General features: G+C 63.7%; 112 protein-coding genes and 1 tRNA gene (2 of these 113 only partly in view). 53 read left to right on the top strand and 60 right to left on the bottom strand.

The genetic code is table 11. From position 1 onward, the window contains the following. The 3 genes from ACIPV6_RS06140 to ACIPV6_RS06130 form a co-directional block, all read left to right on the top strand. Positions 1 to 794, top strand: partial view of a TspO/MBR family protein gene (locus ACIPV6_RS06140; protein WP_400270020.1) — the 3' portion only. The gene continues 22 nt to the left of window position 1, outside the view; the window shows 794 of its 816 coding nt (coding positions 23–816); its start codon lies beyond the left edge, outside the window; the stop codon is at positions 792 to 794. Positions 795 to 833: 39 nt separating this feature from the next. Then, positions 834 to 1,574 (top strand): ANTAR domain-containing protein, encoded by a 741-nt coding sequence (locus ACIPV6_RS06135; RefSeq protein WP_400270019.1) that lies wholly within the window; start codon positions 834 to 836, stop codon positions 1,572 to 1,574. Positions 1,575 to 1,766: 192 nt separating this feature from the next. Further along, a complete protein-coding gene (locus ACIPV6_RS06130) occupies positions 1,767 to 1,958 on the top strand; it encodes a YegP family protein (protein WP_400270018.1) in 192 nt (63 codons plus the stop codon). 3 nt (positions 1,959 to 1,961) lie between these two features. On the opposite strand, the gene ACIPV6_RS06125 is transcribed toward ACIPV6_RS06130, so the two are convergent. The 4 genes from ACIPV6_RS06125 to ACIPV6_RS06110 all read right to left on the bottom strand — a co-directional run bounded on the left by ACIPV6_RS06125 (position 1,962) and on the right by ACIPV6_RS06110 (position 6,995). Beyond that, complete coding sequence (locus tag ACIPV6_RS06125) at positions 1,962 to 4,322, bottom strand: glycoside hydrolase family 65 protein (protein ID WP_400270017.1); 2,361 nt, start codon at positions 4,320 to 4,322, stop codon at positions 1,962 to 1,964. 29 nt (positions 4,323 to 4,351) lie between these two features. Continuing rightward, a complete protein-coding gene (locus ACIPV6_RS06120) occupies positions 4,352 to 5,083 on the bottom strand; it encodes an HAD family hydrolase (RefSeq protein ID WP_400270016.1) in 732 nt (243 codons plus the stop codon). 8 nt (positions 5,084 to 5,091) lie between these two features. After that, positions 5,092 to 6,108, bottom strand: a complete 1,017-nt coding sequence (locus tag ACIPV6_RS06115) for a LacI family DNA-binding transcriptional regulator (RefSeq protein WP_400270015.1) — start codon at positions 6,106 to 6,108, stop codon at positions 5,092 to 5,094. A 248-nt stretch (positions 6,109 to 6,356) separates the two neighbouring features. Beyond that, entirely contained in the window at positions 6,357 to 6,995 is a 639-nt protein-coding gene (locus tag ACIPV6_RS06110) for an alpha/beta hydrolase (protein WP_400270014.1), read from the bottom strand. A 26-nt stretch (positions 6,996 to 7,021) separates the two neighbouring features. Here ACIPV6_RS06110 and ACIPV6_RS06105 point away from each other — a divergent pair, with 26 nt between their 5' ends. Next, entirely contained in the window at positions 7,022 to 7,444 is a 423-nt protein-coding gene (locus ACIPV6_RS06105; RefSeq protein WP_400270013.1) for a helix-turn-helix transcriptional regulator, read from the top strand. Between the two features lie 48 nt (positions 7,445 to 7,492). Then, positions 7,493 to 7,894 carry a VOC family protein gene (locus tag ACIPV6_RS06100; RefSeq protein WP_400270012.1) on the top strand — a complete coding sequence of 134 codons (402 nt, stop codon included), beginning with the start codon at positions 7,493 to 7,495 and terminating at the stop codon, positions 7,892 to 7,894. 80 nt (positions 7,895 to 7,974) lie between these two features. Here ACIPV6_RS06100 and ACIPV6_RS06095 read toward each other — a convergent pair whose 3' ends face one another. From ACIPV6_RS06095 to ACIPV6_RS06085, 3 genes are all read right to left on the bottom strand, one after another. After that, positions 7,975 to 9,102 carry a glutamate--cysteine ligase gene (locus ACIPV6_RS06095; RefSeq protein ID WP_400270011.1) on the bottom strand — a complete coding sequence of 376 codons (1,128 nt, stop codon included), beginning with the start codon at positions 9,100 to 9,102 and terminating at the stop codon, positions 7,975 to 7,977. A 40-nt stretch (positions 9,103 to 9,142) separates the two neighbouring features. Further along, positions 9,143 to 9,601 carry a hypothetical protein gene (locus ACIPV6_RS06090; protein ID WP_400270010.1) on the bottom strand — a complete coding sequence of 153 codons (459 nt, stop codon included), beginning with the start codon at positions 9,599 to 9,601 and terminating at the stop codon, positions 9,143 to 9,145. Between the two features lie 243 nt (positions 9,602 to 9,844). Continuing rightward, positions 9,845 to 10,618: a GAF and ANTAR domain-containing protein gene (locus tag ACIPV6_RS06085; RefSeq protein WP_400270009.1), complete on the bottom strand. Its 774-nt coding sequence runs from the start codon at positions 10,616 to 10,618 to the stop codon at positions 9,845 to 9,847. 159 nt (positions 10,619 to 10,777) lie between these two features. Between ACIPV6_RS06085 and ACIPV6_RS06080 the strand changes: the two genes are divergently transcribed. The 6 genes from ACIPV6_RS06080 (at position 10,778) to ACIPV6_RS06055 (ending at position 16,260) form a co-directional block, all read left to right on the top strand. Continuing rightward, complete coding sequence (locus ACIPV6_RS06080; RefSeq protein WP_400270008.1) at positions 10,778 to 11,209, top strand: hypothetical protein; 432 nt, start codon at positions 10,778 to 10,780, stop codon at positions 11,207 to 11,209. Positions 11,210 to 11,263: 54 nt separating this feature from the next. After that, positions 11,264 to 11,473, top strand: coding sequence for a hypothetical protein (locus ACIPV6_RS06075; protein WP_400270007.1), 210 nt, complete (start codon positions 11,264 to 11,266; stop codon positions 11,471 to 11,473). 629 nt (positions 11,474 to 12,102) lie between these two features. Then, on the top strand, positions 12,103 to 12,897 hold the full coding sequence (locus ACIPV6_RS06070) for a DeoR/GlpR family DNA-binding transcription regulator (protein ID WP_400270006.1): 795 nt from the start codon (positions 12,103 to 12,105) through the stop codon (positions 12,895 to 12,897). Next, positions 12,894 to 13,880: a 1-phosphofructokinase family hexose kinase gene (locus ACIPV6_RS06065; RefSeq protein WP_400270005.1), complete on the top strand. Its 987-nt coding sequence runs from the start codon at positions 12,894 to 12,896 to the stop codon at positions 13,878 to 13,880. Before ACIPV6_RS06070 ends, ACIPV6_RS06065 begins: the two co-directional genes overlap by 4 nt. Before the next feature lie 2 nt (positions 13,881 to 13,882). Further along, positions 13,883 to 15,955, top strand: coding sequence for a fructose-specific PTS transporter subunit EIIC (locus tag ACIPV6_RS06060; RefSeq protein WP_400270004.1), 2,073 nt, complete (start codon positions 13,883 to 13,885; stop codon positions 15,953 to 15,955). 29 nt (positions 15,956 to 15,984) lie between these two features. After that, on the top strand, positions 15,985 to 16,260 hold the full coding sequence (locus tag ACIPV6_RS06055) for an HPr family phosphocarrier protein (protein WP_397324854.1): 276 nt from the start codon (positions 15,985 to 15,987) through the stop codon (positions 16,258 to 16,260). 108 nt (positions 16,261 to 16,368) lie between these two features. On the opposite strand, the gene ACIPV6_RS06050 is transcribed toward ACIPV6_RS06055, so the two are convergent. Together ACIPV6_RS06050 and ACIPV6_RS06045 are read right to left on the bottom strand one after the other, a co-directional pair. Beyond that, positions 16,369 to 17,325: a DNA topoisomerase IB gene (locus ACIPV6_RS06050; RefSeq protein WP_400270003.1), complete on the bottom strand. Its 957-nt coding sequence runs from the start codon at positions 17,323 to 17,325 to the stop codon at positions 16,369 to 16,371. A gap of 33 nt (positions 17,326 to 17,358) precedes the next feature. Continuing rightward, entirely contained in the window at positions 17,359 to 17,838 is a 480-nt protein-coding gene (locus ACIPV6_RS06045; protein WP_400270002.1) for a Dps family protein, read from the bottom strand. Between the two features lie 273 nt (positions 17,839 to 18,111). Between ACIPV6_RS06045 and ACIPV6_RS06040 the strand changes: the two genes are divergently transcribed. From ACIPV6_RS06040 to ACIPV6_RS06025, 4 genes are all read left to right on the top strand, one after another. Continuing rightward, positions 18,112 to 18,282, top strand: coding sequence for a hypothetical protein (locus ACIPV6_RS06040; RefSeq protein ID WP_397324848.1), 171 nt, complete (start codon positions 18,112 to 18,114; stop codon positions 18,280 to 18,282). Between the two features lie 139 nt (positions 18,283 to 18,421). Then, a complete protein-coding gene (locus ACIPV6_RS06035; protein ID WP_400270001.1) occupies positions 18,422 to 18,922 on the top strand; it encodes a DUF6328 family protein in 501 nt (166 codons plus the stop codon). 3 nt (positions 18,923 to 18,925) lie between these two features. After that, positions 18,926 to 19,636, top strand: coding sequence for a DUF6766 family protein (locus tag ACIPV6_RS06030; RefSeq protein WP_400270000.1), 711 nt, complete (start codon positions 18,926 to 18,928; stop codon positions 19,634 to 19,636). Between the two features lie 20 nt (positions 19,637 to 19,656). Next, entirely contained in the window at positions 19,657 to 19,923 is a 267-nt protein-coding gene (locus tag ACIPV6_RS06025; RefSeq protein ID WP_400269999.1) for a Rho termination factor N-terminal domain-containing protein, read from the top strand. 117 nt (positions 19,924 to 20,040) lie between these two features. Here ACIPV6_RS06025 and ACIPV6_RS06020 read toward each other — a convergent pair whose 3' ends face one another. Next, positions 20,041 to 20,733 (bottom strand): FadR/GntR family transcriptional regulator, encoded by a 693-nt coding sequence (locus ACIPV6_RS06020; RefSeq protein ID WP_400269998.1) that lies wholly within the window; start codon positions 20,731 to 20,733, stop codon positions 20,041 to 20,043. Between the two features lie 245 nt (positions 20,734 to 20,978). On the opposite strand from ACIPV6_RS06020, the gene ACIPV6_RS06015 reads away from it, so the two are divergent. The 4 genes from ACIPV6_RS06015 to ACIPV6_RS06000 all read left to right on the top strand — a co-directional run bounded on the left by ACIPV6_RS06015 (position 20,979) and on the right by ACIPV6_RS06000 (position 25,358). Continuing rightward, positions 20,979 to 22,196, top strand: a complete 1,218-nt coding sequence (locus tag ACIPV6_RS06015; protein ID WP_400269997.1) for an aminotransferase class V-fold PLP-dependent enzyme — start codon at positions 20,979 to 20,981, stop codon at positions 22,194 to 22,196. Between the two features lie 61 nt (positions 22,197 to 22,257). After that, the gene (locus ACIPV6_RS06010; RefSeq protein ID WP_400269996.1) at positions 22,258 to 23,556 is read left to right on the top strand and encodes an ABC transporter substrate-binding protein; all 1,299 of its coding nucleotides are present in this window, start codon (positions 22,258 to 22,260) and stop codon (positions 23,554 to 23,556) included. A 6-nt stretch (positions 23,557 to 23,562) separates the two neighbouring features. Continuing rightward, complete coding sequence (locus ACIPV6_RS06005) at positions 23,563 to 24,525, top strand: carbohydrate ABC transporter permease (protein WP_400269995.1); 963 nt, start codon at positions 23,563 to 23,565, stop codon at positions 24,523 to 24,525. Continuing rightward, positions 24,522 to 25,358, top strand: a complete 837-nt coding sequence (locus tag ACIPV6_RS06000; protein WP_400269994.1) for a carbohydrate ABC transporter permease — start codon at positions 24,522 to 24,524, stop codon at positions 25,356 to 25,358. Before ACIPV6_RS06005 ends, ACIPV6_RS06000 begins: the two co-directional genes overlap by 4 nt. A 92-nt stretch (positions 25,359 to 25,450) precedes the next feature. Here the strand turns inward: ACIPV6_RS06000 and ACIPV6_RS05995 are convergent, their stop codons facing one another. Further along, positions 25,451 to 26,317, bottom strand: coding sequence for a Ku protein (locus ACIPV6_RS05995; RefSeq protein ID WP_400269993.1), 867 nt, complete (start codon positions 26,315 to 26,317; stop codon positions 25,451 to 25,453). 38 nt (positions 26,318 to 26,355) lie between these two features. Here ACIPV6_RS05995 and ACIPV6_RS05990 point away from each other — a divergent pair, with 38 nt between their 5' ends. Then, positions 26,356 to 28,917 (top strand): ATP-dependent DNA ligase, encoded by a 2,562-nt coding sequence (locus ACIPV6_RS05990; protein WP_400269992.1) that lies wholly within the window; start codon positions 26,356 to 26,358, stop codon positions 28,915 to 28,917. Between the two features lie 72 nt (positions 28,918 to 28,989). Here the strand turns inward: ACIPV6_RS05990 and ACIPV6_RS05985 are convergent, their stop codons facing one another. Both ACIPV6_RS05985 and ACIPV6_RS05980 read right to left on the bottom strand, forming a co-directional pair. Beyond that, positions 28,990 to 29,250 carry a hypothetical protein gene (locus ACIPV6_RS05985; protein WP_400269991.1) on the bottom strand — a complete coding sequence of 87 codons (261 nt, stop codon included), beginning with the start codon at positions 29,248 to 29,250 and terminating at the stop codon, positions 28,990 to 28,992. A gap of 45 nt (positions 29,251 to 29,295) precedes the next feature. Next, the gene (locus ACIPV6_RS05980) at positions 29,296 to 29,493 is read right to left on the bottom strand and encodes a hypothetical protein (RefSeq protein ID WP_397324826.1); all 198 of its coding nucleotides are present in this window, start codon (positions 29,491 to 29,493) and stop codon (positions 29,296 to 29,298) included. Between the two features lie 268 nt (positions 29,494 to 29,761). Between ACIPV6_RS05980 and ACIPV6_RS05975 the strand changes: the two genes are divergently transcribed. Both ACIPV6_RS05975 and ACIPV6_RS05970 read left to right on the top strand, forming a co-directional pair. Further along, positions 29,762 to 30,550 (top strand): putative protein N(5)-glutamine methyltransferase, encoded by a 789-nt coding sequence (locus ACIPV6_RS05975; protein ID WP_400269990.1) that lies wholly within the window; start codon positions 29,762 to 29,764, stop codon positions 30,548 to 30,550. A gap of 261 nt (positions 30,551 to 30,811) precedes the next feature. Further along, positions 30,812 to 32,431 (top strand): MFS transporter, encoded by a 1,620-nt coding sequence (locus ACIPV6_RS05970; RefSeq protein WP_400269989.1) that lies wholly within the window; start codon positions 30,812 to 30,814, stop codon positions 32,429 to 32,431. A 112-nt stretch (positions 32,432 to 32,543) separates the two neighbouring features. On the opposite strand, the gene ACIPV6_RS05965 is transcribed toward ACIPV6_RS05970, so the two are convergent. After that, positions 32,544 to 33,953: a PLP-dependent aminotransferase family protein gene (locus ACIPV6_RS05965; protein WP_400269988.1), complete on the bottom strand. Its 1,410-nt coding sequence runs from the start codon at positions 33,951 to 33,953 to the stop codon at positions 32,544 to 32,546. On the opposite strand from ACIPV6_RS05965, the gene ACIPV6_RS05960 reads away from it, so the two are divergent. Together ACIPV6_RS05960 and ACIPV6_RS05955 are read left to right on the top strand one after the other, a co-directional pair. After that, positions 33,952 to 34,884, top strand: coding sequence for a DMT family transporter (locus ACIPV6_RS05960; RefSeq protein ID WP_400269987.1), 933 nt, complete (start codon positions 33,952 to 33,954; stop codon positions 34,882 to 34,884). The two genes, ACIPV6_RS05965 and ACIPV6_RS05960, sit on opposite strands and share 2 nt — an antisense overlap. Positions 34,885 to 34,912: 28 nt before the next feature. After that, the gene (locus tag ACIPV6_RS05955; RefSeq protein ID WP_400269986.1) at positions 34,913 to 35,533 is read left to right on the top strand and encodes an FMN-binding negative transcriptional regulator; all 621 of its coding nucleotides are present in this window, start codon (positions 34,913 to 34,915) and stop codon (positions 35,531 to 35,533) included. Positions 35,534 to 35,593: 60 nt separating this feature from the next. On the opposite strand, the gene ACIPV6_RS05950 is transcribed toward ACIPV6_RS05955, so the two are convergent. Both ACIPV6_RS05950 and ACIPV6_RS05945 read right to left on the bottom strand, forming a co-directional pair. Beyond that, complete coding sequence (locus ACIPV6_RS05950; RefSeq protein WP_400269985.1) at positions 35,594 to 36,109, bottom strand: GNAT family N-acetyltransferase; 516 nt, start codon at positions 36,107 to 36,109, stop codon at positions 35,594 to 35,596. Further along, positions 36,106 to 36,576, bottom strand: a complete 471-nt coding sequence (locus tag ACIPV6_RS05945; RefSeq protein ID WP_400269984.1) for an SRPBCC family protein — start codon at positions 36,574 to 36,576, stop codon at positions 36,106 to 36,108. The genes ACIPV6_RS05950 and ACIPV6_RS05945 overlap by 4 nt, the downstream gene beginning before the upstream one ends. 121 nt (positions 36,577 to 36,697) lie before the next feature. On the opposite strand from ACIPV6_RS05945, the gene ACIPV6_RS05940 reads away from it, so the two are divergent. After that, entirely contained in the window at positions 36,698 to 37,759 is a 1,062-nt protein-coding gene (locus tag ACIPV6_RS05940) for an FUSC family protein (protein WP_400269983.1), read from the top strand. A 46-nt stretch (positions 37,760 to 37,805) separates the two neighbouring features. Here ACIPV6_RS05940 and ACIPV6_RS05935 read toward each other — a convergent pair whose 3' ends face one another. From ACIPV6_RS05935 to ACIPV6_RS05905, 7 genes are all read right to left on the bottom strand, one after another. Further along, positions 37,806 to 38,486: a ScbR family autoregulator-binding transcription factor gene (locus ACIPV6_RS05935; protein ID WP_400269982.1), complete on the bottom strand. Its 681-nt coding sequence runs from the start codon at positions 38,484 to 38,486 to the stop codon at positions 37,806 to 37,808. A 425-nt stretch (positions 38,487 to 38,911) separates the two neighbouring features. Continuing rightward, positions 38,912 to 39,691 carry an SDR family NAD(P)-dependent oxidoreductase gene (locus ACIPV6_RS05930; protein ID WP_400269981.1) on the bottom strand — a complete coding sequence of 260 codons (780 nt, stop codon included), beginning with the start codon at positions 39,689 to 39,691 and terminating at the stop codon, positions 38,912 to 38,914. Positions 39,692 to 39,787: 96 nt separating this feature from the next. Next, a complete protein-coding gene (locus tag ACIPV6_RS05925; protein ID WP_400269980.1) occupies positions 39,788 to 41,629 on the bottom strand; it encodes an IucA/IucC family protein in 1,842 nt (613 codons plus the stop codon). Continuing rightward, positions 41,626 to 42,216 carry a GNAT family N-acetyltransferase gene (locus ACIPV6_RS05920; RefSeq protein ID WP_400269979.1) on the bottom strand — a complete coding sequence of 197 codons (591 nt, stop codon included), beginning with the start codon at positions 42,214 to 42,216 and terminating at the stop codon, positions 41,626 to 41,628. The genes ACIPV6_RS05925 and ACIPV6_RS05920 overlap by 4 nt, the downstream gene beginning before the upstream one ends. Next, on the bottom strand, positions 42,213 to 43,565 hold the full coding sequence (locus tag ACIPV6_RS05915; protein ID WP_400269978.1) for a lysine N(6)-hydroxylase/L-ornithine N(5)-oxygenase family protein: 1,353 nt from the start codon (positions 43,563 to 43,565) through the stop codon (positions 42,213 to 42,215). Before ACIPV6_RS05915 ends, ACIPV6_RS05920 begins: the two co-directional genes overlap by 4 nt. Next, positions 43,562 to 45,124: a pyridoxal phosphate-dependent decarboxylase family protein gene (locus ACIPV6_RS05910; protein ID WP_400269977.1), complete on the bottom strand. Its 1,563-nt coding sequence runs from the start codon at positions 45,122 to 45,124 to the stop codon at positions 43,562 to 43,564. Before ACIPV6_RS05910 ends, ACIPV6_RS05915 begins: the two co-directional genes overlap by 4 nt. Positions 45,125 to 45,326: 202 nt before the next feature. Continuing rightward, entirely contained in the window at positions 45,327 to 45,968 is a 642-nt protein-coding gene (locus ACIPV6_RS05905) for a sulfurtransferase (protein ID WP_400269976.1), read from the bottom strand. A 126-nt stretch (positions 45,969 to 46,094) separates the two neighbouring features. Between ACIPV6_RS05905 and ACIPV6_RS05900 the strand changes: the two genes are divergently transcribed. Continuing rightward, positions 46,095 to 46,502, top strand: a complete 408-nt coding sequence (locus ACIPV6_RS05900) for a hypothetical protein (RefSeq protein WP_400269975.1) — start codon at positions 46,095 to 46,097, stop codon at positions 46,500 to 46,502. A 13-nt stretch (positions 46,503 to 46,515) separates the two neighbouring features. On the opposite strand, the gene ACIPV6_RS05895 is transcribed toward ACIPV6_RS05900, so the two are convergent. The 3 genes from ACIPV6_RS05895 to ACIPV6_RS05885 form a co-directional block, all read right to left on the bottom strand. Next, positions 46,516 to 46,941 (bottom strand): hypothetical protein, encoded by a 426-nt coding sequence (locus tag ACIPV6_RS05895; protein ID WP_400269974.1) that lies wholly within the window; start codon positions 46,939 to 46,941, stop codon positions 46,516 to 46,518. Positions 46,942 to 47,032: 91 nt separating this feature from the next. Beyond that, on the bottom strand, positions 47,033 to 53,833 hold the full coding sequence (locus tag ACIPV6_RS05890) for a hypothetical protein (RefSeq protein ID WP_400269973.1): 6,801 nt from the start codon (positions 53,831 to 53,833) through the stop codon (positions 47,033 to 47,035). A 227-nt stretch (positions 53,834 to 54,060) separates the two neighbouring features. Continuing rightward, on the bottom strand, positions 54,061 to 55,665 hold the full coding sequence (locus ACIPV6_RS05885; RefSeq protein ID WP_400269972.1) for a sigma-70 family RNA polymerase sigma factor: 1,605 nt from the start codon (positions 55,663 to 55,665) through the stop codon (positions 54,061 to 54,063). A 431-nt stretch (positions 55,666 to 56,096) separates the two neighbouring features. Between ACIPV6_RS05885 and ACIPV6_RS05880 the strand changes: the two genes are divergently transcribed. Next, positions 56,097 to 56,441: a hypothetical protein gene (locus ACIPV6_RS05880; protein ID WP_400269971.1), complete on the top strand. Its 345-nt coding sequence runs from the start codon at positions 56,097 to 56,099 to the stop codon at positions 56,439 to 56,441. Here ACIPV6_RS05880 and ACIPV6_RS05875 read toward each other — a convergent pair. Genes ACIPV6_RS05875 through ACIPV6_RS05860 form a run of 4 tightly spaced genes read right to left on the bottom strand, consistent with a single transcriptional unit; the run spans position 56,438 to position 60,811 of the window. Further along, a complete protein-coding gene (locus tag ACIPV6_RS05875; protein ID WP_400269970.1) occupies positions 56,438 to 56,791 on the bottom strand; it encodes a GNAT family N-acetyltransferase in 354 nt (117 codons plus the stop codon). The two genes, ACIPV6_RS05880 and ACIPV6_RS05875, sit on opposite strands and share 4 nt — an antisense overlap. Continuing rightward, complete coding sequence (locus ACIPV6_RS05870) at positions 56,788 to 58,128, bottom strand: acyltransferase (RefSeq protein WP_400269969.1); 1,341 nt, start codon at positions 58,126 to 58,128, stop codon at positions 56,788 to 56,790. Before ACIPV6_RS05870 ends, ACIPV6_RS05875 begins: the two co-directional genes overlap by 4 nt. Before the next feature lie 59 nt (positions 58,129 to 58,187). Next, positions 58,188 to 59,396 (bottom strand): M20 family metallopeptidase, encoded by a 1,209-nt coding sequence (locus tag ACIPV6_RS05865; protein WP_400269968.1) that lies wholly within the window; start codon positions 59,394 to 59,396, stop codon positions 58,188 to 58,190. Continuing rightward, entirely contained in the window at positions 59,393 to 60,811 is a 1,419-nt protein-coding gene (locus tag ACIPV6_RS05860; RefSeq protein ID WP_400269967.1) for an MFS transporter, read from the bottom strand. Before ACIPV6_RS05860 ends, ACIPV6_RS05865 begins: the two co-directional genes overlap by 4 nt. A gap of 102 nt (positions 60,812 to 60,913) precedes the next feature. On the opposite strand from ACIPV6_RS05860, the gene ACIPV6_RS05855 reads away from it, so the two are divergent. Beyond that, entirely contained in the window at positions 60,914 to 61,930 is a 1,017-nt protein-coding gene (locus tag ACIPV6_RS05855) for an Lrp/AsnC family transcriptional regulator (RefSeq protein WP_400269966.1), read from the top strand. Between the two features lie 475 nt (positions 61,931 to 62,405). Then, positions 62,406 to 62,825 carry a VOC family protein gene (locus tag ACIPV6_RS05850; RefSeq protein ID WP_400269965.1) on the top strand — a complete coding sequence of 140 codons (420 nt, stop codon included), beginning with the start codon at positions 62,406 to 62,408 and terminating at the stop codon, positions 62,823 to 62,825. Positions 62,826 to 62,858: 33 nt separating this feature from the next. Here ACIPV6_RS05850 and ACIPV6_RS05845 read toward each other — a convergent pair whose 3' ends face one another. From ACIPV6_RS05845 to ACIPV6_RS05825, 5 genes are all read right to left on the bottom strand, one after another. Beyond that, positions 62,859 to 63,251 (bottom strand): DUF1304 domain-containing protein, encoded by a 393-nt coding sequence (locus ACIPV6_RS05845; protein WP_400269964.1) that lies wholly within the window; start codon positions 63,249 to 63,251, stop codon positions 62,859 to 62,861. Positions 63,252 to 63,290: 39 nt separating this feature from the next. After that, a complete protein-coding gene (locus ACIPV6_RS05840) occupies positions 63,291 to 64,166 on the bottom strand; it encodes a class II fructose-bisphosphate aldolase (protein WP_400269963.1) in 876 nt (291 codons plus the stop codon). Continuing rightward, positions 64,166 to 65,632, bottom strand: a complete 1,467-nt coding sequence (locus tag ACIPV6_RS05835; protein ID WP_400269962.1) for a GntP family transporter — start codon at positions 65,630 to 65,632, stop codon at positions 64,166 to 64,168. Before ACIPV6_RS05835 ends, ACIPV6_RS05840 begins: the two co-directional genes overlap by 1 nt. A 102-nt stretch (positions 65,633 to 65,734) precedes the next feature. Then, positions 65,735 to 66,637, bottom strand: a complete 903-nt coding sequence (locus ACIPV6_RS05830; RefSeq protein ID WP_400269961.1) for an NAD(P)-dependent oxidoreductase — start codon at positions 66,635 to 66,637, stop codon at positions 65,735 to 65,737. Positions 66,638 to 66,713: 76 nt separating this feature from the next. Continuing rightward, a complete protein-coding gene (locus ACIPV6_RS05825; protein ID WP_400269960.1) occupies positions 66,714 to 68,201 on the bottom strand; it encodes a four-carbon acid sugar kinase family protein in 1,488 nt (495 codons plus the stop codon). Positions 68,202 to 68,332: 131 nt separating this feature from the next. Between ACIPV6_RS05825 and ACIPV6_RS05820 the strand changes: the two genes are divergently transcribed. Together ACIPV6_RS05820 and ACIPV6_RS05815 are read left to right on the top strand one after the other, a co-directional pair. After that, positions 68,333 to 69,124, top strand: coding sequence for an alpha/beta fold hydrolase (locus tag ACIPV6_RS05820; protein WP_400269959.1), 792 nt, complete (start codon positions 68,333 to 68,335; stop codon positions 69,122 to 69,124). 74 nt (positions 69,125 to 69,198) lie between these two features. Further along, the gene (locus ACIPV6_RS05815) at positions 69,199 to 69,900 is read left to right on the top strand and encodes a FadR/GntR family transcriptional regulator (RefSeq protein WP_400269958.1); all 702 of its coding nucleotides are present in this window, start codon (positions 69,199 to 69,201) and stop codon (positions 69,898 to 69,900) included. Positions 69,901 to 70,121: 221 nt separating this feature from the next. On the opposite strand, the gene ACIPV6_RS05810 is transcribed toward ACIPV6_RS05815, so the two are convergent. Beyond that, positions 70,122 to 71,096: an AraC family transcriptional regulator gene (locus tag ACIPV6_RS05810; protein ID WP_400269957.1), complete on the bottom strand. Its 975-nt coding sequence runs from the start codon at positions 71,094 to 71,096 to the stop codon at positions 70,122 to 70,124. 159 nt (positions 71,097 to 71,255) lie between these two features. On the opposite strand from ACIPV6_RS05810, the gene ACIPV6_RS05805 reads away from it, so the two are divergent. From ACIPV6_RS05805 to ACIPV6_RS05775, 7 genes are all read left to right on the top strand, one after another. Beyond that, positions 71,256 to 71,411, top strand: a complete 156-nt coding sequence (locus ACIPV6_RS05805; RefSeq protein ID WP_400269956.1) for a hypothetical protein — start codon at positions 71,256 to 71,258, stop codon at positions 71,409 to 71,411. A 145-nt stretch (positions 71,412 to 71,556) separates the two neighbouring features. Then, positions 71,557 to 72,345 carry an SDR family oxidoreductase gene (locus ACIPV6_RS05800; RefSeq protein WP_400269955.1) on the top strand — a complete coding sequence of 263 codons (789 nt, stop codon included), beginning with the start codon at positions 71,557 to 71,559 and terminating at the stop codon, positions 72,343 to 72,345. Between the two features lie 58 nt (positions 72,346 to 72,403). Next, entirely contained in the window at positions 72,404 to 73,639 is a 1,236-nt protein-coding gene (locus ACIPV6_RS05795) for a styrene monooxygenase/indole monooxygenase family protein (protein ID WP_400269954.1), read from the top strand. A 29-nt stretch (positions 73,640 to 73,668) separates the two neighbouring features. Then, entirely contained in the window at positions 73,669 to 75,384 is a 1,716-nt protein-coding gene (locus ACIPV6_RS05790; RefSeq protein ID WP_400269953.1) for a flavin reductase, read from the top strand. Between the two features lie 13 nt (positions 75,385 to 75,397). Then, positions 75,398 to 76,993, top strand: a complete 1,596-nt coding sequence (locus ACIPV6_RS05785) for a phytoene desaturase family protein (RefSeq protein WP_400269952.1) — start codon at positions 75,398 to 75,400, stop codon at positions 76,991 to 76,993. A gap of 9 nt (positions 76,994 to 77,002) precedes the next feature. After that, positions 77,003 to 77,809: a cyclase family protein gene (locus ACIPV6_RS05780; protein ID WP_400269951.1), complete on the top strand. Its 807-nt coding sequence runs from the start codon at positions 77,003 to 77,005 to the stop codon at positions 77,807 to 77,809. Beyond that, on the top strand, positions 77,806 to 79,500 hold the full coding sequence (locus ACIPV6_RS05775; RefSeq protein ID WP_400269950.1) for a thiamine pyrophosphate-binding protein: 1,695 nt from the start codon (positions 77,806 to 77,808) through the stop codon (positions 79,498 to 79,500). Before ACIPV6_RS05780 ends, ACIPV6_RS05775 begins: the two co-directional genes overlap by 4 nt. Before the next feature lie 80 nt (positions 79,501 to 79,580). Here the strand turns inward: ACIPV6_RS05775 and ACIPV6_RS05770 are convergent, their stop codons facing one another. Beyond that, a complete protein-coding gene (locus ACIPV6_RS05770) occupies positions 79,581 to 80,012 on the bottom strand; it encodes a universal stress protein (RefSeq protein WP_397325084.1) in 432 nt (143 codons plus the stop codon). 162 nt (positions 80,013 to 80,174) lie between these two features. Here ACIPV6_RS05770 and ACIPV6_RS05765 point away from each other — a divergent pair, with 162 nt between their 5' ends. Together ACIPV6_RS05765 and ACIPV6_RS05760 are read left to right on the top strand one after the other, a co-directional pair. Then, the gene (locus tag ACIPV6_RS05765) at positions 80,175 to 80,981 is read left to right on the top strand and encodes an SDR family oxidoreductase (RefSeq protein ID WP_400269949.1); all 807 of its coding nucleotides are present in this window, start codon (positions 80,175 to 80,177) and stop codon (positions 80,979 to 80,981) included. A gap of 108 nt (positions 80,982 to 81,089) precedes the next feature. Continuing rightward, positions 81,090 to 81,299, top strand: coding sequence for a dodecin (locus tag ACIPV6_RS05760; protein WP_011773002.1), 210 nt, complete (start codon positions 81,090 to 81,092; stop codon positions 81,297 to 81,299). A gap of 53 nt (positions 81,300 to 81,352) precedes the next feature. Here ACIPV6_RS05760 and ACIPV6_RS05755 read toward each other — a convergent pair whose 3' ends face one another. Continuing rightward, positions 81,353 to 82,237 carry a helix-turn-helix transcriptional regulator gene (locus tag ACIPV6_RS05755; protein ID WP_400269948.1) on the bottom strand — a complete coding sequence of 295 codons (885 nt, stop codon included), beginning with the start codon at positions 82,235 to 82,237 and terminating at the stop codon, positions 81,353 to 81,355. Between the two features lie 185 nt (positions 82,238 to 82,422). Between ACIPV6_RS05755 and ACIPV6_RS05750 the strand changes: the two genes are divergently transcribed. Genes ACIPV6_RS05750 through ACIPV6_RS05730 form a run of 5 tightly spaced genes read left to right on the top strand, consistent with a single transcriptional unit; the run spans position 82,423 to position 87,201 of the window. Further along, complete coding sequence (locus ACIPV6_RS05750) at positions 82,423 to 83,244, top strand: aldo/keto reductase (protein WP_400269947.1); 822 nt, start codon at positions 82,423 to 82,425, stop codon at positions 83,242 to 83,244. Between the two features lie 19 nt (positions 83,245 to 83,263). Beyond that, positions 83,264 to 84,235 carry an aldo/keto reductase gene (locus ACIPV6_RS05745; RefSeq protein ID WP_400269946.1) on the top strand — a complete coding sequence of 324 codons (972 nt, stop codon included), beginning with the start codon at positions 83,264 to 83,266 and terminating at the stop codon, positions 84,233 to 84,235. Beyond that, entirely contained in the window at positions 84,232 to 85,284 is a 1,053-nt protein-coding gene (locus ACIPV6_RS05740; RefSeq protein WP_400269945.1) for an NAD-dependent epimerase/dehydratase family protein, read from the top strand. The genes ACIPV6_RS05745 and ACIPV6_RS05740 overlap by 4 nt, the downstream gene beginning before the upstream one ends. A gap of 46 nt (positions 85,285 to 85,330) precedes the next feature. Further along, a complete protein-coding gene (locus tag ACIPV6_RS05735) occupies positions 85,331 to 86,161 on the top strand; it encodes an aldo/keto reductase (protein ID WP_400269944.1) in 831 nt (276 codons plus the stop codon). Positions 86,162 to 86,169: 8 nt separating this feature from the next. Beyond that, positions 86,170 to 87,201: a lactonase family protein gene (locus ACIPV6_RS05730; RefSeq protein ID WP_400269943.1), complete on the top strand. Its 1,032-nt coding sequence runs from the start codon at positions 86,170 to 86,172 to the stop codon at positions 87,199 to 87,201. Positions 87,202 to 87,268: 67 nt separating this feature from the next. Here ACIPV6_RS05730 and ACIPV6_RS05725 read toward each other — a convergent pair whose 3' ends face one another. From ACIPV6_RS05725 to ACIPV6_RS05660, 14 genes are all read right to left on the bottom strand, one after another. Beyond that, positions 87,269 to 87,499, bottom strand: a complete 231-nt coding sequence (locus ACIPV6_RS05725; RefSeq protein WP_400269942.1) for a hypothetical protein — start codon at positions 87,497 to 87,499, stop codon at positions 87,269 to 87,271. Then, positions 87,496 to 87,693 (bottom strand): hypothetical protein, encoded by a 198-nt coding sequence (locus ACIPV6_RS05720; protein ID WP_397325095.1) that lies wholly within the window; start codon positions 87,691 to 87,693, stop codon positions 87,496 to 87,498. The genes ACIPV6_RS05725 and ACIPV6_RS05720 overlap by 4 nt, the downstream gene beginning before the upstream one ends. Before the next feature lie 207 nt (positions 87,694 to 87,900). Next, positions 87,901 to 88,902 carry a hypothetical protein gene (locus ACIPV6_RS05715; RefSeq protein WP_400269941.1) on the bottom strand — a complete coding sequence of 334 codons (1,002 nt, stop codon included), beginning with the start codon at positions 88,900 to 88,902 and terminating at the stop codon, positions 87,901 to 87,903. 2 nt (positions 88,903 to 88,904) lie between these two features. Further along, positions 88,905 to 89,414, bottom strand: coding sequence for an RNA polymerase sigma factor (locus ACIPV6_RS05710; RefSeq protein ID WP_400269940.1), 510 nt, complete (start codon positions 89,412 to 89,414; stop codon positions 88,905 to 88,907). A 180-nt stretch (positions 89,415 to 89,594) separates the two neighbouring features. Then, positions 89,595 to 90,638: a HoxN/HupN/NixA family nickel/cobalt transporter gene (locus ACIPV6_RS05705; RefSeq protein WP_400269939.1), complete on the bottom strand. Its 1,044-nt coding sequence runs from the start codon at positions 90,636 to 90,638 to the stop codon at positions 89,595 to 89,597. Then, complete coding sequence (locus ACIPV6_RS05700; protein ID WP_400270155.1) at positions 90,638 to 91,468, bottom strand: urease accessory protein UreD; 831 nt, start codon at positions 91,466 to 91,468, stop codon at positions 90,638 to 90,640. Before ACIPV6_RS05700 ends, ACIPV6_RS05705 begins: the two co-directional genes overlap by 1 nt. A 110-nt stretch (positions 91,469 to 91,578) precedes the next feature. After that, positions 91,579 to 92,196 carry an urease accessory protein UreG gene (ureG, locus tag ACIPV6_RS05695; protein WP_400269938.1) on the bottom strand — a complete coding sequence of 206 codons (618 nt, stop codon included), beginning with the start codon at positions 92,194 to 92,196 and terminating at the stop codon, positions 91,579 to 91,581. A 13-nt stretch (positions 92,197 to 92,209) separates the two neighbouring features. Next, positions 92,210 to 92,890 carry an urease accessory protein UreF gene (locus tag ACIPV6_RS05690; protein WP_400269937.1) on the bottom strand — a complete coding sequence of 227 codons (681 nt, stop codon included), beginning with the start codon at positions 92,888 to 92,890 and terminating at the stop codon, positions 92,210 to 92,212. Further along, positions 92,871 to 93,347, bottom strand: a complete 477-nt coding sequence (gene ureE, locus ACIPV6_RS05685; RefSeq protein WP_400269936.1) for an urease accessory protein UreE — start codon at positions 93,345 to 93,347, stop codon at positions 92,871 to 92,873. Before ureE ends, ACIPV6_RS05690 begins: the two co-directional genes overlap by 20 nt. Positions 93,348 to 93,354: 7 nt before the next feature. After that, positions 93,355 to 95,100: an urease subunit alpha gene (gene ureC / locus ACIPV6_RS05680; protein WP_400269935.1), complete on the bottom strand. Its 1,746-nt coding sequence runs from the start codon at positions 95,098 to 95,100 to the stop codon at positions 93,355 to 93,357. Then, a complete protein-coding gene (locus ACIPV6_RS05675) occupies positions 95,097 to 95,450 on the bottom strand; it encodes an urease subunit beta (RefSeq protein WP_397325108.1) in 354 nt (117 codons plus the stop codon). Before ACIPV6_RS05675 ends, ureC begins: the two co-directional genes overlap by 4 nt. A gap of 8 nt (positions 95,451 to 95,458) precedes the next feature. Beyond that, positions 95,459 to 95,761: an urease subunit gamma gene (locus ACIPV6_RS05670; RefSeq protein ID WP_400269934.1), complete on the bottom strand. Its 303-nt coding sequence runs from the start codon at positions 95,759 to 95,761 to the stop codon at positions 95,459 to 95,461. Between the two features lie 179 nt (positions 95,762 to 95,940). Beyond that, positions 95,941 to 96,066, bottom strand: coding sequence for a hypothetical protein (locus tag ACIPV6_RS05665; protein WP_400269933.1), 126 nt, complete (start codon positions 96,064 to 96,066; stop codon positions 95,941 to 95,943). A gap of 51 nt (positions 96,067 to 96,117) precedes the next feature. Further along, positions 96,118 to 96,321: a hypothetical protein gene (locus ACIPV6_RS05660; RefSeq protein WP_400269932.1), complete on the bottom strand. Its 204-nt coding sequence runs from the start codon at positions 96,319 to 96,321 to the stop codon at positions 96,118 to 96,120. A 154-nt stretch (positions 96,322 to 96,475) separates the two neighbouring features. Here ACIPV6_RS05660 and ACIPV6_RS05655 point away from each other — a divergent pair, with 154 nt between their 5' ends. The 3 genes from ACIPV6_RS05655 to ACIPV6_RS05645 all read left to right on the top strand — a co-directional run bounded on the left by ACIPV6_RS05655 (position 96,476) and on the right by ACIPV6_RS05645 (position 99,621). After that, positions 96,476 to 97,675, top strand: a complete 1,200-nt coding sequence (locus ACIPV6_RS05655; RefSeq protein ID WP_400269931.1) for a pyridoxal phosphate-dependent aminotransferase — start codon at positions 96,476 to 96,478, stop codon at positions 97,673 to 97,675. Beyond that, positions 97,672 to 98,631 (top strand): 2-hydroxyacid dehydrogenase, encoded by a 960-nt coding sequence (locus tag ACIPV6_RS05650; RefSeq protein WP_400269930.1) that lies wholly within the window; start codon positions 97,672 to 97,674, stop codon positions 98,629 to 98,631. Before ACIPV6_RS05655 ends, ACIPV6_RS05650 begins: the two co-directional genes overlap by 4 nt. Before the next feature lie 135 nt (positions 98,632 to 98,766). After that, positions 98,767 to 99,621: a hypothetical protein gene (locus ACIPV6_RS05645; protein WP_397325114.1), complete on the top strand. Its 855-nt coding sequence runs from the start codon at positions 98,767 to 98,769 to the stop codon at positions 99,619 to 99,621. A gap of 225 nt (positions 99,622 to 99,846) precedes the next feature. On the opposite strand, the gene ACIPV6_RS05640 is transcribed toward ACIPV6_RS05645, so the two are convergent. Together ACIPV6_RS05640 and ACIPV6_RS05635 are read right to left on the bottom strand one after the other, a co-directional pair. Then, positions 99,847 to 100,950, bottom strand: a complete 1,104-nt coding sequence (locus ACIPV6_RS05640) for a D-TA family PLP-dependent enzyme (RefSeq protein WP_400269929.1) — start codon at positions 100,948 to 100,950, stop codon at positions 99,847 to 99,849. Between the two features lie 16 nt (positions 100,951 to 100,966). Then, the gene (locus ACIPV6_RS05635) at positions 100,967 to 101,965 is read right to left on the bottom strand and encodes a LacI family DNA-binding transcriptional regulator (protein ID WP_400269928.1); all 999 of its coding nucleotides are present in this window, start codon (positions 101,963 to 101,965) and stop codon (positions 100,967 to 100,969) included. Between the two features lie 155 nt (positions 101,966 to 102,120). Between ACIPV6_RS05635 and ACIPV6_RS05630 the strand changes: the two genes are divergently transcribed. Then, complete coding sequence (locus tag ACIPV6_RS05630; RefSeq protein WP_400269927.1) at positions 102,121 to 102,408, top strand: hypothetical protein; 288 nt, start codon at positions 102,121 to 102,123, stop codon at positions 102,406 to 102,408. A 94-nt stretch (positions 102,409 to 102,502) separates the two neighbouring features. After that, complete coding sequence (locus tag ACIPV6_RS05625; protein WP_400269926.1) at positions 102,503 to 102,874, top strand: hypothetical protein; 372 nt, start codon at positions 102,503 to 102,505, stop codon at positions 102,872 to 102,874. A 7-nt stretch (positions 102,875 to 102,881) separates the two neighbouring features. Here the strand turns inward: ACIPV6_RS05625 and ACIPV6_RS05620 are convergent, their stop codons facing one another. Both ACIPV6_RS05620 and ACIPV6_RS05615 read right to left on the bottom strand, forming a co-directional pair. Then, positions 102,882 to 104,405, bottom strand: a complete 1,524-nt coding sequence (locus ACIPV6_RS05620) for an alpha-N-arabinofuranosidase (RefSeq protein WP_400269925.1) — start codon at positions 104,403 to 104,405, stop codon at positions 102,882 to 102,884. 155 nt (positions 104,406 to 104,560) lie between these two features. Further along, a tRNA-Lys gene (locus tag ACIPV6_RS05615) sits at positions 104,561 to 104,633 on the bottom strand. A 357-nt stretch (positions 104,634 to 104,990) separates the two neighbouring features. Between ACIPV6_RS05615 and ACIPV6_RS05610 the strand changes: the two genes are divergently transcribed. Beyond that, positions 104,991 to 105,650 (top strand): hypothetical protein, encoded by a 660-nt coding sequence (locus ACIPV6_RS05610; protein WP_400269924.1) that lies wholly within the window; start codon positions 104,991 to 104,993, stop codon positions 105,648 to 105,650. A gap of 189 nt (positions 105,651 to 105,839) precedes the next feature. Here the strand turns inward: ACIPV6_RS05610 and ACIPV6_RS05605 are convergent, their stop codons facing one another. Next, positions 105,840 to 106,556 carry a hypothetical protein gene (locus ACIPV6_RS05605; RefSeq protein ID WP_400269923.1) on the bottom strand — a complete coding sequence of 239 codons (717 nt, stop codon included), beginning with the start codon at positions 106,554 to 106,556 and terminating at the stop codon, positions 105,840 to 105,842. A gap of 209 nt (positions 106,557 to 106,765) precedes the next feature. Here ACIPV6_RS05605 and ACIPV6_RS05600 point away from each other — a divergent pair, with 209 nt between their 5' ends. Then, on the top strand, positions 106,766 to 107,383 hold the full coding sequence (locus ACIPV6_RS05600; protein ID WP_400269922.1) for a DUF47 domain-containing protein: 618 nt from the start codon (positions 106,766 to 106,768) through the stop codon (positions 107,381 to 107,383). A 1-nt stretch (position 107,384) separates the two neighbouring features. Next, a complete protein-coding gene (locus ACIPV6_RS05595) occupies positions 107,385 to 108,401 on the top strand; it encodes an anion permease (protein WP_400269921.1) in 1,017 nt (338 codons plus the stop codon). A gap of 104 nt (positions 108,402 to 108,505) precedes the next feature. On the opposite strand, the gene pstB is transcribed toward ACIPV6_RS05595, so the two are convergent. The 3 genes from pstB to pstC form a co-directional block, all read right to left on the bottom strand. Further along, positions 108,506 to 109,285: a phosphate ABC transporter ATP-binding protein PstB gene (pstB, locus tag ACIPV6_RS05590; protein WP_400269920.1), complete on the bottom strand. Its 780-nt coding sequence runs from the start codon at positions 109,283 to 109,285 to the stop codon at positions 108,506 to 108,508. 67 nt (positions 109,286 to 109,352) lie between these two features. Then, positions 109,353 to 110,456, bottom strand: coding sequence for a phosphate ABC transporter permease PstA (gene pstA, locus ACIPV6_RS05585; protein ID WP_400269919.1), 1,104 nt, complete (start codon positions 110,454 to 110,456; stop codon positions 109,353 to 109,355). Next, on the bottom strand, positions 110,457 to 110,633 hold the end of the coding sequence (pstC, locus tag ACIPV6_RS05580) for a phosphate ABC transporter permease subunit PstC (protein ID WP_400269918.1). Its footprint extends 756 nt past the window's final position; only the last 177 of its 933 coding nucleotides appear in the window; its start codon lies off the right edge, out of view; it ends in the stop codon at positions 110,457 to 110,459. It lies immediately after the preceding gene.

Raw genomic sequence — 110,633 nt, 5'->3', positions numbered from 1 at the left:
TTGTACGCCAAATTTTGGTGACCGTGAGCCTGGTGGTCTGCATTGTCGGCTCCATGATCGGGGTAGGCGTGTTCGGCGGCACGCCAATTGCACAGGCTGCGGGTGGAGCGCTCAGCGCGGACTCCACCCTCCTTGCCCCGGCAACGCCGGCGTTCTCCATTTGGTCGGTGGTGTACACGGGACTGGTGGCCTTCACGGTGTGGCAATGGCTGCCATCGCAGCGAAGCAACCCCCGGCAGCGCGCCCTCGGCTGGGTGGTGGCAGGGTCCATGCTCCTGAACGCGGCGTGGATCCTGTCGGTGCAGGCGGGCTGGCTCCCGGTGAGCGTCTTTGTCATCGTTGCCCTGCTCGCGGTGCTGGTAACAGCCTTCCTCCGCTACAGCCGCACCCGGGCCTCGTCTTGGGTGGAGGCCGTGGTGGTGGATGGCATGCTGGGCCTCTACCTCGGATGGACCAGCGTGGCCGTATGCGCCAACATTGCCGCGGCGTTGAAGGCAGCAGGTTTCTCAGGGTTCGGACTGCGCCCGGATGTGTGGTCCGTAGCGGTCCTGGCGGTAGTCGCCGTCGTCGGTATCGCCCTTGCAATCAAGGGCCATGGCCGCCTTGCGCTGGCAGCCGCCATCGCTTGGGGGCTTGCGTGGATCACGGTGGGCCGGAGTGCCGACGCACCCCAGTCCACGCCCACAGCCATCGCCGCGGCCGTGGCGGCGGTTGCGGTATTGGGAGCCGCGGTGATCGTCAGGACGCGCACGACGGCGGCGCCGGTGCGGGTGCGCGGTGGGCGCAACGGATAGCGCTTGTAGGCAGTGGAACATCGCTCTAGATTTGAAGCCATGACTGCTGAAGATAAGGCCGAGGACTTCGAACAGTTGGTGGACCTTATCGCCGGCACCGAAGACATCAAGGAGTTCCTGGGCGGGCTCACTGGCTTCTCCGCCGACATGATGAGCCAGGCCACCGGTGTGCACATCGAGTGCGCAGTGACGTTGCGGCGCCGGAAACGCACGGCAACCATCGGCGGGAGCAGTGAGCGGGCCGTCGTCCTGGACCGGATCGAACAAAGCCTTGGAGAGGGCCCTTGCGTTGACGCCCTGGACAGTGGCGTCCCCAAGGTCCTGGAGGACGCCGCGACTGATCCGCGCTGGCCGGACTATTCGGAGGCTTTGCTGGCCGCGGGCATCAGCAGTGCACTGGGCGTGCCCATGGACCTGGGCGACGAATCGGCGGCCGTCCTGAACTTCTTCGCCGCCGAGCCCGGGCTGTTCACCAAGAAGACCGTGGATGATGCTGTCCGGTTTGTTGCGATGTCCAGCAAGGCACTGCGGCTGGCAGTACGGATCGCGGCTGCTGACCAGCGGGGCGATGACCTCAAGGCCGCCATGGAAAGCCGGACCGTGATCGACCTCGCGTGCGGCATGATCATGGCGCAAAACCGGTGCTCGCACGACGAAGCCTTCGACATCCTCCGCCGGGCGTCCAGCGACCGGAACCGCAAGCTGCGGGATATTGCCCAGGAGATAGTGGACCGGATGGCCGGGCAGCCGCAGACGGCACCGGCACATTTCGAGGACTGACCAGCGAGATTGATCAGCAAGCTGCGTAGTCTAGACTCGCTTGAGGAATTCGGCACGTAATGATTGACATGACATAACTCACATTCTGTAAGCTGCTTTTACAGTCACGCAGCCGGCTTCCTTCGCTCTACTTCGGGGAGGTCCGCATGGGCCCCAATCCACACGCTTGGGCCAAACAGAAAGTGCATCGTCATGGCCGGGCACTTTGAACTCATCGATGCCGCCGGCGGCGATTGCCGTGTACGGCTGGTGGACGCCGACGGCACCGAGCTGGCGCTGTCCATGTGCTTCCAGGACAAGGAAACTGCCGCGAAAGGCATCTACTCCCTGCGTGAAATCGCAGCAAGCGGCCTGGTCGAGGACCACACAGCCAGCGCCAGCTAGCGGTTAAGCGCCTACGATCGGGAGTCCCGCCGTCGGGAACGAACTCGGGAAGACCGACGTCGGAGGCACCGGTACCGCCTCAAGCGGCACCGTTACCGTGCCCAGACCGACCGTGACGCCGTGGTCCCGGACCTGCACGCGGAGCGGCTCACTACTGTGGCCGGCCGCTTCCACCAGGCCAAGCGCCATGGATCCCTGGGAGAGCTCCACGGACAGCAACCGCCCCTGGACCTTCAGCCGGAACGCCAGGTCTTCCCATTCGGAAGGCAGCCGCGGATCGAAGCGCAGCACGTCTCCTTGGTCCCGCATGCCCGCGAAGCCGCACACCAGGGAACTCCAGATCCCGCCGGTGGAGGCGATGTGGACGCCGTCGATCGTGTTGCCGTGCGAGTTGTCCAGGTCGATGAACAAGGCCTCCGTAAAGTGCTTCAGCGCGAGTTCGCCGTAGCCGATCTCGGCCGCCATGATGCCCTGCACGCAGGCGGACAGGGTTGAGTCGCCGGTGGTGATGGGATCGTAGAAGTCGAAGGCGCGCTGCTTCTCTTCCGCGGAGAAATCCTGCCATTGGAGGAACATCGCCAGCACGGTATCGGCCTGCTTGAGGACCTGGTGCCGGTAGATCACCAGCGGGTGGAAGTTCAGCAGCAACGGGTACTTGGACTGGGGAGTGTTCCAGTCCCACGGCTCCAGGGTCATGAAGTCGTTGTCCTGGCTGAAGACCTCAAGGTGGGGATCGTAGGGCAGGGACATGCGTTCGGCCGCCTGCCGCCAGACCATGCGCTCGGTATCGGCGATGCCTTCGTTCTCCAGTGCCGCCGCGGCCCGCAGGTTAAAGCGCGCCATGACGTTGGTGTACAGGTTGTCGTTGACCACGGCCGTGTACTCATCCGGGCCCGTGACGCCGTGGATGTGGAACATGCCGTCCTTGCCAAAGAAGCCCAGGGAGGCCCACATCCGCGCGGTCTCGATCAGCAGGTCCGCGCCCACCTCGGATTCGAATCCCGCATCGGCGCTGGCCCAACGGTACCGGGTGGCTGCGAAGGCGATGGCTGCGGCGATGTGGAACTGCGCGGTTCCGGCAGCGTAGTAGGCACTGGCTTCGAGCCCGTTGATGGTCCGCCACGGGAACAGGGCACCGTCCACGCTCAGTTCCTTGGCCCGCACGCGGGCGTCCGGCAGCATGGCGTGGCGGGATTCCAGGACCTTCCTTGCACCGTCCGGGTTGGTGTACGTCAGGTACGGCAGGAGGTAGACCTCCTGGTCCCAGAAGTAGTGGCCCTCGTAGCCGGAGCCGCTGACGCCCTTGGCCGGAATACCCGCAACACCGGCCCGGGCGGTCGCCTGTGCCAACTGGAACATGGCCCAGCGAACCGCTTGCTGCAGCTCCGGCTGCCCGCCGATCGAAACGTCTGCCGTGGTCCAGTACGTGTTGTAGTGGGCAAGGCTCTGGGCCAGGATCTCGTTGAACGGAACCAGGTTGGCTTCGGCTTCGGCAACCAGGATCTCGCCGCGGTCCTCGGCGTCGCCCGCCGATCCGGCCACCACGTAGCTGACTGCCTTTTCCAGGCGGAAGGGCTCGCCGGCGTTGATGGCCAGGACGTAGCGGACGGACGATTCGTCTTCGGCCACGGCAGTCTCGAACGGCTGCCCCTCGTACGAAATCCAGTGGTCCACGGCCACGGCCACGCGCTGGCGCGATTCCGAAGTCTCCCAGGCCAGGCGGAGCGAACCATCGGCGCCCTGCAAGTGCAACGGCAGGAGCACCCGTCCGGCGTGGCGGCCTGAACGCCGGGGATCGTGGACCGAGTGGTCCTCCACAGGCTGGTCCTGGCGGTTGACGACGGCGGAGCTGATGTCCGCCGACACGTCACGGTCCGCGCTCACGGACAGTTCCAGGCCAAGGCAGCCGCGGGAATCGAAGCCCACTGCGCGGCGCTCCACCGTGGTGACCGTGGCCCCGGAGCGGCACGCCCACGTGGTGGTTTCCTCGTAGACGCCGGTGGCAAAGTCGATGCTCCGGTGGTAGTCCAGCACCGTCGATTCGGAAAGGCTCAGGGCCTCGCCGTCAATGGAGACAGAGAAGTTGTTGGCGTCCGGGACATACACGATCCGCTGGCCGGTACGGGCGAATCCGTAGGCATTTTCGGCGTGCTTGATGTCCCAGATCTCATGGAAACCGTTAATGAAGGTGCCCGGGAGTTCGCCGTCTCCGCGGGTGGAGTGCGCGCCGCGGATGCCAAGGTGGCCGTTGCCCAGTGCGAAGAGGGTTTCCAGGGTTCCCTCGTCACCGGGGACGTGGATGTTTTCCACAAGTTTCCAAGGCTCGCAGGGGAAGCGCAGCCGGTCAGAGCTGATGAGTGCCATGGGCTGATGAAGTCCTTTGAAAAGTCGGGTCAGAGAAGGTCGTTGAGGTCTTCGACCACCAGCGTCGCGCCGGCGTCGAGAAGGGTTTGGCGGCCGGCGCCGCGGTCCACGCCGATCACGGCCTGGAAGTTTCCCGCGCTTCCGGCCTGGACACCGGACACGGCGTCCTCAACCACAATGCATTCCTCCGTGGGGACGCCCAGCAGCGAGGCCGCGTAGGTAAACGTCGCGGGGTCCGGCTTTCCGGGGAGCCCGACGGCGGCAGCCACCTGCCCGTCCACCACCACCTCGAAGTGGTGGTCCAATCCGGCGGCCTTCAGGACCGCGGGAGCGTTGCGGGACGAGGAAACAACGGCAACGTGGAGTCCTTGCTCCAAGGCCTTGTTGATGAACTTCACCGAGCCCGGATACGGTTCCACGCCGCGCGTGTCCACGATCTCGTTGAAGATGGCGTTTTTCCGGTTCCCCAGGCCCTGCACGGTCTCGTTGGTGGGGGCATCGTCCGTCGGCCCCTCGGGCAGGGTGATGCCGCGGGAGGCCAGGAAGTCCCGCACGCCATCGAAGCGCGGCTTGCCATCGATGTGGTCGAAGTAGTCGCTCTCCTGGTAGCCCTCGGGGTGGTTTTGTTCCGCGAGGTAGCCGTCGAACAGTTCCTGCCACGCTTGCTCGTGCACCACGGCAGTAGGCGTCAGCACGCCGTCGAGGTCGAAAAGGAGCGCAGAGGCGCCCGTCCAGGCAGTACGAAGGTCAGTCATGTGCATTGTTCCGTTCAGCGCTTGTGACGCGTGGTCTTGCGTTCGATGAGCTTGGTATCGAGCAGGTGGTTGGAGGGTGGGCTGGGGGTTTCGGTATTCACGAGTCGTTCGCAGAGCAGGTTCGCCGCGAAGGCACCCTGGTCCGCTACGGGCTGGGCCACGGTACTCAAACCAAGGAACCAGCTCATGGGATGGTCATCGATGCCGATCACGGACATGTTCTTTGGCGCCGACAGGCCGTGTTCGCGCAACGCCATGAGCGCACCGAACGCCGCCTCGTCACAATGGGCGAATACCGCAGTAGGCTTCCCACCCCGGGCCATGAGTTCGGTCATCGCCCGGCGGCCGTCGTCGATGCTGGGCTCGCAGCCCACCACCTGGTCCGGGTGGACGGTGAGGTGGTGTTCATCAAGTGCACGGCTGAAACCTTGGAAGCGGGGAATGTCCTTCACAACGGGTTCATTGCCCGCAAGGACAGCCAAGTCCCAATGCCCCAACTCCAGCAGGTGGGAGGTAGCCCGCCACGCCGCATGTTCGTCATCGATACCAACATTGTCCCACGGAACATTGAGCATGCTCACGCTGGCCACTGCCAAACCGGAAGCGTCCAAGTCTTCCACTTCGCCGGGTTCCAGGTCAACATTGAGCAGCAGCAGCCCATCCACCCTCTGGGCCAATTGCTCCAGGCTGCCGAAGACCTGCTGCTTCACGCTTTTCTTGTTGCGCAGGCTGATGAGCACGGTGTCATAGCCGCTGTCGCCGAACACCTCTTCGGCCGCTTCCACGGCTTGGGCGAAGAACCAGGTGGTGGCGGTCGGGGCGATGATCGCCACCGAGCCGGTGCGGCCGCCGGCCAGGCGTGATGCCGCTGCCGAGGCCTTGTAGCCCAGTTTGCTGGCAGCCTCGGATACTTGCCGCTGGGCCTTTTCTGAAACGTTGGGGAGGTTCCGGAGTGCCCTGGAGACGGTGCAAATGGACAATCCGGAGAGGAGGGCAACGTCCTGGATCGTCGCCCGGCGCGTCCTAACCATGCAACACGGCCTCAACCCTTTCCATGCTCGAGTTCACCCTATGGTGGCGGCGTTTGGGGAGCGCCGCAGCCAAAAGTGTAAGCGCTTACAATTTTGTCATTCAACAGACTGGGGCTGGATCCGGAAATGTGACGTGGCCCTCACCGCCGGTGTTGCGTTGGGGTGCCCGCATGCCGTCTAATCCCCACCCTCACCCAACTGGGGACAGATAACGCTCCATTGAAGCCTCAGTAGGACAAGTACTGCCCCTAGTTGGGCTGGGTTGACGCGGGGCCGAGGACGTAGAAACGGAGGAAGGCACTCACGTCCACCAGCTCCGGCGGCTCGATCCTGTGCCCCATCCCGGGGTAGGTCCGGGCCGTGAGGGCAGTATTTGCGTTGAGCCACTCCTTGGTGTGGGCGATGGCGTCCTCGTTGATCACCGGATCGGCCTTATCCCTGCCCCAGAAAAACGGTGGCGGAGTGTCAAAGGACTCGGACAAGGCCAGGAGGTCGTTATCCAGGACAAACCCGGAGAGACCCACGGTTGCCGCGAACTGCTCCGGTTTGAGGCGCAGGAGCGTGCTGGCCATGGCCATGCCCTGGGAATAGCCCAGGAGGCTCACGCTGCTGTGGTTCTGCCGCACCGAAGCGATCCATTCGAAGACCTTGTTGGTGGAAGCGATCACGTCGGAAAAATCATTGGTCAGGAAGTAGTCCAGCAGGAACCAGCCAAAGTGGTCGCCGATCACCTTCGGCCCGCGCAGGGCCACGCACGTGAACTCCTGTGGCAAGTGCGGAAACAGCGAAACCATGCGTTCCTCGCTGGTCCCATAACCGTGCAGCATCACCAACAAAGGAGTGCCCGCGCGCTCACTTTCGGGCTTCGACCAAACCACTGAATCCATGAGCCTGAGCCTAGTAGACTTGCCGCATGACACCGCAGGAACTGGCCAATCTGGCCCATCTGCGGCGCGCACGCGACTTCATCGACCGGGAGTACGCGCGCCCGCTGGATGTGCCCACCATGGCAGCCGGGGCCCTTATGTCCCCCGCCCATTTTTCCCGCCAGTTCAAGGCCGCCTACGGCGAATCACCCTACAACTACCTCATGACCCGCAGGATCGAACGGGCCATGGCCTTGCTCCGGGCCGGCACCAGTGTCACCGATGCCTGCATGGAAGTCGGATGTACCTCACTGGGTTCCTTCAGCTCACGGTTCACGGAGATCGTTGGCATCACGCCCAGCGAGTACCGCACGCGGGAACACGAGGCAGTAAAAGCCATGCCCAACTGCATCGCCAAGCAGCACACCCGCCCCGAACGACGCAAAGCCACCACGGCCCCCACAAGCTGAGCAGGATCGAAGAAGCGCCGGTTCCACGGCTGCAATAGCGTGTGGGTCATGAACATCTCACTCAAATACGCACATGTCACTGTCAACGATGTTGATGAGTCGCTCCCCTTCTACCGGGACGCACTTGGCTTGGAGGTCCGGAACGACGTCGGCTCGGATGGCCAGCGCTGGGTCACCCTCGGCAGCGGTGCCCAGCCGGACCTCGAGTTGGTGCTCTCCCCGCCGCACGCCGGCCGCTCCCAGGCCGATGGCGATGCGATCCAGGAGCTCCTCACCAAGGGCGTCATGCCCATGCTCGTCTTCAGCACGGACGACCTGGACGGCACGTTCGAGAAGCTCCGCGCATCAGGCGCCGAGGTCCTCCAGGAACCGATCGACCAGCCGTGGGGCCCGCGCGACTGCGCTTTCCGCGACCCCTCCGGCAACATGATCCGCATCAACCAGGGCTGACGCCCCCGCATGAAGTACGACGACGGTTGGCTGGCTTGGGTTGCCAAGGCCGGCCAACCGTCGTCGTACTTCCAAGGCGCTTACCGGAGCATGAGGCCGGCGTCGGTCCGTTCCCCGTCCTGGTGCGTCGAGGCGATGGCGGCGGAGACCACATCCGCCAGCCGCAAGCGGCGGCTGTAGGCGTGGCGCTGGAGTCGTTCACCCGTGCCGCGCCGGAGAATCGCCGCCACGCCCGCCCGGGCCACTGCGAGGTCTCCCATCTCCGCGAGCGCAGGGCGCACGTGGCGCAGCAGCGCGCCCACGGCATCCGCAGCCGGGCAGGGGCCCAGCTGATCCGGGTGGATCAGCTGCTCGTTGACGCCGTAGCGGCTGGCACGCCAGTTGGACATGCGCAGCACGCTGGTCAAAACGTCCGACGGCGGCGCGCCCTCCCGCCATTGCCTCGCCGAGGTCTCCACCAAGGCCCGCGCGACGACCGCGATGGTCAGGGCGTCCTCGGCGTAGAGGCAGACGTCGGCGATGCGCAGTTCCACTGTTGGCTGGCCGCGGGAAAGGCGCGCGTCGAAGTAGATCATGCCTTCATCAAGGGGGACCCTGGTGCCGAGGAGGTCTGTGAGCACCGCCCGGTATCCGGCTTCGGAACCGAACACGTCCATGGGCCCGGCGGTGGGCCAGCGGTTCCAGATCTGGGTGCGGTAGCTGGCGAAGCCCGTGTCCGTGCCCATCCAATAGGGCGAATTTGCGCTCAAAGCCAGCAACACCGGAAGCCAGTGGCGCATGCGGTCCAGGATTGCCACACCTTCCTCCGGCGACCCGATGGAGACATGGACGTGGAAGCCGCACGTGAGCTGTTCCCGGGCAATCAGGCCGAACTCATGGCCCATGGTGGCGTAGCGCTGGTTGCCCAGGGTTGGCGTCGCATGGAACACCGGCGGTGTTGCCAGTGCGGCCACCCTCGCGCCCAACGTCCGGGCGGCCTTGTCCGCGAGTGCCCTTCCCAGCTGGATTTCCTGCCGCAACTCAAGAGCGGTGGTGCAGGGGCGGGAGTTCACCTCCACCTGCTCCTGCTTGAACTCGGACTTCAGTGAAGGCCCGTCCCCTTCGCCCTGCTGCGGGGCAAGATCCAGGATGCCGGCAGCCAGTGGCAGCGGCATCCCATCGATCGGATCGGCAATGAGCAGCTCTTCCTCTACGCCGAACGTTCGCATAGCCACCCCTCCCCACGGGTCATTTTTTCAGAGACGCCCGTCATCCCACGTGGCGCGGAACCTCCATTTGGAAGCCGCACCGGCAGTGCAGCACCTGTGTTTGCAGATACACCTCCAGAAGGCTGGGACTGTCCGGATGGTCGGTGGTCCGGGGTGCTTCGATGAACCGTTCGGTGGGGCGGCCCAGGGTCATGGGCTCGCCGCAATGGGTGCAGCTGAACCACAGGCCAGCCGCGGACGTAGAGAGGAATTCCGTCTGGATCTCCGGGACCAGTTCGGCCAACGGGACGGCATGGGCGTAGAAGGTATCGCATTCACTGCAGGTGTAGCTGACTTCGACAATCTCTGACTGGTTCGGCGTGGCCTCAACCACTGTTTCAACAAAAATGTACGAATCGGTATCGCACACTGTGCACCAGGGGCGCGAGCCGGTGTCTTCAGTGGCGGGAGTTGCCCCAGGCAAACGTTTCGGGGCAGGAATCGGGGAACCAAGCGTCATTGCCATTCTCCTTTTATTGCAAGCACCACCATGACGGTGGTTTCCGACAACTGTCCCTTGCGGGACACACTGAACAGCGGCCGGGAGAAGCGGTTGCTCCTATGGGAAACCTGCACGGCGGGAGATGGCTGGTCAGCCTTGCTCCGTACGGTGAGGATCCAGGGGCTAGCGGCTTAACCCACTAATGAATTTAGTTCAACAGTGCCGCGCGTCACAAGGGACAGTTGATTTAACAGCTTGTGGCTAGGGTTCAAAATGCATCACTGCAGCGGTGCCGGCGACGGCCTTGATCATGGCTTCGGCCACATCGCGCAGCTTCTGGTTCCGGCCGTTGGAAGCCTTCTTGAGGATCCCGAAAGCCTCCGCCTGGCTGCAACGGTTCTGGCCCATGATGATCCCGCACGCGAGGTCGATCGCCGTGCGCGAGGCCATGGCGTCGCGCAGATCGTCCGCATGCTGCTGCTTGGTACCGATCCGCACGGCCAAGCGCAGCGACCGCTCTGCCTGGCTTGCGTACAGCTCGCAATTGCGGATGGTGGCCTGATCGAAAATATGGGCCTGCGGGGCAAAGAAGTTGAGTGCGGCGGTGGCTCCTTCGTCCAGTTCCAGGGGCACGCACAGCACGGACAAATGCCCGCGATCGGCGATCACGCTGCAATAGTCGGGCCACCTCTCCTCGGTGGCGGTATCCTCCACCAGCACCGTGGTGTGGGTGCGCATGGCTTCCAGGCAGGGACCATCGCCGAACGTCCGCTGGACCTCGTCAATCAACCGCGCCTCATGGCTGTTGCCTGCTACGGTCAAGGCCTTGCGACGGCGGCTCAAGGTGATGCCGCAGAGCACGCTCAACCCAACGGTGGCGGACACCGAATCTGCAGAGAACACGGCGAGTTCGCCAAGGAATCCGCCCACATCCTCACTGTCGATCACCAGGTCCTGGAGCTGCTCGGCCACGGGAACGCCCTCGGTAGCGGGCGCCTCCACGGGCATGGCCGTGTCCGGATGAATTGGGTCCATGCCCCTATTATCTACACCTCTTCCACCACGAGCGGATCCCCAAAATTCCTTGCATCCGAGGTGCACCTATGTGCACAATCTAGCTACGGTCCACGTCGACGGATCCCGCTTCACAGCTCATGCAGACGGGCGCCCCAGATTCACACAGAGGTGAATGCCATGCCGGCCCAGCCTGCTTCGAGGGTTCCCGACGAAGCACACCAACCACCCGACGAGCCGCTCTGGTGTCCGCGCTGCAACACTGACCAGCATCTGTTGGTGGATTCCATCCAGTCGCATTATCCGCCTGCGCCCAACAGGGTGGACGTCAGCTATCAGTGCGTGGAGTGCAGATACACCTACGAGCAACTCGCCAGCGTGCAGCGGGTGGCCGCCATCCTGAACCGGCCAAGCGGCTCCCAGGGCGTCCTCCAATTCGGCGGCCAGTACCTGCATTGCGGCAACCCCATGAAAACGCGCAGCTGCGAGCTTCGCCGCATCCAGGCACCCCTGGCGCTCAGGCCCGGGGCACCGTTGAGGCTCTACGAGGTCTACATCAACACCCGCGTCCTCGGATGCACGTGCGGCTTCCGGATGGAGATTCCGGACTGACCCGCACCATTTCGGTTCAATCCGGCCTGGTCCGGACATAAAGGAAGAGAACGCATGCACGCAGAGAAGCGCAGGAAAGAGTCACTGGCCACCAATGCGGGGCCCCAGGCCGGGCGCAAGCACAAGCTTCCCGATCCCCCGGACCCGGACAACCTCCCCATCGACTACCTGGGCTCCGGCTGGGATTCCAGCAAGTATCCCTCCTCCACGCCGCGCACCCTGCGCCCCCAGCAGCGGAGCCACGGACGGAGCGGGAAGTCGTGACAGACCCAACCTCCGCTTGGGCTCCCGGACCGGAAGCCAAGTCCGGGCCAGCGGGCCAGTCCAGCCCGACGGACCAGTCCAGCCCGGCTGACCGAACGGATCCGCCGCGCGCACCTGCGCCCACGCCGGAGCCGGTGCCGTTACCGGAGCCGGGGCCACCGCCGGTTCCCGAGCCCACTCCCGAGCGGGAACCCGCACCGGGAACCACCCCGCCGGACGGACCCACACCGCGCGAACCATAGGTTTGCGCACCCCCGGACCAGCGCCGCATCGACGGCAGGTCCCCTAAGACCGGATCCTGGCAAATCCCCCAGTCGGGATCCGAACGAGGGCATGACGCACTACAGGGAGTGCGTCATGCCCTCTGCCATGCCAAGGCAAGGGTCACAACCCCGCCGCTACTGCCCAGGGGTCACATACCGCTGTTACAGCCCCGGGCTTCGGCCCCTTCCCGAATTACGGACCCGTTTCACCACCCTCACCAGCCAATCTGCGTTTATGTTGTTTTCTATTGACTTACCAACACAAACACAGATAGAGTCAAGCAATTCCACATTACGTGTGACAGCAGTCACCGTGAGTGGAAGGCAATGAAGACAACGACTCACGCATGACGCAACGGAGGGTAAGTGTTCGCTGAAGAGCGCCAGCAGTTGATCTCCGCACTCGTCACAGAGCGCGGACGTGTCAGTGTCACGGAGCTGGCAGACCGATTCAGCATCACCACCGAAACCATCCGCCGGGACCTCGCAGCGCTCGAAGTTTCCGGCAACCTGCGCCGCGTCCACGGCGGCGCGGTTCCCTCGGACCGGCTCAGCACCCGCGAAGAAAGCATCCTGGAGCGCGCCATTCAGCGCCAGGCAGAGAAACTCCGCATCGCCGCCGCCGCCCTCGCCATGATTCCCGAGCCCACCACCGGCAGCGTCCTGCTCGATGCCGGCTCCACCACCGAAACCCTCGCGGATCTACTGGCCCAGCGCTCGCCTGCATCCAACGGGTCAACAGACGAGCTCGTGGTGATCACCCACGCCATTCCCATAGCCGGCAAGCTGTCCGCCACTCCCGGCGTCGCCCTCCAGATCCTTGGTGGCCGCGTCCGCGGACTCACGCAGGCGGCAGTGGGACAGTCCACCGTGGACGCCGCCGTCAAGCTCCGTCCGGACATCGCGTTCGTCGGGGCCAATGGCATCCACGCCACCTTCGGGCTCAGCACCCCCGATCCCGAGGAAGCCGCGGTCAAGGCCGCGTTCGTCAAGTCGGCCCGCCGCGTGGTGGCCCTGGCCGATTCCTCCAAACTGGACGCCGAGACCCTGGTCCAGTTCGCCACTCTGAAGGATGTGGATACTTTGATCACAGACAGGGAGCCCTCCGCGGAACTCGCGGCAGCCCTGGCCGATGCCGGCGTAGACGTGGTGGTCGCATGATCGTCACGCTGACCGCCAACCCCAGCCTTGACCGCACGGTGGAGCTGCCCGGACCGCTGGCCCGCGGCGAAGTGCAGCGTGCAACCCACGTCCACCAGGAATCCGGCGGCAAGGGCGTCAACGTTTCCCGGGCACTAGTGGCCTCCGGCCTCGAAACGATCGCCGTCCTCCCGGGCGCCGAATCGGACCCGGTCCTTGCAGGACTGCGCGACGGCGGTGTGCCGTTTGCGGCGCTGCCGATCGGCCAGGCGCTGCGCAGCAACGTGACGCTCACCGAACCGGATGGCGTCACCACCAAGATCAATGAACCCGGCCCGGAGTTGAGCGCCGAACAGCAAGAGGCCCTGATCGGGCTTCTGCTGGAGCGCTCCCGTGGCGCCAGCTGGGTAGTCCTTGCCGGCTCCCTCCCACCAGGGGTTCCCGCCGACTTCTACGCCATCATCGCCCGTCGGCTCCGCTCCCGCTCCGATGGGCTCGCCGCTCCGGAGATCGCCATCGACTCCTCCGGCGCTCCGCTCGCGGCGGCCCTGGAAGGTGACCCCGCCGGAAAGCCGGACCTCCTGAAACCCAACGCCGAGGAGCTTGCAGAGCTCGCCGCCGCAGCCGGTTTCACCCAAGTCTCCACCGCTGAGGAACTGGAAGCAGACCCGGCCAAAGCCGCGCAAGCTGCTGCCGCCGTCGTCGAAAGCGGTGTGGGTGCTGTTCTCGCAACACTCGGATCCAAGGGCGCAGTCCTGGTGACGGCAGACGGAGCGTGGCTTGCCACGCATCCGCCGATCCAAGCCGTCAGCACTGTCGGTGCCGGTGATTCGTCCTTGGCCGGCTACCTGCTGGCTGCAAGCAAAGGTGGTTCCGCCCCGGACTGCCTCCGTCAAGCCGTGGCCCATGGCGCCGCTGCTGCATCGCTGCCGGGCTCCACTGTCCCGGCAGTCCACCAGACAACCCCAGACGCCGTAACCATCACGGCCCTCCAGAAGGACTAACAGTGACCCAGCTGATCACACCCCAATTGGTCACCCTCGACCAGAACCTGGGCGATGCCCCCGCCGACGTCATCCGTGTCCTGGCCGGCAAAGTAGCCGACGCTGGCCGTGCTTCCGAGGTTGAAGGGCTCTTCACGGACGCCTTCGCCCGCGAGCAGAAGACTGCTACCGGCGTCCCCGGCGGCATTGCCATCCCGCACTGCCGTTCGGCCGCCGTCACGGAACCCGCGCTGGCCATGGCCCGGCTGTCCCACAAAGTGGACTTCGGCGCCAAGGACGGGCCCGCGGACCTCATTTTCTTCATCGCAGCCCCGGACGGAGCCGACCAGGAGCACCTGAAGCTCCTCTCCAAGCTTGCCCGCTCGCTCATCAAGAAGGACTTCACGGCGGCCCTCCGTGCGGCTTCGTCGGAGCAGGAGATCGTTGAGCTGGTGGACGGCGCGCTGGCGGACAAGCCCGCAGCGCACGCCGCGGAACCTGCTGCTGCAGCCGCACCGGCCGCTTCTGCAGCCTCCACTCCGGCCGCACCGGCAGCAAGCCCGACGCCGGCAGCGGCACCCAAGCGCCTCGTGGCCGTTACGGCCTGCCCCACCGGCATTGCGCACACGTACATGGCAGCGGACTCGCTGGTTGCCGCTGCTGCTGAGCTGGGGGTGGACCTGCAGGTTGAGACGCAGGGTTCCTCGGGCGCCAAGCCGCTGGACCCGGCTGTGATCGCTGCGGCAGATGCGGTGATTTTCGCCGTCGACGTCGACGTTCGCGGCAAGGAGCGCTTCGCCGGCAAGCCGGTCATCAATGCTCCGGTCAAGCGCGGCATCGACGAGCCCGCCAAGATGGTCCAGGAAGCACTCGCTGCCGCCGACGATCCCCACGCACACCGTGTGGCCCACTTCGGCGCGGAGGAGCAGGCTGAGCGTGAAGCCGAGGAGAAGAGCGAGCACATCGGCCAGAAGCTGAAGCGCGCCCTCCTCACGGGCGTGTCATACATGATTCCGTTCGTTGCCGGTGGCGGCCTGCTGATTGCGCTGGGCTTCCTCATGGGCGGCTACCTGATCACGGGCTTCGCGGACAAGATCGTGGTTGAGAACAGCATCTTCAACCTGCCCACCGAGTTCCCGGACAACGCCTGGGGTCCCCTGGGCGCCTATCTTGGCGCGGTCCTGTTCAAGATCGGCGCCCTGTCCCTGGGCTTCCTGGTTCCGGCTCTGGCTGGTTACATCGCCTACGCCATAGCCGACCGGCCGGGCATCGCCCCGGGCTTCGTGGCCGGTGCTGTCTCCGGGTTCATGGGCGCAGGCTTCCTGGGCGGCATCGTCGGTGGTCTCCTGGCCGGCTACATCGCCTACCAGTTGGGCAAGCTCAACGTGGCCCGCTGGCTCCGCGGCCTGATGCCGGTGGTGATCATTCCGCTGCTGGCCTCCCTCGTGGCCTCGGGACTGATGTTCCTGATCCTCGGTGCCCCGATCGTCGCCCTGACCAACGCCCTCAACACCGGCCTGTCCAGCCTCACCGGTGCAGGTGCCATCATCCTCGGCATCATCCTTGGGCTCATGATGTGCTTCGACCTGGGTGGTCCGGTCAACAAGGTTGCCTACTCCTTCGCAGTCGCCGGCCTCGGTACCGCCTCCATTACCAACCAGGCACCGTGGCAGATCATGGCCGCCGTCATGGCCGCAGGCATGGTTCCGCCGCTGGCCATGGCCCTGGCAACCGTACTGGACAAGAAGCTGTTCTCCCTCGCTGAGCGCGAGAACGGCAAGGCTGCCTGGCTTCTGGGCGCATCCTTCATCTCCGAAGGTGCCATCCCGTTCGCCGCTGCCGATCCGCTCCGCGTCATCCCCGCCAGCATGGTGGGCGGCGCAGTGACCGGTGCGCTCTCCATGGCCTTCGCAGTCACGTCCAAGGCACCGCACGGTGGCCTGTTCGTCTTCTTCGCAATCGACAACTTCCTGTTGTTCTTCCTGTCGATCGCTGTTGGCGTGGTCATCACGGCACTCCTGGTCATCGCCCTCAAGCGCTGGGCCGTCCGCAAGCCGGAGGCCGTTGAATCCGAACCCGTACCCGCAACCGTCTAGACTCTCCACAACCCCACAAAGGAGCATCAATGCCTGAACGTACAGCCACCATCGCCAGCCGTGTCGGCCTCCACGCCCGTCCGGCAGCCATCTTCGCCGAAGCCGCAGGGGACCTGGACCTTGAGGTCACCATCGCCCGCGAAGGCGAACCGGCCGACGACGCCATGGACGCCGCCAGCATCCTGTCCCTCATGAGCCTCGGCGCTTCACACGGAGACGTCGTGGTGCTGCGGGCCGAGGGCGAAGGTGCGGACGCCGCCCTGGAGAGCCTCGTGAAGATCCTCGAAACGGACCACGACGCCTGATCGTTCCTGACCGACTGCACTGAAAGAGCCTGGTGACACCTTTATGGGGGTGTCACCAGGCTCTTTCTATGTCTGTTTGCTTGCCCCGCCACTTGGACTGCCCGCAGCTCAGCCCTGCTTCCCGATCAGGAATTCGGCAATCGAGGGCTCCGTGGGCTTGACCTTCTCAAGTTCCCCATCGAGGTAGGCCTCCACGATCCGCGGGTCCACGTAGGACGTGCGGGCTACGGCAGGAGTGTTGCCCAGCATCTCCGCCGCTTCCTTCATGGCTTTCACCAAGGCTTGGGGACGGGTCATGGTCCCGTCATTCTTCAGGAGGCACAGGGCTGCCGCTGCAGTGCCCTTCCAGGTTCGGAAATCCTTGGAAGTGTACGCTTCCCCGGCGATGCTTCGGAGGTACTCGTTGACCATGTGCCCATCCAAGGGGACCCAGCCGCCGTCGTCCTTGTACGAAAGCAGCCGTTCCTTGCCGGGCCTGCGCGCCAAAGGTTCCAGAAACGCCGCCAGGACGGGGTCATTGATGGACGTATCCCACCACTGCCCGCTCTTGCCGGGAAATTTCAGGGCTACGGCGTCGTCTTTGATGCGTGCGTGCCTGCACCTGAGGGTGGTCAACCCATATGAACCGTTCTGGCGCATGTAGCTCTCGGAGCCGACCCGCAACGCACCGAGGTCCATGAGACGGACGGCTGCCGCAAGGGTCTGCTGCTTCTGCGAGGAAGCGTCCTTGAGGTCCATAGTGACGGCCCGGCGGATCGACGGAAAAGCACTGCCGAGCTCCGCTGCGCGTTGGAACTTCTCAGTGTCTTTACGTTCACGCCAGCGCGGGTGGTACATGTACTGGCTTCGACCGGCCGCATCAACACCGGTGGCCTGGATGTGGGCATTCTCGTATGGACTGATCCACACATCGGTCCACGCAGGCGGGATCGCCAGCGCTTTGATGCGCTGGCGATCCTCTGCGTTCAGCAGTGTCCCGTCGGGGTGCCGGTAGCTGAAGCCCTTGCCCGAGCGGCGCCGGACGATGCCGGGCTTGGACAGGTCGCTTCGCCGTAGCCTGGCCATTCCGGCCGCCCTGCCGTCGTTTTCCCTGGCCGGTTATGCTTCGTCGGGATCGGTCACGGCCGTACCGGAACCCATGGTCTCCGCGTTGATCATCCACGCCAGCTGCTCAAGGCGGGCGATGAACTCATGCAGGAGGTCCGCCGTCGTCGGATCTTCCTCATCAACCTCATCGTGGACATCCCGCATGGTCTGGACGGCGCGTTCCACGCGGTCCGTCACCAGCTTGACGGCGTTCTTGGTATTCACCAGTCCGCCGGGGAACTCTTCAAGTCGGGTGCCCTTGGCAATCGTGCTGCTGCGGCCGTCCGGAAGGGCGTGGAGGGCACGCATGCGTTCGGCGGCGTCGTCGGCGAACTGCCGTGTTGCAATGACCAGTTCGTCCAATTGGAGATGCAGGTCCCTGAAGTTCTGACCCACAATGTTCCAGTGGGCCTGCTTGCCTTGGAGCTGAAGCTCGATCAGGTCGGTCAGGACGATCTGAAGATTGTCTGCGAGCTGCTGTGACGCTTTCATAATTTCCTCTCGTGGACGTTGCCTGGACGTTCACCCAATCTATGTGGCTGCATCAACAACTCTTTCATAAGGTTGCTTAGTAGTACAATGAGGAGTGTCGCTGTTCACAACTGGCGAACCCGACAACTTCGGAGGCCAGTTAAGTGGCCCGCGGCATAGGCACCTTGGAACTGTTTCCAGGTACCGGCATAACTCAATTGAAGTAAACGGAATGCATGTCAGGAATCCGTCGACATAACGGCCGGATTCCTCCCAGAAAGGAATGTGCTGACCATGAACACGCTTCTGATCATTGCTGGTGTAGTGGCGATTGTCCTTCTTCTTGTGGGCGGCTTCTCGTCGGCCCTCAACTGGCTTCTGTGGGTGGGCGTCGTCCTCCTGGTAGTCGCAGCCATCGGCTGGCTTCTCAGCTTCATGTCAGGTCGCCGCGGCCATACGGTATAGAGCCCGCAGCGCGACAGCAGCCGGGCCATGAGGCCGGCACACCCTAACCATCAAGAAGGCCGTGAGGGCTGTCCCCGCAGCGATGCTGCAGCTTGGGGGCAGTCCTCCGGTGCACTACAGCCACTTGGAGGTGCCTGAAATGGCGGACACAGAGCCGGTGGCACGGACCGGCCGCAACGAATCCACCGAAGAGAAGATGGACCGCAACTGGCTTGAGCTGATCCAGGAACTGCGCGTCCTGCAAACCGGCGTCCAGATCCTGGGTGGGTTTCTGCTGACCCTGCCCTTCCAATCGAGGTTCTCCATCCTGGACGATTGGCAGACCGGCCTGTACCTCTTCAATGTCCTGGTCGCCTCTCTGACCACCATCCTGATCGTCCTGCCCGTCAGCGTCCATCGCCGCCTGTTTCGCCGCGGACTCAAGGGCACGCTGGTTTCAACCGCGGACAACATCACCAAGCTCGCCGTAGCCGGCGTGGCCATCCTGATCGTTGGTTCAGCCGCGCTCGTCTTCGATGTCACGCTTGGCCGAACCGCCGGGTTGGTCACAGGGGCTTCGATAGTTGTGGTGGTGCTTGTCTTTGTTGTCGGATTGCCTTTCTGGCTGAACCACAGGGCCCTCCAGAACAGGAAGGACTGACCCATGGCGGGAGCAACCAAAAACCAGGCCGCGCCACCAAGCACAAGCGGCACCGGTCGATGGTTCAAGGAGCACGGACTGTTGCTCGCGAATGCCGGACTGTTTGTGGCCTTCCTGTGCGGCATGATCATCTCCGGCGCCGCCACTTACAGCGAAGATCAACAAACCCACGGCGGCCAGGCCGTAGGAATCCCGGAGTACCTGGCAACAGGAAACTTCGTGGAAGCCGTCTTCGAGAACTGGGAATCCGAGTTTCTGCAGATGGCCATGTACGTGGTCCTGACCATTTTCCTGTTCCAGAAGGGGTCATCTGAATCCAAGCCCATCGGCAAGCCCGCACCACAGGATGAGGATCCACGCGAGGCCGGGCTTTCCGCTAAGACACCCTGGCCCGTGCGGCGAGGAGGTTGGGTTCTGAAAGTCTATGAACATTCGCTCTCGGGACTGCTGGGCATCCTTTTCCTCGCCTCCTTCGCCATGCACGCCATCGGAGGAACGTCCGCCTACAACGAGGAGCAACTCAGCCACGGCCTCCCCCAGGTCACAACGTGGGAGTACCTTGGCTCAAGCCAATTCTGGTTCGAGTCATTCCAAAACTGGCAAAGTGAATTCCTCGCCGTGGCAGTACTGGTAGGCGCCTCCGTTTACTTGCGGCAACGCGGATCTCCTGAGTCCAAACCCGTAGCCGAGCCACACTATGAAACCGGCACCTAAGCAAAGAAAGGATCTCCACCATGCCCGGGAAAAAGAATCCCAGCCTCAAGGACCCCGAACTTTACGAGGAACTCCGCGATGACGGAGCGTCCAAGGAGAAAGCCGCCCGGATATCGAATGCCGCTGCCAAACAGGGCCGCGACAAAGTGGGACACAAGGGCGGAAAGTCCGGCGACTACGACGATTGGACGGTGGACAAACTCAAGTCCCGCGCAAAAGAACTCGGGCTGAAAGGATACTCGGACAAGAAAAAGTCCGAACTCATTTCAATGTTGAGGAACCACTGATGCACCCAACCGGGTCGCAGCAGATGCCGTTTTGGACGCTCAAAACGGCATCTGCTGCTACTTGGTTGGGTGACGACGGCGGTTGGTGACGATTGCGGGGCCGGTCGCCGTCCCGGGTCATTCCGTGAGGCGCGGAACAGGCCGTAGCCGCTTGAGCCAGGCTTCGGTCTGGGCAATGTGCGCTCCCATGGCGACGGCGGCCAAAGTGGGGTTCTTTTGCGCAATGGCTTCCAGGATCGCAGCGTGGCCGGCTGTGCTGCCTTCGCGCACAACGGTGCCTTCATCGCCGTCGAAAATGTGGAAGTGGCCACCGCGCGAGCGGAACAGGCGCACCAGGCCAGCCAGGGTGGCATTGCCGCTTGCGTGGCAGATTTCCTCATGGAACCGCGAGTCCAGTTCAGAGTACTCAGAGGGGTCAGCGGTGGTTTCCATGGCCGCCACCAGGTCCGTCAGCGAGGCCAGGGCGGCAGGAGTCGCGTTGGCCGCAGCTGCGGACGCCGCGTGCGACTCCATCAATCGCCGGATTTCGAACAGCTCAAGCAAGCCATCCAGCGGAAGCAGGTCAACCAGCAGCGCGAAGTTCTGAAGGATTACCGTGGGTTCCAAGGACGATATGTACGTCCCTGAACCGTGCCTGGACTCCATGATCCCCAGCGCGGACATGGCACGGACAGCCTCCCTTAAGGAACTCCGTGAGACTCCCAGTTGTGCGCACAACTCCGCTTCCGGGGGACACTTCTGTCCGGGTGCCAGTTCGCCTGATGCGATCTTGTTGCGCAGGCCTTGCATGGCCGTCTCAACTGCACCCATTTACCCGCCTCCTCCAGACTTGGTACACGCTACAGCACTCCGGCCCCGGTATTCCGTTTGGAAAAGTGATCAGACTTCATGAGGAGAGACATCGTATCTCCTGGTCCAAATAGCCTGTAGAACAGGTCTAATTGGTACTTATGATCCAAAGTCATCTTATGACTTTGGAGAGAAGTCTGTTGTCTCGGGCATACATGTGAGGTAACTTACAGGCAGTTCCTGACTCACCGACCTGGAAGGCCCTTGTGCATCTGGCCAGCAATCTGACGGCTCCGCGTCCCCTGACAACCCCTGAAGGCGCTCCTTCCCGCTCCGACTGGACCCTGACAGCTTCCAAAGTCCACCTGAACCACGGCTCCTACGGTTCGGTCCCCCGAGCGGCACAGGAATTCCAGCTGGAACTTAGGGCCCGCATGGACGCAAACCCGTGCACCTGGTTCATGGGCCAGTACCAGGCCGTGACCGCAGCCCGGGCGGATGTGGCTTCCTTCCTGGAGGTCGACGCCGGGGACACGGCACTCGTGCTGAATGCGAGCGCCGGAGTGACCGCCGTCTATAACTCGCTGGACTTCGGTCGCGGCGCGGAGATCGTCATGACGAACCACGCGTACGGAGCCGTCCTTCAAGGCGCCCACCGCGTGGCACGGAAGTGCGGCGGCAGCGTCCGCATTGCCGAGATCCCCTTGGATGCCTGCGCGGAGACCGCAACGGCCTTGGTGATGGCGGAAGTCGGAGACAAGACGGCGTTGATCGTGCTGGACCAGATCACCTCGGCAACGGCCCGGGCGTTTCCGGTAACGGCCATTGCGGAGGCTGCAAAGGCCGTCGGGGTGCCCTTGCTCGTGGACGGTGCGCACGCACCGGGCGTGCTGGCGGCTCCCGTTCCCGAATTCGACGGATACTGGGTTGGCAACCTCCACAAATTCGCGTGCGCACCCAGGGGCACAGCTGCGCTCGTCGCTCGTGGAGATCGCGCCGAATGCCTGACGCCACTCATCGATTCATGGGGTTTCCCCTACAGCTTCCCGGAAAGCTTCGACCACGTGGGGACCCAGGATGTCACGTCCTGGATGGCCGCAGGCACCGCGTTCACCACCATCGAAGAACGTTACGGCTGGCCGACGTTCCGCAGCTATGCCACGGCCCTGTGTGATTACGGCGCAGCGATCATCGGCTCTGCCTTTGCTGACCTCACTGGAGAGAACCACGCAGTAGGTGTCGGCATGCCCGTAGGCCCCCTGCGGTTGCTGCGCCTGCCGCAAGGCCTGGCCACCACGCATGAGGATTCGCACAGCGTCCGGGCGTTCATTTCAGACCAGCTGGACATCGAAACAGCGGTGACCACTTTCAACGGCGAAGGCTTCCTGCGACTCTCCGCCCACCTCTACAACTCGCCGCAGGACTACGAAATCTTCGCTGAACGCGCGGTGCCGGAACTCGTGCGGCTCGCCAAATCCCTCTAAACATCACTGTCCGCGCCCACGCAAGGCGCACTCCACCTTAACCAAACAACGGAGGACCCACGTGAAATCCAGAATCATGGCATCCGCCGCAGCAGGCCTGGCGGCAGTTCTGGCCTTGGCAGGCTGTGGCGGTGGCGGACAGAGCGCCGCCGATGGCAAGGTCACCCTGAAGATGGTGGAAAGCCTCACCAACCCCACCCGGACAGAGACTTTGAAGAAACTCCTTGCCGGATTCGAGCAGGCAAACCCCAACATCAAGGTCGATCTCATCTCGCCGCCTACCGACCAGGCTGACCAGAAGATCCAACAGATGCTTCAGTCCGGCAAAGGCGTGGACGTGGTGGAGGCACGCGACATCACCGTGGGTTCCTTCGGTGCCAACAACTGGCTCTATGACATGACCAAGGACCTGGATGGCTGGGATGGCTGGAACAACCTGACCGAAAACGCTGTCACCTATTCCAAGCAGAACGGCAAGACCTACTACATCCCCTACGGCTTCTACGGGCTCTCCCTCTTCTACCGATCGGACCTGGTCAAGGACGCCGGGTTCGACGGTCCTCCCAGCAGCTGGTCCGAGATGGCAAAGCAGGCCGAAGCCCTGAACAAGCCGTCAGAGAACAAGTTCGGCTATGCGTTCCGCGGTGGCACCAACGCCAATTCCAATGCGGTGGCCATTATCGAGGCCTACGTTGCTGACGAGATCGACCGTGGCAACGCCTTCAAGCTGACCAGCGGCAAGACCATCTTCTCCTCCCCCAAGGCACAGGAAGCCATGGACCTCTACATCGACCTCTTCAAGAAGGGATCCCCGCCGTCTTCCGTGGCGTGGGGTTACCCGGAGATGGTCCAGGGCTTCAGCAACGGTTCCACAGCGTTCCTGCTCCAGGACCCTGAGGTCATCGCGACTGTCAAGGAGTCTCAGGCCATCAAGCAGGACCAGTGGAATGTTGCGCCCTTGCTGGTGGGACCGGGCGGTAAGGCAATCCAGCCAGTCGCTTCGGCCGGCTGGGGTATTGCACAGTCCTCCAACGCCAAGCCGGAAGCAGTGAAGCTCATCAAGTACCTGGCACAGGGCGACGCGGCCACCACGTTCAGCAAGGACAACAGCCTTGTTCCTACCCTGAAGTCCGCCGCGCAGGACACCTTTTACAGCACCGGCCCCTGGGCTGCCTACGTGAAGATGACGGAGAACCCCGGCACCTACGTTTCGGCCATCCAGCCCCGGAGCGTGCCTTGGTGGACCGAGTGGATCAAGAAGTCCGACGGCGAACTCCAGCGGGTGCTCACAGGGCAGATGAGCACCTCCGAGCTGCTGGCCAGTTGGGACACGTTCTGGACAGAAAAGATGAAGGGCTAGAGGCCCATGAGCCTCGACCTCAAGCGTTCCACCTCGCCGCCTTCGGGACGCGAGGGCCTGCGAAGGGAACCGGCAAGCAGGAAAAGGCAGTTCAGTGGCAGGACAGCGCTGACCTTGCTGGCCTTCCTGGCCCCGGCTGCGGTGTTCGTGGGGATCTTCACGTACTACCCCATGATCGCGGGCAGCCAGATGGCCTTCCGGAACTGGAACCTGAATGACCTTTCAGATACGTCGTGGATTGGCCTCGGTAATTTCCAGAGCCTCTTCGACGCACCGGAGTTCGGGACGATCGTCCGCAACACCGTGGTCTGGGTGGTCGGCTCCCTGGTCCCGCAGGTAGTCATCGGTTTCGCGGTGGCACTGTTCCTGAAACGCCGGTTCAGGATGCGTGGAGCGTACCAGGCCATGATCTTCTTCCCCTGGGCCGTGTCCGGCTTCCTCATCGGCATGCTGTTCCGTTGGATGTTCAACGCCGAGTTCGGCGTTGTCAACGACCTCCTGATGAAGTCCGGCCTGATCAGCTCACCCATTCCTTGGCTGTCCGATCCGGGCTTCGCCATGACCGCGATCATCATCGCCAACATTTGGTACGGCGTGACGTTCTTCGCCATCATGATCCTCGCTGCCCTGCAGTCAGTGTCGGACGAAATGTATGAGGCCGCCGCGTTGGATGGCGCCGGCAAGATACGGACGTTCTTCAGCATCACGCTGCCCAGCATTTCCACGACGCTGGCGTTGACCATCCTGCTGCGGGTGATTTGGATCTTCAACTTCCCGGACATCATCTTCGCTATGACCGGCGGCGGACCGGCAGACCAGACCCACATCATCACCACCTACATGATCAAAATTACGCAGGAAGGCGACTACGGCAAGGCGTCCGCGCTGGGCTTGATCGTCATGGTCACGCTCATGCTGTTTGCAGCCTTCTACCTCATGGCTGTGCGCTTTCGAAAGGGAGCCCAATGATCAACAGTCCAACGCTCGTAGGCCGGGTCTCAAAGTTTCTCTTTCTGGGCCTATGCCTGATTGTCACGGTGTTCCCGCTGTACTGGATCGTGGTGACGTCCCTCAAGGAGCCGGGGGCCATTTACTCCCTTCCGCTGGACTATTGGCCCAAGCAATTGTCCTTCGACAATTACGTCGGGCTGTTCACGAAGTCCGACTTTGGCCAGTACATGCTCAACAGCCTGGTGGTGGCATTGGTGGCAGCCTCCGTTGCCACGCTCATTTCCTTGCTCTCCGCCTACGTCCTGGCGCGGTTCCAATTCTCCGGACGCGGGGCCGTATTGGGCGCCTTCCTCATCACGCAAATGATCCCCGGGTTTATTGCCTTGGGTCCGCTCTACCTGATGATGACCGACTTCGGGCTGGTGGATTCCAAAACCGGGTTGATCCTGATCTACATCGCCATTTGCATTCCGTTCTGCACCATCATGCTTCGGGGCTTCTTCGAAAACGTCCCTGATGCCTTGGAGGAAGCTGCCATGATTGATGGCTGTTCCCGGATGAGCGCACTCTTCAGGGTCATCGTCCCCGTGATGCTGCCCGGCATTGCTGCGAGTTTCGTTTTCAATTTCGTCAACTGCTGGAACGAACTGTTCTTGTCGGTAACCCTGATGAACAGCGACAGCAACAAGACCATCCCGACGGCGTTGGCCGGCTTTATCTCCAGCTTCAACATTGATTGGGGTTCCATGTCCGCTGCCGCGGTTCTCACGGTGGTCCCCACGCTGGTGATCTTCGCCTTCGCCAGCAAGTTCATCGTCCAGGGCCTGACGGCCGGCTCCGTCAAAGGCTGAGGCGAACAGCCCATCTAAGTCGCAGTTAAGCGCGTTTTGGCGGCTCTAAACGCGCTTAACTGCGACTCAGTTGGGTAAAAAACGACGGCGGGTCAAGCCTTTTTCTTGGCCCGCGCCTTCGGCCTGCTGGCCGTCTTGGTGGCGGCAGCGTCGTCGTCGTCCGCTTTTTCCTTGCCGCGCTTCTTGTCCAGGCTCCGCTTGAGCGCTTCCATGAGGTCGATGACGTCGCCGCCCTCGCCTTCGCCTTCCACTACGCCGAATGTTGCCTCGGTGTCCAGGGCCTCGCCCTTCTCCAGCTTGGCCTCGATCAACGTCTTCAACTGCACCTGGTAGTCGTCGGTGTATTCGTCCGGATCGAAGTCGTGGGCCATGGACTCCACCAGGGCGGAGGACATTTCGAGTTCCTTGTCCGAAATTTTGATGTCCGTTTCCAGGGACGGGAATTTGGCCTCGCGCACTTCGTCGCCCCACAAAAGGGCCTGGAGAAGCAGGACGTCGCCGCGCACACGCAAGGCGCCCAAACGGGTCTTTTGCCGCAGGGCGTACTGGACTATGGCGATCCGGTCTGTATCCTCCAGCGTTTGCCGGAGCAGCATGTATGCCTTGGGCGATTTGGAGTCCGGCTCCAGGAAATAGCTGCGCTCGTACATGATGGGGTCCAGCTGCTCGGCCGGAATGAATTCCACTACTTCGATTTCGCGGCTGTTCTCTTCAGGCAGCGATTTCAATTCGGCGGAAGTGAGGACGACAGTTCGGCCTTCTTCTTCGTAAGCCTTGTCAATATCCTCGTACGCCACCACTTCGCCGCAAATTTCGCATTTCCGCTGGTAACGGATGCGTCCGCCGTCTTTATTGTGGACTTGGTGGAGTCCAATGTCGTGGTCCTCTGTGGCGCTGTAGAGCTTAACTGGTACGTTGACCAGACCGAACGCGATAGATCCCTTCCATATGGCCCTCATGCACCCAGTCAACAGCACAAGCCAGCAGAGGAGAAGAGGTGGCAGGCAAGCAGAAGGAACGTGTCACCGTTGAGGGCCACGAACTGACCCTCACCAACCTTGGCAAAATCATCTACCCGGAGACCGGCACCACCAAGGCCGAAGTGCTGGCCTACTACGCCGCGGTTGCCCCGTTCCTCATTCCCGCGGCGGCCAACCGGCCCGTGACACGCAAGCGCTGGGTGAACGGCGTGGGCACGGCCGCAAACCCCGGGGAAGTGTTTTTCCAGAAGAACCTCGAAAGCTCCGTTCCCCGATGGATCCCGCGTGCCACCATCCATCACTCCGACCACACCAATGTCTACCCCATGGTCAACAACCTGGCCACGCTCACGTGGATGGCGCAGATTGCCTCGTTGGAAATCCACGTTCCGCAGTGGCAAGTGGATCCGTCCGGGGCTCCCCTGCGGCCGGACCGCTTTGTCCTGGACCTGGATCCCGGTCCCGGCGCGGGTTTGCCGGAGTGCGTTGAGGTGGCCAAGCTGGCCCGCTCCATTTTGCAGGACATGGGCATGGAGCCGGTACCGGTCACGAGCGGAAGCAAGGGCATCCACCTTTACACCGGGCTGGAAGGGACGCTGAAGTCCGAGCAGGTTTCGGCATTCGCCCACGAGCTCGCCCGTGCCCTTGAGGCTGACCATCCAAAGCTGGTGGTCAGCGACATGAAGAAGTCGCTGCGGAGCGGCAAGGTGTTGGTGGACTGGAGCCAGAACAGCGGCAACAAAACCACCATTGTTCCCTACTCCCTGCGCGGCAAGCCCCACCCCACCGTCGCCGCGCCCCGGACCTGGGATGAACTGGACGACCCGGAGCTCGGCCATCTTGAGTTCACGGAGGTGATGGACCGGGTCAGTACGGGCGAGGACTACTTCGCGTCAATTTCCGCCCGGCACCTGCCGCCGCACAGCGAGGATGACGACGGCACTCCCGCTGAGGGTGCCGGGTCGCCAGAGAAGGGCGACCGGGAAAAGGTCACTGTGGAGGGACGCCTGGCCAAGTATGTAGGAATGCGTGATCCGGGCAAGACTCCGGAACCGTTCCCGGCGTCGTCCGTGTCTTCGAGCGGGACGGCCACCGCCTCGTCCGATCAACCGCGGCCCGGCGACCCCGCGCCGCCCGGCGGCATCTTCGTCATCCAGGAGCACCACGCCCGCCGCTACCACCTCGATTTCCGGCTGGAGCACGACGGCGTCCTGGTCTCCTGGGCGCTTCCCCGTGGGGTCCCGGAGACGCCGGACCGCAACAACCTGGCGGTCCACACCGAGGACCACCCCATGGATTACGCCAACTTCGCGGGAGTGATCCCCAAAGGCGAGTACGGCGGCGGAACGGTGACCATCTGGGATCGCGGTGAATTCACGTGCGAGAAGTGGCGCGACGGCAAGGAAGTCATCGCCACGCTCACGGGTGAACCGGGCGGCGGCCTGGGCGGAACCAAGCGCTTCGCTTTGATCAACACGGGCGATCGCTGGCTCATCCACCTCATGAAGGAGCAGCCGGGAGGCCGAAAGCCGGTCCCGGCGGCGCCCAGGACGCCGACGGCCCCGACCAAGGCGGGTTCCACGCCCAAGGCACCTGCCGCCGTCGCGCCTGAACCAATGCCGGACTACGCGCCGATGCTGGCCTCGGTGGGAACCACCGGGGAACTCAGCGGCGGTGACTGGCTCTACGAACTCAAGTGGGACGGGATCCGCGCAATCATCACGGGGACGGAGGGCCGGATCCGCCTCATGAGCCGCAACGGCAACGACCTCACGGCAGCCTATCCGGAGCTCACGGACCGCAATTGCTGGCCCGAAGGCGATTTCGTGGCCGACGGGGAAATCGTCGCCTTCGGCAAGGGCGGCAAACCCGATTTCGGCCGGCTGCAGCAACGGATGAACCTGGTGAAATCGGCGGACATCGAGCGGGCCCGGACGTCGGTTCCGGTTCAGCTGATGCTCTTCGACCTCTTGTACGACGCCGGCGCGGACCTCAGCAGGCTGCCGTTCCGCGAGCGGCGGGAACATTTGTCCTCGTTCGCGGACAGGCTCAGCGATGGCTGTCCCCTGCGGATCTCGGAGGTCCTGGACCACGACGTGGACGACCTCCTGGCGGTAGCCGCCGAACTTGGTCTGGAAGGCGTCATGGCGAAGAAGGCGGACAGCCGCTACACCGTGGGGAGGCGAAGCCGCTCGTGGATCAAGCTGAAGCTGGAGCAGAGCCAGGAAGTGGTGATCGGCGGCTGGCGCCCCGGTGCCGGCGCAAGGAGCGGGACGTTCGGCTCGCTGCTCCTGGGAATTCCCGACGGCGGCAAGCTGCGGTACGTGGGCCGGGTGGGGTCCGGGTTCTCCGACTGGCAACTCAAGGACATCCTGGGGAAGCTCCAGCCCCGCGCCACGAAGGAATCGCCCTTCCTGGACATTCCGCGCGAAGACGCCGCCGGGGCGACCTGGGTAGAGCCGGACCTCGTGGCAGAAGTGACCTTCGGGGAATGGACGGGTCCCGGGCGGCTGCGGCATCCCGTATGGAAAGGGTGGCGCCCGGACAAGTCGCCTTCCGATGTGGGCCTGCCCAACTAGGGGACAGCTAACGTTCCATTGAGCGCTCAGCGGAACGTGTGCTGTCCCCTAGTTGGGCAGGCGGGGGTTGGATCAGGAGGAGTGGGGCATCTGGGGCCGGCTGGTCCGGTGGACCGCCGTGACCGCTGCGCCCTGGCCTGCGCGGCCGTGGGACTGATCGTGGTCCTTGGGGTGCCGCCGTTTGCCGTTACCATCCGGCCATTGATTGCCCTGCTCGGTGCCGAGAGTAACCGCTATGGCAGCCGGCTCAGGCATCGGAGCCATGTCCATGGACTCCACCAAGTGGCTGGCAACCTCGGGATTGATCCCTCCGGAATCGTGGTTCGCAGTCATGGTTCTTCCTTTCCTCAGTGAAACGAAGGGATTTCAATTTTAGGCCTACCAGCGGACCTTTTTCATGGTCTTTGCCTGCTTCCCGCTGGCGTGCGTTGGCTTGTGGCCCTTGCCCGTGCTTTGCCAACCACCCGGGGCTCCTCCCCCGGACTTGCTGTCAAGCATGGCCCGCTGGGCGTCGGTAAGTTTGGACTTGATTCCGCCTTGGGCGGCTTGGTTGTTATCTGGCGTGTTGGCAGTCATAAGTGGACTCCTCAAAGGTGGTGAAGTCCTGGAGAGGCGCGGGAACCACGGCGTCACGGTGTGGTCATGAAGCAAAGAAGGCGACAACGGGAACGGCATGGAGGCAGGGCCTCAACAGGCGTGGATTCTTGTCAGGTGAAACTCGGCTGCGCATCATGTGGCGCAGGCGGTTTACTCAAAAATCAATGTTCCCATGCGTCACACCTTAGCCAAGATGGGCCGCGTTTGGGAACCCCGGGCGGCGGAACCCCTTGCTAGCATAGGCGCAATGTCTCCTGGGTCCCCGATCGTCGACGCACTCCGGGCTGCCGGCTGCGTCTTCGCAGAGGACGAGGCAGCACTGCTCCTGGCGGCTGCCCGGGACCCCGAACACCTGCAGCACCTGGTTGGGCAGCGCATCGCGGGTATGCCGTTGGAACACATCCTGGGGTGGGTGGATTTTTGTGGCACCCGCATGCTTGTGGAGCCTGGCGTTTTCGTGCCACGGCGGCGCACGGAGTTCCTGGTGCGGCAGGCGGCGTCGCTGGGGAAGCCAGGCGCCGTCGTCGTCGATCTTTGCTGTGGTTCCGGTGCGATCGGTGCCGCCGTCCACGACGCCCTGGGAACCAGCCAGCTGTATGCGGCCGATATTGATCCTGTCGCTGTGGCGTGTGCGCGCCGCAACATCGAGCCGCGGGGCGGGCGCGTCTACCAGGGCGACCTCTTCGCCCCGCTCCCCCGCCACCTGATGGCCCGCGTTGACATCCTGCTGGTGAATGCTCCTTATGTGCCCACTGACTCGATCCGCATGATGCCGCCGGAGGCGCGCCTTCACGAGCCACTGACAGCGCTCGACGGCGGCACTGACGGTTTGGCGGTCCAACGCCGGGTTGTGGACGGTGCGGTTGAGTGGCTGGCGCCGGGTGGGCTGGTGCTGATTGAGTCGTCTGCGGAGCGAGCCCCGGAAACAGCGCTGCTGATGTCCGGCGCAGGGCTCTGGGCCCGCATTGCCTCGGATGCCGGGGTGGACGCCACTCTGGTGCTGGGTCGCGGGCCGGAGACTGTCCCACATCCGTAAGCTTTCCCGCTGGAATCGGCCCCGTTGCGTGGGTTGAGCTAAACAATTTGGTAACAGTGCTCCCGCGGTGGCCAAAAACCGCGTGATTGCAGGGCAAGAACGGGCAAAAACAAGTAAGGAATCTGGGCAATTTTGACCCAGATATGGCCAATAAATCGGATCTCAACTCGGGTTTCGGGGCAAAAACGCGTAAAATTGAAACCCTGCCCAGAGCGGGGCAGCAGAAGTCGCAAGCAAATGACCTCCCTAGGAGAAGCCCAAATGCCCATAGACCCAAGCAAGATCGTCTCTCCGGACGGCGCAAGGAACGCCACCGGAAACCCGGCATCAGCCACCACCCCGGCTGCCGCCGATACTGCTAAGAACCCAAAGAAAATGAAGCTCCGCACCAAGCGCCGGTTGAAGGAATCCGACGTGAACGTGGTGGACCAGCCCATGCTCAAGAAAGCACTCGGCGGAACCATCGTGGGCAACACCATGGAATGGTACGACGTGGGCGTGTTCGGCTACCTCATCACCACCATGGGACCTGTCTTCCTCCCGGAAGCCGACAAGTCGGTCCAGACACTCTTCCTGCTCGGCACCTTCGCCGCAACCTTCATCGCGCGCCCCCTCGGCGGCGTGGTCTTCGGTTGGCTCGGCGACAAGGTGGGCCGCCAGAAGGTGCTCGCAGCAACACTGATGCTCATGGCGGCAAGTACCTTCGCCGTCGGACTCCTGCCCGGCTACGCGCAGATCGGCATCTGGGCCGCCGCGCTGCTGGTCATCCTGAAGCTCGTCCAGGGCTTCTCCACCGGTGGCGAGTACGCCGGTGCCACAACCTTCGTCAGCGAATACGCACCGGACAAGCGCCGCGGCTTCTTCGCCAGCTTCCTCGACATGGGCAGCTACATCGGCTTCGCGCTCGGCGCGGCCCTGGTTTCCGTCCTCCAGCTCGCGCTGGGACAGGCAGCCATGGAGGAATGGGGCTGGAGGCTTCCGTTCCTGATCGCAGGTCCGCTCGGCCTGATCGCCGTGTACTTCCGTAGCAAGATCGAGGAATCGCCGCAGTTCCAGGCCACCTTGGACGCCCAGGAGGCCATCGCAAAGGACGCCGCCTCCAAGGATGCCGACGTCGCCAAGGGCCCGGTTGGCATCATCAAGGCCTACTGGCGCCAGATCGTGCTGGCCATGATCCTTGCGGCCGCAGCCAACACCGTTGGTTACGCACTGACCTCCTACATGCCCACGTACCTCACGGACTCCAAGGGTTACGACCCCGTCCACGGCACCTTGCTGACCATTCCGGTCCTGGTGGTCATGGCCATCTGCATTCCGCTGACCGGCAAGCTGTCCGACCGCATCGGCCGCCGTCCAGTGCTGTGGATCGGTGCAGGCAGCACCGTGCTGTTCGCCATCCCGGCCTTCATGCTCATCGGTATTGGTGAAGTGTGGTCCACCCTGGCCGGCCTGGCACTGGTTGCCTTCCCCGTGACCTTCTACGTTGCCAACCTGGCTTCAGCACTTCCGGCACTGTTCCCCACCTCCAGCCGGTACGGCGGAATGGGTATCGCCTACAACTTCTCCGTGGCGATCTTCGGTGGAACCACGCCGTTCATCGTGCAGGGCCTCATCGAGGGAACGGGCAACGACATGATGCCTGCCTACTACCTCATGGCCACGTCCATTATTGGCGCCATTGCCATCTTCTTCCTTCGCGAATCGGCACAGCGCCCGCTTCCGGGCTCCATGCCCAGCGTGGACACTCCGGCCGAAGCCCGCGAGCTCGTTGAAACGCAGGACACCAACCCGCTGATCAACCTGGACGAGATGCCGTTCGACGGCCAGCCCGTCAGCGATGTCGCCTTCGGCAACGACAAGAAGGATCTCGCCGGAGTCTAGGAACCGCTTGCCTGCAACTTCTGCGCAGCGCTACTGATAGTCCGCGGCCCTCGGCCGCCCACCGTAGCCACCAACCACAAGGCGCTCTCCTTGGGGTTGGTGGCTACGGGCGTTAAGCCTGCTTCTCCAACAACGCCCCGATGATCCTCACACCTTCCGGAAACGCGCCCGGGTTAGGCCCGGCATAGTTGAGCCGCATGTACGGTCCCTCCGGTTCGGCCGGGAACCACTCCGCGCCCGCGGCGATCAGCACGCCGGCCGCCTCGCAATCGCGGGTGAGGCGGTCGACATCGGTCCCGTCCGGCAACCTCAGCCACAGGTTCAAGCCGCCCTTGGGAAGGTGGGTGAGGTGTGCTTGGGGCACGTGTTCCCGAAGACTGGTGACCAGGAGGTCGCGGCGGGACTGCAGCTGCGAGCTGACCCCGCGAAGGTGCGTCTGCCACCCCGGCTGCGTGACGACGTCGAGCGCCGCCGACTGCAGCAGCCCGCTGACATACATGGACTCCGCAGCCTGGGCGGTGAGGATCCGCTCACGGGCGGGTCCGCGGGCAATGACCGCCGCCACGCGGATGGACGGGGAGACGCTCTTGGTCAGGGACCTGATGTAGAGCACGTGCCCGGAATCGTCCTTCGCGGCGACCGGGATGGATTCCGCGGCAATGCCAAAGTCGTGCGCCCAGTCGTCCTCCACAAGGAAGGCGCCGTGGGCCTTCACCACGTCAAGGACTTCCTCACCGCGCTGCACGGACCACTGCGCGCCGGTGGGATTGGCAAAATTAGGTTGCGCGTAGAACATCCGCGCACCCGTTTCCTCGAACGCGCGGGCAAGTTGCTCGGGATCCGGACCTTCCGGGCCGCTGGGTACCGGGACAACCCGGACACCCGCCTGCGACGCGGCCAGCAGGGCACCCCAATAGCTGGGCGACTCCACCAGCAGCGGCTGGCCATGCCCCACCAGACCGCGGAAGATCGAGCTGAGTCCGCTCTGGCTCCCGGGAAGAACGACGACGTCGCTGGGCTGCGGCGGCGTGACGCCAACCGGCGTTGAGGTGCTGAGCTCCCGGGCGAACCACGACTGCAGTTCCGGCAGTCCAGCCACCGGGGGCCTGGACAAGGACGCCTCCGCCCGTGCAGCACGCGTCAAGGCTGCGCGAACCAGCCTTTCGGGCAGCAGTTCGCGCGCCGGGTACCCCGAATGGAAGGCGATCACGTCATTGGAGGCGCTGCGCATGGCCGCCGTGTTGGTGAGGCGGGGTGCTTGGAGCGCACCCAGCGCGGCTGTCTGCCACGCATAGTCGGCCGGCCTCGCCGTGCGGAAGGCCCGCACGAAGGTTCCCACCCCCGGGCGGCTCTCGATCAGGCCTTGGGAGGTAAGGGTGCGAAGGGCCTTCTGGACTGTCACCGGGCTGGCCTGGTAATCAGCCACAAGCTTTCTGGTGGACGGCAGCTTGGATCCCGGGGCAGCGCTGGAAATCCATTCCTTCAGTCGCAGAACAATCCGGGAACTGCTATCGTTATTCATGAGTCAACATAGTAGCGCTACTCTTGTTTCATCACCAGTGGTATCCACACGGACTACCGTCGGCATCTGGTGGGGCCTCCTGGGCGTGTTCGCCTTCTCCTTCACCGTGCCGTTGACGCGCGTAGCTGTAGAAGGCCTGTCACCCTTGTTCATCGGGGCGGGCCGGGCCGTTGTCGCGGCCATCCTTGCCGCGGCTGCGTTGGCGTTGACACGACAAAGGTTTCCGCAGGGCATCCAGTGGTTCCGCTTGGCCGTTGTTGCCGGCGGAATCGTGGCAGGATTCCCGCTGCTGACCACTTTCGCGCTCACAAGCACCTCGGCCAGCCACGGAGCCGTGGTTATCGCGCTACTCCCCGCGGCCACGGCAACAGTAGCGGTGCTCCGTGGACGGGAACGTCCCCGCCCCTTGTTCTGGGTGCTCACGGTTGTGGGGGTGGTGGCCGCGCTGCTGTTCGCCCTGGTGCAATCGGGCGGTTTCGGCTCCCTGCACTGGGCCGACCTGCTGCTCCTCGGGGCAGTGGTTGCTGCCGCGATCGGATATGCCGAAGGCGGGCTCCTGGCGCGCGAACTTGGTTCGTGGCAGACCATCTCTTGGGCACTCGTGGTGGCCTCGCCCGTGATGATCGTCCTGACTGTGGCTTCCTTGGGCTCCGGATTCCCCGCCGCGTCCCCGGCAAGCTGGGCATCCTTCGCCTACCTGGGCGTAGTGAGCATGTTCCTCGGGTTCTTTGCGTGGTACCGCGGCTTGGCCATCGGCCCCATGGCACAGGTCAGCCAGATCCAACTGGTCCAGCCCGTCATGACCATCGCCTGGGCGGCACTGTTCCTCGGCGAGTCCCTGACCCTGACCACGGTTATTGGCGGACTCTTGGTGATCCTCTGCGCAGGTGCCGCTGTCCGCGTCAGGCTCGCACCGCCGTCGGGCTCTTAGCCGTCCCTCCCAGCGAAAGGAAGATTCCATGTACACCCCCGCGCACTTTGCCGCTTCGCCCGATGCGATCACCGCCCTCCTGCAAAACTCCGGCGCAGCAAATTTGGTGACCATGACTCCGGACGGCTTGCTCGCCACGTTCCTGCCGTTTGTCCACGACCCATCCGTGGGCGGGCACGGTGCTCTGCAATCCCATATGGCACGAAACAACACCCAGTGGTCATCCCCCGTGAGTGGGGAAGCGTTGATGATCGTCCAGGGTTCCGACGCCTATATCTCGCCGTCCTGGTACGCCTCGAAAGCGGAACACGGCCGGGTGGTGCCCACGTGGAACTACTCCACGGCCCACGTCTACGGCGAGCTGGTGATCCACGACGACCCCACGTGGTTGGCCAGGCACGTCCGGCGACTCTCCGATCAGCACGAGGCCTCGATGCCGCAACCATGGACCGTCGATGAAGCCCCGGAGCGGTTCATCGACGGGCAGCTGAGGGCGATTGTGGGCATGGAACTGGTCATTACCCGGGTGGAGGCCAAGACGAAACTGAGCCAGAACCGGTCGTCTGCCGATGTGGATGGCGTGATTGCTGGACTTCGGGCGGCAGGCGACCCGGCGAGCGCGGCGGACGTGGAGCGCGCCCGGGCCTGAACCCAACTCACTGGCAGTAGTGGTTGTTCTCGGCCCCTTCGAAACAACATCAACTGCCAGTTACCTGGGCGGGACCACCGGGCGCCACATGGCCACACGCGGCCAGCGGGTCAGGCCCAACTCCGCTTCGTGCTCCATGAGGCGGGTGAGCTCGGGACCCCAACTGCCGGCGTCGAGCAGTTCGAAACCGAGGCGACGGTAGTACGGCGCGTTCCACGGCACGTCGCGGAACGTACTGAGGGTCTGCCGCTGCATGCCGTGCCCGCGTGCCCAGATCCGGGCGGCGTGCAGGAGTTCCCGGCCAAGGCCCTGGTGGGCATGGTCGGGGTGGACGCTGACCTGCTCCACGTGGGCGTTGCCATCCACCACGTCCACCAGGATGTACGCGACGGGAAAGTCGAGCCCGTCCACGTACACCCATGCGCGTCCGCCGGTGACATAGCGCTGCAAGACCTCCATGGGGAAGGCCTCGTCATCGGCGATTTGGTCCATGCCCAGGGACCGGAAGGCTTGCCCGGCCGCCGTTTCAATGTCCTGGAGTTGCCCCAGATCGTCAGAGTGCGCCAGCCGGATCATCTGTTCGGATCCGGAACGGGAGGGGCCTGGGCGACCAGGAATTCGTTGCGCTTTTCGATCAGGTTCTGCATGTAGCGGGCAAGGACCAACTTCTCCACCAAGCGGCCCAGCGCCCCGAAGGGTGCGGCGAACTCCACCGTGTCCACCATGAGCGTGCCGGTGCCGTCGGGGCGGAACTGATGGGTGTGGCGGAGGTACTTGAACGGGCCGCTTACCTGCTCGTCAGTGAACGACGCCGGGGCCTCCATGTGCACGATTCGGCTGGTCATGCGGAACCTGACTCCCAAATGCCACGCCTGCCACGTGACGGACTGGCCCTGGGCAATGAGCCCCGTGGTGGTGCCAGCGATCGCCTTTTCGCGGCTCTTGGTCATGGATCCGACGTGGGCGTCAATGTTCCTGGACAAGTCGAAAAGCTCCTGCGGAGGCATGGCGGAGCGGGTTCGGCTCACAAAGGCTACGGGCATATCTCGATCTTTCCAGACTCCAAACGATGCGTTGCTTTAACGGCGTGTGACCGGGCTTATGGCGGACCATAAAGCGATCCTGATAATTTTCGAACCTGAGACTTTCGCCCACAAGCCCTGAATGATTGGTGGTGTTCCCGTGCCCACGTTCATGACGCACGCACGCGAACTTCACAGGCTGGGCCCGGCCAACAACGATCGTTTGTCCGCCGTCCGCGTGGCCCTCAGCGTCGCCGCCCCGGCCCTGGTGTTGATCCTCGTGGGGCGTCCGGACCTCATGTTGTACGCGGTGTTCGGCGCCCTGACCGGCATGTATGGCCGCAACGAAACCCACCAGCTCCGCCTGAAACACCAAGCCCAGGCCGCGGTGATCCTGGTGGGCGGGCTGACCATCGGCGTCTTTCTGTCCGTGAACCACACGCACTCCTGGTGGCTGGTGTTGGTGGCAACGTTGTTCGCGGGTGCGGGTTCGCTGTACGCGGATTCATCGCGGCTGAGGCCAATCGGACCCTTCTTCGGAATCCTGGCGTTGGGCGCCTGCGCTTCGGTGCCCACCAGTGTTCCGTTCACGACGGCGGTACTCATCGGCGCTGGCTCCGCCGCCTTCTCCATTGTGGTTGGCTTTGCCGGCTGGTTGCGTCACAGGACCTGGGAACGCGGTGCCGTCCGCGATGTTCCACTGTTCCGGGGTTCCTTGGTTCAGTCCGCGTTCGTCCACGCCACGCGGTATGTCTTGGCCGTGGCCGGCGCCGGCACGATCGGCGTGCTGAGCGGCAGTGGACACCCACACTGGGCCATGGCCGCCGCCGCAGTTCCCCTCGCAGGTGCGGACCTCCCCAGCCGCGTCCACCGGGGCATCCACCGCATCGTGGGGACGTTTCTGGGTTTGGGCGTCGTGGCAGTCGTGCTTTTCCCCAGCCCGCTGTCCCCGCTGCAGTATTTCCCCGACCATACAGCCGTGGTCCTCGCCGTCGTTGTGGTGCTGTGCCAGTTCCCAACGGAGCTGTTCATGGCCAGGCATTACGGGTGGGCCATGGTGTTCTTCACCCCTGTTGTCCTGCTGATCGCACAGTTGGCGGCGCCCATGGATCCAGGCGTGCTGGTGCTGGAACGCGCAGTGGAGACGTTCGTGGGGGCTGTTGTGGGGATTGCCGTGGCTGTGGTGGTGCAGCGCCGGGCGTAGCTTGGCGTCCCGCAGGCCGGATCGTGTCCGAGCCGGGGGCAGGGGGTCAGGCAGATTGTCCCAGGGGACGCCCGGCGCTGTCGCCCGTCGTGGACTCAAGCGGCACCAGGGCACTGAGCTCTGCCGGGTTCAGCCCGGAGCTCTCATCGATGATTCCCGGCAACAGGATCTCCCACATCTGCTGTATGCGGAGCATGACGTCTTCGCGCCCAGCGAGGACGTTGGAGACCATCTGGACCCCGGTGAAGGATGCCACGATGTAGCGGGAAAAATCCGCAGGATCCACCGATGCCCGGATGCGCCCCTGCCGGATTCCGTTCGCGGTGAGGTGGCTCATGGTTTCGAGCCAGTCCTGGTATGGCTTGCGGACTTCCTGCCCGAATGCCGAAGCCTCAAGGGTCAACCGTATGCCTGCCCGGACAATGTGGTCGGTGACCAGCAGGTTCCCGAAGGCTCCGCAGAGGCGGATGATCGTTTCCAAGGCCGGTTTGTCCTCGCCGAGAATTCGTCCGCCGGCCGCCATGGCAATCGCATGCTGCGCTTCCAGGACTGCCCCGGCCAGCTCGTCCTTGGATTTGAAGTGGAAGTACAAGGCACCCTTCGTCACCTGCGCGGCCTCAGCCACCTGTGCGATGGTTGCGGAGCCAAACCCACGCTCCTCAAAAACGAGTGCAGCCCCGGCAACGATCGCCTCCCGCGTCGCCTTGGCTCGGTCTTGAACGACCAACGGTGGAACCTCGACTCTCGGAAATGGTGTGGTGCAACAGCTCCGAAGAAACGGGCCCACTGAGGATCTTACGTGGCCGGTCGGGGCTCCCCCCAATGCGATTCCCACCGGTAGCTCTTCTCCCGTGGGAGCAATCGATGCCCCGACCGGCACACCCTAAAACAAACCATGCATCCGGTTTTAAGACAAGACCGGTGTCCCGTGGAAATCCCGCCGAATGGAAGGTCAACGCCAAGGGCGAAACCTACGGCGTTGATATTCCAGGCAAGGGCGCCCCACGTTGATCGCGGTGATCGCAGCCGCAGGCCTGATCGCGTCAACGAGGCATCGACATCTTCTTGACATTGCATGTGAGCTGAAGCCCCCATGTTGGAGTCGCCTGTTGCGCAAAGCGAACCACGTTGATCATTTGGAAACGGCAGGCACTAAGGCTTGAGCGGCCTCCGCGGCGGGCCGGACGTGAGCTTCACGGGAAGGATCCGGGCGAAGAAACTGACCACTTTGTAGCGGCGGGTGGGGATGGAGATGGCTTTGCCTTGCGCATTGTCCTCCAGCCCCTCCCGCACCACGCGTTCGGCGGTGAGCCACAGGAATCGTGGAGCGACGGACTTGTCCATGCCCATGCGCTCGTGGAACTCGGTGTGCGTAAACCCAGGGCAAACCGCCGTCACCTGGACACCCGACTTCGCGTAGGCAAGGTTTGCCCAGCGACTGAACGTGACCTGCCAGGCCTTCGCGGCGGAGTAGGTGCCGCGGTTGGCGAACGCCGCCACGCTGGCCACATTGATGATCCGGCCACTCCCCCGCACCAGCATCACCTCCAAGGCAGCATGGCACAGTTCCATCGGAGTCTGGACGTGGAGATGGAGGTGCCGCCTCTCTTCTTCCACCTCGTTGTCCTCGAAGGACTTCAACAGGCCGATGCCCGCGTTGTTGACCAGCACATCCACCGGTCTGGTAGCGTCCCGGAGCCGGTCCGCCACAGCAGAAACCCCGACGGCGGTAGTCAGGTCCGCGGCGAGCGTCTCCGCCGAGATACTGAAGTCGCGTTCGAGTTCCTCGGCTTTGGCTTTCAGCCGCTCTTCATCGCGGGCCACCAGGACCAGGTGATGCCCCGCCTCGGCGAGTTGGCGCGCGAACTCCGCGCCGAGCCCGGCCGTAGCTCCGGTGACGAGGGCGGTACGTTCATTGGCTCGAGTCGTCATGCGCCCAGACTAGCCCCTGCGCTTCGCGCCGGGATGGCATGTGATGGCAATGTCTGCGACCACGATTGTCAGCACATGCCATCCCGGCGGGGTTTGTCAGGCGAACTTCGCCAGGGGGTTGGTCAATCGTCCGGCCATCTGGAGTCCGCCCGAGGGATCGGAGATGTCCAGCATTTGCTGGTTGTTCCGAAGCTGCAGCCGGTTGAGGCAGGACAATTCGAAGTCCGGGGTAAAGAGGTCGTGCATCGCGAACTGGTCCGCAAGCTCCGGGTGGCGCTCCTGGTATTCGCGGAGCACAGAGGCCGCGGTTCCCCAGAACTCGTCTTCGCGCAGGGTCCCGTCTTCCACGAGGATCGCGCCGAGGAAGCGGAAGATGCAATCGAAGACATCGGTGAAGATCGCCAGGACCATCTCTTCGGCGGGAATCTCGGCCTTGATGCGGGAAACCTCTTCGGGGAGTTCCAGCCGGTCACCCATCACGACGATTTCCTCGGCGAGGTCCTTCATGATGGCCCGCACCGGCACGCCGTCTTCCAGGATCAGGATGACGTTCTCGCCGTGCGGCATGAAAGCGAGCTCGTACTCGTAAAGACAGTGGACCAGCGGCACGAGGTAGGCCTCGAAGTAGCGGCGCAGCCACTCGGTGGGAGCCAGTCCGGACCGGGCAATGAGGGAAGAGACCATGGAAACACCGGACGAATCCACGTGCAGCAAGGAAGCCATGGTGGCCAGTTGCTGGCCTTCCTTGAGCAACGGCAGCGGACTTTCCCTCCACAGGGCAGAAAGCATCTTGCGGTAGGGCGACCCCTTGGCCGAAGCCGCCTCGTAGTAGTGGTTGTGGTACCCGATGGCGGCAGATTCCTTGATCATGGCCAGGCCCCGGCTCTGGAGCTCCTGGTCATTCGAGATCAAGTCCTGCAGCCAGTCGTTGATGGCCGGTGTTGCCTTCATGTACTGCGGCGAGAGTCCGCGCATGAAACCCATGTTCAGCACGGACATGGCCGTCTTGACGTACGCCTTCTCCGGTGAAGTGGTGTTGAAGAACGTGCGGATGGACTGCTGGGCCTGGTAGTCGTCCTCCCCGGAGCCGAGGTGAACAATATGGCGCTGGGCGATTTCTGCCGCGAACGTCACGGTGAGCTTGTTGTCCCACTGCCACGGGTGGACCGGCATGAGGAGGTAGTCTTCGGGATCGAGTCCGGATGCGGACAACTCCGTGTTGAACCAGGCGAGGGTTGCCGGCCCAAGTTCCGCTTCGAAGTGCGTCCGGTAGTCGAGGCCGGCGCTGGAGGTGAACACTGCTTTGCTGCGGTGCACGGCGATCCACTGCAGCCGCACCACGGCACCGGTTTCCGGAGCGAAGGCGTGGTAGTCGGAAATACCGAAGCCAAGGCGGCCGTTGTTGGCCACGAAGCACGGGTGCCCCTCGGTCATGCTGTGCTCGATCGCCTGGAAGTCGGCAGCCACGTCAAACCCACCGGTGACACCCGTGGCCAGCTCGGCGGAGCCGAACGGCTTGCCCTGCTTGTAGGCGTGGCTGGCCAGGGTGCTGCTGATTTCTTCCAGGTAGACAGGGAGCATTTCCATCTTGATGCCCAGCGCTTCATGGAACTCGGCGATGAAGTCCAGGGCATCCAGCGGCAGCTCCTCGCCGTCGCGGAAGCGGGCAATGGATTCCGGGCGGACCGCCCAATGCTCCAGCTCCAGAACGGTTGCGCGGAAGCGGTACTCAACCGTGTCGTCGTCGCTCGTCACGCGGTACAGGCCAACGCCTGCGCCTTCGTCACGGATCAGGTCCGGAACCAGGATCCGTTCGTGCGAGAACTCCGCGATGGCCTTCCGGACCAGGTGCCGGTTGGCAACGGCCCAGCTCTCCGGGTTGAGGTGGGAAACGGGTGCGGCCGACTGCGCGATGCCGGCTTCGACAGTGCTGGTCACTGGTCTTCTCCTCTGGTCGCCGCGGCAGGCGCGGCCAGAATCGGGGTCAAGGTTGCAAGGAAGTCTTCACGCGTGCAAAAACTCAGAAGGCCCTGCTTGTGGTCTTCGGAAGGGTCTACGGCGGGAAGGGTCACCACGCCGTGCGGGCGGAAGCCCACCTTTTCGTTGAGCGCATGGATCTTGTGGTTTCGCGCGTCAGGTTCGACGACGACCCGCTGGGTTTCGGCGTCCTCGAACAGTTCCCGCATCACGGCCTGCATGACGGCGGTGGTAAAGCCCGGCTGGGGGTCGCCACTGGGCGGAGAGACCAGCAAGTGCATCCCGATGTCGCCCGGCTGGACGTCATACACGTCCGCCAGCGGGGACGATTCCGGACGGTACCGTTCCATCAGGAAGGCGGGAACGCCGTCGTCGAGCCCCAGGAAGGCCTGGTGGTGACCCGTGGCGGCGATCTTCGAGTACTCCTCCACAACGTCCTGTTCGGCGCACCCAACCATGCCCCAGAACCGGGCGTATTCCTGGCTCACCCAGCTGTGGAGGACAGGTGCGTCGGCCACGGGATCCACTGGGCGGAACGTGAAGCTCACAGGGCCGCTCCTACGGTCTCGGGTGCTGCCGCGGACCCGGAGGGAACCACTGCCGGCGCGCCGAACTGCTGGAACGCGATGCTGCGCTCGATCGGGTAGACCTCGCGGCCCGTGATTTCGCGCAGGATGCACGAGTTGCGGTAAGCGGCCATGCCAAGGTCCGGGGTGACGAAGCCATGGGTGTGCAGCTCAGCGTTCTGAACGAAGATCTCGCCGGGTTCGACGCCGGTACCGTAGTTGCGCTCGACATCGAACCGGCCCTTCGCGTCGCGACGGATGCGGTCCTTGATACCGGCCAGGAACGCGGGTTCCTTGTACGAGTAGCCGGTGGCGAGCACCACTGCCTCGGATTCGAGGGTGTAGTCGCAGCCGTGTTCTTCATGGCGCAATTGCAGGGTGTGGGTTCCGGCAGCACTGTCCCACTCGGCGGCCGTCAGGGAGGAGTGGGTGTGCAGCTGGGTGTCCACGATTCCGGAGAGGCTCTTGGTGTAGAGGAGATCGTAGATGTCGTCGATCAGGTCCGAGTTGATGCCCTTGTACAGGTTCTTCTGGTTCTTGATCAGGTTGTCCCGCTGGTCCGAAGGCAGCGAGTGGAAGTAATCAACGTACTCCGGCGAGGTCATCTCGAGCGTGAGCTTGGTGTATTCCAGCGGGAAGAAGCGGCCGGAACGGGTCACCCAGTTGAGCTGGTAGCCATGGACATCGATCTCCTGGAGGAGCTCGTAGTACAGCTCTGCGGCGCTCTGCCCGCTGCCCACGATGGTGATGCTGCGCTTGGACTGCAGCTCACTCTTCCTCGACAGGTACTCGGCGTTGTGGAGGACCAGTCCCCCGCCATCCACTATCCCTGCACAAGACACGGGAATGTAGGGCGAGGTTCCCGTACCCAGGACCAAGCGACGTGCGCGAAGCACCTCAGCGCCGTCCGGGCCCTGCACCGAAAGGCGGTACACGCCGCCGTCGTAGGTTACATCCAGCACATCCGTGCTAAAACGGACCGAATCCAACTGCCCGGCCACCCACTGGCAGTACTGGTTGTACTCGGCACGCAAGGGGTAGAAGTTCTCGCGGATGTAGAAGCGGTACAAGCGTCCCGTCTGCTTCAGGAAGTTCAGGAACGAGTACGGCGACGTCGGGTCTGCCAGCGTCACGAGGTCGGCCATGAACGGAACCTGCAGGTGGGCCGGCTCCAACATCATGCCGGGGTGCCAATCGAAGGATTCGCGGCGCTCCAGGAACACGCAGTCCAGGTTCTCCACCGGCTGGCTCAGTGCCGCAAGGCCAAGGTTGAAGGGGCCGACGCCGATTCCCGCGACGTCGTAGATCTTGTTGTTGTCCGGGGTGCTCACGCAGCGGCCTCCGTGGTGTTGGCGAGCAGGTTGGCACCTGTGCGGCGGATAAGTTCGATGATTTCCTGAATGTCCCTCAGGGAGGCCTCGGCGTTGAGGAGGGTGAATTTGAGGTAGTGGCGTCCGGCCACCTTGGTCCCGGCCACGACGGCCTCGCCGGATGCGAAGATCGCAGCACGAATGGCGGGGTTGAGGGCGTCAGCGGCGTCCTCGTCGAGCTTTTCGCCGTCGATGAGGGGCCGGTAACGGAACACGAGCGTGCTCAGTTGCGGGGCTGCGGCGAGTTCGAACTCCGCGTCATCGGCAAGCAACGCCCCCACGCGGCCCGTCAGATCGATTGCTTCGTCGAAGAGCGCGCCAATCGCATCGGCACCCATGATGCGCAGGGTCAGCCACAGCTTCAAGGCATCGAAGCGGCGGGTGGTCTGGATGCTCTTGTCCACCTGGTTGGGGATCTCGGCCTTCGCGGCGCTTTCCGGGTTCAGGTAGTCGGCGTAGTAGGTCACGTGGCCCATCATGGAACCGTTCCGCACCAGGACGGCGCTGGAGCTGACCGGCTGGAAGAAGGTCTTGTGGAAGTCCACGGTGACGGAATCGGCCAGGTGGATGCCGTTGAGCAGGTGGCGGTAGCGGCCAGAGACGATCAGCCCTCCCCCATAGGCAGCATCCACGTGGAGCCACGAATCGTAGGCGCGCACCAGGGCCGCGAGTTCGGAGAGGGGGTCGACCGAACCGAAGTCGGTGGTCCCGGCGGTGGCCACAACCGCCATGGGCACCAGTCCGGCGTCGTGCGCTTCCGCCAAAGCCGCCGCGAGGGCGGTGGGGTTCATGCGGTGGTCCTCGGCAGTGGGAACCGCGATGACGGCGTCGAAGCCGAGGCCCAGCATGGAGGCCGACTTCTGGATGCTGAAGTGGCTGTCCACGGAGGTGAAGATCCGGAGGCGGTCCAGCAGGTGCGGCAGGCGGGCTTCCGGAGCGTCCGCACGCAGCTTGGCGACGGCGTGGTTACGGGCGATCAGCAGAGCCTGGAAGTTGGACTGGCTGCCTCCGGAGGTGAAGACGCCGTCGGCTTCTGCGGTGAAGCCGATGCGCTCAGCCGTCCAGTCGATGAGGCGGCGTTCGATCATGGTGGCCCCGGCGCTCTGGTCCCAGGTATCCATGGAGGAGTTCACGGCGGACAACACGGCTTCGCCCACCAGCGCCGGGATGACCACCGGGCAGTTCAAGTGTGCGGCGTAGCGTGCGTCGTGGAAGTAGATGGCGTCCTTGAGGTAGAGCTCTTCCAGCTCTTCCAAGGCGGCGGCGGTGTCTGGGAGGGGGCGTTCGAGGTCGACGGCACCAACTTTGGCCTTCAGTTCAGCATGCGCGACGCCGGTGAACGGCTGGGCGGTGCGCTGCACTTTGGTGGAGACGGCATTAACTCCCTGAAGGACCTGCGCCACGTAGCTGGGCGAATTTCGTGCGTTGAACAGCTGGTTGGTGGCAGCAAGTGCCAGCTCCACTTTGGAGCCAAAATCCTGCTCCTGAGCTATCTGCTCTTCGACACTGGGTGACGTCACGACAGCTTCCTTCCGTTGCGTTGGGATCGCTAGTTAGCAAAGGCAAGCCTTACTTAGGTTCGCCTTTGCGTCAAACTTTTGTGACCTAATTCGCTCGGAAGGCGGTTTCTCAGTGATCTACCGCGCGGTAGTGCGTCATTGACTTTTCCTGAGGGGGTTTTGGGTGCAAAATGTCATTCCTTTCGGCCAATAAATAGCTTGTTCAGGCCACGTTTCCCGCTGGGCCGAGTTCGACAGGCAGGCCTGGGGACCGACTGTACTGGGACCACCCGCCCACGAACAGGCGCCCCTCCCCCAGTCCCAAGTGCTCCAGCGTGAGGAGGTTGTGGCACGCCGTCACTCCGGAGCCGCAATAGCTGATGAACCGATCGGCGCGGCTGATTCCCGCCGCGCGGACGTTGTAGCGCAGTTCGTCGTCCGCCAACAACCTTCCGGTGGAGTCAAGGTTCTCCCGGCAAGGAAGGTTCATGGCCCCTGGGATATGTCCGGGGCGGGGATCTACCGGGTCCTGCAGCCCCTCGAATCGATCACGGTTCCGGGCATCAGCCACCGTAGCGTCGCCACGGAGCACGCCCTCGAGGCCGGCCAGACGCTCCGTCGGCCACGGGCGGACGCGAAACTCCGCAACCTCCCTGACTACCGGCGCCGACTCCAGCGGGCCGCCATAGGAGGCCATCCCGCCGTCGAGAATTGCTGCCTGGCGACCGGTAGCCCGAAGCATCCAGGCGTGGCGCCCGGAGGTGCCATCGAGATACCAGCGGGTATCAGCAAATACCAGGTTTGGCTGATGATCCCCGCACCATTCAAGAGTGACAAAGGGAGGGATCAACGAGGCGTTTGTCATGCAGTGAGCGTAGCGAATCGTCTCACATTAAGAGATGACTATCTCGCAGTATGAGATGTTCAAGCTTCCCGATGTCCGGCTGCGGCGGTAAGGTCGGAGTCACTGGCTATGACGGATGGGGGACCCATGACGGACGATGTCCACGAGCGGATCGGCTTCCGCGAAATCGATCAAGAGGGCAATGCTGTCCGGGCCGTGAGTCCACACGTCCTTGAGCCTGCCGACTCTTCGCGCCACCGACTCACACTGAATCCGTTCATCCTGGCGCTGTGGATTCTCGACGCGGGACTGGCAGGCTTCTGCTTTTGGATTTTCAGCGAGTCGATCCGCCCCACCCAAGCCATCAATTCCGGACAGGGCATGCCCGTGAGCTTCCTGATGTTTTCCACGTTCCCCTTCGCGGCGCTTACCTTCCTCCTGCTCACCGTTGGCTTGCTCTTCTGGCACGCCGCCCAATGGCAAAAGAAGCGGTCGACCGGTCTTGGTGGACCTGATCGACCGCTTCAGTTAGTGCGCCGCGACCCTGCTGCTTGAGTCGGACTGTGGGCTAAAGGACAGCCGCCCCCAGGACGCACTTGACCTCGGTTCCCTTTTGGGGGACCTCGGCGTTGATGGCCCATTCAAGGGCTTTGCCCGCCTGGGCGTCCTTGAAGGACTGCTCGCCCCGGGCAAGCACCGACGACGACTTCGGATCCACCCAGCTCACTGAGATCTTCACGGTTCCCTTGGTGCCCTCGGGTGGAGTCACGGTGCCCTTGGCCGTTACCTTGCCGGCGGCTGTATCGCAGGAGGCCATCTTGGTGGCCTCAATAATGCCGGTGCCGGGGTTCGCCGGTTTGGCCTCGCCGGTGGTGGGTGCCTGGGTAGTAGTGGACGACGGCGGTTGGCCCGGTTGGTTGCTGGGCGAGGAACAACCAGCAAGCGCGGCTGCTGAGACCAGCACGCCCACCATGCACACGACTGACTTCTTCATGGAGTAACTACCTGATTCTCTGCTGATTCGTGGAAGTTGTGGAAATGCGCGGCAACCGAAATGGGGAGACCGGTTGCCGCGCACTCCTTACCTATGCCTCGGAACGCTTACGGCGTCCAACGAGGAACAGGAACAGTCCCGCACCAACCACCAGGATGCTGATAGGCAACACGGTGAGAACAACACCCGTGTAGGCCAACGAATCCCCTGGCTGGGCCGGAACAACCGGCGGGAAAGTCACAACAGCACTTGCAGGTGGCGTGGTGACTTGCGGTCCCGTCGGAGGCAGGCCGGTGGCGGTCGCATTGTTGACGACCTTCCCGGCATTGATGTCGGCCTGGGTTACCGCGTACGTTGCCGTCGCAGTCACTGTTTGGCCCGGCTGCAACTCACCGGGAACACCCGGCCAGTTGTAGCGCAGTGCGGACAACCCGGGCAGGGCGTCCTGGATTGTCACATCCGTCAACGTGACGTTGCCCGTGTTCTTCGCCGTGAAGTTGTAGGTGATGATGTCACCCACCTTCGCGGTGTCCCCTACCGCGGAAGCATCCGCGGTCTTGGAGAACTCCAGGGCCGCATCAGGCGACAACGGGGTGTCCGTACCGGTCGGAGGCGGGGTAACCGCCGGGCCAGTGGGAGGAGTACCCGTGGTGGTCGCCAGGTTGGCGACGTGACCGGCGTCGATATCGGCCTGGGTGACGTGGTACGCCGCCTGGGCCGTGACCGTCTGACCCGGGAGCAACTCACCCGGGGTGGCGGGCCAGATGTAGCTCAGAGCCGACAGACCTGCCATCGGGTCATCGATGGACACGTTGGTCAGCTTGACGTTGCCGGTGTTCTTGGCTGTGAACTGGTAGACGATCTCATCGCCGACCTGTGAAGGTCCACCCTTTGCCGAGACCAGCGCCTGCTTGCTGAACTCCATCGCCGGTGCCGGGACCAACGGGGTGTCCGTACCGGACGGAGGCGGGGTAACCGCCGGGCCCGTGGGAGGAGTACCCGTGGTTGTGGCGACGTTGGCCACGTGACCTGCATCGATATCCGCCTGCGTGATCGCGTACGTTGCGGTAGCGGTCACGGTCTCGCCCGGCTGCAGTTCACCCGGAGTTCCGGGCCAGCTGTAGGCGAGTGCCGAGAGGCCTGCCATCGGATCGTTGATCGATACCTTCATCAGCTTCACGTTCCCGGTGTTCTTGGCCGTGAAGGTGTAGGTGATCTGGTCACCGACCTTCGACGGGCCTTGGACAGCGGAGGCGTCAGCGGACTTGGTCAGCTCCATCGCAGGTGCCGGGATCAACGGAGTGTCCGTCGTTGCCGGAGGCGGCGTCAGGGCAGTGCCCGTCGGCGGAGTGCCGGTGGCGGTTGCCACGTTGGCCACGTGACCGGCGTCGATATCCGCCTGGGTGATCGCGTACGTCGCCGTAGCAGTCACTGTCTGTCCGGCCAGCAACTCACCGGGGGTACCCGGCCAGTTGTAGCTCAGCGCGGAAAGACCGGCCAGGGGATCGTTGATGGCAACATTCTTCAACGTCACGTTTCCGGTGTTCTCTGCCGTGAACGTGTAGCTGATGACATCGCCGATCTTCGCCGGGTTGTGGACTGCCGTTGCGTCAGCCGACTTGGTGAACTCCAGCCCCGGAGCCGGGACCAACGGTGTGTCCGTGGTTCCGGGAGGAGGCGTAACCGGCGTTCCGGTCGGCGGAACGCCCGTGGTGGTGGCACTGTTGGCGACGTGACCGGCGTCGATATCTGTCTGGGTGATCGCGTACGTTGCCGTCGCTGTTACCGTCTGGCCGGGCAGCAACTCACCGGGGGTACCCGGCCACTTGTAGGCCAGCGCCGACAAGCCAGCCAGCGGATCGTTGATCACAACACCCGTCAGCTTCACGTTGCCACTGTTCTTCGCCGTGAATGTGTAGGTGATCTGGTCACCCACAACTGCAGGGCTTTGAACCGCGGACGCATCAGCGGACTTGGTGAACTGCATCGCCGGAGACGGGGTCAGCGGGGTGTCCGTCATACCCGGCGGCGGAGTTACGGCAGGCCCTGAGGGCGGATTACCCGTAGAGGTCGCCTCGTTCACCACATGACCCGCATCGATGTCAGCTTGGGTGATGGCGTACGTTGCGGTGGCGGTCACTGTTTCGCCAGGGAGCAGCTCGCCGGCAGAGCCAGGCCAGTTGTATGTCAGGGCAGACAAGCCGGCCAGCGGATCGTTGACGGTCACACCTGTCAGCTTCACGTTGCCGGTGTTCTTGGCCGTGAAGGTGTAGGTGATCAGGTCGCCAACAACGGCGGGGTCCTTAATCGCGGAAACGTCAGCGGACTTGGTGAACTCCATGGCCGGAGCCGGGGTCAACGGGGTATCCGTGGTTCCCGGAGGAGGAGTGATCGCGGGACCACTTGGCGGGTTGCCGGTGGTCGTGGCGCTGTTGGCGACATGCCCTGCGTCGATATCCGCCTGGGTGATCGCGTACGTTGCCGTCGCGGTAACCGTCTGGCCGGGCAGGAGGATGCCCTGAACGCCGGGCCACGAGTAGACCAGCGGAGACAGGCCCGCCAACGGATCGTTGATGACCACGTCCGTGAGGGTGACATTGCCCGTGTTCTTCGCCGTGAACGCGTAGTTGATGCGATCGCCTACAACGCTCGGGGTCTGGACGCCGGACGAGTCAGCCGTCTTGGTGAACTCCATTGCGGCGCCGGGTGTCAACGGGGTATCCGTGGTTCCCGGAGGAGGAGTGACCGCGGGACCAGTTGGCGGGTTGCCGGTGGTCGTGGCGCTGTTGGCGACATGCCCTGCGTCGATATCCGCCTGGGTGATGGAATACGTTGCCGTCGCGGTCACCGTCTGGCCTGGCTCCAACTCACCTGCGGTGCCCGGCCAGCTGTAGCTGAGGGCGGACAGTCCAGCCAGCGGGTCATCGATGACAACGCCCGTGAGCTTCACGTTTCCGGTGTTCTTCGCCTCGAACGTGTAGGTGATCTTGTCACCAACCCTCGACGGGTTCTGAACAGCCGATGCGTCTGCGGACTTCGTGAAGTCCATGGCAGGGCCAGGAGCCAACGGCGTATCCGTACCGGCCGGAGGAGGAGTGACCGCGGGACCAGTTGGCGGGTTGCCGGTGGTGGTCGCTGAGTTCACTACATGCCCTGCATCGATGTCGGCCTGTGTGATCGCGTACGTTGCCGTCGCGGTCACGGACTGGCCCGGGAGCAACTCGCCAGCAGCACCGGGCCAGTTGTAACTCAGTGCAGACAAGCCAGCCAGGGGATCGTTGATAGTGACCCCCGTGAGCTTCACGTTGCCGGTGTTCTTCGCCTCGAACGAGTAGGTGATCAGGTCGCCCACAACACTCGGGTTCTGGATGGCCGATGCGTCAGCAGACTTGGTGAACTGCATGGCCGGAGCCGGGGTCAGCGGGGTATCCGTTCCTGACCGCGGCGGGGACACCGCGGGGCCGGTGGGCGGAGTACCTGTGCTGGTCGCCCAGTTCACAACATGGCCGGCATCGATGTCAGCCTGCGTGATCGCGTAGCTTGCCTTCGCAGTCACGGACTGGCCAGGCTGCAACTCACCGGGAGTGCCCGGCCAAGTGTAGGCCAGCGGAGACAAGCCAGCCAGCGGATCGTCGATCACCACGCCACTCAGTTTCACGTTGCCCGTGTTCTTCGCCTCGAACGAGTACGTGATGACATCCCCAACCTGGGACGGGTTCTGGACAGCCGAAGCATCTGCCGTCTTGGTCAAGGTCATGTCCGGACCAGGAGTCAATGGAGTGTCCGTGCTTGCCGGGGGCGGGGTTACCGCGGGGCCGGTGGGCGGATTGCCGGTGCTGGTTGCCGTGTTCGCTACGTGGCCGGCATCGATATCGGCCTGCGTGATGCCGTACGTAGCCGTAGCTGTTACGGACTGACCCGGCAGCAACTCGCCCGGAGTTCCAGGCCAGGTGTAAACGAGTGCGGACAAGCCTGCCAGCGGGTCGTTGATGGTGACGCCCGTGAGCTTCACGTTGCCGGTGTTCTTGGCGGTGAAGGTGTAAGTGACCTGGTCACCCACGGCAGCCGGGCTCTGGATCGCTGCGGAATCAGCGGACTTCGCGAGCTCCATTGCAGGAGCCGGAGTCAGCGGAGTGTCCGTGCCGGCGGGCGGAGGAGTAACGGACGGACCGTTGGGCGGAGTACCTGTGGTGGTCGCGCTGTTGACCACATGACCGGCATCGATGTCCGCCTGGGTGACGGCGTACGTTGCCGTGGCGGTCACGGACTGACCCGGTTGCAGGGTTCCTGCGGCTCCGGGCCACGTGTAGCTGAGTGCGGAAAGGCCAGGCAGCGGGTCATTGATCACAACACCCGTCAGTGCAACATTCCCCGTGTTCTTCGCCTCGAACGTGTACGTGATGATGTCACCAACGCGCGAAGGCTTCTGTACAGCGGAAGCGTCCGCCGACTTGGTCAGTGTCATGTTCGCCGAAGGAGTGACCGGCGTGTCTGTTCCGGCCGGAGGCGGAGTGACGGCAGGACCAGTGGGCGGGTTGCCCGTGGTGGTCGCCGAGTTCACAACATGGCCGGCGTCGATATCAGCCTGGGTGATTGCATACGTTGCCGTCGCAGTCACTGACTGGCCGGGCAGCAGCTCACCGGCAGTGCCAGGCCAGCTGTACGTCAACGCAGACAAGCCAGCCAAGGGATCGTTGATCACAACGCCCGTCAGCTTCACGTTGCCGGTGTTCTTGGCCTCGAACGTGTAGGCAATCACGTCCCCAACCTTGGACGGGTTCTGGATCGCCGAAGAGTCAGCCGACTTTGTCAGGCTCATCTCCGGTCCCGGGGTCAGCGGAGTATCAGTGGTTCCGGGCGGAGGAGTGACAGGAGGACCGGTGGGAGGATTACCCGATGTGGTGGCTGAGTTGGCCACATGTCCCGCGTCGATGTCCGCCTGGGTGACAGCATATGTTGCCATTGCGGTTACGGTTTCACCCGGAAGCAGAGTGCCCGGGGTTCCCGGCCACGTGTAGGTGAGGTTGGACAGGCCAGCCAGGGGATCATTGATGACAACGCCGGTCAAGTCCGTGTTTCCGGTGTTCTTCGCCGTGAACGTGTAGGTGATCACGTCACCGACCCGTGAAGGTGACTGAACTGCCGAAGCGTCAGCGGACTTGGTGAACTCCATCTTCGGAGCAGGCTGTGCGGTATTGGTCAACACGCAATTGATGTCTGCGCCCTCCACCGGCGTCAACGCCAGGGAGCCGGAGAAGGCAGCACCAGTCGGCAGCCCTTGCTGGAGGCCATTTGCGTCGGTGCAGGTGATGGCTTGGGCGTAGCCAGCCAGATTGGAACCAGACTCAGTGAGGTAGTAGGTGATCCCGGGAGTAGCAGTGTACTTGCCAGTGGTGCCGGTGCCGGAGGTAACCGTCGAGCCAGCACCCGCCGTGGTGGAGTTGGCCGTATTGTTGACCACTGCACCGGTTGCCGAACCCGAACGGATCTCCATGGTGAACTGGTCGGAGTCAGTCAGGCGGGGAGCATCCAGAGCCTTGTTCAGCGTGATGCGCGGAGCCCTGACCACCAACGTGGCGTCGGCCGGCGGGTTCAGGTTGGTCTGGATGTTGGCAGCACCGTTGACGTAAGTGCCCTCGGTGTCCGAGGTGACGTCCACGGTGATGGTGCACGATTCCTGCCCGGAGGCAAGGTCGCCGCCGGTAACGGAGACAGCACCGCTGCCGGCCGTCGCCGTGGTGGCCAGCGGAGCTCCGGCGGACTGAACACACGTGCCGCCAATGTTGGGGGCTCCGGCAACAACCAGTCCGGCCGGAAGAGTGTCCGTGATGGACCAGTCGTCCTTGGCGTTGAGCTCACTGGTGTTGGTCACGGTCAACGTCAGGGTGGACGTTCCACCGGTACTGATCAGGGACGGGGAAAAGGACTTGTCCAGTTGCGGAGTAACGTCAACCAGGCGCACGTTGTCGAAGGCACCATCGTTGCCATTGGTGGCCCCGTTGTTGTTCCACATTTCCAGGCCCATGGATGAACCCGTGGCCTGGAAAGCTTGGTTGGTGGTCATCGAGTTGATGTTGACCGTTTTGGTGACTGTACCGAAAACGCCGCCAATGTCACTCGTGACTTGTTGCTTGTATGCCTGCACGTTCGGATCCGATGAGGTCTGGCATCCGTTCAAGGGATCCCCGATAGGGGTCACGGTCCCGTCGGCATCGATTTTCGCGAACTGGTACGACGGATCCCCAGACGGGTCCATGCAGTTGATGTAAGCGGTGTCCACACCAAACGTGTAGTAGTGGCCCGCGGTTGTTGCCACTGGATTGACCGTCTTGAACATCACGCCGAACTTGGGGCCGGCTGGGATGAGCGCACAGAAACCCGTGGTTGTGGGCGTTGAAGGGCACTCCGTAAAGGAACTCGTCACATGCTCGGTGTCTGGCGATCCGGGTGAGAATTGCTGCCCCATTCCTTTGGCGAGCATACGCAACTGCTGGTAGCTGCGGCGGGTTCCATTCTCGGCACAGCGGTTCTCCGTACCCGATCCAGCAGCTCCAGAGACTGCCCAAGGAGGCGTATCGGTATTGCCGTAGCTCAAGATGACGCCGTTGCACCGTGTGGCATCGATCCATCCGGGCGAGCCCGTATAGGTCTCTCCGGCCGCGCCCACGTACGTCGTGGAGCTGGACGCCGAGTAGGACTGGGCTCCGAGAGGGGTATTGTCCGTGCCGTTCTCGAAGTCTTCAGTGAAAACGACCGTGCCGGGCTGGGTGACTCCCGGCGTTCCCGGGACCGTTGCCAGGGCAGGAGGCGCCAAGGCACCACCCACCCCTAAGGAAATGATCGCTGTAGCGAGTACACCCGCTAACAGCTTTCGTGGACGTGTATGTTTCATGGGCTCTCTGTCTTCTCTAGGTCACGCTGGGGCCAAGCCAGCTGAAACCGACCCCGGCTCGGCCACTCGCCAGTGATCCAGTACGCGCAGCCGATGGTTCGTGTCGTTGAACGCCGGAAAGGTTCCAATAAGGCCGCCGAGACACGGCGACCTAGTGCTCCTGTGGAGGCAACCCAAGAAACGTGACGCGAGAACTCAGAAAAACTTAAGAAAAGTTTGGGAACGTCCTAATGGAACGTGTTGGTGAACGTTTTGGTGACGATGTTTTGCCCGCCGAACCGGTACTCCAGGGTCCCCAACGTCGCCGATTGGGGCATGGAAACTCCCAACACAAAGCTAAGTTTCGAAGAGTCCAGTTGGCTGGAAGTGCACCGGATCTCGCGCGCGCCGGAAGCCACACAATCCCACCCGGCAGGTGCGGCCATCTTTCCGGAGATGATCGTTGCATCGTCCGGGAGCGAGAAGACTGCCTCACCCGACGTCGGTGTCCCGGCGCCGAGCAGGGAAAAGTCCACCGTGACGTCGCGCTCAACGGCGTTTGCTCCGGGAACGGCGGCAAATGTTGCCTCAACCGTTTGGATGACCGGGGCCGGGGGTGCGGGAGGCGACCCCACCGGCGTCGACGTCACCACTGCGGAACCGATGACGCTTGCCTTCCGCTGGATCACGGGAAGGTCGGGAACGACGACGGCGGGTTCCCGCGGCGCGGCGACCGGCGGGACCGCCGGAGGTACTTCCACCACAGGCGGAGCTGGCGCGGGGGCAGCTGTGCTGGGTGCAGCTGGAACGGTGGGTGCATCCGGAACGGTGGGCTGCACTGGAGGCGCAATGCTGGCCCCGGCCACAGTCGAGTCGGATACCGGTTGAAGGAGCCAGGCAGTCACTCCTGCCACGGCCACCGCTGCGACGGCTGCCGCGACCACCACCTTGGACAGCGCACCGGAGCCCTTGCCCGCACCCGCGGTGGGCAGGGCCGCCGTCGTACCGCCGGCAACGGAACCAACGGTTCCGGAAGCCAATGCCGCCGCCGCGCCAGGCGTGAACGCAATGCCTGCGACCAGAGGGAAAAGGAGGGCACGCATCCGGCCTTCCACGTCAGTAAGTTCCACCAAGAGGGCAGTGCATTGCGGGCATGACTCCAAGTGGGAACTTACCTTTTCCTGCGAGGAGCGTTTCAACGCGTTGCGCGCGTATTTTCCCAACTGGCTGGCATATTCGTCGCAGGCTTCATCCACTGTCTGGCTGATGTGGTGCTGCAGGTAGGCCTGGCGCAGGCCTTCCCTGGCACGGATGGCAAGGGAAGAGACACCGTTGGGGCTCAGTCCCACAAACGGCGCGGCCGCCGCGGGCTTCAACCCTTCGATGTCCAGGTGCCAGAGGACCGCTTGCCAGCGCTCGGGCAGCGATTTGAAGGCCTTGGCCATGGTGCTCGACTCGAACTCGATCAGCACGGTATCCGCGTCATGGACCGCAGAATCAAGGATGCTGTCATCGGTGGCCATAGGCGTCCGCCTGGCCTTCTTGTTCCTTTCGTAGGCAGTACGCCGCACAACGGTCAGGAGGTAGGACCGGAAGAACTCCTTGGGTCCCTTTCCGTCCTTCAACGACTGGAAAATCGACGCGAAGGATTCAGCAACCACGTCATCGGCGTCGCTGGGGTTGTCGGTCTGCTGCCTGGCAACGTAGTGGGCAATCGCGAGGTGCCGGTTGTAGAGAGTGTCGAACGCATCAGTCGCACCTTTGCGCACCAGATCCAAGAGCTGGGGATCGCTGTCCTCACCCGCAGTCAGGGACCAAACCCCAAGTGTCCCCATCTCTAATGCTTGGTCCATAAACAGTAGTGTGACATCAGATTGCCCGCTGACTTGAATCACAGGTTACTTACGACTATAAGGGGGTCGAAAATTCTTCTGGAACAGCAACACAAAGCGCACCCCAGCGCCACTAAAACGTCATGAGGCCCCTCATCGCTGCATCAACGGCCGCACGCCATCGCGCATCCCGCAGGCTCTCTCTCGCCAAAATTGCCCGTTCCACGCGGAAAGACGGGCAATCGCGGACGAAATTGGGGCCTCCACCGGGAAGCCAGACAGTGGCGATTTCACGGACACTCCGGGCACGCCACGTGAAGCTCGTTTACGGCGCGGACAGATCCACAGCCGGCCCGGGAGACGTCGTCATCTTCACTGCGTGGATCAGCAACGGATCAAAAAGTCATCTTCGTAACATTTGTCTTATTCCGCGCTCGTTCACCAATGAAGCCATGGAACCGTTGTCATATGCCTCCAGCCCGGAAAGCGAGGACTTGGCGATACCGTCCCTGGCGCCGGGCGAAGGTGTCATGCGGAGTTTCTCTTACCGCGTCACGGAGACTGACCATGCCCACGGCGGCAATTTGATCAGCGCCATGCAGGTCCGGGCGTCTTGCCTCGGCCGACTGGTCACGGACGAACACGATGCGATCGTCTCCCTGACCGGTACCCGGACTCCCTGGCCAGTGCGGTCCACCCGGCCAGGCCTGGGGCATTGGAGCTCGACGCCGGTCACGTCAGTAAAGCCCCGGCGCCGGCCGCGTCGGCTGGCCAACGCCGGGATGCTTAAGGGTTAGTCGTTGTCCGGTTCGCCCACAGGCTTCTCGGCAGGCCAGTCGACGTCCTGCTCATAGCCCTCGTGCTTTTGCAGGTAGGAAGCGATGTACGGGCAATGGGGAATGATGCGCTTGCCGGAAGCCACTACGTCATCCAGGGCGAAGTGCGCCAAGACCTTTGCCAGCCCCTGGCCCTTGAACTGGGGTTTTGTTTCGGTGTGGGTGAAATCGATATGACCCGGCCTGTCGATGAACTGGGAGATGACGGCCAGCTCCCCATCGACGTGGAGTTCGTAGCGGTGGAATTTATCGTTGCGGACTGTGGTAACGCCAGCGCGGAACGAGTCGGCCAATGAGTCGGTGTCGGTCATGATTCGAGATTGGCACGTAAACCTTGCGCTGGCAACGTGGAGTCCCCCAGCAGCTTCCGGGGCGGCAGCACCGGCGTCGGAACCCTCCCCAAGAGCAGGACGGCGAGCGCGAAGCACGCCGCTCCCCCACCCAGCAACGCCAACGTCAGCCCGTTCAGGGCGGCGTCCATCACCGGGAGGAGAACCACGACGCCGGCAGTCACCACCGCAGTCCGGGAGGGACCACGGGCGTGGCTGGCCGCCGTCGGACGGTTTTCCAGCCTGCCGAAGACAAGGATCACAGGTACCAGCAAGGCGACCACGGCGACGAAGACCGGGATCCGGCCCCACCACCAATCCGCCGTCTCCGGCGACGGTTTGGGGAAGTCCGTGAGCAGGAGAAGTCCGGCCATGCCCACCAGGAGCGGCAAATGCCACAGGTAGACCGTCATGGCACGGCGTCCCGCAACGGCGATCAGCGCCTGGATCCAGCGGACCGAGCCCAGCCAACGGATGCCGTTGCGGAGCAGCTGCAGGGTAGCGGCTTGGGAGATACCGAGCAGCAGAAGGCAGAGGTTGGGCGGGTTGATGTTCTCCACCATGTTGCCGGGGTAGATGGCCACGCCCGTCACCACGCCGAGCAGCAGATTGCTTGAGGCTATGGCACCGAACAGCCACGGGCGGCTGCGGTCGCGGAAGAAGCCGTCGGCCATGAAGAAGCCCAGTTGCTGGACCGCGCACCAGACGAAGACCATGTTGACGAAAGCCAGCACGGGGATGGCTCCGCGCAGGGAATCCACCGTGATGATGAGGGCCGCCAGGATGCCGAAGGTCAGCCAGGGTGCCCGGTGATGGAACCGGGCCATCAGGGGAACGCTCACTTGGGCTGTGAGGTAGGCGGCCAGGAACCACAGCGGCATCGCTGCACCCGTTGCCATCAATTGGATCACCTGGGGATGGACGCCCAGCAAGAGCGCCGTCCACAGTCCCGCCCACATGACGGCAAGCAAGGCCATGGCAGGGCGCACCAGCCGGAGGAGGCGCACTTGGGCGAACTGGAAACCCGTACCGCCCCGGGCCTGCAGGCGGCGCCAGGATTGCAGGCCTGTCACCCCGCCCATCACGAAGAACAACGGAACGATCATGAGCACCCACACCACGGGCGTGAACCAGCCTTGGTCCATCAGGGTGTTCGCTGTGGTCACCGTTCCGTCCTTGTGGAGGACCGGGCTGACCATCATGCAGTGGGCGGCCACCACCAGCAGGAGGCAGGTGAAGCGGACAAGGTCGATCGCTGGGTCCCGCCGCACGGCCGTAGCCTGTCCGGCGGGAGTATCCAGATGCCGTGGATCCTCCATGGCCCTCCCAACCTCGTGCTGCCTCCATTCTCCGCCCGGCACGCACAGGGGGCCAGCGATCAACCCGCCGTGCGCCGGACCAGTCGCTCCCTTTCCACCGGATCCACCGCGGCCGCGCAGGCAGCGGCAGCCAGCCCGAAGGACGCGTCGAGGATTGCCAGGTCTGCGCCCGCGGAGGCCCCAAAGGCCGCGAATCCGGCAGTGTGGTGGGCGGCGCCGCGTACCTCATAGCCCACCATGGGGTGGATGCTCGGCACTGCCCGGGAGACGTTTCCCATGTCCGTGGAGGCCACGGGGGCTGGGTCGATTGAGACCCTCCTACCCCGGCTTTCCATGGCTGTGCGATAGGCGGCGGAAAGGAATGCGTCCTGGTTGAGCTCCGCGTAGTCATTGCCGTGCTGGGTAACCTGGAGCGTGCAGCCGCTCGCCAAAGCACCGGCTTCCAGGCAGCGCCTGGTTTTCTCTTGGATGATCCTGAGTTGATCGATGCTGGGTGCCCGCACTTCGATGCTGGCGCGGGCACGGTCGGGGATCACATTCACTGCGCTCCCCCCTTCGGTAACAATCAGCGACACGACGGAACCCGGGGGCAGTTGCTGCCGGGCGTATGCGACGGCCGTTTGGGCGATCATCAACGCGTCGAGGGCGTTGACGCCGTCCCACGGAGAGGCTGCGGCGTGGGCGGGCAAACCTTCGTACAGCACGTCCCACATGCCCATGGCCAGTGAGGTCCCGCCCACTACGTCGCTTGCCGCAGCGTGCGCCATCATGGCCAGCGATACGTCACTGAAGAAGCCCTCCTCAAGGAGGTCCACCTTTCCGCCGGTGGTCTCTTCGGCGGGAGTTCCCAGGACCTTGACGGTGATGCCTGCCTCGTCCGCGACGGCAGCCAGGGCCAACGCTGCGCCCATGGCACTGGCGGCGTTCACGTTGTGTCCGCAGGCGTGCCCGATCGCGGGAAGGGCGTCGTACTCGACGCATAGAGCCACCACCAGGTCCCCGGTTCCGTAGCGGGCGCTGAACGCCGTCGGCTGTCCCGGCTGAACGGCGTCGAAGGTGAATCCGGCCTTCCGCAGCAGCTTCCGCACGCGCTTCGCCGCACGGAACTCCTGCCCGCCCGGTTCCGGATCGGCGTGGATGGCATGACTCAGGTCAAGGAGGTCCGCCTTCCAGCGTTCCACTGCTTGGCCCAGTTCCGCTCTCAAGTCGCTTAGGGTTGCAAGCACGACGGCGGTACCCGGCTGGACGCCTCCAACTCCGGTACTCATGGGGTCACCTCCCCGGCGGCACGCTTGGGGTACCGCGCACTCGCCACCGCTGCGATGAGGGCGGCAACAGCGAGCGCGCCCCAGATGCAGAACAGCCCTGTTTGGGAGATATGCCCGGACTCCACAAAGGCCGACGAGATCAGCTTCACCACCGCGGCCCCCACGGCGATCCCCACGGACAACCCCAACTCGTTGAGCCCTGCCGCCGTCGAGGTTTCCTCCAGGGGGACGCCTTCCACGGAAAGGGCACGCGTGCCCGCCTGGTACATACCCAGGCTCACGTTGAACAGTGCGAAGCCGGCGCAGTAGCCCGGGAGTGACGCGTGGCCTGCGGCCATGAGTGCGAATCCGCCCGCCAAGACCAACCCCGCCGCCACGAGGGTGGCGCGTTCCCCGAACTTCCGCATGGCCTTGGCCGTCAGCAGTGAGGACACGAGGGACAGTACTGATGCCAGCGCCAGGACAATGGCGATCATGAGCGGGCTCAGTGCAAAGCCGTAGCCCGACTTTTCCGGAGTTGAATGCAGGAAGATGCCGTTGGTGCCGAAGTAGCTGATGGAAGCGAATCCGAAGAAGAAAGTGGCCAGCGAGATGGTCCGGATGCGCGGGTTGGCCAGCATCCTCAGGTCCATGAACCGCTGGCCCGATCCGGCCCTGAAGTCGCGCCGGGCCCAGTAGCCCAGAAGGAGCAGGCCCAGCAGTCCGGTGCCAACGGTGCGGAGATCCAGCCAACCCCATTCCGGTGCCATCGAAAGTGCCACAACAAAGCCAATCAGGCCCAGCGAGCAAGCCAGCAACGGCGCAAGGGCGATTCCCTCACGTGTCGGGATCCCGGCGTCGGGCAGGACGAACGAACTGACCAGCGCGAGCAACGCGAACGGGACAGCAACCCAGAAACCCAGCGTTGGTTCGGTGACGCCCACAATCCCGGCAAGCAGCCCACCCGCCCCTACCATGATCATCAGCATGCCGATCATGACACTGACGCCCGTGCGGGTGTGGCTTGGGCTGCTGACGCGGAGGATGCCCATCATGAGCGGGATGAAACCCACCACGCAGGTCAGCATCACAACGCCAACAGTCACGGTCCATAGCGACGGCCACAGTGCCATCGTCAGTACACCGACCGTCACGATCGCGGTGGAACAGCGCAAAACCAGCCGGTATCCGTAGCTGTCGCCGAGCCGGGAAATGATGGGCGTGAGCACGGCAAAGCTCACGTTGGAGATCAGGAAGATGCCGTTGATGGTGGGATCGTCGATCTCGAACACCGGTCCCAGCGCCGGAAGGATCGGGTTGAGGTAGCCCTGTGTGACGCCGCTCAGTGATTCGATCAGCGCCATGGCCAGGATCATCCCGGCGATGGTCCTGCGCGCTATGGCCTCTGTAGCGGGAGGAGCTGTGTTGCTTGCCATGTACGTCCTAGTGTCGTGAGGTGGGTGATGCGAGTCACAACGTTAGGTTCAGCGACTACACTTGCTCTGAAATTGTTCGAATTAGCTATCCTCGGAGCAGTCATGCACGAATTAGCCATGATCGCTGAGCTGGACCTCGAAATCGTGAATGCCCTGCAGATCAATCCGCGGGCCGAATGGAGCAGGATCGCGGACGCCTTGGGGCTCTCCGCCCCTACCGTTGCCCGGCGCTGGAACATCTTGGCCGAACAGGGATTGGCGTGGATCACGCCCTCACCGGGACAGCGCTACCTCAGCGCCGGGTGGTCGGCGTTCATCCAACTGTCCTCAATGCCTGGCGAAAGCGAGGCCTTGATCCAGCGGCTGTGTGCTGAACCCGCATTCGGCACTGTCTCGATGGTCACCGGCTCGCACGACATCTTCATGGATTGCTTCGCGTCCAGCCACGAGGAACTCATGGACATCGTCACGGGATCCTTTCCCAGGCTGGCGGGCATCACCGATCGGGAGGTCGTCTTCGTTACCAAGCTCTACCGACAGGCCTCGGAGTGGCGCAGCGGAACCCTCGAACCAGCGCGGGCGCGGCTGGTTTCCACGGAATCCAGATCAGCACCGGCAGGATACTCGCCGGATCCCTTGGACGCCGCTCTCTTGGAAGAACTCGCCAACGACGGTCGCGCCAGTTGGGCAGAACTGGGTGCCGCTTGCGGCGTTTCACCACAAACCGCACGGCGCCGGGTGGAGCGGTTCCTCGCGGCCGGCTACATGACGCTGAGGTGCGATTCCTCCACCGCAGCGAACAGGGGCCTGCGGGAGGTGACGCTCATGCTCAACGTTCCGGCGCAATACGTTGACGATGTTGGCCGTTACTTCGCGACGCAAACGAACTGCCGGCTGAGCGCCCAGGTCCTTGGTACACAGAACCTGGTGGTCACCCTTTGGGTACGGGATTACTTGGAAGCCCAGGCCTACGAACGCGACCTTGCCGAACGGGCGCCAGGAAGTTCGGTGATCTCACGGCAAGCGGTGGTCCGGACCTACAAACGGCTGGGCCACCTTCTCGATGAGTCCGGCCGAAGCACGGGCGTTGTACCGCTGCCGCTGTGGACGGCACAGTGATTCACAGGAACGGCGCCGCTGAAAGCGGCGAATGAAACGATAGTCTGATGCCATGTGGGCAACAGCCCGCTGCACGGTTAAAGAACAATGGACCCGACTGCAATCGGGTCCCTGTTCAGAGCAGTGCGCTCATTGATGCGGTAAAGAGGGCCATAACCTCAAAACGCCACGTCTTGAGTTTATGGCCCACGCACCGTCAACGCAATATTCAGTTGCCCGACGGCGCGCCGCGTCCTGTTCCAATCGGAGGAGGTACCGGCATGACTTCCAAGCGGAAACGCAAGGAGCCATGGGGCGCCTGGAACCTGGTTGTCAACGTCATACGACTCGTCGTTGATGTTGCCCGCTGGTTCTGGCACAACATCCCGTAGGGAAACGGAGGTCGCCAGTCAGTGTGCTGGCGGCCTCCGCCTACTGGAAGAACGTCGGTGGGTCGCTCTGGACGGCTCGGCGAAACACCGGCAGGATCGTTGCCATGACTACCTCCATTTTTGTGAACCTGCCTGTCAGCGATCTTGAGGCGTCCAAGGCGTTCTACACCGCCCTTGGCTACTCCATCAACCCGAATTTCACGGATGAAACCGCAGCCTGCGTGGTCTTCAGCGACACGATCTACGCCATGTTGCTCACGCACGCGAAGTTCAGTGAGTTCACCAAGCAGCCCATCGCCGATACGCAGAACTCGACGGCGGCCATCGTCGCCCTTTCGGCGGACAGCCGCGAAGCCGTGGACGAGTTGGCCAACAAGGCGCTCGAAGCCGGCGGCTCGGAAACCTACGACGCCCAGGACCTCGGCTTCATGTACAGCCGCGCTTTCCGGGATCTCGACGGCCACCACTGGGAGGTCCTGTGGATGGACGAAGCCGCAGCACAGGCCGGACCTCCGGAGAACTGATCCACACGACCACGTTGTGGCGCCTACGTAGCCCTAGCCGAGCATCAGGGCCAGGATTCCCAGCACGACGGCGATCAGCGGCGTGATGCCCTGCGTGGTGGCGGCGCGGAGGTACTTCCGCCCGCTGGCCGCGAGGACCAGCGCAGCGAGCAGCATGGAACCACACGAGCTGAAAACGAGGGTCCAGCCCACCTGCGTCGCACCGGCCCAGACGGCGATGATACCGATCAGCGCACCGATGGCCAGGAACAGGTTGTAGAAACCCTGGTTGTAGGCGAGCGGCTTGGTGGTTTCGGCGTCGGCCTGCGAGGTGAGGCTGAACCGCTTCCACGTGGCTGGCTTGGTCCAGGTAATGGACTCCATGATGAAGATGTACACGTGCAGCAGGGCCGCAATCAGGGCAAAAATCAGGGAGGCCAGGATCATGTGTTGATCCTAGCCTCCCTGTTTTTCTGCCAACTGGACTTAGGCGCTGAGCAACTCCAGCGTGGCGTCCGCGAAGCCCGCTGCCGAGGAGTTCCAATGTGCCAGCAGGCCCTGCAGGTTCTCGCCGTCAGCACGGTGACCTGCGGTTTCGGACTCGAGCGTGGACAGGATGCCCGTGCGGAGCTCGGTGTTGAAGTTCACCTTGCCCACGCGCAGGGACGGAGCCTTGGCCAGCTCATCGGCCGGGATCCCTGAAGCACCGTGGAGCACCAGCGGAACGTCCGTCCGGGATGCTACGTCCTGCAAAACGTCCCAACGGATGTTTGGCTCGCCCTTGTACTTTCCGTGCACGTTCCCCACCGCGACGGCGAGCAGCTGCGCGCCGGTGCGCTCAACGAAGTCCGCTACCTGCGAAGGGTCAGTCAAACCCGCGACGGAAGTGCCGGCGTCGTGCGTGTCCACCGCGGCGCCGAACGCTTTGTCCTCGTCGCCGGCCAGGCCGCCAAGTTCCGCTTCAAGCACGACGTCGGTGTGACCGGAAGCGTCCAGCATGGCACGGACTTCGCGAACCAAAGCGATGTTTCCCTCGTAAGGCAGCGATGAACCGTCGGCCAGGACGGCGTCCGCACCGGCGGCAACGGATTCCCGGATCACGGCAAGGTCCGAGGCATGGTCCAGCTGGACCGAGACGGGAACAGTCGCTGCATCGGCCAATCCGCGGAGGGCCGCGATGAGCCGCAGGCCGTTCCGGGTGGACGCGGTCTTCGGTGCCACCAGCAGGATGGCGCCAAGCCGGGCTTCCTCCGCCGCCGACACAACGGCCAGCGCAGTGGTGAAGTCGTAGCAGGTGAACGCCGGGACTGCCGAGCCGGAGCCGAGGGCTGAAGAGACCAGTTGATCGAGTGCAACACGCATCAGTGGGCCAGGCCTCCCACCAGGATCCATGCAACGTAGGTGAGCACGAAGCCGGCCAGGCCGAGGATAGTGGTCAGGACGGTCCAGGTCTTGAGGCCATCGGAGACTGTGAGGCCGTAGTAGCGGATCACGGTCCAGAAGCCGGCGTCGGTCACGTGGGACAGGCCGAGAGCACCAAAGCCGATGGCGATCACGATCACGGCAATCTGTGCGGGCGAGTAGCCACCCTCCATCACGGCGGAGGTGAGGAGGCCCGTCGTCGTCACGATGGCTACGGTGGCAGAACCCTGGGCGGCGCGGAGGGCGAGGGAGATGATGAAACCGAGCACGATCACCGGGAGGCCAAGGCTGTCCAAGGTGTGGGACAGGGCGGCGCCAATACCGGAGGTGCGGAGGACTTCACCGAACACGCCGCCGGCTGCGACCACCATCAGGATCGACGCGATGGGGGGCAGGGAGCCCTCGAAGATCTCGCCGGTTTCCTTGAGGGACCAGTGACGGCGCACAGCCAGCAGGAAGAAGGAGAGCGCCACAGCGACGAGGAGCGCGAAGAACGGGTTGCCGATGAACGATGCGACGCCGTACCAGTAGTTGTCCTTGGCAATGGTCAGCGTGCCGACGGTGCCGAGGAGGATCTGGACGATCGGAGCGGCGATCAGGAACATGATGAGGCCGGGACGCGGCGGAGCGATGGCACGGGCGCCGGGGCCGTCGTGGCCTACGTGCACCAGTGAGTCGGAACCGAACTCGTCCACCTGCTGCTTGACGCCGGGAAGGAGCTCGTAATCCTTGCGGTTCATGATGCTGGCAACCCAGTAGGACAGGAAGCCGAGCGGAATGCAGATGATCAGGGAAATCAGCGTGATGAGTCCAATGTCGGCACCGAAAACGCCGGCGCCGGCAACGATGCCCGGGTGCGGCGGAACAGCCACGTGGATGGACAGCATGATGCCGGCCATGGGCAGGCCGAACTTGATGGGGTGGACGTTGGCGATCTTGGCGAAGGCGTAGACGATCGGGACCAGGACGATGACGCCCACTTCGAAGAAGACAGGAATCGCTACGAGGAAGCCGACAGCGGTGAGGGCAATGGCGACGCGCTTGGCCCCAAGCTTCTCGGTGAAGTGCGTGGCCAGCGACTGGACGCCGCCCGAAACCTCGATCATGCGGCCAAGGATGGCGCCGAGGGCAATAAGCAAGGCAACCTTGCCCATGGTGCTGCCAACGCCGTTGGTCACCACCGTGAAGATGTCCTTGAGCGGAATCTGGGCGGCAACACCAACCAGGATGCTCACGGCAAGGAGGGCCACGAAGGCCTGGATCTTGAAGCGGATGATCAGCACCAGCAGCAAGGCGATGCCCGCGGCGGCGATGGTCAGCAGCAGCGGAGTACCCAGCTCCACTGCGGGCTTGATGGCGGGCGCGTCGGCCGCACGAACCATCAACGAGTTAATGAGGGGATTCATTTGGGGAGTGTCTCCTTTGACATACCAGTCTAGAAGACCGGCGAAAAGGGGCGACGACGGCGAAGGGGGGACCGCCGTCGTCGCGGGTTTTACTGGGGGTGCTTAGGCAGTGCGCTTGGCGGGCGCGACGACCTTGATGACGGCGGAGTCGTCGGCGGCGGCGAGGCCCTGGGCCTGGCCGAGGAGGTAAAGCTGTTCAGCTGCGGCGGCCACAGGTGCGGCGAGGCCGGCGGCGCGGGTTGCCTTGCCCACGATGCCCATGTCCTTGACGAAGATGTCCAGGCGGCTGAGGACCTCGGCGCCGTCTTCGGTGTAGGCCTCCAGGATGCGGGGGCCGCGGTTGGAGAGCATGAACGAGCCTGCGGCACCGGCTTCGAGGGCGGCGAGGGTCTTCGCCTGGTCCAGGCCGAGGGCGTCAGCGAGGGCCATCGCCTCGGCAGCGGCGGCGATGTGCACGCCGCACAGGAGCTGGTTGACGGTCTTGAGGGCCTGCCCGTCGCCGGGCTTGTCGCCAACGATGCTCAGGGTGGAGGCCAGGAGCTCCAGCGCGGGGCGGGCCTTTTCGAGTGCACCCGGCTCGGCGCCGACAACGATCAGGAGGTCGCCTTCGCCGGCCCGCTTCGGCCCGCCGGACAGCGGCGCGTCCACGAGTGCCACACCGTATTCGGCCAGCTTTGCGACCGTGGCCGGGATGGCTTCCGTGCCGACAGTGCTGCCCAGGATCACGACGGCGCCCGGCTTCAGTACCGAAGCGACGCCGTTCTCACCGAAGAGGACATCGTTGAGTTGCTCGCCGTTACGGACAGCGAGGAGCAGCGCGTCAGCGTCCTGCGAGGCTTCGCGGGCGGAACCGAAAGTCTTGATGCCGGCCGCTGCCGCGAGGTCCAGGCGGGCCTCGGCGATGTCGAAGCCGTGCACGGTCAGCTCGGACGCCAGGCGGGTAGCCATGGGCAGGCCCATGGCGCCGAGGCCCAGGACGGTGATGGTGTAGTTGCTGCTGGTCATGGTGTTCTCCGTTGAATAGGGCCCACGCTTGCCGGGTTCCCTGGCCGAGCTTGCGAGGTTAGGGGGCAGGTGGGGATTAGAAAGTGGCGCTGAGTTTGCGGGTGACCTGGGCGAGGGACTGGTCGTCGCCAACATTGCCCGCGAAAACGATGTACGGGATGCCCTTCGCCGGGCCGTCCACCGGTTCCCAGAGGGAGACGATGCCAGGGAGCATGGGGCCGCGGACGATTCCGTGGCGGATTTCCAGGCCGTGGGCCGCAACGTCGGATGACGTGATGCCGCCCTTGGCGATGACGAACCGCGGCGGGAAGGTCTTCAGGGTCCGGTTCACCACGGACACGACGGCGGCCGAGACCGTGCGGGCGATCTTCAGGCTCGCTGCGGGATCGTCGGTCTTGATGAGCAGGCGGCTGGTGTGGACGATCACGTCGCCTTCGCGGAGGGCGTCAACGACGTCGGACACGACGGTGCCGATGTAGGCGTCACCTCCTGCGGTCAGCAGTTTCTCGACATCGATCTCGATGGTCCGGGCGCTGCTGTGCTCCTTGGTGAGGACGTTGAGCTGGCGCGTGGTCAGGCCCACGTGGGAGCCGACGACGATCAAGCCGCCGGCTGTGGAGGGGGTGTTGCCTTCGTAGGCCTCTTCGCCGGTGAGGGCTTCGCGGATGTCCTGGCCGATGCGGCCGCGGACGAACGGCGGGCCCACCCGGTAGAGGAGGTTCTTGCCGCGGCGTTCTGCTTCTTCCAGGCCCAGGGCGAGCGCACGGAAGTCGTTCTCCGTGACGATGTCGGCCACGATCGGGGTGGAATCGGTGGCGGACTCGATGGCGTCGGCGATGGCCTTGGCCGAAATGGCGGGATCCTGTGCCGAGGCGCCTGCACGGATGATGTTCAGGTCCAGGACAATGACGTTCTCCGCGGAGAAGCGTCCTTGCGACTTCTCCTCCACATACTTGGCCATCTCGGAATTGGCGAAGCCGAAGGACGCGTCCTTGGCGAACTCTGTCTCAGCCACCGGGGTGAGCGCACCGGCGTTTTCTCCGGAGGCCCGCATGTAGTGCACCCCGCCGATGGTGACGCGACCGGCGTCGGGGAAGGCCGGAACGATCACCACACCGTCGGTGCTTTCACCGGTTTCCTTGGCGACGGTGGCGGCGATGACATCCGGCTCCAGCGGGTAGTGGCCGCGGAGGGTCGAGTCGCTGCGGCTGACGAAGCCCAGCTTCACGGTCCCGGCGGCTGCGGCGAGGGCGTTGCGGACGATTTCTTCGTTCCGGGCGGCCGCCTCTGCCGGGTCCAGGCTGCGGGTGTTGGTCAGGACGTACACGGCCGGCTTGGTCTGCTGTTCGCGGATGTGGGTGAAGGCCCACGTGAAGTCCTCAACGTCCCAACAGGTCAGCACCGCGAGGTCGGCGACGGACTGCGTACCGGTGGGGTCGTCATCCAGGACAACCAGGATTTTTGCTGTTTCGGCAGAGGACGCTGCAACGGCGTCGGCCACGAGCTGCGCGGGAATCTGGACTTCCGCGGGGAAAGCGGCCAGAACATCGGCTTCAAGGATCACGGGACACTCCATCGTGGGAAATCTGTGTGGCAATTTTGTGAATGTAAGATGTCAGACATCTAACATTTGAATGCCAGTGTGACACACGGCTACTGACTGCGCAAGGTGCCTCGCGTCACTACGCTGGAACCATGGCTGCATCCTGCTTTATGGACGTGCGGACGCCGGACAATCCCGCGCCGGATCAGACTCCCGCGGTGTTGATCCACGGCTGGGCCTCCGGTTCGGTCTATTGGGAACCGCTGGCGTCGTTACTGCTCGACGCCGGGCGGCCGGTTTGGATCGTGGACCTGCCTGGGTACCACTCGGGGGACGCATTGCCCGCCGGATTCGAGTGGACCCTTGACTCCGCCGCGGTTTCTATGGCTGCACTGGTCGAGGCCAAGTCACGCGGGCCTGTGCACCTGGTGGGCCACTCGATGGGTGGAAGCATCTCGCTCACGCTGGCTGCGGCCAGGCCGGAACTCGTTGCCACAGTGTCCCTCGTAGGCATGGTGCCGGCGCCCCAAAACGAGGGTTTCCGGCAGCTTCTCGAGTCACAACTGGAACAGGGCTTTTTTGACGAAAGAACCCGCGCCAAGCTCATGGACGCCTGGTACGGGGACCTCGCCGCGGAGGACAGGGAGTTGCTCGGCAGAGGATTCGACGTTCCCTTCCCGGTGCTGGCCGCGAGCGCGAAGGCGGCCATGACCGGCGTCGAACCTTCAGTACCCGGGCGGGTGCAGGCACCACTGCTGGTCATCGCCGGATCCAGTGACCGGGTCCGGTCCATGGCGCAGATGGAGGCGTTCGTAGCAGAGGGGCCCAAACGGCGACTGAAGCCGGTTCCCAGGGCGGGCCACAACGTTCACTGGGAGCAGCCGGGTGAGTGCGCAACGACTTTGAGTGAATTTTGGAGAACAAGCTGGCCACCGCCAGCGTAATATGTCTGACAACCATTCCGCCGGGAAGGAAGATCCTTCAGGCGGACGGTCTGGAGTACAGAAATGGGGACTACATGGCGCGCAAGTCGCTGGTCGGCGTCGTTGCTGATGAGCTGCTGGACAGGATCGTTGCGGGCGAATTCCCGCCGGGGACCCTGGTCCCGGGCGAGCTTGAGCTCAGCGCCAAGCATGAGGTGAGCCGCATGACTGTCCGCGAGGCCATGAAAACCTTGGAAGCGCAGCGCATCCTCAGCGTCGAGCGGGGCCGCGGAACGTTCGTCAATCCGCTCAACCAGTGGGCTTCCTTGGAAGCCGTCCTTAGGGCAGCGTCTGAAGGAACCAAGGACGCGGAAGCAGCAGTCCAGCTCATCGAGCTCCGCCGCATGCTCGAAACCGGCGCGTGCGAACTTGCCGCCGAGCGAATCTCGGACCAAGACCTTGCCATCCTCGAAGAACACGTCGAGAAGATGCAGGCCGCGCACGAAGTCAACGACGTCGCCGGCTTCGTGGAGGCCGATCTGGCGTTCCACGACGTCATCCTGCACGCCTCCGGGAATGTCTTCGTCGCCGTGTTGTTTGAACCCCTGCACCGTGTCCTGGAAGCCCGCCGCACGGAGACGTCCGCTGTCCCGGAGATCCAGAAGCACGCGATCGGCCACCACCGGAAGATCGCGTCGGCCCTTGGCTCCCGGAACCCGCACGACGCCCGCCTGGCCATGGATGCCCACATGCAGCAGACCCTGGACGACCTGAAAACGTACGTGCTGGAGGCGTAGCACCCACAGGACGCCTTAATTGTTGGGTGCAATGGATTTAAATCCTGCATGTACAAGGCCCCTGGAGATCCCTGATTTTCAGGGCAGAATCGCGCCATGCTCTTAATTGTTGGCGACGTCGTTCGAGAATTCTGCGCGTAAGATCACTTGAGTTTCCCGGGTTCCGTTCAGCTGCACTGTTGTGCGCCTGAGCGCACAATAGTGTTCCTCGGTATCGCAGGTCAGCGGCGCAGGCTTTCCGAGGGCAGCTCGCCGAATGTCTGCAGGTACAGCGCCGAGAACCGGCCCTGATGCGTGAAGCCGCACAGTTCCGCGATTGCCGTGACCGTCTGGTCCCGCGGATCGGATTCCAGGAGCATTTCGCGGGCACGGTCCAGCCGGATTGACCGCAGCAACTCCGACGGCGAGGCGCCGGTTTCCGCGCGCAGGGCAGTCTGCAGCGTGCGCACTGAAACACCCAGGCACTCAGCGATGTCCGGCACAGTCAGTTCCTCGAACGCGTGGCGCTCCAGGAGCTCCCGGCACTCACGGACGAGCCGGCTTTCGGACTCAACATCCCTTGGCGCCGGTTCAGCGGGCGGCTCCATGGCCATCAGCAACCGCGACATCATACTGTCGGCCAGCAAGCCCTGCACAAACACGGGCGCCGCGGCCTGCGGCTTACTGATGAGGTCGTCGTGAAGTTCGACGACGGACCTCAGGAAAGCCCTGCCGGCTGCGGTTGTGAGGTCCATGGCGTAGCCGAGCCCGCCTTGCGGTTCCGAGCCACCGTTGAGCGACAGGGCTACCCGTTCCAGGGCGGTCCGGCGTACGTACACGATCAGGTGCGGACTTCCGTTATCCCAGGACATGGAGAAGGGCCGGTCGATCGGCGGGACAGTGGCCATCCTTGGACTGGAGTCCACGGTGACGGTTCCCACCTGCATGGACGCATGCCCCGCCAAGGGAATCTGGACCAGATGGAAGTCCTGCAGACCCTCAGGCTCAATCCGTACATCAGCGCCGTAGTCCAGGAACTCGATACCCACGTCCCCGCGATGCAGGGAGCGCAGCTTCATATCCACGGCAGACTTCCTGGTCCGCGGCGCGAGCTCATGGCCGCAGAAAAGTTCAGCAACTTTCTGGTGCGCCTCATCGACGTCCGTGATGGCCGTCGGCCGCCCGCGCAGGACGTCGCGGGGAAGGATCCTCACCATGTGGCACCTACTTACGGGGTCTTTTCGCAGCTTTTCGCTTTCCGGATGATCCCCACGCCAAGTGGATATTCCTTCTGTCAGCCGCTGCCTAAAGTCGCTCTTAGAACAAGTATGACGTACGTCATATTTCCGCAACAGCACCGGAGGGAGGTGAGACCCGTGAAGAACATCAAATTGGTCCACGATCGGCGCCAGGAGTGGGAACGGCACTTCGAGGAGTGGGAACGCCAGCTCCACCAGCAGGACACGCGACTGACGGCGGCACCGTGGGTGGGATGGGTTGAAGAGACCGACGAACAGTATCCAGGCGACTGATTCCACAACCCTGCGCATTCCGGATGATCCCCGCGCAACGCGGATATTCCCGGGCCGCATCGGCTCCCTAGAGTCTCTTTCAGGGCGGATATGACCCACGTCATAGTCCCGCATCAGCACAATCCACAAAGGAGAGGGTTTGGCCATGTCAGGACTCGAAGGCAGGACGGCAATCGTCACCGGCGGAGCAACCAAGGTGGGCCAAGGCGTGGTCACCTCGCTGCGGGATGCAGGAGCCACTGTGGTGGTTGCCGACATAAACCCCGACGGCGGCACGCTCACCAAACAGTTGGGCGACCGCATTCACTACTCCCACACGGACATCACCGACGACACCGCCATCCAGGAGCTCATCGAGGAGACCGTGGCGATGCACGGAAGCCTGGACATCCTGGTGAACCTCGCGTGCACGTACAACGACGACGGCGCAGGCTCTGGGCGGGCCGACTGGCTCGAGGCCCTCAACGTCAACCTGGTCAGCGCAGTGATGGCCGGCAACGCTGCCCGCCCGCACCTCAAGAAGTCCGGCCACGGCGTGATCATCAACTTCACGTCCATCTCCAGCTCTGTTGCCCAAACCGGCCGCTGGCTCTACCCGGCCAGCAAAGCCGCACTCGTCCAGGTCACGCGCAGCATGGCCGTGGACTTCGCAGCCGACAACATCCGCGTCAACTCGGTGAGCCCGGGCTGGGTGTGGAGCAACATCATGGATTCCCTCAGCAATGGGAACCTCCAAAAGACAGACTCCGTCGCAGCCCCGTTCCATGCCCTCAAGCGGGTAGGCCGGCCGCATGAGGTGGGTGACGTCGTCGCGTTCCTCGCAAGCGACCAAGCCAGCTTCGTGACCGGTGCCGATTGGGCCGTTGACGGCGGCTACTCGGCCCTGGGTCCCGAGCGGGCCGAAGAAGCCATTCCCCTCTTGGCCGCCGACTGAACACCAAGCTTCACCGAACAGCTCCGAAGAACGTCCCACTACACAGAAGGACAGAACTATGACGCAACGCCACATCACCATCGTCGGCGCAGGCCAGTCCGGCCTTCAGCTGGGCATTGGCCTGCTGGACGCCGGATTCGCAGTGACCACCATTTCCAACCGCACGCCGGAAGAGATCCGGGACGGCAAAGTGGCCTCAAGCCAGTGCATCTTCCACAATGCCCTGGAGCACGAGCGGGCCCTGGGCCTCGACTTCTGGCCGGACGCACCCACAGTGGACGGCATCTCGTTCACCATCCCCCACCCCGAACTTCCGGGTGAAAAGGCCATCAACTGGGCCTCAAGGCTGGACAACCACGCCAAGTCCATCGACCAGCGCGTCAAGTTCCCCAGGTTCATGGAGGAGTTCACCAAGCGCGGGGGCGAATTGGTGTTCGAGGATGCCGGCGTTGCAGACCTGGAACGCTACGCGCTGAACTCCGCACTGGTCATCGTGGGCGCGGGCAAGGGTGAGATCGCCCAGCTCTTTACGCGCGACGCCGAGCGCAGCACCTACGACGCCCCGCAGCGCGCGCTTGCGCTGACCTATGTCACAGGACTGAAGCCCCGCGAGGAGTACTCCGCCGTTTCCTTCAACCTCATCCCTGGCGTGGGCGAATACTTCGTGTTCCCGGCCCTCACCACCACCGGTCCCTGCGAGATCATGGTGTTCGAAGGCGTCCCCGGCGGCCCCATGGACTCCTGGAAGGGGCTCTCGCCGGAGGAGCACTTGGAGAACTCCAAGAACATCCTGAAGACCTTCCTCCCCTGGGAGGCCGAACGAGCCACGGACGTGGAATTGACCGACCCCAACGGCGTCCTGCAGGGCCGTTTTGCCCCCACCGTCCGCCACCCGATTGCCACACTCCCCAGCGGCAGGCAGGTACTGGGCCTGGCCGACGTCGTGGTTTTGAACGATCCCATCACCGGGCAGGGGTCCAATAACGCGAGCAAGTGCGCGGCGTCGTATCTGGACAGCATCGTCAAGCATGCGGGCGCCTACGATGCCGCGTTCATGCAGGCAACCTTCGAGCGGTACTGGGATTACGCGCAGCACGTTGCCCAGTGGACCAATGCGTTGCTGGCTCCTCCCCCGCCGCACGTCCTGGAACTCCTGGGCGCAGCCAACCAAGCCCCGGAAATCGCCCACCGCTTCGCCAACGGCTTCAACCACCCGCCGGAATTCCAGGAGTGGTTCATGTACCCGGACAAGGCCGCGGACTACCTCGCGAGCCTGCAAGCGGCAAAAGTTTAATAGCACGCCCCTGCTAACAAGGACTCACCATGCGCACTATTGCAATCATCGGGGCCGGCGAATCCGGCGCCCAACTGGCTTTGGGCCTGCAGCGGCAAGGCTATTCCGTCACGCTGTACTCGGATCGCTCGGCGGCCCAAATCCGCACCGGAAAGGTCATGTCCAGCCAGTGCATGTTCTCCACCGCACTCGACGCCGAGGCGCAAATGGGCACGGCGGTCCAGGGCTCCGAAGCGCCGCAGATCGGCTCGATCCGTTTCCGCGTGGAAGGCGGCGACTCCATCGAGTGGGAGGCTCCGCTGGACGGACCGGCCCGCTCCATCGACCAGCGCATCAAGAGTGCCCACTGGATCGAGCGGTTCGTGGCCAATGGAGGCGACTTCCGCATCGAAAAGGTCACGCCGCGCATGCTCGAGGAGCTGTCCCGGGACTACGAGCTGGTCATCGTCAGCACGGGAAAGGGCGAAATCGGCCAGATCTTCCCGCGGGACAAGGCGAAGTCGCCGTTCGATCGCCCGCAGCGGGTCCTCGCGCTGAACTACGTCACCGCTGATGGAACGAACGACGGCGGTGCCGCCGCCATCCGGATGTCCATGGCGCCGGGAGTGGGTGAGTTCTTCACCTTCCCGGGGCTCACGGTATCCGGCCCCTGCCGCATGATGGTGTTCGAGGGCGTGGTGGGCGGCCCCATGGACTGTTGGACCGGCGTCGTAAGTCCTGAAGAGCAGCTTGAGCGCTCGCTGCAGATCCTGCGCGACCATTTCCCGCATGAGGCCGCCGCGTTCCAGGACGCCAAGCTGACCGACGACGGCGCCACGCTCCTGGGCCGCATCACACCTACGGTTCGGTCCGCCGTCGGGGAGCTGCCGAACGGCAGCCTGGCCTTCGGACTGGGCGACGCCGTAGTCCTCAACGATCCCCTGACGGGGCAGGGCTCCAACAATGCAACGCTGGCGGCCAAGTACTACCTCGATTCAATCCTTCGCCGCGGCCCGCAGGCTTTCGACCGTGAATGGATGGAGCGGACGTTCGACGAGTTCTGGCGGGGGTGGGGCCAATGGTCGGTGGCCTGGACCAACGATCTCCTGAAGCCACGGCGCGACCACCAAGTGACTCTCCTGCGCGAGGCCGCGGAGCATCCGTCCCTGGCGGCCAGCATCGTGGCCGGCTTCGACGATCCGCGGACGTCGTACCCATGGTGGTTCGATCCGACGGCTGCCGCCGACTTCATGCAGGCCCGAAAGGAAGAGGATTCCTCGGTCTTCGATGTCCGTGACTTCCGCAGTGCACTGGGCCAGTTCGCCACCGGCGTCACCGTGGTCACCACCGTGACGCCCGACGGCCGCAAAGTGGGCATGACAGCCAACTCGTTCACCTCCGTTTCCATGGAACCACCGCTGGTCCTGTGGTGCCCCAGCAAGCGGGCTCCCAGCCTGGGTGACTTCGAGGAAGCCTCGCATTTCGCCATCAACGTACTGGCCAGCGACCAGCACGTCCTCTCGCGGCAGTTCGCCACGCCGGCTACGGACAAGTTCGAGGGCGCGTCTACCTCCGAGGGCATCGCGGGCGTTCCGTTGCTTGACGGAGCGGTAGCAACATTCCAGTGCCGCACGGTGTCGCGCCACGATGCCGGCGACCATGTGATCTACGTTGGCGAGGTAGAGAGATACAACAGCGACGGCGGCGCTCCCCTGGTGTTCCACAGCGGCAAGTACCACGCCACCGCCAGCCACCCCGACTTCTGAGAGGCGTTGATCCATGAACGACGTTGCCATCATCGGCTCCGGCATCAATTCCCTGGTGGCCGCCGCGGAACTGGCACTGGACGGGAAGAAAGTTTGCCTGATCGAGCAGGCCGACCGTCTCGGGGGCTTCATCCACTCGGGCGAACGGACGCTGCCCGGGTTCATCCACGATTCCTTTTCCTCCTGGCACCCGTTGTTCGTCTCCGGCGGAGCCTACGCCGCTTTGGGTTCCGAGCTGCACAAGCGCGGCTTGGAATACTGCAACACTTCCGGTCCAATGACGGCCTCCGTCGCTGCGGATCCAGCCTCCGGAGAACACCGTGTGGTCATCGCCCACAGGGATCCTGCCGAGACAGCGAAAGCGTTCAAGGAACCGCGGGACCAAGCGGCCTACCTGGCCATGTTGGATGACTTGGGCCAGCACTCCGGCACTGTTTTTGGGGCCTTCGGGGCCGAGCTCCGTTCCTTCAAGGACCTGGCGAAACTGGCGTTCGGCGCGTGGCGGAGTGTCCGGATCAAGGCCAACGAAGCGTTCGTAAGGGACTCTGTGATGAGCGGCCGGAATTACGTGCGGAGCCGCTTCGATGGCTGGGAGACCGACCAGCTCTGGTCCCCTTGGCTGCTGCACGCAGGGCTCGGCCCGGACCAGGCCACGGGAGGCGTCATGCTGCCGGTCATGGCGATGAGCATGCATGGCTTCGGGTTGCCCGTAGTGAAAGGCGGCGCCTCACGGTTCGTTGCGGCTTTCGAATCCCTGCTGCGCGATAACGGCGTCCGGATCATGCTGGGTGCCGAGGCCCAGGAAATCCTCTCGGCGTCCGGCTCGGTGACAGGGGTGCGGACCTCGCAAGGCATCGTCCAAGCGGCGACCGTGCTGGCCAACGTCTCGCCGCAGGCCCTCTACACGCGACTCCTGCCCAGCGCCCCCGAAGACCTCGCCACTGCAGCCAACAGGTACCAGAACGGCCGCGGTGCCATGCAGATCCACCTTGCCTTGGACAAGCCAGTGACATGGCTGGATCCACGGTTGAATGAGGTTCCGCTGGTCCATGTGAGCACCGGCTCGGACAGTACCGGTATTGCGTGTGCACAGGCGGAAGCAGGGCTGCTGCCTTTCGCGCCCACCATCGTGGTCGGCCAGCAGTGCGTCCTGGATCCGTCCAGGGCCCCCGAGGGCAGGGCAACGTTGTGGCTGCAGCTCCAAGAGGTTCCGTTCTCGCCGATTGGAGATGCGGCCGGGGAGCTGTCAGTGGCAGACGGCTGGACTCCCGAGCTCAAGGCTGGCTACCTCCGCCGCGTCCTGGAACGGCTGGAGGAGTTCGCGCCTGGCCTCAGCGCCAGGGTCCTGGCCTCCGACGTCATCGCACCGACCGACCTCGCAACAGCCAACCCGAACGCCGTGAACGGCGACCCGTACGGCGGTTCAGCCGAGCTCTTCCAGAACCTGCTCTGGCGCCCGTTCCCGCAGGCCGCGGGGCATCATACCCATATCAAAGGACTCTGGCACATCGGGGCTTCGACGCATCCCGGCCCCGGCTTGTCCGGCGGTTCGGGGCATCTGGTTGCCCAACGCCTGAAGTCCAAATCGTCCAAGAACACCACGCGATAGGAGAGAACAATGTCTGTTCTGGCCGGGCTTACCGCAGCCCTTTCCCAGGGTTCGGTGGAAATCATCGACCTCACCACCCCGCTCAGCTCCGAAACACCCATCCTGAACCTGCCGCAACCCTTTGCGAACACTGTCGGTTTGTCGGTTTCTCCGGTGAGCAATTTCGACGACGCCGGCCCGGCTTGGGCGTGGAACGACGTCACCGTGGGCGAGCACGCCGGGACGCACCTGGATGCCCCGGTCCACTGGATCACGGGCAAGGACGGAAAGTCCGTGGATCGGATCGAACCGCACCGCCTGGTGGGGCCGCTGGTGGTGATCGATAAGACCGCCGAGGCTGCCGCTGATCCGGACTTCCTCCTGGAACCCGAGCACTTCGAGCAGTGGCAAGCCGAGCATGGGCTCTTTCCGGAGAACTGCTGGGTGATTTTCCGGAGCGGTTGGGCGGCCCGGGGCTCAGACGCTGCGGCTTTCGTCAACGCGGACGACGCCGGTCCCCACACTCCCGGGGTGTCTGCGGCGGGTGCCAAGTGGCTTGCGGGCAACGCTTCGATCAGCGGTTTTGGTGTTGAAACCGTGGGTATCGACGCGGGACAGGCAGGTTCCCTGGACCCGATGTTCCCGGTCCATTCGTTCCTCCTGGGCGCGGACAAGTACGGCGTCACCTCGCTGCGGAACGTGGACCGCCTGCCGGTTACGGGTGCCACGCTGGTGGTGGCTCCCTTGCCCATTGTGGGCGGCACGGGCAGCCCGAGCCGGGTGTACGCGCTGGTAGAAAAGGGCGCGGTGGACAACAGCGCGGTGGAGCAGGCATGAGCGGCGAGCCGGACGTGACCGGACAGGTCAGGGTTTCCACGCTCGTCGGGCGGACGCTGGCGAAGCTCGGCGTCGGGCATGTTTTCGGGGTGGTGGGCAGCGGCAACTTCGATGTCACCAGCACCCTCATGGCCGAGGGCATCCCCTTCACGGCGGCCCGGCACGAAGGCGGCGCCGCCACCATGGCCGACGCCTACGGGCGGATGTCCGGGAAAGTTGGCGTGGTCACCACACACCAGGGCTGCGGACTGACCAACGCCATCACCGGTGTGGGCGAGGCAGCGAAGAGCCGCACGCCCATGATCGTGCTCACCGCGGATACCCAGGCCGCAGCTACGCGATCCAATTTCAAGATCGACCAGGATGCACTGGCCCGCAGCGTCGGCGCCGTCGCCGAACGGATCCACTCCCCTGCTTCCGCGATTGCGGATACGGTCAGGGCGTTCCGGACCGCAGTCAACGAGCGGCGCACGGTGGTCCTGAGCCTGCCGCTGGACGTCCAAAGTGCCACCGCCGCTGACGAGGTGGGTGCCGTCGTCGTACCCCAACCGCTCAAGGTGCGGTCGGACGCTTCGCTGATCCAGGAACTGGTGGGACTGATCGCTGCGGCGGAGAGGCCCGTGTTCGTGGCCGGCCGTGGCGGGAGGGGCGCACGTGGGGAGGTCCTGGCCCTGGCACAGCACGCCGGTGCCCTGGTGGCGACCTCGGCCGTGGCAAGCGGCCTCTTCAACGGCGATTCGCACAACCTCGGGATTTCCGGGGGCTTCTCCTCGCCGCTCACGGCGGAGCTGATCAGCGGCGCGGACCTCATTGTTGGTTGGGGGTGCACGTTGAACATGTGGACCATGCGGCACGGGAGGTTGATTTCGCCGGGCACCAAGGTGGTCCAGGTCGACGTCGAGGACGCCTCGCTGGGTGCCAACCGGCCCATCACGCTGGGAGTGCTGGGCGATTCGGCGCTGACCGCAGCCGATGCGCTGGCGGTCTTGCGGTCCGTCCAGGCGGAGCCGGTTGAGAAGTACCGCACGGAAGAGAACGCCCTGGCCATCAAGCAGGGCTCACGGTGGCGGGACGTGGAAACCCCGGACCTGTCGACTCCCACGCGGATTGACCCGAGGGTCCTGAGCCGGGAACTGGATTCGTTGCTGCCAGCCGAGCGGATCGTGTCCGTGGATTCGGGCAACTTCATGGGCTATCCCAGCCAGTATCTGGCCGTGCCGGACGAGTTCGGGTTCTGCTTCACGCAGGCATTCCAGGCAATCGGGCTGGGCCTGTACACAGCAATCGGCGCGGCCGTGGCGCAACCGGACCGGCTGCCTGTGCTCGGCGCGGGCGATGGCGGGTTCCTCATGGGCATCAGCGAACTCGAAACCGCCGTGCGGATGAAGCTGCCACTGGTGTGCATCGTCTACAACGACGCCGCGTACGGCGCCGAAGTCCACCACTTCGCCGGGCATCACTCCGAAGCAGACCTGGCCAGCGTGGTGTTCCCCGAGACCGACATCGCCGCTATCGCGCGGGGGTTTGGGGCGGACGGGGTGACCGTCCAAACTAAAAGTGACCTGGCCGCCGTCGAGCCCTGGCTTGCAACCTACCGCGCCGGAACACAAACCAAACCACTCATCATCGACGCCAAGATCGCCTCCGACGGCGGATCCTGGTGGCTGGCCGAGGCCTTCCAAGGCCACTAACGCCCCGGGTGCCCAACTGGGGGACAGCACCTGTCGCTATGGGCACTCATAGCAACGTGTGCTGTCCCTACTTGGGATCGTTACGCGTCCACTTCCGTGTTCACGATGTAAACGTCGCACGGAGCGCCGTGGGCAACGCTGTTCGCGATGCTGCCCAGGACGCGGCCCAGGCCCTTCATGCGCTTGTTGCCCACCACGATCAGGGTTGCCTTGTTCGTCTCGGCGTAGTTGATCAGCGCGCTGGCCGGGTTGCCGCGGGCGGCGAAGTACTTGACCTTGCCTTCCGGAACATCGAGTTCCTCGGAGACTTTGCGGGCAACGTACTCGGCGGAGTCGGCCGAGGAAACGGTGATCCGGTCGCTGCCGCTGCCGAATTCCTCGATGCGGTCATCGGAGAACCCGCTGACCACATGCAGCTCGCCTCCTAGCGCGGTAGCCATCTTCGCCGCGGCAATGGCCGCCCGCTTGGCCGTTTCGCTGTTGTCAACGCCGACAACGATCACTTCTGACATGAGTGCTCCTCATTAATGGTTCGGGTGGTGCTCCGGTGGTGCTCCAAGAAAATCTACACGCGTTCGCCACTTGCCGGGATCCCTTTGTTTACGGTCGTGTCCTGCCGGGTAGGGGTAGTGGTATCGGCTCAAGCAAAACCGATCTCAAGGGAAGGCAAAATCATGGCAGGGCAATCATTCAATCCGAAGACGGCGATCGTCACGGGTTCGGATTCCGGTATTGGCCGGGCCACGGCCGTTGCGTTGGCCACGGCAGGCATGGATGTCGGAATCACCTGGCACACGGACCAGCAAGGCGCCGAAGACACAGCGCAGGAGGTCAGGAACCTGGGGCGGAAGGCCGCAGTGCGGCGCGTGGACACCACCCAGGTTGCGCAGACTGCGGAAGCGATCGAGGAGCTCGCGGAGGAACTCGGTGGCGTGGACGTCTTCGTCAACAACTCCGGGACCGGTGACGGAACCAAGTTCCTGGAACTCGATTATGAAACCTGGATGTCAACGCTGGACACCAACCTCAACGGTGCGTTCGTGGCCATGCAGGCAGCTGCCAGGCGCATGGTCCAGGCTGGCCGCGGCGGGCGCATCATCGCAGTGACCAGCGTCCACGAGTTCCAGCCGCGGGTTGGGTCTTCCGCCTACGATGCGTCCAAGCACGGACTGGGCGGGCTCATCAAGACCATGGCCTTGGAACTCGCGGAGCACGGAATCACGGCCAATAACGTGGCGCCCGGGGAAATCGCCACCCCCATGACCGGCCAGACGGACCAGGATCCCCACCAGGAGGAGCGTCCGGGCGTGCCCTTGGGACGGCCGGGCGATGCCCGCGAAATCGCCGCCGTCATTGCCTTCCTGGCGTCCCCGGCTGCGAGCTACGTCAACGGCGCATCGTGGCCGGTGGATGGCGGAATGCTACAGATGGGACCCCAGGCAGGCTCGCACATTACGAGCAATGAATGGCGCGAAAGCTAAGCCCGAAAGATCTCTGGCCGCACGAAGATCCGTGGGCTAGTCTGCATGAACGGCCTGCCTGGCGGGCCGGATTTTCCGAAGGATTCAGTGACGATGATGAGGAGCACCATGGCTGGCCACACGTACAGCGTTTCCGAAATTGTAGGAACTTCCACCGAGGGCGTCGACGACGCCATTAAGAACGGCATCGCAACCGCCTCCCAAACCCTGCGGAACCTGGATTGGTTCGAAGTGAAGGAAATCCGCGGCCACCTCGAGGACGGTGCCGTGGCCGACTGGCAGGTCACCATCAAGCTTGGCTTCCGTTTGGAACGCTGAGGCAACCTCCGCGAGTTGCCAGTTAGTGCCAATGTTTCACGCGGACATTGGCACTAACTGTCATCCCGGCGGGCGGGTTCGGGTTGGAGCACCTCCGCGGGCCGGGCCTCGCCAAAGCTGCTCAGCAGCGTCAAAGCGTCCGACGACGGCGAACCGGCCTTAGCGGAATACACCCTCAGGTGCTGGTCGGCGTCGTCCGGGAGACCCAGGGTTTCAAAGTTCAGTTCGAGGTCGCCCACCAGCGGGTGGTGCAGCCTGACGGTGCCGGCCGAGCGCGTGGCAACCCGGTGCCCTGCCCACCATTGGCGGAAATGTTCGCTGTGGACGGCGAGTTCACCCACGAGCTGGTTGGTCTGGGGATCGTTGGGGTGGCGTCCCACATCCATCCGCAACGAACCCACAGCCTCGGCCGCCACGGTCTTCCAATCACGGAACAACGTTCCTGCCCGTGTGTCGAGGATCAGCCAGCGCGTCAGGTTGCGCTCCGCGGAAGGCAAGGAAGTGAAATCCGTAAACAGCAGGTTTGCCATGCGGTTGGCAGCCAGGACGTCAGTCCGGCGGCCCAGGACCATGGCCGGGACATCGCCCACGGCATCGAGCAATTGCCGGATCGCCGGACGTACCTTCTGCACCGGACCCGGGCCAGCTGCAGAATTAGCGCAGTGGGCCAACAGGTCCATCATGTGCGCCTGCTCCCCTGCATCCAGGCGGAGGGCACGGGCCACGGAATCGAGGACAGCCTTGGACGGATGGATATTCCGGCCCTGTTCCAGCCGCGTGTAGTAGTCGGTGCTGACCCCGGACAACCTGGCAACTTCCTCGCGGCGAAGGCCCGGAACCCTGCGGGAGCCTGTGGAACCCAAGGCGCCGGCGTCCTCCGGAGACAGGCGAGCACGCATGACTTTGAGGAATTTTCCGAACTCGGCGCTTTGACCCATCCCTCCATTCTGCCCGCGTCCCCGGCCGCGAGGCCACCATTTTGGGTAGGACTGCCAGACCTAGGAAAAACAGGATCACGCAGCGGGGCTGACTCACGGATGAAATCTGCATAGGCTCAGTACAGAGCCCATTGAAAACGCTTTCTGGAATCGCGGCTTACCTGAATCATTCGAAGGAGACTTTCATGCCAGAGCTGACCTTGAACAACGGCGTCACCATCCCGCAGCTCGGATTCGGCGTCTTCCAGGTTCCTCCCGGAGAAACGCAGAAGGTGGTGGAAGACGCGCTTGAGGCCGGGTACCGCCACATCGATACGGCCGCCGCGTACCGGAACGAGGCAGGCGTCGGCGCGGCCATCGCGGCCTCCGGCATTTCCCGCGAGGAACTCTTCATCACCACCAAGCTCCGCAACGGCGAGCAAGGCGAAGCCTACGACGCTTTCCAGCGAAGCCGGGATGCCTTGGGCCTGGAAGTGGTGGACCTGTACCTCATCCACTGGCCCGTCCCGTCGCAGGGGCTGTTCACCCAGGCATGGAAGGAGATGGAGAAGCTCCACCAGGACAAGCAGATCCGCGCCATCGGTATCTCCAACTTCCTTGCAGACCACGTGGACACCCTGCTCAAGGAAGCCGATGTGGTTCCTGCAGTGAACCAGATCGAACTCCACCCAACGTTTCAGCAGGCCGACCTGGCAACGAAGTGCCGCGGCCTGGGCATCGCCGTGGAAGCCTACAGCCCGCTGGGCCAGGGCAGGGACTTGAACGCCGAGCAAGTGGCCCTGGTTGCGGCCGCCCATGAGACCACCCCGGCACAGGTCATCCTGGCGTGGCACCTCGCCCAAGGCACCATAGTGATCCCCAAGTCCGCGGACTCGAACCGCATGCGCGAGAACCTCGGGGCAGCAGACCTGAGCCTCACAGAATCCGAATTTGCCGCCGTCACCGCACTGGAGGCGGGCGCCCGCATCGGTTCCGATCCCGCCGTCGCCGCTTTCACACAGTTCTAGAGAGAAGGACGTAACTGACATGCAGTACACGCACCTCGGCCGCTCCGGCCTCAAAGTTTCCCGCCTGTGCCTCGGCACCATGAACTTCGGCCCCAAAACCGAAGAGGCAGCTTCGCACTCCATCATGGACTCCGCCCTGGACTCCGGCATCAACTTCTTCGATACCGCCAATGTCTACGGTGGCACCGAACACCGCGGCTGGACCGAAGAAATCATTGGCCGCTGGTTCGCCAAGGGCGGCGAGCGCCGCGAACGGACCGTGCTGGCCACCAAGCTCTACGGCACCATGACGGACCGGCCGAATGAATCGAAGCTGTCCGCGCTCAACATCCGCCGGGCCCTCGATGCCAGCCTGAAGCGCCTCCAGACGGACTACATCGATATCTACCAGTTCCACCACATCGACCGTGATACTCCGTGGGACGAGATCTGGCAGGCCATTGAGGTAGCCGTCCAGCAGGGCAAGATCCTGTACTCCGGCAGCAGCAACTTTGCCGGTTGGCACATCGCGCAGGCCCAGGAAGCCGCGCGTCGCCGCAACTACACCGGCCTGGTCAGCGAACAGTCCATCTACAATCTGTTCCGCCGGGAACTTGAGCTTGAGGTCATCCCGGCAGCCCAGCAGTACGGGCTGGGCCTCATTCCGTGGTCTCCGCTGCAGGGTGGCCTCCTGGGCGGTGTGCTGAAGCAGCAGGAACAGGGCGTTCGCCGCTCTGAGGGACGCGCCCTTGAGACACTGAAGAAGCACGAGGACCAGATCCGCCAGTATGAAGACTTCGCCGATGAACTGGGACACGCACCCGGCGATGTCGCTTTGGCCTGGCTGCTCCACCAGCCTGCCGTGACTGCACCGATCGTGGGTCCGCGCACGCAGGAGCAGTTGGACTCCGCAATCCGCGCGCTTGATGTCACCCTCAACGACGATGCCCTCAAGCGGCTGGATGACATCTTCCCGGGCCACCGCCCCGCACCCGAGGATTATGCCTGGTGAGCAGCATCCTCCCCGAAACGGACACCGTCCCGCCGCGGAACATCCTGTTCATTGGCGGGACCGGCGTCATCAGTGCGGCCGCGGCTGAACGCGCCGTCGCATTGGGCCACCGGCTGACCATCCTCAACCGCGGACGGTCAGCCGGGCGGCCGGTTCCCGAGGGCGCCGAGGTTCTCCATGCGGATGTCCGCGACCCCGCGGCCGTACGGGAGGTACTTGGCGGACGGGAGTACGACGCCGTTGCGGACTTTATCTCCTACACTCCGGATCAGGCGCGGGCCGGTTTGGACTTGTTCCGCGGCCGGACGGGACAAGACGTGTTCATCAGTTCCGCGTCCGCCTACCAGAAGCCGCCCACTACCCTGCCGATCCGGGAGTCCACGCCCCTGAAGAACCCTTTCTGGCAGTACTCAAGGGACAAGATTGCCTGCGAGGAGATCTTTTTCGAGGCCTACCGGGAGCAGGATTTCCCGGTGACGGTAGTACGTCCATCGCACACTTATGACCGCACCAAGATAGCGATGGTGGGCGGCTGGACGGACATCCACCGGATGCGCGCCGGCCTGCCGGTCATGGTGCATGGGGATGGAACGTCGCTCTGGACCCTGACCCACAGCCGTGACTTCGCCAAGGCCTTTGTTGGGCTCCTTGGCCGGCCGCAGGCAATCGGCGAAAGCTACACCATCACCTCGGACGAGTTCCTTCCCTGGAACCAGGTGTACCGCTTGTTTGCACGGGCGGCCGGGATTCCCGAGCCGGAGTTGTTCCACGTTTCCTCGGAGACCATTGCTGCCCACAGCCCTGAACTCGGGCCGAACCTGCTGGGCGACCGGTCCCATTCCGTGGTATTCGACAACAGCAAGATCAAGGCATTGGTTCCGGACTACACGGCAGCGATCCCCTTCGCCGACGGTGCCAGGGAGATCGTGGACTGGCATGACAGGCATCCGGAGCTGCAAGTGGTGAACCAGGATTTCATGGAGTTGACTGACAGGCTCCATGACTGGTCGCGCCGTAGCTTGTTGCCAACAGCTGCTTCACCAGCGTAGAAAACAAGTAACCTTTCTTTTCGTTCCAGCTAAGGAGATCGTGCCCATGGCCGCTGCCCCGCTCATCGAACTCAACGATGGCTTCAAGATCCCCCAGCTGGGCCTTGGCACGTGGCCGCTGAACGATGCCCAGGTCGCAGATGCCGTCGTTGAGGCCGTGTCCCGCGGCTACCGGCACATCGACACCGCCGTGAAGTACGGGAACGAGAGCGGCGTTGGCGATGGAATCCGGAGGAGTGGCGTCGTCCGGGACGAACTCTTCATCACCACCAAGCTTGACGGTGAATTCCAGGGCTCCGGCAAGGCCGTGGCGGGCCTGGACGGCTCCCTCAAGCGGCTGGGCCTGGACTACGTTGACCTGCTCCTGATCCATTGGCCCCTTCCGCGCCGCGGCGAGTTTGTCTCAACGTGGAAGACGTTCGAGGAACTTCAGGCGTCCGGCAAGGTCCGCTCGATCGGGGTTTCAAACTTCAAGCCTGCGCATTTGGACCGCCTCTTCGCAGAGACGGACATCATCCCGGCGGTCAACCAGATCCAGGTGAGCCCGTCGATCCCCCGAGCCCTGGCCCGCGAGTTCAACCAAAGCCACGGCATCGTCACGGAGTCCTACAGCCCGCTGGGTGCCAGCAGCGAGTTGCTGAACGCACCCGTGCTGGCAAGGATCGGCGAGAAGCACGGCAAGACCCCTGGCCAGGTGGTTCTCCGCTGGCATGTTCAGCAAGGCCTGGTGGCGATACCGAAGACCTCCAATCCGCAGCGTATGCAGGAGAACCTGGATGTCTTCGGCTTCGAACTGGACCAGGACGATCTTTCCGGCCTGCAAACGCTGGATGCCGGGCCTGATGCCGGGGTCGACTCGGACGTCCAAGGACACTAGGTACTGGCATGAAAACCTTGATCTGGACCGGGTCCTACACCGCCGACCGTAACGCCACCGGGGAAGGCATCGGCGCCATATCCGTAGACAGCGAGGGAATGCTGACCCCGCTCGGCCTCGCAGTTGCCGCGGATTCGCCATCGTTCATCGCACAGCACCCCACCCTGCCCGTGCTCTACGCCGTGGCCGAGGAAGCAGGCACCGTCAGGGCCTACCGCCGCACTCGAGTGGCCGAACTGGAACCCTTCGGCGAACCGTGGACAGCGGGCGAAGCCACCTGCCACGTTGCCGTGGACCCGCAGGGGCGCTACATCATCGCCACGTGCTGGGGTGACGGCCAGGTGATCCTCTACGAACTGGACGACGACGGCGCCATCACCTCGCGCACCAGCGCGGAAGCCGCCGTCGATCCCCATCACTACGCGGCCACCGACCAGCCCCGGCCGAGCCGCGCGCATTCCAGCCTCACCCTCCCCGATGGCCGCATCCTGACCACCGACCTCGGCCACGACCTTGTTCGGGTTTGGACCTATCAGCCGCGCAAGGGCTTGGTGGCAGACCACCAGGTGATCCTGCCCAAGGGTTCCGGTCCGCGACACATGGCCAGGCACTCGAGTGGCACGGTTTTCGTGGACACCGAATACTCGGTGGAGGTGGCCGCGATCCGTTCGGAACCACAGGGGGTTTTCGAACTCACCGCCGTGGTTCCCGCCAGTGTGAACAAAGCGTACGACGGCGACTCGGCGGCTGAGATTGCCCTCTCACCGGACGGCCGGTTCGCCTATGTGGGAGTGCGCGGCTCCAACCGGATCTGCGTCCTGAAAGTTGTGGACGAGGGCACCAGCCTCACGCCGCTTGCCGATGTTTCCAGCGGCGGCGACTGGCCACGCCACCACGCGGTGCGTGGAGGCTGGCTGTTCGTCGCGCACGAGGGGTCCGACGACGTCGTAAGTTACAAGCTGGACCCCGAAACCGGGTTGCCGGACGGCCCTGTCAGCAAGGTAGCCACCGGCTCCCCGAGCGTACTGCTGATTAATTGACGCCGAGATGGTTTTGAGTGCCAATGCTCCGCTCAAACATTGGCACCTAAAACCATCTCGGTGAACTTCAGGCGGCCCAGACCTCAACATCGTCCGTGCCACAGATGAGCTTCCGGCCACCCGGCTCCAGGACAACCCACAGGAGTTCCTGGTGCTGGGAGATGTCGTCTACACGGCCGGCTCCTGCACCCTTGGCTGCGTCGTAGATCCAGACGGGATCGCCGGCCGCGAGTCCGGTCCATTCCTTCGCCGGGACGTGCCTGTAGTCTTCCGGGCGGCTGAGGACGCTCCTGCTCATGCCGAGATATCGGCGGCTGAACGGCGCCGCCATACCGTGGCAACCCCGTTGTGCGCCGGCAGGACGTGCCCCTCCGGGAAAACCTGGACGGCATCCGGCTCGGAATCCGGGCTCCACAAGCCCGACGCCGGGCAGTGGGAACCGGTGGGCATGACGCGGGTGGCTCGTTCGCGCAGGAGGGCGATGCTCTTCATCGTTGAATCTCATCCTTGGTAGCTGGGGTATTGTGCAGTGTGAAGCAGATCTCCTCAACCCTATGAAACTTGGAAGCCCTTTGTTATGGGCAAATGCATAAGGTTTGTGCACAGTGCCGTGCAGTTGACCAGCACAATGGAGCGCTTGATACGCCAAAAGGCCCGCAGGTCCCCCACATCCGGGTCCTGCGGGCCTTCTTTCTGCTTCTACTTGTAGCTCAGGCTCAGCAACATCGCTTTGAGCTGCGCGTACTGCTGCGTGCCCATCCAGGCCTTCGCTGCGGCGGGGGTGGCGAAAGCGGCCGGCTTATCGCGGTCGAAGACGACATACGCTGTCATATACCCATTCGGCATGCTGAGCTGTGGAACGGTATACCCCGTTCCACCGTCCTGAAAGTCTCCCGCAAGGCGCAGGCCCATGAAGTAGTAGGCGCTGCTCTCAGGCGAGGCCGGAGAGGCCACCCCCTGGCTGGTGTGCGGGGGTGCCACATCATACGCGAACCCGAACTCCGTGGACCGTCCCGAGGTATCCGTTACGCCGGTCACGACGGCCTTGTCCAAGACCGTTCTCTGCACTGCACCCCCTGTGCCGTCACCGTAGAAGCCACTTGATACAAAGGCCACCTCAGCACCTGAACTGTCCATGACAGTCGCTCCAACCGACGCAGCCTTGGTCTCCTCCGCCAGGTATGGTCCCTGCTCCGTCTTCACAGTCCAAGCAGCCGGATAGGTGAAGGACAGATGCCCGTCCGGGAAGGTAAACGTCTTGAGTGTTGGGGCCTGGACCGGTGGGACGACCGGCGCGGTGGTGGCCGCGGCCGGAGTGCTGGGCGTCGGCACCTGGGTGCTTGCCGCCGTCGGGGTTGCCGAAGGCGTCGCGGAAGGTGTGGGTGTGGACGGTGCCGTAGCTGAAGCGGTGGGAGTGGGCGTATCCACGGTCACTGCCGGCGCAGGCATGGAACTGGCCGGCCCGAAGTTCGAGGCCACCAACACACCGGCCGTGACGGCAGCCGCCCCAAGGAGCAGGCCGCCCGCGATCCGGGCCTTGCGGAGCCGGCGTTCCTCCAGCGACGGGACGCTCTTCAGCGGGTTCGTGTCGCTGTAAACCGTTGAGCCGGAGAGCATCTTGTGCAGGGCTTCTTCACCGTTTGGCTCCGTGGCGGGATCGAACGGGTCGATTGCGGCAATCTGGTTTTTGATCGGATCCATGTTCAGACCCCCAACTTTTCTGTAGTCGTCTCGGAACCTGCAGGCAGTTGTTTGCGGAAAGCGGTCCGGGCGCGGTGCAGCCGGACCTTTGCAGACGATTCGCTGCACTGGAGGACCTGGGCGATTTCGGCGCACCCCAAATCGTCCCAGTAGGCCAATTGAAGGATGTCGCGGTCCTTCTGACGCAGCCGTGCCATCGCGTCCTGGACCGCCACGTCGCCGGAGTCATCGCCGAACCGCTGCACCGCCGTCGTACGCAGCTTTTCCTGGAGTGCCTGCTGGCGGTCGCGGCTGCGGTAGGCATTACCTACCAGGTTGCGGGCGATGCTCAACAAATATGGAAGTTCGGGCCGGCTGTCATCGGACCACTTCTGCCACACCACACGGAAGACATCGGCGGCGATTTCCTCTGCCACCTCCACCGACTCGACGCGTCGGCCAACAAACCTGAAGACGGCTGGGTAGCTGTCTTTATGAATGGCGATAAACGCCAATTCGCGCTCGGAAAGCACGATTTCCCCCTGATTTTTAGTGCCCGGAACTGCAGGATACCCATATAGTTTCCGGCCACCGCCCCCGGGTTACAGTCTGCACGAAGATTCTGCTGGCGCCTTGCCCCAACTAAGTCGCAGATCAGGTCGTTCCCAGCGCTGGGAACGACCTGAACTGCGACCCAGTTGGGTATGGGTGGGTCAGGCAGCGGGCTTCACGCGGCCACGCAAGGCGGAGACGGCCCACACGAGCAGCAGCAAGGCCACCAGGATCAGGCCGGCGTCGCCGAGGTCGATCTCACCGAGCCACGTGGTCACGGGATCCTCGAGGTCAAAGGCGGCGTTCAGGAACCCGCCCAGCGTAATCACTGAGATGAACAGGGCCGAGACCGCAGAGATGCCCGTGATCACGGCGTTGAACCCGAGCTTGCGCTGTGGATTGTGGATGGCCGATTTGTACATCCTCATCATGGCCACCCCGTTCGCCGAGTCGCACAGGGTCATCGCTGCGGTGAACGCGAGCGGGAGGGCCATCAGGGCGAGGGGCGAGACCCCGGCGAGTGACGCCGTCGTGGTTATGACCAGCAGCCCGATGGTGGTGGCGGTATCGAACCCAAGGCCGAACAGGAATCCGATCACGTAGATGTTCCGCGGCCGCTCCACCTTGGACAATGGCTTGGCCAGGAGGCGGGCCACGAAGCCCTTCGCTTCGAGATCCTCCGGGCGGACCTCCCCGCCGGACTGGACGTTACGGTAGACCTGCGTGGCGCGCACGAACGCCGAACCATTGAACAAGCCCATGACCAGCAGGAACAAGCCAGAAACGCCGCTTCCGATCAAACCCAGGACCTTGTTGCCGGTGGTGCCATCCTCCATGAACTGCCCGATCATCGTCGCGCCTGCCACCACCAGCAAGCCAGCCAGGACCACCACGGAACTGTGGCCAAGGCTGAACGCGAACCCCACACTCACAGGATCCTTGCGTTGCGCCACGAACTTCCGCGTGGAGTTGTCGATCGCAGCGATGTGGTCCCAGTCGTAGCTGTGCTTGATGCCGGCCACGTACGCGGTGACCACCAGGCCAAGAGCCAGCGGTTGCGCGCTTCCGGCCGAACCCACCAGCAAAAGCACGACGGCGGCAATGTGCAATGCGGCCACGGCACCGAACGTGAAAAGCAGCCGGGTTCGCAAGGACAGCGTGTCCCGCTCCCGGTACATGGCGGCGAACTCAGTCAGTGTTGTCATTAATACTTCCTTAGGTTCAAGGGCTCCTGCTCAAACCACCGCTTCCGCAGCAGGCCTGTGCAGGCGCCCAGCAAGTCGTTGAGTTCCTGGGTGCTGTTGGACAACGAGCGCAATATCAGGCCGGAGGTCCCGCCAACGCTGATGGTCAATGAAACACCCGAATGTGCGCTGTAGTCACGGGTTACCCGGTCCAACTGGTCTGCCAGCTCCTGGTCCACCCGCGGGTCCACCACAATGAGCGAGCCCAGATGGCTGTAACCCTCCATGAACCCCATGCCCGTCACGTCACCCAGTGGCGGACGGATGAGGAGGTTGTCGAGGGCCAGGAGCTTGGCACCATCCACGGTTTCCACCCGGATCTCGTTGCTCAGGCGCAGCTCCTCGTAGCGGAAGCTGGCGCCATCGGGCGACCAGCCCGGCGTGATGACTTCCGCCATGACCAGGCACGACGTCGGGTGGACGCTGATGTGCGAAACCTGCCTGTAGCTGGCCTCCCGATAGGCGATGAGCTGGTCCGGAACCACCTCCAACCGTGCGCCCTTCCCCAGCCGCACACCCATCCGTTGCTCGGCAAACGACCCTGGTGTCCGATAGATCTTGGTAGCCGACTGCGTAGTGAGCAACAACTCCGCCCCGGCCTCCACCTCCACATCCATAAGGAACAGGTCCGCCCCCAAATAAGCCCCACCAGGATTGACCATGACATAGCAAACCTGCCCAGACCTATCCAGATAGTGCGGCCGCAAAACCCGCAAAGCCCCCTCATGGAACTGATGCACTGCGACCGACCGGCCGGCTCGCTCGGCGATGCGCAACTGGAGTTGGCCCATAGGCGACCTGACCTCCGAGGCGGCTGAGCCGGATTTTTGGGCCGCGGCGTGGCGGGCATCGCGAAGCGGGCACGGCCCAAAATCCGGCGAAGCCGCCGCCCCCAGCTCGATCACGACGCCAAGTCGAGCATCAGGACATCGCGGCGGATCCAGTTAAGGACCTCCTCCAGCCCCTCATCACTCTTCAGGTTCGTGAAACAAAACGGCTTGTCGCCGCGGAATTCCTTGGAGTCCCGTTCCATGATGGACAAGTCCGCGCCCACATGCGGGGCAAGGTCTGTCTTGTTGATGATGAACAGGTCCGACTTGATCATGCCTTGCCCGGCCTTCCGCGGAATCTTCTCGCCTTGGGCTACGTCGATGATGTAGATGGAGAAGTCCACGAGTTCGGGGCTGAACGTGGCGGAGAGGTTGTCGCCGCCGGATTCTACGAAGATCACCTGCAGGTCTGGATGCCTTTGCTTGAGCTGCTCGATCGCGGCAGTGTTCATTGAGGTGTCTTCCCGGATGGCTGTGTGCGGGCAGCCGCCGGTTTCGACGCCGATGATCCGGTCCTCGGGGAGGATGCCATTGGCTGCGAGGATTTTGGCGTCCTCGATCGTGTAGATGTCGTTGGTGATGGCGGCCATGGAGATGTCGCCGCTCATGTGGCGGGTGATGCGCTCCACGAGCTGGGTCTTTCCTGCTCCGACGGGTCCGCCGATGCCGATGATGATGGGCTCAGTCATGTTTCCTCCTTGGTTAGCTCATGAACATGCGGGCGCGTTGCCGCTCGTGCCGCATTTGTGAAATTTCCAGTCCGGGGCTCACTGCCCCGAAGTCGTCCCAGCTGAGGTGCTGGACAGAATCGACGGCGGCAGCAACGGCGTCGTGAGCGTTCCGCAGCACCCGCTGCCCGGCGTTCTGGCCGAGCGGGATGGCGCGTACCGCGTTTTGCGTCAGCGAGGTGACAGTCGCGAAGAAGTAGGCGGCCAGCGCCTCGCCGAGCGGGACTCCCAGGGAACGTGCGACGACGGCGAACGCCAGCGGCTGGTGACCTGCGGCGCGGCCTTCGGTCACCAAGGTGCGGTAAGCGTCGAGCTCGGGAGAGGGGAACACCTCGCCCCCGATTTCCAGGAGCCGGCCACCCATCTTGACGGAAGCTTCGCGTACTTCCCGGGCCAGGAGGCATCCGCTGAGGAACTCATCCAAGCCAAGCAGGCCGGTCCCCTCGTAGAGGAAGCGGATTGCCAATCCATCGGAGTAGGTCAGCTGCTGACCCACGAATGAGGCCAGCCATGTCGCGAAGGTGATCTCATCGGTGACCAGCTCCCGATCGATGTAGCCCTCAAACCCCAGGGAATGCGCGAACGCGCCCGTCGGCAGAGCAGAGTCGGTCAGTTGCTGAAGCGCCAGTTGGTAATCAATGCGTGTGTTCTGCATGGCGGAATGGCACCGGCATCACCCGCTCCTGCCTCTCATAGGGCACGCCTACATGCTTGAGATAGTCCTCTACGGTGTGGTCGTACTGGCAGACCATGACTTCGGCGCCGTACTCGGAAGATGCGTCGAAGAACTGTGCCTGCAGGTGCCGGTTGCCCAGGGAGTGTGCCACGACGCCCATTTCGTGGATGGTCCGGGGCGCGATGACCAGGACATCGGTGGGCAGCACGGAGACGACAATCAGGTTGGTGTCCTCAATGGCGAGGATGTCGCCGTCGCGGAGATCGCCTGTGCCCGAGGGAAGGCGGATGCCGAGTTCCTTGCCGTGGTCCGTGGTGACGCGTTGGATGCGTTTGACCAGCAATGAACTGGGGAGTACCACTTTCTCTTTGTGGTGTCCCGCGTAGGTGTTCTGGGGCAGCTCGTGCAGGTTGCCCAGGATTTTTTCGATGATCATGGTTGTCCTAGAAGAGGAAGTAGCGCTGCGCCATGGGCAGCACGTCTGAGGGTTCACAGCTTGCTTCGACGCCGTCCACGGTGACCTTGTAGGTTTCGGGATCCACCACGATGTCCGGGGTTTCGCCGTTATGCTTCAGGTCTGCCTTGCGTATGTCCCGGATTCCGCTGACGGGACGGATGACCCGTTCCAGGCCAAGTTCGCCGGGCACTCCGGCCTCGATGGCTGCTTTGGACAGGAACGTGATGGACGACTGCTGGAGCGCTTTGCCGTACGTGGCGAACATGGGCCGCATGGTGCGTGGCTGGGGTGTAGGGATGGAACCGTTGGAATCGCCCATGAGGGCGTAGGCGATCTGTCCGCCCTTGATCACCACTTCCGGCTTCACGCCAAAGAACGCCGGGTCCCACAGCACCAGGTCCGCGAACTTTCCGGGTTCCACTGAGCCGATGCTGTCCGCCATGCCCTGCGCGATGGCCGGGTTGATGGTGTATTTGGCCACGTACCGCTTGAGCCGGAAGTTGTCGCTGTCCGGTGAGCCGTGCAAGGCACCGGAGGGATCGCGCAGAACTCCGCGTTGGCGTTTCATGGCGTCAGCCACTTGCCAGGTCCTGGTAACCACTTCACCCACGCGGCCCATGGCCTGGGAGTCGGACGAGGTGATCGCGAAGACGCCAAGATCGTGGAGCACGTCCTCGGCGGCGATGGTTTCGGCCCGGATGCGGGAATCCGCGAACGCCACGTCCTCGGGAATGTCCGGGTTGAGGTGGTGGCAGACCATGAGCATGTCCAGGTGCTCTTCGATGGTGTTCTTCGTGTACGGCAGCGTGGGGTTGGTGGAGGCCGGAAGGACGTTGGGCAGCCCGGCGATCTTAATGATGTCGGGGGCGTGGCCGCCACCGGCACCTTCGGTGTGGAAGGTGTGGATGACGCGTCCGTCGATCGCGGCAATGGTGTCCTCCACGAAGCCGCACTCGTTGAGGGTGTCGGTGTGGATGGCCACCTGGATGTCGTATTCGTCTGCAACCCGCAGGGACATATCGATCGACGATGTGGTGGCACCCCAGTCCTCATGGACTTTGAGGCCGACCGCACCCGCGCGGATCTGCTCGGCCAGGGGCTCGACGGCGGATGCGTGCCCCTTCCCGAAGATACCGATGTTGATGGGGAGCCCTTCAACGGCCTGCAGCATGCGGGAAATGTGCCAAGGGCCGGGGGTGATGGTGGTGGCTTTGGTGCCTTCCGCCGGCCCGGTCCCGCCGCCCACCATGGTGGTCACGCCGTTGCAGAGTGCAGTGGGGACCTGCTCCGGGGAGATGTAGTGGATGTGGGTATCGATGCCGCCGGCCGTGAGGATCTTCCGCTCCCCCGCGATGATCTCCGTGCTTGAGCCAATCACGATGTCCACGCCGTCGGTGATCTGTGGGTTGCCGGCCTTGCCGATCTTGAAGATGTGACCATCCTTGAGGGCAACATCGGCTTTGTAGATACCGGTGTAGTCCAGCACGATCACGTTGGTGATGACGGTGTCCGGGACTACACCGCCGGAACCCACACCGGCCCGGGTGACTTGGCCGTTCTGGCCCATGCCGTCGCGGATCACCTTGCCGCCGCCGAACACCACTTCCTCGCCGTACGCTGTGTAATCCGTCTCGATCTCGAGGAACAGCTCCGTGTCCGCCAAGCGGATGGCGTCGCCGGTGGTGGGGCCGTACAGCTCGGAGTATTGCTTGCGTGAAATCTCGAAGCTCATTCGGCGTCTCCTTCGGTGACGGGCGCACCCGGGCGCGTGCCGCCGTCGAGCTTTCCATTGACTGCGTTGCGCAGCCCGAAGACTTCGCGCGTACCCGCCAAATCGATCAAGTGGACGGTCTTGGTGTCGCCGGGTTCGAAGCGTGCGGCGGTGCCGGCCGGTATGTCCAGGCGGCGGCCGTAAGCGGCTTCGCGGTCGAATTCGAGGGCGCCGTTCGCTTCGGCGAAGTGGTAGTGCGAACCGATCTGGACGGGACGGTCGCCGCGGTTCACCACCTCGACGGCGATCGCGTCACGGCCGCTGTTGCAGACGATGGCTCCGGGTTGGAGCCGGTACTCTCCGGGGATCATGCGGGCTCCTAGCGGATGGGGTCGTGGACGGTGACGAGCTTGGTGCCGTCGGGGAAAGTGGCTTCGATCTGGACGTCGTGGATCATCTCCGGCACGCCTTCCATCACGTCTTCGCGGCGGAGAAGCGTGGTTCCGTAGCTCATCAGTTCAGCAACGGTCTTGCCGTCGCGGGCGCCTTCGATGAGCTCGTAGGTGATGATCGCGACTGCCTCCGGGTAGTTCAGTTTCAACCCGCGGGCCTGCCTTCGCCGGGCGAGGTCAGCCGCCACCACGATCATGAGTTTTTCCTGCTCACGCGGCAAAAGATGCATAGGTTCTCCTTTAAACTTCCTGGTGCTGCGCAGACGGACGTCTGATCACTCGAGGCTGGAACAGCCGAGGACGTCGGGCGCTACTTCTCTTATAGAACCAAACGTCTGACATATCCACTTGGGATCCCTGCCAACGAATTGCGACCAGCGTATGACTTGCAAAGTTTCGTCCGCGTTTCCTAGTCCTGCGGACCGGCCTTGGTTTGGCGCTCGGCAGCGTGCTTGCGCACCTGCCAGATCAAGAGAAGTACGACGGCGACGCCCGCGACTACCAGCGCGCCACCGCGGCCGAAGGTGCGGGCCACCTCTTCGTAGGAATTCCCCCCAAGGAAGCCGATGGTGACGAACAGGCTGCCCTAAATAATGCCGCCCGTGAAGTTCCACGCGGCGAAGCGGCGGTACGGCATTTGGCTCAAGCCGGCCAGGGCGGGCATGACGGCGCGGAAGAACGCCGTGAAGCGTCCGAGGAAGAGCGCATCTTCAGCGAAGACCAAGGCGAAGACTATGCAGGCCACCACCAGGGGACTGGCGTGGAGGAGCCCCTCGAGCAGCGACTGCATGGCTCTGAGTGTGTCAGAAAACCGATCCCGCAGGGAGGCGGCGGGCAGCAGGAAATTCTCCGGCAACCCATAGACAGCCTGATACATCACTAATATACTAGTTGCGTACTTCACGCTTCAAGCGTGACCAGCTCGATGAGGAGTTATACCGCACATGCAGAAACTCGCACACCGGCTTGAACGCCTGGGCACCGAAACTGCTTTCAGCGTCGCGCAGGCCGCCGCTGCCTGGAAGGCGAAGGGCAACCTCGTCTACCCCTTCCACTTGGGCGACATCAACATCCCGACGGCCCCGCACATCATTGAAGCGATGAACAAGGCCATCGCCGATGGGTACACCGGTTACTGCCCGGGCCCCGGCATCCCGCAGCTGCGCGAAGCACTGGCCGAGGACATCGGATCCCGCCGCGGCATCGAATTCTCCCCGGAGAACGTGGTGGTCATGACCGGCGGCAAGCCCGTGATCACCAAGTTCCTCCAAGCCGTGATGAACCCCGGCGAGGAAGTGCTCTACCCCAACCCCGGTTTCCCGATCTACGAATCCCAGATCGAATACCTGGGCGGAACGGCCGTGCCCTACCGCTACGTGCCCACGTCCAAGGGTTTCGCGATCGACCTGGACCAGGTCCGGGCCTCGATCACCCCGAACACCACCGCGATCATCTACAACGACCTGCAGAACCCGATCTCCGCCGAGTCCACCGCGGCCGAGCGTGAAGCGATCGCCCAGATCGCGATCGAGCACGATCTCTGGGTCCTCTCCGATGAGGCCTACTTCGAAACCCGCTACGAAGGCGTTTCCTCCTCCATCACCTCGATCCCGGGCATGGCCGAGCGCACCGTGATCCTGTACACGTTCTCCAAGAAGTTCGCGATGACCGGCTCCCGCCTGGGCTGCGCCGTGGCCCCGCGCGAGATCGCGCAAGTGCTCAGCACCCTGAACACCAACGACGAGTCCTGCACCACCCACTACGTCCAATGGGCAGGCATCGAAGCGCTCCGCGGACCCCAGGAACCCGTCCAGGACATGCTGGACATCCTCAAGGGCCGCCGCGACGCCGCGTGCGAGATCGTCAACAGCATCCCCGGCATGAGCGTGGCTGTTCCGCAGTCCACGTTCTACCTGTTCCCCGACGTCACCGACGCCATGCAGAAACTCGGGTACACCGCCGTCGGCGATTTCGCCTCCGACGCCCTCTACAAGACCGGGGTGTCCTTCTGCACCCGCGAGCACTTCGGCCGGCGCCTGCCCGGAGAGGACCGCCAGTACATCCGGCTGGCCTACTCCGGTATTGAAACACCGGCCATCCAGGAAGGCCTGGGCCGGCTGCGTGAATGGATCGCAAGCGCATGAGCCGCGTCGTCGTCACGGGACGCATCCCCGAAGCCGCCCTCGAGAACCTCCGCGCCAACCACGACGTCCTGGCCTGGGAAGGTGAAGGGTCCATCAGCCGCGAGGAACTCCTCCGCCGCGTGGCCGGAGCCGACGCTATCGTCAGCCTGCTCACCGAACGCGTCGACGCCGAACTGCTCGACGCCGCCGGCCCGCAACTGAAGGTCGTCTCCAACGTCGCCGTGGGCTATGACAACATCGACGTCCCGGCCTGCACCGAACGCGGAATCACCGCCACCAACACCCCCGGCGTGCTCACCGAAGCCACCGCCGACATCGCGTTCGGGCTCATCCTCATGGCCACCCGCCGCCTCGGCGAAGGCGAACGCCTCATCCGCGCCGGACAGCCCTGGAAATGGGGCATGTTCTTCCTGCTCGGCTCCAGCCTGCAAGGCAAGACCCTGGGTGTGGTGGGCATGGGCGGCATCGGTATCGCCACCGCACGCCGCGCCAAGGCCTTCGGCATGGACATCGTCTACCAATCCCGCAGCGAAATCGACCCCACCGTCGCCGCCGAACTCGGCGCCCGCCGCGTCGAACTCGACGAACTGCTGGCGATTTCCGACGTCGTGTCCCTGCACTGCCCCTACGGCCCGAACACCCACCACCTCATCGGCGCCGAACAACTCGCGGCCATGAAGGACACCGCGTACCTGGTCAACACCGCACGCGGACCCATCATCGACGAAGCAGCCCTCGCCCTCGCCCTACGCGAAGGCCAAATCGCCGGCGCAGGCCTGGACGTCTTCGAACAGGAACCCAAAGTCCACCCCTGGCTCCTGGAACTCGAAAACGTAGCCCTCGTCCCCCACCTGGGCTCCGCCACCGTCGAAACCCGCACCGCCATGGCCGTCCTCGCAGCCACCAACACCCTCGCCATCCTGGCCGGCGAACAACCACCCACACCCATCAACTAACGGGCGAACACACGAAGCGGCGGGTGGGATTTCCCACCCGCCGCTTTTTCGTGCGCCCACCAGTGCAGCGTCCATCTATCCACAGGCAACACCACTGTGCTTAGCCCGGAAAAGTTCCCGACATAGACTTCAGACATGGAAATTCCCCCGTGGTCGGCGAAGCAGCTGAGAAAGCTGGGGGAATCGATAAGGGACGGCTTAACTGCAAAGCCCGGACTGCCGTCCTACGACGATGTCATGCTGTACTACAACGACGTCGCCGCCGAAACTCAAGAGCTAATTGCCGGTTTGGACTGGACCACGCTGTTGGACCGTCGGCCATTCGAGGTCACGTCCAGGCCCAAAACAATCGACACTCTTCGGCAGAAATTGGTCAGAGACCGAAACACGCCGCTCTCCAATGTCCAAGACATTGCGGGGGTACGATTCGAGGCTGAAATGAGCCTTGATGAACAGGATGCCGTAGCCACGGCGATATCAGGCCTTTTCGGGCACAGCCCGGAACGTTGCATGCACGATCTCAGGACACAGCCGCACAGTGGCTACCGCGCAGTTCACCTTTGGCTGAGGTTGCCTGTGCGGGTTGAGGTTCAAATCAGAACCCACATGCAGAGCTCCTGGGCAAACATGTATGAGTCCGCCGCGGACGTCTTGGGACGGGACATAAGGTACGGAGCGTTTCCCGATGATCCCAGCTTGAAGAAATTTGTCACGGACCTTCAAGAAATTTCTGTAGACGGGATTCGACAACTTGAGTCTGCCCGCAACGGACTGCTTCCCCTCGAATCGTCGTTGGCTACCACCCGCAGTGTGGTGGCTCAATACGATCCAGGAACACGCGACTACGACTTCCACGATCAGCATGCGGCCAGGCAGGCAATCCAACTTGAAGAACTACGCAACGTTGTCTTGGCGTCCGAAAAGAGTATCCGGGGGCAAATGGACTCGCTCAAAGCTACCTTTGATACGATCCGAGAGACAGGAAGGTGATGATCAGTTGGCTGGTTTCGTAATCAAATACAACAGACGTACTGGCGATCGGATCGTCACAGAGTTCCCTGGGCGGCTCGGGCATAGGGAGGCCCTTAAACTCCGTCTGCAGCTCGAACGGGAGCGTGAAAGCCGCGAGTGGGAGATCGTATCCCTCAACAGCGATTCCCTCGAAACCGTCGAGAAGACGCACTCGCGCTACTTCACAGGTCACCTCATCGGGGCTTAGTTGTTCCTGCCCCGGGCCGCGACCTTCCACGTGTCCACCACGGCGCCGCCGCGGACAACAGAAACCTCGTCCACCAGGTTCATAGTCAGGCACACGTGGTTGGGGATGACGCGAAGGCGCTGACCCAGTTCCGGAAGCTGCTCCGACTCGGGCCACAAAACAGTCGCGTGGTGCTCGGAGAGTGCCGTAATCCGCGCCTCGGGGAACTCCGGCAGCCGTCCATACCCGGAGGCCCAGTCAGGCCGGTCACTGCCAAGGATCTTGCTCCCGGCATCCACCACTACGCGGCGTACATTGCCGCCGCTTGCCTCGTGCCGGCTGACCACCGTGGCCGCCACTGTAAGGGCGATGTCCTCCCACGAACACCGTTCCAATTCCAACTGCTGGGCGTCGCCGAAAACGTAAACGCCGGGCCGTAGTTCAGTGGCGACGGTCTCCGAGTCGATGAGGGCGGTCGGAGTGGATCCCCCGCTGATGATCCGCACCTCGAAGCCGGCATCAGCCAAGGCCGTCGCGGCCTCGCCAAGGGCTTCGTTTTCGTTGCTGGCTGCGCCGGTGGGCATTCCTGGCTTATAGCTGTGTCCCGGGAACGTGAAAACACCGGCCACAGTCAGTCCGGCAGCGGCGGCAGCTTTCGCCACATCCACCACTTCCGTCGGCAGCACGCCACTGCGGTGGTGTCCGCTGTCCACCTCGATCAGGACGTTGATGTCCGGGGCATCCGCGGCCAGCTGCCTGCCAAGTTGCGTGGCGCTTTCCGAGGAATCAACGCCCACAGCAAGGGAGCATTTCGACGTGAGCTTCCGCAACCGCTCAGCGTGAGAAGCCTCCACCCACAGCGGGTAAGCAATGAAGATGTCCGATGCGCCGCCGTCGGCGAAGACCTCGGCCTCGCCGATCGTGGCGACGGTCAGGCCAACAGCGCCGGCAGCGAGCTGCTTTGCCGCGATGTCCAGTGTCTTGTGAGTCTTCGCATGCGGCCGGAGACGCAGCCCGCGTTTGAGCGTGCTTGCCGCCATGCGTTCGATATTCCGGTCGAGGATATCCACGTCGATCAGGATGGCGGGCGTAACAACTTCAGCGGGGACTGCGTGGTTCATCCTTCGACAGTAATGCCTACGGCGCGGACTGCCGGACGCGCAGCGAGAACGCCGCCTCGGGCTGCTCCACAGCGCTGCCCTTGCCTTCGATCCGTTCGATCAGGAGTTCGACGGCGCGCTCCGCGATTTCCGTACGGCCCGGCGCCACGGTGGTGAGGGAAGGCGAGGAGAAGCGGGCCTCGTCGATGTCATCGAAGCCAGCCACGGCAATCTCCCCCGGAACGTCCATGCCGCGCACCTGTAACGCGTGCAGCGCACCCAAGGCAACGGCGTCGTTCAAACCGAAAACGGCGTCGAAGCCAACCCCGCTCTCCAACAGACGGCCGATCGCCTCCGCGCCACCGTCCCGCCGCCAATCGCACGGCACCACCAAGGCGGATTCATACTCCACTCCCGCGGCAGCGAGCGCAGCCTTGTACCCGGTAAGGCGGAGGCCGCTGGTACCGGTGGTGTCGCCGTCGTGCGCTCCCAGGACGGCTATACGACGGCGGCCGGTCGAGAGCAGGTGGGTGGTGACCGCCGCTGCCGCGTCGTGGTTCCGGATGAGGACGATATCCAGGCGCGGATCCTGGACGAATTCGCCGAGAAGGACCAGTGGCTTCTTGCCCGCGGCCTCAATGATCTGGTCCGCGTCCAGGGCCAGCGGGATAAACAGCAGCCCGTCGGTGAGGCTGCGGAACTGGCCTTGGAGCGCCGCCCGTTCATGGCCGGCCTCGTTGCCGGACTGTTCCACCAGCACCCGGTATCCGCGCTGCCATGCGGCCTTCATGACGTCCGAGGCGAGCTCCGCGTAATAGGGAATGTTGAGGTCGGCCAGGACCAGGCCCAACATGCTCGTCTTTCCGGAACGGAGGCTGCGGGCGGTCAAGTTTGCCTCGTAGCCGAGCTCGTCGATGGCGTCCAGGACGCGTTGCTTGGTGGTGGGCCGAATGAACTCATAGTTGTTGATGACGTTGGAGACCGTCTTCAGGGAGACACCGGCGGCCCGCGCGACGTCGTTCATGGTGACCGCCAAAGCCACTCCTTCGGTTCGGGTTCCAGCGTTGCAGGCTGGGAATCTTGGAATACATCCTAGGAAACTGCGCCTACCCGCGCGTAACGGTCTAGTCTGAAAGAAATGCTCGGCTCTCTAGCGATTGCCGGGCGCCGGCGATCGTCAAGGCGCGGGACATGGGCTTCGACAGCAATGAACCTGAGCAGAGCCGGGGGCTCCAAGCAGTGCTGACGGCCGGAAGCATCAGTACCGAATCCCTGTGGCTGCATTACGTCAGTGTCGGCGGGTCCATGGGTGAACTCGAGGTGGAGGCCTACCTGCAAGGCCTTCTCTCCGTACCGGCGTTCCAGCGGGACATCCTGGCGTTCGCGGCCAACGAGCTGTGGGACAGCCCCACGGGACCACACGCCCCCTACACCGATGAACTTGGCCCCTTTACGCCGGAAGAGCCCCTGACCCCGTAGCTGTCACACACCGCTCATACCCCTGCAACGAGCCTGCAACATGAATGCGAGAGGCTGGGCCAAGAGCCAAAGAAGCCAGCCGAGGGGAGCAACCATGGGCATCGCAAACACAGACCTTTTCCAGGCGCTGAAGACACAGGCCAGCTTGGCGCAGGCTTTCGGCACGTTGCCGGGCAGTGAAGCCGAGCCGCACGCGTTGAACGCAGGCGAACACATCGAGGCCTGGCACAATGGCCGTCTTTTCCACCGGGGTGTGGTGGTAAAAACCATCGCAGGCACGGGCCTGTTCTGGCTGCAGGATGAGGGCGGCTCCCGCAGGCTCCTGGATATGGAGTCCGTGGACGTGGTCCCTGCGGGTAGCCCGGCCCCGGTCCCCGTCGAGGAACCGGAGCCAGTCACCGAGGCCACCGTCACGCCGATCTCGCTCTTCCCGATCTTCCAGGATGGCTCGCAGGCGATCGCCTAGTGTCCGCCTAGCCCAGTTGCAGGCGGATCATGCTCCAGCTGACCGCCGGCAATTCAGCGGTGAGTTTGCCGCCGTCGAGCTTTACACTGACGTTCTCCGACGGCAGGACCGAGGTTGAATCGTCTGCCGTCGCCTGCCAGTACGGGTCCTTGTTGGTGTACGTCACCGCTTCGATAACCTTGCTTGCGCCGAGGCTTCCGACGGCGGCAGCAAAGGTGAGCGCGTCCGTCGTCGAGCGGTTGACAGCGAACACTACGGCTTCGTTGGCCTCGTTGTCATACGTCGCCACGGCCGAAAGCGCCGCGAAGCCGGACGTCTTCTCACTCTCCAGCAGCGGGGACTCGACGGCGAGCTTCAGCACGGTGCCGGACGCGTGCCGCGAGGTGAGTGCGAAGGGGTGGAACGTGGTCTGCTTCCAGGAACGGCCACCCGGCTCGGTCATGATCGGGGCGATGACGTTGACCAGCTGCGCGAGGCTGGCCGCGTGGACACGGTCCGTGTTGCGCAGAAGAGTGATGAGGAGGTCGCCCACCACCACGGCATCCGCGACGGTATAGCGGTCCTCCAGCAACACAGGAGCCACGGGCCAGTCCTCCCCGGTGGGCGCTTTCGATTCGTCACGGGACATGTGCCACACGCTCCACTCGTCGAACGAGATATTGACCTGCTTTTCGGACTTCAGTACCGACTTCACGTGGTCGATGTGGGACGTGAGGTCCTTGATAAAGGCTTCCATCCGGTGGCCCGCGGAGAGGTGTTCCTGGAGGTCGCCGAAGTCCTCAAAGTACTGGTGGGCGGAGATGAGGTCCACCAGCTCGTAGGTCTCGTTGAGGACCACGCGCTCCCATTCGCCGAACGTGGGCATGCTCGGGGCGGAGCTGCCGCAGGCCACCAGTTCCAGGTCCGGCTTGACCATGCGCATGGCCCGCGCCGTTTCCGCCGCCACCCGCGCGTACTCCCCAGCCTTCTTGTGGCCGATCTGCCAGAAGCCGTCCATCTCGTTGCCGAGGCACCACATGGTGATGTTGTGGGGATCGACGGCGCCGTTGGCCTTGCGCTGTTCGGAAAGGGCCGTTCCACCCTTGATGTTGGAATACTCCAATAGGTCCAGGGCTTCCTGGGTTCCCCGTGTACCGAGGTTGACGGCCATCATCGGGTCGACCCCGGCCTTCTTTGACCACTTTGCGAACTCGTCCACGCCCACCAGGTTGGGGTCCGTGGAGTGCCAGGCGAGGTCCAGCCTTGTTGGGCGGTCCTCCTTTGGACCCACGCCGTCTTCCCAGCGGTAGCCGGAGACGAAGTTGCCACCCGGGTAGCGCACGGTGGAGACGCCGAGTTCCTTGGTAAGTCCCAGGACGTCCGTGCGGAAGCCGTCTTCGTCTGCAGTGGGGTGCTCTGGCTCGAAGATCCCGGTGTATACGCAGCGGCCCAAGTGCTCAACGAAGGCCCCGAAGGTCTTCCTGCGGACGGGGCCCACGACGAACGCGGGGTCGATGGTGATTTTGGCCGTGGAGTTTTCTGGTGTTTCCAAGCGGGGCGTCCTTTAGTGGGCTAGGTCTGCTGTTTGCTGGTTTACAACGTTGTAGAAACTATGCTGCGGGTGCCTTGGGGTGTGCGTCAAGGGTTTTCTGGTCCGTTGAGCAAGAGAAAACCCCGGAACCATGTGGTCCCGGGGTTTTCGGAGGGTGGGCCCTGTGGGGATCGAACCCACGACCCACGGATTAAAAGTCCGATGCTCTACCAACTGAGCTAAAGGCCCTCCAGCTGTCTAAACAGCCATGAATACTGTACATCACAGCCAGCGGCGCGACAGAACCGTGCCGCCGCCACCCACTTTGGGCAGCGTACGACGGCGCCGAGCGGCCAGGACGGCGTGTCGGCCCACCGACGGCGGCAAAGGAGGTCGCGGCGGCACACCCACCCGATGGCGGAACCCCGCGTGCCGCCGCCACCCACTTTGGGCAGCGCACGACGGCGGAGCGCGGCCAGGGCGGCGTGTCAGCCCACCGTCGGCGGCAAAGTGGGTCGTGGCGGCACACCCAGGGCCCCAGCACAGCCCACCCAGCCCAGCCAACCGTTACTCGACCGCGTCAGGGCACAGGAGTACGGTGAACTCATGAGCGAACAGCCAGGACCACGCGCGTACGGCGGAGCCAACAGGCACCACAAACCCAAGCCCTTCGCGCCCATAGATTTCGAACCGTTCGCCGGAGGCGCCGACCCCGCCCGCGTCTCCGAAGCCGCCCATCTCGCGGCCCAGGCGCTGGTCAGGCGTGGCCGCGACAGCGACGATCCCAAGGTCACCCGCAGGCTGGTCAAACTCGCTGACGAACAGGGCCTCGATGCCATCGCCGAAATGTGGGCCGAAAGCCCCGCGCGGTCGCTCCCTGGCGCATTGTGGCGGCTCTACGCACTCCGCGCCGCCACCATCCAAAACCCCGAACGCATCTCCGTCTACTTCCGGGCGGGCCGGGACACAGCCCAGGTTTCCAACGTGGTTGCGGGCGCCGCAGAGCCCCCGGGCGCAGATGAAATGAAGACCATGGCGGACGCCATTTTGTCTGGAGCGTTCGACGGCGATTTCGACGTCGCGCTGGAACGTTCCGCCGCGTTTTGCCGGGTGGTGGCACTCGGCCAGGCGACGCTTGCCGATGGCGCCGAGCACAGCAACGAGGGCCATGCCAGCAAGCTGACCCGCAATTCCCACCAGCTGGTGAAGACCGCGGAAGACCTGGAACACGCAGCAAATGCTTGGCGTCTGGGCGAACTCGATTAGTGATAAAGCAGCCGACACAGGGGCCGGAAGTTACCCACTTCCGGCCCCTGCTGTCAATGTTGACTTAGCTTCGGCTACGTAGAAAACTGAAGTTGGTGTCGAACCGCGAAACCCCCGGGCTTCAACTTATAGCCGCTTCGAGCGGCCTACCGCCGAGAGGCGTATCCGGTTCGGCACCATTTTTATGCCCTACTTCAGGGTGATCTTCGTTTCCGCTTGTTCCTTCTTGTCGTGGTCCAGCTTCCCGTCAGCACCCGCCGGCGTCATGGTTGCCGTTACCTCGGCTTCCTTGCCCGCCGTGTACGCGAAGTTCTCGGCAATGTTGAACGACTCCCCCGGGGCCAGCTTGAACGGAGCCTCCTCCTTCAGCTTGATGCCCGAACTGGTCAGCCCATGCTTCTTGAACTGGTCGCTGCTGGAATCCGAGGGCATGCCACCCAGGTACTTCCAGTCCGTGTACTTGGCACTCGGGGTGATGAGCGAGTGGCTCAGGGGAATCTCCGCCGAGGAAGTGTTGGTCACTACGTAGTTCACGTAAACCACGGGAGCGCCCTTCTTGAGCAGGTTCTCCTTGGTCTCCTTGTCCACGAACATGCTGTCCTTGGAGGCAACGTCCGTGGCCACCTGGTAGATGTCCACGCTGAAGCTGTCGCCCTTGATGCTGCCGAGCTTGTCCCCGGCATCGGAAATCGGGAGCGCCCAGGAAGCAGCCTTGTAGGCCCCCGAGGACGCGCCCGCCCCATCAGCGGAAGCAGAGGCGGATGGCGAGGCCGAAGAAGCCGACGGCGAGGAAGACGACGGTTCGGAACCTGCCGCCGTCGTGCTTGTACCGCCGCCGCAGGCACTCAAGGCCAGCATTCCAGCAAAGGCGATGCCGGTGATCTTCACTACATTGTTGATGCGCACAATTCCCCCATTGAGTTGATTAATTCGGTAACGCCCCTAGATTTCCATAAAACGCATGAGTATTGCCATGGGGAGAAGTGCCCGCGTGTCGGTAATCCGGGAAAGCCACGTAACACGGCAGCGTCCCGTGTACAGGTAAAGTTGTGACCGAAACGGGAAGCGTCAAGTCAAGCTGCCCGCCGCCCATCCGACCCCCGACCGGAAGCGACATGAAGCTGCGCCTTTTCCCCCAGGAACCTGCCGGGCTGGTACTGCTCGCGCAGATGGCCGGCGTCATCGTGGCGGCCACGGGTACGCTGTCGGAGATCCTTGGCGCGCCTGCCAGCGAGCATGAGCGGCTCAGTGAGGAACTGCACGAGCACGAGTCCAAGTCGTTGGACCTGCACTTCGCGCTCCTGACGCACATGCGCACCAGCTTTGTGAACCCGCTCCCCCGCGAGGACATGTACACGCTGTCCCGCCACCTCAACGAGGCCATGGAAAAGCTCGATGCCGCCGGTGAACTCGTGGCGCTCTACAAACTGGACCGCCTGCCCAAGCGGGCCGCCGACCAGCTGGAAATCATCAGCCGGCAGGCCGAGCTCACCGTGGATGCCATGCGCAAGCTCGAGGACCTGGACGAACTCGAGGACTACTGGATCGAAATCCTACGGCTTGCCAAGCGGGCCGAGCGGACGCACCGGATCTGGGTGGCCGAGATGCTCAAGGACATGAAGTCCACGCAGTACGCCCGGCACCGGGACATCGCCAACGAACTGGTGGAAGTCACCAAGGACATGCGGAAGATCGCTACGCAGGTAGGCAGCATCATCGTCAAGGAATCCTGACGTGACCACTGCCATCCTTGTCCTCGTGGTGGGCTTGGCCGCAGGATTCGCGTTCCTGAACGGCTTCCGTGACGTCTCGAACGCCGTAGCGCTTTCCACCAGGACGCGCGCCCTCACGCCGTCCATTGCCGTGCTCCTGGCGGTGATCTTCAACTTTGTGGGTGCCATGCTGAGCGGCGGCTTCGTGCTCGCGTTTACACAGGACTGGATCACCCTCCCGTCCGGCGCAAGTGGTTTGACCATGCTCGCTTCCGCCTTGGCCGCAGCGATCCTTTGGGGCGTCTATGCCTGGTGGCGGGGCATTCCACTGTCCTCCACGAACTCGCTCATGGGCGGCTTGATCGGGGCCGGAACCGCGAGTGTCCTGGTGGGCGGCAACTTCATCGATGGCGTGGACGCCGTGCTGTTGACGCAGGTTGTGCTGCCCTTGGTGGTTTCGCCCGTGCTGGCGTTCGTCGCCGCCTACTTGCTGGTTTGGCCGGTGACGTGGGCCGCCCGTTACGCCCAGCCCAATGTCATCAACCGGCGGTTCCGACGCGCACAGGCAGTGTCCTCAGCGGCGGTGGCGTTCGGCCACGGCTTGCAGGACGGACAACGCACGACGGCGGTCCTCCTCCTTGCGCTGGTGGCGGCGGGACTCGAATCCGGCGGGAGCGTACCCTTCTGGATCCTCTTCGTCACGGCCCTCATGCTGACGGCCGGAACACTGTTCGGGGGCTGGCGGATCTCGCACAACCTCGGGCACAGGATGATCCGGATCGACCCGCTGCGGGGGTTCGTGGCGCAAACCCTGACGTCGATAATGCTGTTCGTCGGCGCGATCGGCCTGCATTTCCCGCTCTCCACCACGCACACCCTCACGGCCTCGGCCCTGGGCGCGGGAACCAACCAGCGCTTCCACGTGACCAACCGCCGGCTGGTGCGCCGGATCCTCCTTTTCTGGCTGGTCACCCCGATCATCACGGCGGCCGTGGCTTTCATCCTCGAGCTGGCCTTCTCGCCCCTCGCGGACCTCTAAACCGACGGTTGGCAAGAAAAAGCGACGGCGGCCGTACCCCCAAGGCGACGGCCGCCGTCGTAATTCGCCGGCTCCCCCCATAGAAGCCGGAGCCTGCGGAACCCTTATCCGAAGCGGCCGGACACGTAGTCCTCGGTGGCCTTCTGGGACGGGTTGTTGAAGATGGACGTGGTGTCGGCAAACTCGATGAGCTTGCCCGGCTTGCCGGTGCCGGCGATGTTGAAGAAGGCGGTCTTGTCCGAGACGCGGGCGGCCTGCTGCATGTTGTGGGTCACGATCACCACGGTGTACTGGTCCTTGAGCTCGTTGATGAGGTCCTCGACGGCCAGGGTGGAGATGGGGTCCAGGGCGGAGCAGGGCTCGTCCATGAGGATCACCTGGGGTTCAACGGCTATGGCGCGGGCGATGCACAGACGCTGCTGCTGGCCACCGGAAAGGCCGGAGCCAGGCTTGTCCAGGCGGTCCTTGACCTCGTTCCAGAGGTTGGCACCAAGCAGGGACTTCTCCACCAGCGCGTCTGCCGCACCCTTGGAGATCTTCTTGTTGTTCAGCTTCACGCCGGCCAGCACGTTGTCCCGGATGGACATGGTGGGGAACGGGTTGGGTCGCTGGAAGACCATGCCGATCTGGGTGCGCACGGTGACAGGGTCCACGCCGGGACCGTAGAGGTTGTCGCCGTCGAGCAGGACTTCACCCTCAACGCGGGCGCCCGGAAGGACCTCGTGCATGCGGTTCAGGGTGCGCAGGAAGGTGGACTTGCCACAGCCGGACGGGCCGATGAAGGCCGTGACGGACTTGGCTTCGATGTTGATGTTGACGCCTTCAACGGCAAGGAAGTTGCCGTAGTAGACATTCAAGTCTTTGACGTCGATGCGCTTGGACATGATGTTCCTTTGTTCCTTGGGGGTCTGGAAGTTTTTTGTAGTAGCAGCCCGGCTGCTAGCGGCCCGGCTAGCGTCCTGTTTTCGGAGCGAAGATGCGGGCAATGAGGCGTGCTCCGAGGTTCAGGAGCATCACCAGGATGATCAGCACCAGGGCGGCGCCCCAAGCACGCTGGTCCGAAGGACCGGGGTTGGACGGCGACGTCGGGTTGAGGATCTGCGTGTAGATGAACGTGGGGAGGGAGGCCATCCAGCCGCCGAACACGTTGTTGTTGATGGTGGTGGCGAAACCGGCGGTGACCAGGATCGGCGCGGTTTCACCGATCACGCGGGCGATTGCCAAGGTGACGCCGGACGCGATGCCGGAGATCGCCGTCGGAATGACTACCTTCATGATGGTGCGCCACTTGCGGACGCCCAGCGCGTAGGAAGCTTCGCGGAGTTCGTTCGGGACGATCTTGAGCATTTCCTCACTGGAGCGGACAACCACGGGGATCATGAGGACGGAAAGCGCGACGGCGGCTACCGCACCGGTCTTGGTTCCGGGCCCGACGATCGCGAAGAAGAACGCCGCGGCAAAGAGGCCTGCCACGATGGACGGGATGCCGGTCATGACGTCCACGAAGAACGTGATGGCCCGTGCCAGCGGACGGTCGTTGCCGTACTCCACCAGGTAGATCGCGGTCAGCAGGCCAACAGGCACCGAGATGACGGTGGCCAGCAGGGTGATCTGGATGGTGCCGAGCAGCGCGTGGTAGATACCGCCGAGGACCTTGCCGCCCTCTTCCACTGCCTTGTTGTCGAAAGCGCCGGTCACGCCGTTCATGGAAGTTCCGAGGAAGCCCGGGGTGATCAAGCCGGGAATACCGTTGACCAACACGGTCCAGATGACCGAGACCAGCGGCAGGAGTGCGATCAGGAAGGCACCGACCACCAGGCAGGTGGCCAGCTTGTCCTTTGCCTTGCGGGCACCCTCAACGGCGCCGCTCCAGGCGACCAGGCCTATGGCGAACAGGATGGCCGAGACCAATCCCCAGCCGAAGGCGTTGAAGCCGATGAGTGCCAGGATGGCGGCACCAAGGATCAAAGCGACGGCCAGGACGATGTAGGGCGCGAACTTCGGCAGTTTGCCCTTGGTGAGCGCTGAGCGCTTGCGGACTACTGTGGCGGTCATTTAGTTGGCTCCCGAGAATTCTTTGTGCTTGCTGATGATCCAGCGGGCAATCATGTTCACGCCAAGGGTGATGACGAACAGCACCAGGCCGGCGGCGATCAGCGTGTTCACCTTGATGCCGCTGGCTTCGGGGAAGTTCAGTGCGATTTCGGCAGCGATGGTCTGGTTGCCGGACTG

The sequence above is a fragment of the Paenarthrobacter sp. NPDC089988 genome (genome assembly GCF_044748465.1).
GTDB lineage: Bacteria > Actinomycetota > Actinomycetes > Actinomycetales > Micrococcaceae > Arthrobacter.
This window is presented reverse-complemented; position numbering and strand designations above follow the sequence as displayed.

Bases quoted from the DNA above. Each gene is read 5' to 3' on its own strand.
- ACIPV6_RS05735 (WP_400269944.1), top strand. From the start codon at position 85,331: ATGGCCGCTGCCCCGCTCATCGAACTCAACGATGGCTTCAAGATCCCC.
- ACIPV6_RS05865 (WP_400269968.1), bottom strand. From the start codon at position 59,396: ATGAGTACCGGAGTTGGAGGCGTCCAGCCGGGTACCGCCGTCGTGCTT.
- pstA (WP_400269919.1), bottom strand. From the start codon at position 110,456: ATGACCGCCACAGTAGTCCGCAAGCGCTCAGCGCTCACCAAGGGCAAA.
- ACIPV6_RS05625 (WP_400269926.1), top strand. From the start codon at position 102,503: ATGGGCATCGCAAACACAGACCTTTTCCAGGCGCTGAAGACACAGGCC.
- ACIPV6_RS05760 (WP_011773002.1), top strand. From the start codon at position 81,090: ATGGCTGGCCACACGTACAGCGTTTCCGAAATTGTAGGAACTTCCACC.
- ACIPV6_RS06025 (WP_400269999.1), top strand. From the start codon at position 19,657: ATGCCCGGGAAAAAGAATCCCAGCCTCAAGGACCCCGAACTTTACGAG.
- ACIPV6_RS05830 (WP_400269961.1), bottom strand. From the start codon at position 66,637: ATGACCAGCAGCAACTACACCATCACCGTCCTGGGCCTCGGCGCCATG.
- ACIPV6_RS05975 (WP_400269990.1), top strand. From the start codon at position 29,762: ATGTCTCCTGGGTCCCCGATCGTCGACGCACTCCGGGCTGCCGGCTGC.
- ureC (WP_400269935.1), bottom strand. From the start codon at position 95,100: ATGAGCTTCGAGATTTCACGCAAGCAATACTCCGAGCTGTACGGCCCC.
- ACIPV6_RS06000 (WP_400269994.1), top strand. From the start codon at position 24,522: ATGATCAACAGTCCAACGCTCGTAGGCCGGGTCTCAAAGTTTCTCTTT.
- ACIPV6_RS05960 (WP_400269987.1), top strand. From the start codon at position 33,952: ATGAGTCAACATAGTAGCGCTACTCTTGTTTCATCACCAGTGGTATCC.
- ACIPV6_RS05895 (WP_400269974.1), bottom strand. From the start codon at position 46,941: ATGAAGAAGTCAGTCGTGTGCATGGTGGGCGTGCTGGTCTCAGCAGCC.
- ACIPV6_RS06020 (WP_400269998.1), bottom strand. From the start codon at position 20,733: ATGGGTGCAGTTGAGACGGCCATGCAAGGCCTGCGCAACAAGATCGCA.
- ACIPV6_RS06050 (WP_400270003.1), bottom strand. From the start codon at position 17,325: ATGGCCAGGCTACGGCGAAGCGACCTGTCCAAGCCCGGCATCGTCCGG.
- ACIPV6_RS06110 (WP_400270014.1), bottom strand. From the start codon at position 6,995: ATGGATTCAGTGGTTTGGTCGAAGCCCGAAAGTGAGCGCGCGGGCACT.
- ACIPV6_RS05630 (WP_400269927.1), top strand. From the start codon at position 102,121: ATGGGCTTCGACAGCAATGAACCTGAGCAGAGCCGGGGGCTCCAAGCA.
- ACIPV6_RS06135 (WP_400270019.1), top strand. From the start codon at position 834: ATGACTGCTGAAGATAAGGCCGAGGACTTCGAACAGTTGGTGGACCTT.
- ACIPV6_RS05860 (WP_400269967.1), bottom strand. From the start codon at position 60,811: ATGGCAAGCAACACAGCTCCTCCCGCTACAGAGGCCATAGCGCGCAGG.
- ACIPV6_RS06115 (WP_400270015.1), bottom strand. From the start codon at position 6,108: ATGGTTAGGACGCGCCGGGCGACGATCCAGGACGTTGCCCTCCTCTCC.
- ACIPV6_RS05720 (WP_397325095.1), bottom strand. From the start codon at position 87,693: ATGAAGAGCATCGCCCTCCTGCGCGAACGAGCCACCCGCGTCATGCCC.
- ACIPV6_RS05780 (WP_400269951.1), top strand. From the start codon at position 77,003: ATGTCTGTTCTGGCCGGGCTTACCGCAGCCCTTTCCCAGGGTTCGGTG.
- ACIPV6_RS05970 (WP_400269989.1), top strand. From the start codon at position 30,812: ATGCCCATAGACCCAAGCAAGATCGTCTCTCCGGACGGCGCAAGGAAC.
- ACIPV6_RS05745 (WP_400269946.1), top strand. From the start codon at position 83,264: ATGCAGTACACGCACCTCGGCCGCTCCGGCCTCAAAGTTTCCCGCCTG.
- ACIPV6_RS05930 (WP_400269981.1), bottom strand. From the start codon at position 39,691: ATGACGACTCGAGCCAATGAACGTACCGCCCTCGTCACCGGAGCTACG.
- ACIPV6_RS05810 (WP_400269957.1), bottom strand. From the start codon at position 71,096: ATGGTGAGGATCCTTCCCCGCGACGTCCTGCGCGGGCGGCCGACGGCC.
- ACIPV6_RS05835 (WP_400269962.1), bottom strand. From the start codon at position 65,632: ATGAATCCCCTCATTAACTCGTTGATGGTTCGTGCGGCCGACGCGCCC.
- ACIPV6_RS05840 (WP_400269963.1), bottom strand. From the start codon at position 64,166: ATGCGTGTTGCACTCGATCAACTGGTCTCTTCAGCCCTCGGCTCCGGC.
- ACIPV6_RS05875 (WP_400269970.1), bottom strand. From the start codon at position 56,791: ATGACCGACACCGACTCATTGGCCGACTCGTTCCGCGCTGGCGTTACC.
- ACIPV6_RS06040 (WP_397324848.1), top strand. From the start codon at position 18,112: ATGAACACGCTTCTGATCATTGCTGGTGTAGTGGCGATTGTCCTTCTT.
- ACIPV6_RS05670 (WP_400269934.1), bottom strand. From the start codon at position 95,761: ATGCATCTTTTGCCGCGTGAGCAGGAAAAACTCATGATCGTGGTGGCG.
- ACIPV6_RS06045 (WP_400270002.1), bottom strand. From the start codon at position 17,838: ATGAAAGCGTCACAGCAGCTCGCAGACAATCTTCAGATCGTCCTGACC.
- ACIPV6_RS05755 (WP_400269948.1), bottom strand. From the start codon at position 82,237: ATGGGTCAAAGCGCCGAGTTCGGAAAATTCCTCAAAGTCATGCGTGCT.
- ACIPV6_RS05955 (WP_400269986.1), top strand. From the start codon at position 34,913: ATGTACACCCCCGCGCACTTTGCCGCTTCGCCCGATGCGATCACCGCC.
- ACIPV6_RS05985 (WP_400269991.1), bottom strand. From the start codon at position 29,250: ATGACTGCGAACCACGATTCCGGAGGGATCAATCCCGAGGTTGCCAGC.
- ACIPV6_RS05940 (WP_400269983.1), top strand. From the start codon at position 36,698: ATGATTGGTGGTGTTCCCGTGCCCACGTTCATGACGCACGCACGCGAA.
- ACIPV6_RS05610 (WP_400269924.1), top strand. From the start codon at position 104,991: ATGAGCGAACAGCCAGGACCACGCGCGTACGGCGGAGCCAACAGGCAC.
- ACIPV6_RS05885 (WP_400269972.1), bottom strand. From the start codon at position 55,665: ATGGACCAAGCATTAGAGATGGGGACACTTGGGGTTTGGTCCCTGACT.
- ureG (WP_400269938.1), bottom strand. From the start codon at position 92,196: ATGACTGAGCCCATCATCATCGGCATCGGCGGACCCGTCGGAGCAGGA.
- ACIPV6_RS05880 (WP_400269971.1), top strand. From the start codon at position 56,097: ATGGAACCGTTGTCATATGCCTCCAGCCCGGAAAGCGAGGACTTGGCG.
- ACIPV6_RS05675 (WP_397325108.1), bottom strand. From the start codon at position 95,450: ATGATCCCCGGAGAGTACCGGCTCCAACCCGGAGCCATCGTCTGCAAC.
- ACIPV6_RS05660 (WP_400269932.1), bottom strand. From the start codon at position 96,321: ATGCAGTCGCTGCTCGAGGGGCTCCTCCACGCCAGTCCCCTGGTGGTG.
- ACIPV6_RS05945 (WP_400269984.1), bottom strand. From the start codon at position 36,576: ATGCCCGTAGCCTTTGTGAGCCGAACCCGCTCCGCCATGCCTCCGCAG.
- ACIPV6_RS06080 (WP_400270008.1), top strand. From the start codon at position 10,778: ATGCCGGCCCAGCCTGCTTCGAGGGTTCCCGACGAAGCACACCAACCA.
- ACIPV6_RS05855 (WP_400269966.1), top strand. From the start codon at position 60,914: ATGCACGAATTAGCCATGATCGCTGAGCTGGACCTCGAAATCGTGAAT.
- ACIPV6_RS06035 (WP_400270001.1), top strand. From the start codon at position 18,422: ATGGCGGACACAGAGCCGGTGGCACGGACCGGCCGCAACGAATCCACC.
- ACIPV6_RS05820 (WP_400269959.1), top strand. From the start codon at position 68,333: ATGGCTGCATCCTGCTTTATGGACGTGCGGACGCCGGACAATCCCGCG.
- ACIPV6_RS05650 (WP_400269930.1), top strand. From the start codon at position 97,672: ATGAGCCGCGTCGTCGTCACGGGACGCATCCCCGAAGCCGCCCTCGAG.
- ACIPV6_RS05730 (WP_400269943.1), top strand. From the start codon at position 86,170: ATGAAAACCTTGATCTGGACCGGGTCCTACACCGCCGACCGTAACGCC.
- ureE (WP_400269936.1), bottom strand. From the start codon at position 93,347: ATGATCATCGAAAAAATCCTGGGCAACCTGCACGAGCTGCCCCAGAAC.
- ACIPV6_RS05905 (WP_400269976.1), bottom strand. From the start codon at position 45,968: ATGACAAACGCCTCGTTGATCCCTCCCTTTGTCACTCTTGAATGGTGC.
- ACIPV6_RS05890 (WP_400269973.1), bottom strand. From the start codon at position 53,833: ATGAAACATACACGTCCACGAAAGCTGTTAGCGGGTGTACTCGCTACA.
- ACIPV6_RS05850 (WP_400269965.1), top strand. From the start codon at position 62,406: ATGACTACCTCCATTTTTGTGAACCTGCCTGTCAGCGATCTTGAGGCG.
- ACIPV6_RS05790 (WP_400269953.1), top strand. From the start codon at position 73,669: ATGCGCACTATTGCAATCATCGGGGCCGGCGAATCCGGCGCCCAACTG.
- ACIPV6_RS06085 (WP_400270009.1), bottom strand. From the start codon at position 10,618: ATGGACCCAATTCATCCGGACACGGCCATGCCCGTGGAGGCGCCCGCT.
- ACIPV6_RS06130 (WP_400270018.1), top strand. From the start codon at position 1,767: ATGGCCGGGCACTTTGAACTCATCGATGCCGCCGGCGGCGATTGCCGT.
- ACIPV6_RS05870 (WP_400269969.1), bottom strand. From the start codon at position 58,128: ATGGAGGATCCACGGCATCTGGATACTCCCGCCGGACAGGCTACGGCC.
- ACIPV6_RS05645 (WP_397325114.1), top strand. From the start codon at position 98,767: ATGGAAATTCCCCCGTGGTCGGCGAAGCAGCTGAGAAAGCTGGGGGAA.
- ACIPV6_RS05765 (WP_400269949.1), top strand. From the start codon at position 80,175: ATGGCAGGGCAATCATTCAATCCGAAGACGGCGATCGTCACGGGTTCG.
- ACIPV6_RS05965 (WP_400269988.1), bottom strand. From the start codon at position 33,953: ATGAATAACGATAGCAGTTCCCGGATTGTTCTGCGACTGAAGGAATGG.
- ACIPV6_RS06005 (WP_400269995.1), top strand. From the start codon at position 23,563: ATGAGCCTCGACCTCAAGCGTTCCACCTCGCCGCCTTCGGGACGCGAG.
- ACIPV6_RS05715 (WP_400269941.1), bottom strand. From the start codon at position 88,902: ATGGATCCGATCAAAAACCAGATTGCCGCAATCGACCCGTTCGATCCC.
- ACIPV6_RS05800 (WP_400269955.1), top strand. From the start codon at position 71,557: ATGTCAGGACTCGAAGGCAGGACGGCAATCGTCACCGGCGGAGCAACC.
- ACIPV6_RS05600 (WP_400269922.1), top strand. From the start codon at position 106,766: ATGAAGCTGCGCCTTTTCCCCCAGGAACCTGCCGGGCTGGTACTGCTC.
- ACIPV6_RS05995 (WP_400269993.1), bottom strand. From the start codon at position 26,317: ATGAGGGCCATATGGAAGGGATCTATCGCGTTCGGTCTGGTCAACGTA.
- pstB (WP_400269920.1), bottom strand. From the start codon at position 109,285: ATGTCCAAGCGCATCGACGTCAAAGACTTGAATGTCTACTACGGCAAC.
- ACIPV6_RS05980 (WP_397324826.1), bottom strand. From the start codon at position 29,493: ATGACTGCCAACACGCCAGATAACAACCAAGCCGCCCAAGGCGGAATC.
- ACIPV6_RS05655 (WP_400269931.1), top strand. From the start codon at position 96,476: ATGCAGAAACTCGCACACCGGCTTGAACGCCTGGGCACCGAAACTGCT.
- ACIPV6_RS05770 (WP_397325084.1), bottom strand. From the start codon at position 80,012: ATGTCAGAAGTGATCGTTGTCGGCGTTGACAACAGCGAAACGGCCAAG.
- ACIPV6_RS05690 (WP_400269937.1), bottom strand. From the start codon at position 92,890: ATGCAGAACACACGCATTGATTACCAACTGGCGCTTCAGCAACTGACC.
- ACIPV6_RS06095 (WP_400270011.1), bottom strand. From the start codon at position 9,102: ATGCGAACGTTCGGCGTAGAGGAAGAGCTGCTCATTGCCGATCCGATC.
- ACIPV6_RS05700 (WP_400270155.1), bottom strand. From the start codon at position 91,468: ATGGGCCAACTCCAGTTGCGCATCGCCGAGCGAGCCGGCCGGTCGGTC.
- ACIPV6_RS06075 (WP_400270007.1), top strand. From the start codon at position 11,264: ATGCACGCAGAGAAGCGCAGGAAAGAGTCACTGGCCACCAATGCGGGG.
- ACIPV6_RS06120 (WP_400270016.1), bottom strand. From the start codon at position 5,083: ATGCACATGACTGACCTTCGTACTGCCTGGACGGGCGCCTCTGCGCTC.
- ACIPV6_RS05640 (WP_400269929.1), bottom strand. From the start codon at position 100,950: ATGAACCACGCAGTCCCCGCTGAAGTTGTTACGCCCGCCATCCTGATC.
- ACIPV6_RS06030 (WP_400270000.1), top strand. From the start codon at position 18,926: ATGGCGGGAGCAACCAAAAACCAGGCCGCGCCACCAAGCACAAGCGGC.
- ACIPV6_RS05705 (WP_400269939.1), bottom strand. From the start codon at position 90,638: ATGACAACACTGACTGAGTTCGCCGCCATGTACCGGGAGCGGGACACG.
- ACIPV6_RS05950 (WP_400269985.1), bottom strand. From the start codon at position 36,109: ATGATCCGGCTGGCGCACTCTGACGATCTGGGGCAACTCCAGGACATT.
- ACIPV6_RS05775 (WP_400269950.1), top strand. From the start codon at position 77,806: ATGAGCGGCGAGCCGGACGTGACCGGACAGGTCAGGGTTTCCACGCTC.
- ACIPV6_RS05750 (WP_400269947.1), top strand. From the start codon at position 82,423: ATGCCAGAGCTGACCTTGAACAACGGCGTCACCATCCCGCAGCTCGGA.
- ACIPV6_RS06055 (WP_397324854.1), top strand. From the start codon at position 15,985: ATGCCTGAACGTACAGCCACCATCGCCAGCCGTGTCGGCCTCCACGCC.
- ACIPV6_RS05900 (WP_400269975.1), top strand. From the start codon at position 46,095: ATGACGGACGATGTCCACGAGCGGATCGGCTTCCGCGAAATCGATCAA.
- ACIPV6_RS06105 (WP_400270013.1), top strand. From the start codon at position 7,022: ATGACACCGCAGGAACTGGCCAATCTGGCCCATCTGCGGCGCGCACGC.
- ACIPV6_RS06100 (WP_400270012.1), top strand. From the start codon at position 7,493: ATGAACATCTCACTCAAATACGCACATGTCACTGTCAACGATGTTGAT.
- ACIPV6_RS05725 (WP_400269942.1), bottom strand. From the start codon at position 87,499: ATGAGCAGGAGCGTCCTCAGCCGCCCGGAAGACTACAGGCACGTCCCG.
- ACIPV6_RS05795 (WP_400269954.1), top strand. From the start codon at position 72,404: ATGACGCAACGCCACATCACCATCGTCGGCGCAGGCCAGTCCGGCCTT.
- ACIPV6_RS06090 (WP_400270010.1), bottom strand. From the start codon at position 9,601: ATGACGCTTGGTTCCCCGATTCCTGCCCCGAAACGTTTGCCTGGGGCA.
- ACIPV6_RS06065 (WP_400270005.1), top strand. From the start codon at position 12,894: ATGATCGTCACGCTGACCGCCAACCCCAGCCTTGACCGCACGGTGGAG.
- ACIPV6_RS05845 (WP_400269964.1), bottom strand. From the start codon at position 63,251: ATGATCCTGGCCTCCCTGATTTTTGCCCTGATTGCGGCCCTGCTGCAC.
- ACIPV6_RS06125 (WP_400270017.1), bottom strand. From the start codon at position 4,322: ATGGCACTCATCAGCTCTGACCGGCTGCGCTTCCCCTGCGAGCCTTGG.
- ACIPV6_RS05785 (WP_400269952.1), top strand. From the start codon at position 75,398: ATGAACGACGTTGCCATCATCGGCTCCGGCATCAATTCCCTGGTGGCC.
- ACIPV6_RS05815 (WP_400269958.1), top strand. From the start codon at position 69,199: ATGGCGCGCAAGTCGCTGGTCGGCGTCGTTGCTGATGAGCTGCTGGAC.